106 protein-coding genes, 1 tRNA gene, 1 other RNA gene and 1 pseudogene (2 of these 109 only partly in view) are annotated in these 114,794 nt (G+C 54.1%); 56 read left to right on the forward strand and 53 right to left on the reverse strand.

The window, feature by feature from the left end; all coding sequences use genetic code 11:
• The 5 genes from C1N58_RS00610 to C1N58_RS00630 all read left to right on the forward strand — a co-directional run.
• Window positions 1–1,024: the 3' portion of a lysophospholipid acyltransferase family protein gene (locus tag C1N58_RS00610; RefSeq protein WP_033739756.1), read on the forward strand. The gene continues 683 nt to the left of window position 1, outside the view; only the last 1,024 of its 1,707 coding nucleotides appear in the window; its start codon lies beyond the left edge, outside the window; it ends in the stop codon at window positions 1,022–1,024.
• Window positions 1,025–1,098: 74 nt separating this feature from the next.
• Window positions 1,099–2,166: an ABC transporter ATP-binding protein gene (locus tag C1N58_RS00615; protein ID WP_394564496.1), complete on the forward strand. Its 1,068-nt coding sequence runs from the start codon at window positions 1,099–1,101 to the stop codon at window positions 2,164–2,166.
• Between the two features lie 15 nt (window positions 2,167–2,181).
• Window positions 2,182–3,183, forward strand: coding sequence for an ABC transporter substrate-binding protein (locus C1N58_RS00620; RefSeq protein WP_394550338.1), 1,002 nt, complete (start codon window positions 2,182–2,184; stop codon window positions 3,181–3,183).
• 2 nt (window positions 3,184–3,185) lie between these two features.
• A complete protein-coding gene (locus tag C1N58_RS00625) occupies window positions 3,186–4,928 on the forward strand; it encodes an ABC transporter permease (RefSeq protein WP_394564497.1) in 1,743 nt (580 codons plus the stop codon).
• A complete protein-coding gene (locus C1N58_RS00630; protein ID WP_394564498.1) occupies window positions 4,916–6,004 on the forward strand; it encodes an MBL fold metallo-hydrolase in 1,089 nt (362 codons plus the stop codon). Before C1N58_RS00625 ends, C1N58_RS00630 begins: the two co-directional genes overlap by 13 nt.
• Before the next feature lie 17 nt (window positions 6,005–6,021).
• On the opposite strand, the gene C1N58_RS00635 is transcribed toward C1N58_RS00630, so the two are convergent.
• On the reverse strand, window positions 6,022–7,086 hold the full coding sequence (locus C1N58_RS00635) for a LacI family DNA-binding transcriptional regulator (protein WP_039342364.1): 1,065 nt from the start codon (window positions 7,084–7,086) through the stop codon (window positions 6,022–6,024).
• 217 nt (window positions 7,087–7,303) lie between these two features.
• Here C1N58_RS00635 and C1N58_RS00640 point away from each other — a divergent pair, with 217 nt between their 5' ends.
• Window positions 7,304–8,611 (forward strand): MFS transporter, encoded by a 1,308-nt coding sequence (locus C1N58_RS00640; protein WP_033739750.1) that lies wholly within the window; start codon window positions 7,304–7,306, stop codon window positions 8,609–8,611.
• A gap of 10 nt (window positions 8,612–8,621) precedes the next feature.
• Entirely contained in the window at window positions 8,622–10,985 is a 2,364-nt protein-coding gene (locus C1N58_RS00645) for a glycoside hydrolase family 31 protein (RefSeq protein WP_394564499.1), read from the forward strand.
• A 70-nt stretch (window positions 10,986–11,055) separates the two neighbouring features.
• Here C1N58_RS00645 and ftnA read toward each other — a convergent pair whose 3' ends face one another.
• Window positions 11,056–11,562 (reverse strand): non-heme ferritin, encoded by a 507-nt coding sequence (ftnA, locus tag C1N58_RS00650; protein ID WP_054687048.1) that lies wholly within the window; start codon window positions 11,560–11,562, stop codon window positions 11,056–11,058.
• A 423-nt stretch (window positions 11,563–11,985) separates the two neighbouring features.
• Between ftnA and C1N58_RS00655 the strand changes: the two genes are divergently transcribed.
• The 11 genes from C1N58_RS00655 to mrdA all read left to right on the forward strand — a co-directional run bounded on the left by C1N58_RS00655 (window position 11,986) and on the right by mrdA (window position 24,260).
• Window positions 11,986–12,585, forward strand: coding sequence for a pentapeptide repeat-containing protein (locus C1N58_RS00655; protein ID WP_006117596.1), 600 nt, complete (start codon window positions 11,986–11,988; stop codon window positions 12,583–12,585).
• A gap of 347 nt (window positions 12,586–12,932) precedes the next feature.
• The gene (gene prfC / locus C1N58_RS00660) at window positions 12,933–14,519 is read left to right on the forward strand and encodes a peptide chain release factor 3 (RefSeq protein ID WP_039342235.1); all 1,587 of its coding nucleotides are present in this window, start codon (window positions 12,933–12,935) and stop codon (window positions 14,517–14,519) included.
• Between the two features lie 255 nt (window positions 14,520–14,774).
• Window positions 14,775–15,389, forward strand: a complete 615-nt coding sequence (osmY, locus tag C1N58_RS00665) for a molecular chaperone OsmY (RefSeq protein ID WP_006117598.1) — start codon at window positions 14,775–14,777, stop codon at window positions 15,387–15,389.
• A 99-nt stretch (window positions 15,390–15,488) separates the two neighbouring features.
• Window positions 15,489–15,650 (forward strand): DUF1328 domain-containing protein, encoded by a 162-nt coding sequence (locus C1N58_RS00670; protein WP_003848537.1) that lies wholly within the window; start codon window positions 15,489–15,491, stop codon window positions 15,648–15,650.
• A gap of 239 nt (window positions 15,651–15,889) precedes the next feature.
• The gene (locus C1N58_RS00675) at window positions 15,890–16,939 is read left to right on the forward strand and encodes a patatin-like phospholipase family protein (RefSeq protein ID WP_006118237.1); all 1,050 of its coding nucleotides are present in this window, start codon (window positions 15,890–15,892) and stop codon (window positions 16,937–16,939) included.
• Window positions 16,936–17,709 carry a TatD family hydrolase gene (locus C1N58_RS00680; RefSeq protein WP_394550343.1) on the forward strand — a complete coding sequence of 258 codons (774 nt, stop codon included), beginning with the start codon at window positions 16,936–16,938 and terminating at the stop codon, window positions 17,707–17,709. The genes C1N58_RS00675 and C1N58_RS00680 overlap by 4 nt, the downstream gene beginning before the upstream one ends.
• 230 nt (window positions 17,710–17,939) lie before the next feature.
• A complete protein-coding gene (gene deoC, locus C1N58_RS00685) occupies window positions 17,940–18,719 on the forward strand; it encodes a deoxyribose-phosphate aldolase (protein ID WP_262959448.1) in 780 nt (259 codons plus the stop codon).
• Between the two features lie 59 nt (window positions 18,720–18,778).
• On the forward strand, window positions 18,779–20,107 hold the full coding sequence (deoA, locus tag C1N58_RS00690; RefSeq protein WP_058708818.1) for a thymidine phosphorylase: 1,329 nt from the start codon (window positions 18,779–18,781) through the stop codon (window positions 20,105–20,107).
• Window positions 20,108–20,201: 94 nt separating this feature from the next.
• Window positions 20,202–21,425: a phosphopentomutase gene (deoB, locus tag C1N58_RS00695; protein WP_033739739.1), complete on the forward strand. Its 1,224-nt coding sequence runs from the start codon at window positions 20,202–20,204 to the stop codon at window positions 21,423–21,425.
• 32 nt (window positions 21,426–21,457) lie between these two features.
• The gene (gene deoD, locus C1N58_RS00700; protein ID WP_054633162.1) at window positions 21,458–22,171 is read left to right on the forward strand and encodes a purine-nucleoside phosphorylase; all 714 of its coding nucleotides are present in this window, start codon (window positions 21,458–21,460) and stop codon (window positions 22,169–22,171) included.
• A gap of 205 nt (window positions 22,172–22,376) precedes the next feature.
• Window positions 22,377–24,260, forward strand: a complete 1,884-nt coding sequence (gene mrdA, locus C1N58_RS00705) for a penicillin-binding protein 2 (RefSeq protein ID WP_039342248.1) — start codon at window positions 22,377–22,379, stop codon at window positions 24,258–24,260.
• Here mrdA and C1N58_RS00710 read toward each other — a convergent pair.
• Genes C1N58_RS00710 through C1N58_RS00725 form a run of 4 tightly spaced genes read right to left on the reverse strand, consistent with a single transcriptional unit; the run spans window position 24,257 to window position 27,173 of the window.
• Window positions 24,257–24,967, reverse strand: a complete 711-nt coding sequence (locus C1N58_RS00710) for a GGDEF domain-containing protein (protein ID WP_033739733.1) — start codon at window positions 24,965–24,967, stop codon at window positions 24,257–24,259. The two genes, mrdA and C1N58_RS00710, sit on opposite strands and share 4 nt — an antisense overlap.
• The gene (locus C1N58_RS00715; protein ID WP_033739731.1) at window positions 24,964–25,368 is read right to left on the reverse strand and encodes a DUF1987 domain-containing protein; all 405 of its coding nucleotides are present in this window, start codon (window positions 25,366–25,368) and stop codon (window positions 24,964–24,966) included. Before C1N58_RS00715 ends, C1N58_RS00710 begins: the two co-directional genes overlap by 4 nt.
• Window positions 25,361–25,927, reverse strand: a complete 567-nt coding sequence (locus tag C1N58_RS00720) for a SiaB family protein kinase (RefSeq protein ID WP_006118245.1) — start codon at window positions 25,925–25,927, stop codon at window positions 25,361–25,363. Before C1N58_RS00720 ends, C1N58_RS00715 begins: the two co-directional genes overlap by 8 nt.
• Before the next feature lie 16 nt (window positions 25,928–25,943).
• Window positions 25,944–27,173, reverse strand: a complete 1,230-nt coding sequence (locus C1N58_RS00725; RefSeq protein ID WP_033739730.1) for a SpoIIE family protein phosphatase — start codon at window positions 27,171–27,173, stop codon at window positions 25,944–25,946.
• A 295-nt stretch (window positions 27,174–27,468) separates the two neighbouring features.
• On the opposite strand from C1N58_RS00725, the gene C1N58_RS00730 reads away from it, so the two are divergent.
• Window positions 27,469–27,544: transfer RNA gene (locus C1N58_RS00730), tRNA-Phe, on the forward strand.
• Between the two features lie 425 nt (window positions 27,545–27,969).
• Here C1N58_RS00730 and C1N58_RS00735 read toward each other — a convergent pair.
• The 3 genes from C1N58_RS00735 to C1N58_RS00745 form a co-directional block, all read right to left on the reverse strand.
• Window positions 27,970–29,280: a glycosyl hydrolase family 28-related protein gene (locus C1N58_RS00735; RefSeq protein WP_054633164.1), complete on the reverse strand. Its 1,311-nt coding sequence runs from the start codon at window positions 29,278–29,280 to the stop codon at window positions 27,970–27,972.
• A 963-nt stretch (window positions 29,281–30,243) separates the two neighbouring features.
• On the reverse strand, window positions 30,244–31,518 hold the full coding sequence (locus C1N58_RS00740; RefSeq protein ID WP_054633165.1) for an MFS transporter: 1,275 nt from the start codon (window positions 31,516–31,518) through the stop codon (window positions 30,244–30,246).
• A complete protein-coding gene (locus tag C1N58_RS00745) occupies window positions 31,515–32,936 on the reverse strand; it encodes a M20 family metallopeptidase (RefSeq protein WP_054633166.1) in 1,422 nt (473 codons plus the stop codon). Before C1N58_RS00745 ends, C1N58_RS00740 begins: the two co-directional genes overlap by 4 nt.
• Before the next feature lie 145 nt (window positions 32,937–33,081).
• On the opposite strand from C1N58_RS00745, the gene C1N58_RS00750 reads away from it, so the two are divergent.
• Window positions 33,082–33,996, forward strand: coding sequence for a LysR family transcriptional regulator (locus tag C1N58_RS00750; RefSeq protein ID WP_394564500.1), 915 nt, complete (start codon window positions 33,082–33,084; stop codon window positions 33,994–33,996).
• On the opposite strand, the gene C1N58_RS00755 is transcribed toward C1N58_RS00750, so the two are convergent.
• Window positions 33,943–34,833 carry an EamA family transporter gene (locus tag C1N58_RS00755; protein WP_394550346.1) on the reverse strand — a complete coding sequence of 297 codons (891 nt, stop codon included), beginning with the start codon at window positions 34,831–34,833 and terminating at the stop codon, window positions 33,943–33,945. The genes C1N58_RS00750 and C1N58_RS00755 overlap by 54 nt on opposite strands.
• Window positions 34,830–35,963 carry an MFS transporter gene (locus C1N58_RS00760; RefSeq protein ID WP_173476988.1) on the reverse strand — a complete coding sequence of 378 codons (1,134 nt, stop codon included), beginning with the start codon at window positions 35,961–35,963 and terminating at the stop codon, window positions 34,830–34,832. Before C1N58_RS00760 ends, C1N58_RS00755 begins: the two co-directional genes overlap by 4 nt.
• 209 nt (window positions 35,964–36,172) lie before the next feature.
• On the opposite strand from C1N58_RS00760, the gene C1N58_RS00765 reads away from it, so the two are divergent.
• On the forward strand, window positions 36,173–36,637 hold the full coding sequence (locus tag C1N58_RS00765) for a winged helix-turn-helix transcriptional regulator (RefSeq protein ID WP_054633169.1): 465 nt from the start codon (window positions 36,173–36,175) through the stop codon (window positions 36,635–36,637).
• Between the two features lie 295 nt (window positions 36,638–36,932).
• Window positions 36,933–37,295, forward strand: coding sequence for a hypothetical protein (locus C1N58_RS00770; protein ID WP_006118252.1), 363 nt, complete (start codon window positions 36,933–36,935; stop codon window positions 37,293–37,295).
• A 131-nt stretch (window positions 37,296–37,426) separates the two neighbouring features.
• On the opposite strand, the gene C1N58_RS00775 is transcribed toward C1N58_RS00770, so the two are convergent.
• From C1N58_RS00775 to C1N58_RS00815, 9 genes are all read right to left on the reverse strand, one after another.
• Entirely contained in the window at window positions 37,427–38,635 is a 1,209-nt protein-coding gene (locus C1N58_RS00775) for an aldose 1-epimerase family protein (RefSeq protein WP_054633170.1), read from the reverse strand.
• 294 nt (window positions 38,636–38,929) lie between these two features.
• Entirely contained in the window at window positions 38,930–39,682 is a 753-nt protein-coding gene (locus C1N58_RS00780; protein WP_235318793.1) for a DUF1868 domain-containing protein, read from the reverse strand.
• Between the two features lie 467 nt (window positions 39,683–40,149).
• Window positions 40,150–41,436 carry a methyl-accepting chemotaxis protein gene (locus tag C1N58_RS00785; protein WP_006118256.1) on the reverse strand — a complete coding sequence of 429 codons (1,287 nt, stop codon included), beginning with the start codon at window positions 41,434–41,436 and terminating at the stop codon, window positions 40,150–40,152.
• A 484-nt stretch (window positions 41,437–41,920) separates the two neighbouring features.
• Window positions 41,921–42,166, reverse strand: coding sequence for a hypothetical protein (locus C1N58_RS00790; protein WP_394550347.1), 246 nt, complete (start codon window positions 42,164–42,166; stop codon window positions 41,921–41,923).
• 26 nt (window positions 42,167–42,192) lie between these two features.
• Complete coding sequence (locus tag C1N58_RS00795; protein WP_054687061.1) at window positions 42,193–43,479, reverse strand: methyl-accepting chemotaxis protein; 1,287 nt, start codon at window positions 43,477–43,479, stop codon at window positions 42,193–42,195.
• A gap of 286 nt (window positions 43,480–43,765) precedes the next feature.
• Window positions 43,766–44,161 (reverse strand): acyl-CoA thioesterase, encoded by a 396-nt coding sequence (locus tag C1N58_RS00800; protein WP_394564501.1) that lies wholly within the window; start codon window positions 44,159–44,161, stop codon window positions 43,766–43,768.
• Window positions 44,162–44,348: 187 nt separating this feature from the next.
• Window positions 44,349–45,926: a methyl-accepting chemotaxis protein gene (locus C1N58_RS00805; protein ID WP_054633174.1), complete on the reverse strand. Its 1,578-nt coding sequence runs from the start codon at window positions 45,924–45,926 to the stop codon at window positions 44,349–44,351.
• Between the two features lie 440 nt (window positions 45,927–46,366).
• Complete coding sequence (locus tag C1N58_RS00810) at window positions 46,367–47,032, reverse strand: YfdX family protein (RefSeq protein WP_033739721.1); 666 nt, start codon at window positions 47,030–47,032, stop codon at window positions 46,367–46,369.
• Window positions 47,033–47,143: 111 nt separating this feature from the next.
• On the reverse strand, window positions 47,144–47,386 hold the full coding sequence (locus C1N58_RS00815; RefSeq protein ID WP_054687064.1) for a hypothetical protein: 243 nt from the start codon (window positions 47,384–47,386) through the stop codon (window positions 47,144–47,146).
• Window positions 47,387–47,829: 443 nt separating this feature from the next.
• Here C1N58_RS00815 and C1N58_RS00820 point away from each other — a divergent pair, with 443 nt between their 5' ends.
• The 5 genes and pseudogenes from C1N58_RS00820 to C1N58_RS00840 all read left to right on the forward strand — a co-directional run.
• Window positions 47,830–48,768 (forward strand): sensor domain-containing diguanylate cyclase, encoded by a 939-nt coding sequence (locus tag C1N58_RS00820; RefSeq protein ID WP_394564502.1) that lies wholly within the window; start codon window positions 47,830–47,832, stop codon window positions 48,766–48,768.
• A gap of 140 nt (window positions 48,769–48,908) precedes the next feature.
• On the forward strand, window positions 48,909–49,739 hold the full coding sequence (locus C1N58_RS00825) for an alpha/beta fold hydrolase (RefSeq protein ID WP_394564503.1): 831 nt from the start codon (window positions 48,909–48,911) through the stop codon (window positions 49,737–49,739).
• Between the two features lie 596 nt (window positions 49,740–50,335).
• A complete protein-coding gene (locus C1N58_RS00830) occupies window positions 50,336–50,500 on the forward strand; it encodes a con-10 family general stress protein (protein WP_006118264.1) in 165 nt (54 codons plus the stop codon).
• 504 nt (window positions 50,501–51,004) lie between these two features.
• Window positions 51,005–51,502, forward strand: a complete 498-nt coding sequence (locus tag C1N58_RS00835) for a YciE/YciF ferroxidase family protein (protein WP_006118265.1) — start codon at window positions 51,005–51,007, stop codon at window positions 51,500–51,502.
• A pseudogene (locus tag C1N58_RS00840) lies at window positions 51,499–51,978 on the forward strand (ferritin-like domain-containing protein); the annotation flags it as partial. The gene C1N58_RS00835 and the pseudogene C1N58_RS00840, both read left to right, overlap by 4 nt.
• Window positions 51,979–52,065: 87 nt before the next feature.
• Here C1N58_RS00840 and C1N58_RS00845 read toward each other — a convergent pair.
• Complete coding sequence (locus C1N58_RS00845) at window positions 52,066–53,724, reverse strand: alpha,alpha-trehalase (RefSeq protein ID WP_050504863.1); 1,659 nt, start codon at window positions 53,722–53,724, stop codon at window positions 52,066–52,068.
• Window positions 53,725–54,035: 311 nt separating this feature from the next.
• Here C1N58_RS00845 and C1N58_RS00850 point away from each other — a divergent pair, with 311 nt between their 5' ends.
• Complete coding sequence (locus C1N58_RS00850) at window positions 54,036–54,548, forward strand: GNAT family N-acetyltransferase (protein WP_394564504.1); 513 nt, start codon at window positions 54,036–54,038, stop codon at window positions 54,546–54,548.
• A 49-nt stretch (window positions 54,549–54,597) separates the two neighbouring features.
• On the opposite strand, the gene C1N58_RS00855 is transcribed toward C1N58_RS00850, so the two are convergent.
• From C1N58_RS00855 to C1N58_RS00870, 4 genes are all read right to left on the reverse strand, one after another.
• On the reverse strand, window positions 54,598–55,308 hold the full coding sequence (locus C1N58_RS00855) for an ArsR/SmtB family transcription factor (protein ID WP_044241491.1): 711 nt from the start codon (window positions 55,306–55,308) through the stop codon (window positions 54,598–54,600).
• A gap of 5 nt (window positions 55,309–55,313) precedes the next feature.
• A complete protein-coding gene (locus tag C1N58_RS00860; RefSeq protein ID WP_033739711.1) occupies window positions 55,314–55,697 on the reverse strand; it encodes an amino acid-binding protein in 384 nt (127 codons plus the stop codon).
• Window positions 55,690–56,013, reverse strand: a complete 324-nt coding sequence (locus tag C1N58_RS00865; protein ID WP_006118272.1) for an antibiotic biosynthesis monooxygenase family protein — start codon at window positions 56,011–56,013, stop codon at window positions 55,690–55,692. The genes C1N58_RS00860 and C1N58_RS00865 overlap by 8 nt, the downstream gene beginning before the upstream one ends.
• 171 nt (window positions 56,014–56,184) lie before the next feature.
• A complete protein-coding gene (locus C1N58_RS00870; protein ID WP_172913399.1) occupies window positions 56,185–57,042 on the reverse strand; it encodes an SDR family oxidoreductase in 858 nt (285 codons plus the stop codon).
• Between the two features lie 103 nt (window positions 57,043–57,145).
• Here C1N58_RS00870 and C1N58_RS00875 point away from each other — a divergent pair, with 103 nt between their 5' ends.
• The 8 genes from C1N58_RS00875 (at window position 57,146) to C1N58_RS00910 (ending at window position 63,946) form a co-directional block, all read left to right on the forward strand.
• Window positions 57,146–57,529, forward strand: a complete 384-nt coding sequence (locus C1N58_RS00875) for a winged helix-turn-helix transcriptional regulator (RefSeq protein ID WP_033739707.1) — start codon at window positions 57,146–57,148, stop codon at window positions 57,527–57,529.
• Between the two features lie 769 nt (window positions 57,530–58,298).
• The gene (locus C1N58_RS00880) at window positions 58,299–59,711 is read left to right on the forward strand and encodes a cytochrome ubiquinol oxidase subunit I (protein ID WP_033739705.1); all 1,413 of its coding nucleotides are present in this window, start codon (window positions 58,299–58,301) and stop codon (window positions 59,709–59,711) included.
• A gap of 1 nt (window position 59,712) precedes the next feature.
• Window positions 59,713–60,717: a cytochrome d ubiquinol oxidase subunit II gene (gene cydB, locus C1N58_RS00885; protein WP_033739704.1), complete on the forward strand. Its 1,005-nt coding sequence runs from the start codon at window positions 59,713–59,715 to the stop codon at window positions 60,715–60,717.
• A gap of 1 nt (window position 60,718) precedes the next feature.
• Window positions 60,719–60,886, forward strand: a complete 168-nt coding sequence (locus C1N58_RS00890; protein WP_006118277.1) for a DUF2474 domain-containing protein — start codon at window positions 60,719–60,721, stop codon at window positions 60,884–60,886.
• A gap of 224 nt (window positions 60,887–61,110) precedes the next feature.
• The gene (locus C1N58_RS00895; RefSeq protein ID WP_054633196.1) at window positions 61,111–61,977 is read left to right on the forward strand and encodes a helix-turn-helix domain-containing protein; all 867 of its coding nucleotides are present in this window, start codon (window positions 61,111–61,113) and stop codon (window positions 61,975–61,977) included.
• Window positions 61,978–62,143: 166 nt separating this feature from the next.
• Entirely contained in the window at window positions 62,144–62,338 is a 195-nt protein-coding gene (locus tag C1N58_RS00900; RefSeq protein ID WP_006118279.1) for a hypothetical protein, read from the forward strand.
• A 212-nt stretch (window positions 62,339–62,550) separates the two neighbouring features.
• Window positions 62,551–63,333, forward strand: coding sequence for a siderophore-interacting protein (locus C1N58_RS00905; RefSeq protein ID WP_054687072.1), 783 nt, complete (start codon window positions 62,551–62,553; stop codon window positions 63,331–63,333).
• Window positions 63,334–63,412: 79 nt separating this feature from the next.
• Complete coding sequence (locus tag C1N58_RS00910; RefSeq protein ID WP_054633183.1) at window positions 63,413–63,946, forward strand: PadR family transcriptional regulator; 534 nt, start codon at window positions 63,413–63,415, stop codon at window positions 63,944–63,946.
• 16 nt (window positions 63,947–63,962) lie between these two features.
• Here C1N58_RS00910 and C1N58_RS00915 read toward each other — a convergent pair whose 3' ends face one another.
• Entirely contained in the window at window positions 63,963–64,256 is a 294-nt protein-coding gene (locus C1N58_RS00915) for a SelT/SelW/SelH family protein (protein ID WP_006118282.1), read from the reverse strand.
• 257 nt (window positions 64,257–64,513) lie between these two features.
• Here C1N58_RS00915 and C1N58_RS00920 point away from each other — a divergent pair, with 257 nt between their 5' ends.
• The gene (locus C1N58_RS00920) at window positions 64,514–65,029 is read left to right on the forward strand and encodes a CinA family protein (protein ID WP_054633197.1); all 516 of its coding nucleotides are present in this window, start codon (window positions 64,514–64,516) and stop codon (window positions 65,027–65,029) included.
• Here the strand turns inward: C1N58_RS00920 and C1N58_RS00925 are convergent.
• Window positions 65,026–66,009, reverse strand: a complete 984-nt coding sequence (locus C1N58_RS00925) for an acrylyl-CoA reductase (NADPH) (protein WP_054633184.1) — start codon at window positions 66,007–66,009, stop codon at window positions 65,026–65,028. The genes C1N58_RS00920 and C1N58_RS00925 overlap by 4 nt on opposite strands.
• A 581-nt stretch (window positions 66,010–66,590) precedes the next feature.
• Here C1N58_RS00925 and C1N58_RS00930 point away from each other — a divergent pair.
• Window positions 66,591–68,741 carry an ornithine decarboxylase gene (locus tag C1N58_RS00930; protein WP_054633185.1) on the forward strand — a complete coding sequence of 717 codons (2,151 nt, stop codon included), beginning with the start codon at window positions 66,591–66,593 and terminating at the stop codon, window positions 68,739–68,741.
• Between the two features lie 1,256 nt (window positions 68,742–69,997).
• Here the strand turns inward: C1N58_RS00930 and mltC are convergent.
• The 5 genes from mltC to C1N58_RS00955 all read right to left on the reverse strand — a co-directional run bounded on the left by mltC (window position 69,998) and on the right by C1N58_RS00955 (window position 75,588).
• A complete protein-coding gene (mltC, locus tag C1N58_RS00935; RefSeq protein ID WP_033739669.1) occupies window positions 69,998–71,077 on the reverse strand; it encodes a membrane-bound lytic murein transglycosylase MltC in 1,080 nt (359 codons plus the stop codon).
• Window positions 71,078–71,129: 52 nt separating this feature from the next.
• Window positions 71,130–71,402: an oxidative damage protection protein gene (locus C1N58_RS00940; RefSeq protein ID WP_006120869.1), complete on the reverse strand. Its 273-nt coding sequence runs from the start codon at window positions 71,400–71,402 to the stop codon at window positions 71,130–71,132.
• On the reverse strand, window positions 71,402–72,487 hold the full coding sequence (gene mutY, locus C1N58_RS00945; protein WP_054633249.1) for an A/G-specific adenine glycosylase: 1,086 nt from the start codon (window positions 72,485–72,487) through the stop codon (window positions 71,402–71,404). Before mutY ends, C1N58_RS00940 begins: the two co-directional genes overlap by 1 nt.
• Window positions 72,488–72,735: 248 nt before the next feature.
• Window positions 72,736–74,148 carry a melibiose:sodium transporter MelB gene (melB, locus tag C1N58_RS00950; RefSeq protein WP_054633198.1) on the reverse strand — a complete coding sequence of 471 codons (1,413 nt, stop codon included), beginning with the start codon at window positions 74,146–74,148 and terminating at the stop codon, window positions 72,736–72,738.
• 84 nt (window positions 74,149–74,232) lie between these two features.
• Window positions 74,233–75,588, reverse strand: a complete 1,356-nt coding sequence (locus C1N58_RS00955) for an alpha-glucosidase/alpha-galactosidase (protein WP_155489634.1) — start codon at window positions 75,586–75,588, stop codon at window positions 74,233–74,235.
• A gap of 252 nt (window positions 75,589–75,840) precedes the next feature.
• Between C1N58_RS00955 and melR the strand changes: the two genes are divergently transcribed.
• The 4 genes from melR to C1N58_RS00975 all read left to right on the forward strand — a co-directional run bounded on the left by melR (window position 75,841) and on the right by C1N58_RS00975 (window position 78,756).
• Complete coding sequence (gene melR, locus C1N58_RS00960; RefSeq protein ID WP_006120865.1) at window positions 75,841–76,776, forward strand: transcriptional regulator MelR; 936 nt, start codon at window positions 75,841–75,843, stop codon at window positions 76,774–76,776.
• A gap of 175 nt (window positions 76,777–76,951) precedes the next feature.
• Complete coding sequence (gene trmB / locus C1N58_RS00965) at window positions 76,952–77,671, forward strand: tRNA (guanosine(46)-N7)-methyltransferase TrmB (protein ID WP_033739664.1); 720 nt, start codon at window positions 76,952–76,954, stop codon at window positions 77,669–77,671.
• Window positions 77,671–77,997: a YggL family protein gene (locus C1N58_RS00970; protein ID WP_058702224.1), complete on the forward strand. Its 327-nt coding sequence runs from the start codon at window positions 77,671–77,673 to the stop codon at window positions 77,995–77,997. The genes trmB and C1N58_RS00970 overlap by 1 nt, the downstream gene beginning before the upstream one ends.
• Before the next feature lie 42 nt (window positions 77,998–78,039).
• Window positions 78,040–78,756, forward strand: a complete 717-nt coding sequence (locus C1N58_RS00975; RefSeq protein ID WP_006120862.1) for a YggN family protein — start codon at window positions 78,040–78,042, stop codon at window positions 78,754–78,756.
• Between the two features lie 57 nt (window positions 78,757–78,813).
• On the opposite strand, the gene C1N58_RS00980 is transcribed toward C1N58_RS00975, so the two are convergent.
• From C1N58_RS00980 to C1N58_RS00990, 3 genes are read right to left on the reverse strand one after another with little or no spacing between them, the layout of a single operon-like run.
• Window positions 78,814–80,190: a PTS ascorbate transporter subunit IIC gene (locus C1N58_RS00980; protein WP_033739662.1), complete on the reverse strand. Its 1,377-nt coding sequence runs from the start codon at window positions 80,188–80,190 to the stop codon at window positions 78,814–78,816.
• Window positions 80,191–80,234: 44 nt separating this feature from the next.
• Window positions 80,235–80,504, reverse strand: coding sequence for a PTS sugar transporter subunit IIB (locus C1N58_RS00985; RefSeq protein ID WP_006120860.1), 270 nt, complete (start codon window positions 80,502–80,504; stop codon window positions 80,235–80,237).
• Between the two features lie 25 nt (window positions 80,505–80,529).
• Entirely contained in the window at window positions 80,530–80,991 is a 462-nt protein-coding gene (locus C1N58_RS00990) for a PTS sugar transporter subunit IIA (protein WP_054633250.1), read from the reverse strand.
• Window positions 80,992–81,447: 456 nt separating this feature from the next.
• Between C1N58_RS00990 and C1N58_RS00995 the strand changes: the two genes are divergently transcribed.
• On the forward strand, window positions 81,448–82,182 hold the full coding sequence (locus tag C1N58_RS00995) for a GntR family transcriptional regulator (RefSeq protein ID WP_039339294.1): 735 nt from the start codon (window positions 81,448–81,450) through the stop codon (window positions 82,180–82,182).
• A gap of 52 nt (window positions 82,183–82,234) precedes the next feature.
• Here C1N58_RS00995 and hemW read toward each other — a convergent pair whose 3' ends face one another.
• The 4 genes from hemW to C1N58_RS01015 are packed head-to-tail and all read right to left on the reverse strand — an operon-like array spanning window position 82,235 to window position 85,256.
• Window positions 82,235–83,374: a radical SAM family heme chaperone HemW gene (gene hemW, locus C1N58_RS01000; RefSeq protein ID WP_033739660.1), complete on the reverse strand. Its 1,140-nt coding sequence runs from the start codon at window positions 83,372–83,374 to the stop codon at window positions 82,235–82,237.
• Window positions 83,367–83,960 carry an XTP/dITP diphosphatase gene (locus C1N58_RS01005; RefSeq protein WP_006120856.1) on the reverse strand — a complete coding sequence of 198 codons (594 nt, stop codon included), beginning with the start codon at window positions 83,958–83,960 and terminating at the stop codon, window positions 83,367–83,369. The genes hemW and C1N58_RS01005 overlap by 8 nt, the downstream gene beginning before the upstream one ends.
• Window positions 83,961–83,981: 21 nt before the next feature.
• Window positions 83,982–84,536, reverse strand: coding sequence for a YggT family protein (locus C1N58_RS01010; RefSeq protein WP_006120855.1), 555 nt, complete (start codon window positions 84,534–84,536; stop codon window positions 83,982–83,984).
• Window positions 84,537–84,548: 12 nt separating this feature from the next.
• The gene (locus C1N58_RS01015; RefSeq protein ID WP_039339277.1) at window positions 84,549–85,256 is read right to left on the reverse strand and encodes a YggS family pyridoxal phosphate-dependent enzyme; all 708 of its coding nucleotides are present in this window, start codon (window positions 85,254–85,256) and stop codon (window positions 84,549–84,551) included.
• 15 nt (window positions 85,257–85,271) lie between these two features.
• On the opposite strand from C1N58_RS01015, the gene C1N58_RS01020 reads away from it, so the two are divergent.
• Window positions 85,272–86,267, forward strand: coding sequence for a type IV pilus twitching motility protein PilT (locus C1N58_RS01020; RefSeq protein ID WP_054633201.1), 996 nt, complete (start codon window positions 85,272–85,274; stop codon window positions 86,265–86,267).
• Here the strand turns inward: C1N58_RS01020 and ruvX are convergent.
• The 9 genes from ruvX to metK form a co-directional block, all read right to left on the reverse strand.
• Entirely contained in the window at window positions 86,264–86,680 is a 417-nt protein-coding gene (ruvX, locus tag C1N58_RS01025; RefSeq protein ID WP_006120852.1) for a Holliday junction resolvase RuvX, read from the reverse strand. The two genes, C1N58_RS01020 and ruvX, sit on opposite strands and share 4 nt — an antisense overlap.
• Window positions 86,680–87,243 carry a YqgE/AlgH family protein gene (locus C1N58_RS01030; RefSeq protein WP_033739653.1) on the reverse strand — a complete coding sequence of 188 codons (564 nt, stop codon included), beginning with the start codon at window positions 87,241–87,243 and terminating at the stop codon, window positions 86,680–86,682. The genes ruvX and C1N58_RS01030 overlap by 1 nt, the downstream gene beginning before the upstream one ends.
• A gap of 79 nt (window positions 87,244–87,322) precedes the next feature.
• Window positions 87,323–88,273 carry a glutathione synthase gene (gene gshB / locus C1N58_RS01035; RefSeq protein WP_033739652.1) on the reverse strand — a complete coding sequence of 317 codons (951 nt, stop codon included), beginning with the start codon at window positions 88,271–88,273 and terminating at the stop codon, window positions 87,323–87,325.
• A 112-nt stretch (window positions 88,274–88,385) separates the two neighbouring features.
• Window positions 88,386–89,117: a 16S rRNA (uracil(1498)-N(3))-methyltransferase gene (rsmE, locus tag C1N58_RS01040; RefSeq protein ID WP_006120849.1), complete on the reverse strand. Its 732-nt coding sequence runs from the start codon at window positions 89,115–89,117 to the stop codon at window positions 88,386–88,388.
• 74 nt (window positions 89,118–89,191) lie between these two features.
• Window positions 89,192–89,899 (reverse strand): deoxyribonuclease I, encoded by a 708-nt coding sequence (endA, locus tag C1N58_RS01045; protein ID WP_039339282.1) that lies wholly within the window; start codon window positions 89,897–89,899, stop codon window positions 89,192–89,194.
• Between the two features lie 75 nt (window positions 89,900–89,974).
• The gene (locus C1N58_RS01050) at window positions 89,975–90,487 is read right to left on the reverse strand and encodes a SprT family zinc-dependent metalloprotease (protein ID WP_155489635.1); all 513 of its coding nucleotides are present in this window, start codon (window positions 90,485–90,487) and stop codon (window positions 89,975–89,977) included.
• Between the two features lie 95 nt (window positions 90,488–90,582).
• Window positions 90,583–92,517 (reverse strand): methyl-accepting chemotaxis protein, encoded by a 1,935-nt coding sequence (locus tag C1N58_RS01055; protein ID WP_394564505.1) that lies wholly within the window; start codon window positions 92,515–92,517, stop codon window positions 90,583–90,585.
• 234 nt (window positions 92,518–92,751) lie between these two features.
• Window positions 92,752–94,143, reverse strand: a complete 1,392-nt coding sequence (locus C1N58_RS01060) for a sugar porter family MFS transporter (RefSeq protein WP_006120845.1) — start codon at window positions 94,141–94,143, stop codon at window positions 92,752–92,754.
• 444 nt (window positions 94,144–94,587) lie between these two features.
• The gene (gene metK / locus C1N58_RS01065; RefSeq protein WP_006120844.1) at window positions 94,588–95,739 is read right to left on the reverse strand and encodes a methionine adenosyltransferase; all 1,152 of its coding nucleotides are present in this window, start codon (window positions 95,737–95,739) and stop codon (window positions 94,588–94,590) included.
• 801 nt (window positions 95,740–96,540) lie between these two features.
• On the opposite strand from metK, the gene speA reads away from it, so the two are divergent.
• Complete coding sequence (speA, locus tag C1N58_RS01070; RefSeq protein ID WP_033739647.1) at window positions 96,541–98,520, forward strand: biosynthetic arginine decarboxylase; 1,980 nt, start codon at window positions 96,541–96,543, stop codon at window positions 98,518–98,520.
• A 159-nt stretch (window positions 98,521–98,679) separates the two neighbouring features.
• Window positions 98,680–99,600: an agmatinase gene (gene speB / locus C1N58_RS01075; RefSeq protein ID WP_033739645.1), complete on the forward strand. Its 921-nt coding sequence runs from the start codon at window positions 98,680–98,682 to the stop codon at window positions 99,598–99,600.
• Between the two features lie 42 nt (window positions 99,601–99,642).
• Here speB and C1N58_RS01080 read toward each other — a convergent pair whose 3' ends face one another.
• The gene (locus C1N58_RS01080; RefSeq protein WP_006120841.1) at window positions 99,643–100,398 is read right to left on the reverse strand and encodes a metalloprotease LoiP; all 756 of its coding nucleotides are present in this window, start codon (window positions 100,396–100,398) and stop codon (window positions 99,643–99,645) included.
• A 269-nt stretch (window positions 100,399–100,667) separates the two neighbouring features.
• On the opposite strand from C1N58_RS01080, the gene tkt reads away from it, so the two are divergent.
• The 7 genes from tkt (at window position 100,668) to C1N58_RS01115 (ending at window position 109,249) form a co-directional block, all read left to right on the forward strand.
• Window positions 100,668–102,662: a transketolase gene (tkt, locus tag C1N58_RS01085; RefSeq protein ID WP_006120840.1), complete on the forward strand. Its 1,995-nt coding sequence runs from the start codon at window positions 100,668–100,670 to the stop codon at window positions 102,660–102,662.
• A gap of 307 nt (window positions 102,663–102,969) precedes the next feature.
• A complete protein-coding gene (gene epd / locus C1N58_RS01090) occupies window positions 102,970–103,989 on the forward strand; it encodes an erythrose-4-phosphate dehydrogenase (RefSeq protein WP_033739643.1) in 1,020 nt (339 codons plus the stop codon).
• Between the two features lie 51 nt (window positions 103,990–104,040).
• Entirely contained in the window at window positions 104,041–105,204 is a 1,164-nt protein-coding gene (gene pgk / locus C1N58_RS01095; RefSeq protein WP_033739641.1) for a phosphoglycerate kinase, read from the forward strand.
• A 109-nt stretch (window positions 105,205–105,313) separates the two neighbouring features.
• Window positions 105,314–106,393 (forward strand): class II fructose-bisphosphate aldolase, encoded by a 1,080-nt coding sequence (gene fbaA / locus C1N58_RS01100; RefSeq protein WP_039339288.1) that lies wholly within the window; start codon window positions 105,314–105,316, stop codon window positions 106,391–106,393.
• 361 nt (window positions 106,394–106,754) lie between these two features.
• Window positions 106,755–107,630: a small-conductance mechanosensitive channel MscS gene (mscS, locus tag C1N58_RS01105; protein ID WP_006120836.1), complete on the forward strand. Its 876-nt coding sequence runs from the start codon at window positions 106,755–106,757 to the stop codon at window positions 107,628–107,630.
• Window positions 107,631–107,752: 122 nt separating this feature from the next.
• Window positions 107,753–108,376, forward strand: coding sequence for an arginine exporter ArgO (gene argO, locus C1N58_RS01110; RefSeq protein WP_006120835.1), 624 nt, complete (start codon window positions 107,753–107,755; stop codon window positions 108,374–108,376).
• 141 nt (window positions 108,377–108,517) lie between these two features.
• Window positions 108,518–109,249 (forward strand): oxidative stress defense protein, encoded by a 732-nt coding sequence (locus C1N58_RS01115; protein ID WP_006120834.1) that lies wholly within the window; start codon window positions 108,518–108,520, stop codon window positions 109,247–109,249.
• A 456-nt stretch (window positions 109,250–109,705) separates the two neighbouring features.
• On the opposite strand, the gene C1N58_RS01120 is transcribed toward C1N58_RS01115, so the two are convergent.
• Window positions 109,706–110,608 carry a LysR family transcriptional regulator ArgP gene (locus C1N58_RS01120; protein WP_006120833.1) on the reverse strand — a complete coding sequence of 301 codons (903 nt, stop codon included), beginning with the start codon at window positions 110,606–110,608 and terminating at the stop codon, window positions 109,706–109,708.
• Window positions 110,609–110,789: 181 nt separating this feature from the next.
• On the opposite strand from C1N58_RS01120, the gene rpiA reads away from it, so the two are divergent.
• A complete protein-coding gene (gene rpiA, locus C1N58_RS01125; protein ID WP_033739634.1) occupies window positions 110,790–111,449 on the forward strand; it encodes a ribose-5-phosphate isomerase RpiA in 660 nt (219 codons plus the stop codon).
• A 280-nt stretch (window positions 111,450–111,729) separates the two neighbouring features.
• Window positions 111,730–112,968, forward strand: a complete 1,239-nt coding sequence (gene serA, locus C1N58_RS01130) for a phosphoglycerate dehydrogenase (protein ID WP_006120831.1) — start codon at window positions 111,730–111,732, stop codon at window positions 112,966–112,968.
• 42 nt (window positions 112,969–113,010) lie between these two features.
• On the opposite strand, the gene C1N58_RS01135 is transcribed toward serA, so the two are convergent.
• From C1N58_RS01135 to zapA, 3 genes are all read right to left on the reverse strand, one after another.
• Window positions 113,011–113,607: a 5-formyltetrahydrofolate cyclo-ligase gene (locus C1N58_RS01135; RefSeq protein WP_394564506.1), complete on the reverse strand. Its 597-nt coding sequence runs from the start codon at window positions 113,605–113,607 to the stop codon at window positions 113,011–113,013.
• Between the two features lie 77 nt (window positions 113,608–113,684).
• Window positions 113,685–113,868: non-coding RNA, 6S RNA (ssrS, locus tag C1N58_RS01140), on the reverse strand.
• 39 nt (window positions 113,869–113,907) lie between these two features.
• The gene (gene zapA / locus C1N58_RS01145; protein ID WP_006120829.1) at window positions 113,908–114,237 is read right to left on the reverse strand and encodes a cell division protein ZapA; all 330 of its coding nucleotides are present in this window, start codon (window positions 114,235–114,237) and stop codon (window positions 113,908–113,910) included.
• A 170-nt stretch (window positions 114,238–114,407) separates the two neighbouring features.
• Between zapA and C1N58_RS01150 the strand changes: the two genes are divergently transcribed.
• Window positions 114,408–114,794: the 5' portion of a YecA/YgfB family protein gene (locus C1N58_RS01150; RefSeq protein WP_006120828.1), read on the forward strand. The gene runs 192 nt beyond the window's last position; only the first 387 of its 579 coding nucleotides appear in the window; it begins with the start codon at window positions 114,408–114,410; the stop codon falls past the right edge of the window.

Raw genomic sequence — 114,794 nt, forward strand, 5'->3', positions numbered from 1 at the left:
GCGCATTGGAGCACAGATTCCGTTCGCGCACTGGCACGATGGTCACACGCCAGGCAAAGAGCTGGCAAAACGTGTGCGTAAACATGTCTATCGCCTGGGGCAGGGGAAAAAGGGGCTGTTCCAGACCGAATCCGCTATCGCCCTGGCGGAAGACCGCGCTGAACTGAAGAAAGCGCTACTGCAAAGCGAGCTGCTGGGAACGACCACCGACGGTAAGCAGATCTATCTGTGGCGACGCAACGGCGCAACCTGGGTGCCAATCCTGCGCGAGCTGGGCCGGTTGCGTGAAATTGCGTTTCGCGCCGTGGGCGAGGGCAGCGGACGTCGTCGTGACCTGGACAGCTACGATGATGACTATTATCACCTGATTCTGTGGGATGACGCCGAACTGGAAATCGTCGGGGCCTACCGGTTTATTCCGGGTGGCGAACAGCTGGAACGGCGCGGAATGGAAGGCCTCTACAGCCACAGCCTGTTCCATTACGATGAACGAATGATCCCGATCCTGCGCCAGGGCATCGAGCTGGGCCGCAGCTTTATTCAGCCAGCCTATTGGGGCAAACGTGGACTGGATTACCTCTGGCTCGGCATTGGTGCCTATGTCGCCAAATATCCCGAAGTACGCTATCTGTTCGGGCCGGTCTCGATTTCAGGCACCATGCCGCTGGCGGCGCGTGATTTGCTGGTGGCGTTCTACCGCATCTACTTCCCCACAGATTTTCCGCTGGCTACCTCACGCTGCCCGTATCCGGCCTCGCTGCCTGACGTGCTGGCACAGTTCAGCGGTAATGATTACAAAGAGGATCTGCAGCGGCTGAAACAACTGCTCAGTAACCTTGGCGCCGCGATTCCGACCCTGTACAAACAGTACTGCGAAGTGTACGAGCCTGGCGGCGTGCAGTTTATTGATTTCGGTAGCGATCCCGATTTTAACAACTGTATCGATGGGCTGGTGCTGGCGGATCTCACCAAAATCAAGCCGTCGCGCTATGAACGTTACGTGGCAGTGCATCTGCCGAAGTAGCGGGATGTCACGGTGCTGTCATCAACGTGTCGTAACGTTTAACGCAGGACGTTTATGGCAAAGGCACAGTAGATATGGCCGCACTCTCTCTCACCGGGCTGCATAAGGCCTTCGCGGCGCAGCCGGTTATCCATGACGTAACGCTGAAGATCCAGCAGGGCGAATTTGTCGCCGTGCTGGGTCCGTCCGGCTGCGGCAAGACAACCTTGCTACGCCTGATCGCCGGATTCGAAACCCTGGATCGCGGCGAGATTCGGGTGGACGACACCGTGTTTGCTGCTCCGGATTTTCACCTGCCTCCGGAACGTCGCGATCTTGGCGTGGTGTTTCAAAACTACGCGCTGTGGCCGCACATGACGGTGGCCGAAAACGTGGGCTACAGCCTGAAAGTCACTGGCGTAAACCGAACTGAACGGGCGGATCGCATCCGGCAGGCCTTGACGCTGGTCGATCTGCTGGCGTTTGCCGATCGGCACCCGGCCGATCTCTCCGGAGGCCAGCGTCAGCGCGTGGCGCTGGCGCGTTGTCTGGTGGCCAGGCCACGGCTGGTGCTGCTTGATGAACCCCTGGCTAACCTTGACGTACATCTGCGTGCGGCGATGGAAGACGAATTTCGCCGTTTTCATCGTCACAGCGGCGCGACGCTGATTTACATCACCCACGATCAGCGTGAGGCCATGGCACTGGCCGATCGTATTGTGGTGATGGAGGGTGGTCAGGTGATGCAGTTTGCCTCGCCACAAACCTTGTGGCGCGAACCGGCCAACGAGATGGTTGCCACCTTTATCGATGAAGGACGTGTGCTACCGGTACAGGATATTGAACCCCTGGGGCAGGGCGTGTCATCGGTCATGCTCTGCGGTACGCGACTACGGCTGCGTTGTGCCGCGCAGCAGACAGCCTTACCTTATGGCAAAGCCAGTTTCCATCGCGCCAGTTTCCGCCTGGCCCAAGGCGAAACCGGGCATTTTGCCGCGCAGATCACACGTCTGGTCTACCGTGGCGGTCATTACGACGTCCATCTGTCCCCCTCGGCAGCGCCTGATGTGTCTTTCACCCTGGCCCTCGACGACGTTTCTGCGCTTACGGTTGACGATACCGTCGGCATTATCGTGACTGACGGCTGGATTCTCCCCGCATAAAGGACTTCAGACAGTATGAAAAAGGCTATTTTCACTTCGGTGACCTCGCTGCTGTTTACCGTATTGCTGGCAGGCTCAGCGCTGGTGCAGGCGGCAGACCAGCCCACCGGTAAACTGGTGGTGTACACCTCACAGGCACCGGAAATTGCACAGCAAACGATGGATGCGTTCAAAGCGGCCTATCCCGATATTCAGGTAGAGTGGACGCGCAACGGCACCACGCAGTTAATGAACGTGCTGCATACGGAAATGATGAGCGGCAGAGTCAAGCCTGATGTGCTGCTGGTCGCGGATGCCATTAATCTCGGCGCGCTGAAGAAAGAGCAGCAGCTCTATGCCTATCAGGACGCACCCGTTGGACACCTGAAGCCGTCCTTCTACGATCGTGACAAGACCTTTTTTGGCACCAAGATCATTGCCACGGTCATTGCCTACAACACGCAACGGGCCAAACCGGTCAACAGCTGGAACGCATTGCTCAACGCCGATAACAAAGGGCAAATCGCGATGCCGAGTCCGCTCTATTCCGGGGCGGCCTTGTACAAACTGCATACCGACATCGCCACGCCTGACATCGGCTGGAACTTCTATAAACAGCTGGCGGCGCTGGGCATCGCGCCGCAGGGAGGCAACGGGCCAGCACTGAAAGCCGTGGCGAGCGGGATGGATAAATATGGCGTGATCACCGATGCCGATATTATCCGGGCGAAAAAGCAAGGATCGCCGATCGATCTGGTGTATCCCAAAGAGGGCGTGTCTTACGTCACCGAACCGGTTGCCATTATGAAATCCGTCCACAACCTGCCCGCTGCGAAAGCCTTTGTGAATTTTTTACTGTCAGAGCAGGGCCAGAAACTGGTGGCCGATCAGGGCAACCGGCCGGTTGACGATCGCGTAGCCGCGCCGGAAGGCTTTGTTCCGGTTGCGCAGATTAAACTGCTGACGCCGGACGTGGAAAAGGCGGTTGCGGATGATGCGCAGGTGCGGGCGCAGTTTACCGCACTGTTCGGAGGCTGAGCATGAGCGTGCTGAGTCACGACAGTCAGCCTCGCTGCGGGCATCTTACACGCGGGCGTTTTCGCGCCGAGCCGTGGGTGCTGGGCGTGCTGGTGTTGATGATTGGGCTGCTGTCGGTGGCGCCTTTTGCCCGGCTTATCTGGACGGCGGTAGCGCCGCAGGGCGTCCCCGATCTGACGCGGCTTGCGCAGTTGCTGGTCAGTCGGCGGGTCCTCAGTGCAACGCTCAATACCTTGAGTATCGGGCTTTGTGCCACACTGTTGTCGCTGCTGATGGGCACGCTCGCTGCCTGGCTGGTCGCGCTCAGCGATATGCGCGCCAAAGCAGCCTGGGTTTTTGCGTTTATTCTGCCCTTGATGATTCCGCCCCAGGTGACCGCGCTGGCCTGGCTGCAGGCGCTGGCACCGGGTAGCCTGCTGGCCTCACTGTTTCAGTTACTGGGTTTACCCTGGTTCGCGCCAGGCGATCAGCCGCTCTTTTCATGGGGCGGCATCGTACTGCTGCTGGGCCTGCACAGCGCGCCGCTGGTGTTTCTGACGGTACGGGCCGGTCTGCGGCGTTTACCCGCCGAACTGGAGGAAGCGGCGCGTATCAGTGGCGCGTCACATGGGCAGATTCTTCGCACCATCATTTTGCCGCTGGCGCGTCCGGCCCTGTTTGCCGGCGCCGCGCTGGCCTTTGTCGCGGCCGTCGGCAATTTTGGTATTCAGGCCATGCTGGGCATTCCGGCGCGCCTGCCGACGCTTATCACCCTGGTCTATCAGCAGCTTAACGCGACAGGTCCGGGTGCGTTGCCGGACACGGCTGTCTATTCGTTGCTGATGGCGCTGATTAGCCTGTCGGGCATGTTGCTGAGCGGCTGGCTGGGCGGACGGCGCGATGTCCGCGTCAGTGGATCCCCGCAGGCGTGGCGACAACCGCTACAGGGCGCACGTTTGCCGACAGAAATTCTGGCCTGGCTGTGGATGGTCGCAACGCTTATCCTGCCCGTCAGTGCGTTGCTGACCAGCGCGTTGACGCGGGGTTTTGGACAGGCTCTGACGTGGCAAACCCTGACGCTGGAAAACTTTTTTCAGGCGCTGTGGGGCTATCCCGCCATCCGCCATGCTTTTGCAACCAGCCTGCGGCTGACCGGGCTGGCGACGCTGATCCTGACCGCCATGGCGCTGTTTCTGGCTTTTTTTCTGAGCTGGCAGCGTACCCGACTGGTTCGCTGCCTGTGGTTCGCCAGCGAGCTGACCTATGCGCTGCCCGGTATTGTCACCGGCGTGGCGGCAATCCTGTTTTTTCTGCCGCCGCTTCCGCTGCTGGACGTGTCGATTTATGGCACGGTCTGGATCATTCTGGCCGCCTATCTGTCCAACTTTCTGGCGCTGGTGTTGCGGCCTGTGCTGGCTGGCTTCGCGCAAATCGAACCTGCGCTTGATGAAGCCGCCCGTCTGTGTGGCGCAGGACTGATGCGCCGTATGCGCGATATCTTACTGCCGCTGGCCGCACCTTCCGCACTGGCAGGCGGTCTGTTGGTGTTTCTTACCGCGTTAAACGAAATTCAGGTATCGGTTCTGCTGGTGACATCGGAAACGCAAACCCTCGGTCCCACGATTATCTTTCTTGATGAAGGCGGATCTGCCCCGCTGGCGGCGGCGGTGGGTTGCCTGATGATACTGGTGGTTCTGACCTTAATGCTGCTGGCGACGCGTTTAACGCGTCGTCTGCCACAGGGTACATTGCCATGGCAAGCCTGACCGTTGTAAGCGGGGTGGGCGGCAAATTGCCCGCGGCGTTCCTGCTGGAGATTCAGGGCTATCGTCTGCTGTGGGACTTGGGTGCCGGGCCGGAGCCGGGCGTCAGACCCGATCTGGCCGCCATCGGTCAGGTTGATGCGATCTGCCTGACCCATTCTCATCGCGATCATACCGGGGCGCTGGACAGCTGGCAGCAACTGGGCTCGCCACCGGTTTACGCGACGGACATCACCTGGCAGCAGTTGGGCGACGGTCCGGTGCCTGCGCGCTGCCGACATGCGCTGCCTTTACAGGGCCAGTGCGCCGTAGGGCCACTGAATCTGTTTACCGGCCGGAGCGGACATTCACCGGGATCCGTGTGGCTTCATCTGCCTGTCGCTGGCGGCATCACCTATATGGGTGACTGGAGCCGCGAGTCATTATTGTTACCGTTTGACCGCCCACCACGGGCGCGCTGGCTGATTACCGATGCGTCCTACGGCGACCGTCATCAGCGTCTGCATCAACAGGTCGACGCGCTGGTGCAGGCGGCCCGACACGGGGCGGTGGTCACGGCACCGTTACATGGCAGAGGGCCAGAGATGGCCCTGCGACTGCGCAGCCAGGGATTACCGGTCAGGCTGTGTCCGCAGGTGCGCGAGGAAGTCTCCCAGTTGCTGGCGCAAAAAACGTTACCGGCCGCCACGGCGCTGGCGTTACTGCCGCTGCTGCGTGAGCCGACACCGGCACGCTGGCAACCTGACAGCGTAATCGTGGCTGCCGATGCGGTCGCCGACAGCGGTCTGGCGGCCACGCTGAGCCACTGCCCTGAGTTTACCCTGATTTTTAGTAGCCACGTCGCCCGCGGGACACGAGCCTTTGAGATGCTGCAAAACGGGCTGGCGCAGTGGCTGCCCTGGAACGTTCATCCGCCGCTGGACGATCAACTGGCCCTGATAAAACACTGCGGAGCCGAGCAGGTGATCCCCGCCTTCGTCGCACCCGAACAGTGTCAGCAGTTGATGGCCCTTGCGGGTAGTGCGCTGTGCTGGCAGCGTCACTTCACGCTGTCATCCCGCTGGGAGAGTTTTGTCTGACGCTTTAGCAAACGGCTTCAACTGTAAAGCCCGTACTGCTGGACCGGCGCATGGCCCGGATTATCCCGGATACGGCGTACCGAATCGCGCACCACCAGTTTGCCGTTCAGCAGCAGGTTACCCGGAGGAAGATCCGGATCTAACCGGAGCGACTGAAGAATTCTCACCGCGGCTTCGCCCAGCTCATCGCGTGGCACCTGTACCGAGGTTAAGGGGATCTCCTGAACGGTCGCCAGGTTAAAACCATCCATGCTCATCACCGACACATCCTCCGGCACCCGCAGGCCCGCCTGCTGTAACGCCTGAACCGCCCCGGCGGCAATATAATCGCCGCTGGCCAGAATGGCCGTGGGCCGCTGCGCCTGAGGGCAATGGCGCAGGTAGTCGCTCAGCCGGTCGCGGGCGTCATTGCTGCTAAAGCTGTTCAGCGTTAGCAGATGCTGACGACTGTCGAAGCGCAGATTCATGGCATGCCAGGCATCACGGACGCCCTGTAGCCGCTGCTCCATCGTGTAGCGCCGCAGGCAGTGCAGCGACAGGATTTGCCGGTGGCCCTGTTCAAACAGATAGCGTGCTGAGAACTCGCCAATCAGATGATGATCGGGGGAGACCGACGGCAGGCGCATCCGGCGGTCGCGGGCATTAATCAGCACGCAGGGCTTGTGCATTTCAGCGGCCAGCTGATGGATATGTTCATCATCAATACCAATCACCAGCGCAGCTTCGGTCTGCTGCATCTTATCGATAAACAGTGCCGCATCGCTGTCGACTTCTTCCAGCGGGCAGTAGCGCACCCGGACATCGTGTGGTTTCACGGCTTCGCTGATCCCCTGGATCACCTTGTAATAGAAAATATCCGTACGGATATCGAAGGCACGCGGCGGCGCAAACACGATCAGGTCATTAAGCAGCAGCCGGCCATGGTGCAGGTTGTCCAGCACACCTTGCTGTTGGGCAATACGCAGTACCTTGTCGCGCGTGGCAGGGCGAATGTTGGCTTTGCCGGCCAGAACGCGTGAAACCGTGCTCACCGACACACCGCTCAGGGCGGCAATTTCGCTCACTTTTAAGCTTTGTTTCATTCTGTGATCGCCCTCAAGTCTGCAAATAAAAAATTTTTCATAAAGTGCTGAATCGTGTCCTTTCTGGTGTGAACGGACATTTTTGTTGTGCTGCAAGCTTGCCATGAAAAGAGTTGCAAAAAATTGGCTGTACCCACGTTTTGCGCTTTTTTAAGGTCGGGGCAGAGAGAAGTTTGTTCACGGCAACGTGATAATCACTGGCTACAGGAGCGTCATCATGAGTCTCGACTCAACCTCTGCCCGCAGCGCATCGCGCCCGCTGCGGATCATAAAAAATCTGCGCTGGTGGATGCTGGGCATGTTTCTGCTTGGCGTGACGGTGAACTACATCACCCGAAACTCCCTGGGCATTCTGGCCCCTGAACTGAAAAACACCCTGAATATGAGCACCGAGCAATATTCCTGGGTCGTTGCCGCCTTCCAACTGGCCTACACGTTGTTTCAGCCCGTGTGCGGTTGGTTAATCGATGTCATCGGTCTGAAGATGGGCTTTCTGATTTGCGCCGTCATCTGGTCGATCACCTGCCTGCTGCACGCCGGGGCGGGAAGCTGGCTACATCTGGCGCTGCTGCGCTTTGTGATGGGTGCCTCCGAAGCGGCGGCGACGCCGGCCAACGCCAAGGCCATCGGCGAATGGTTTCCGAAAAAGGAACGTCCGGTTGCGGCAGGCTGGGCGGGCGTGGGGTTCTCTATTGGCGCGATGCTGGCACCGCCCATCATCTATGTCGCCCATATCTCCTTTGGCTGGCAGGGCGCGTTCCTGCTGACCGGCGGCCTTGGCCTTATCTGGGTCGCGCTCTGGTGGTGGGGTTATCACTCACCGGAACGCCATCCTCGTTTGTCGGATGAAGAGCGGGATTTTATTACGCAGGACAAGGAAGTCATCGGTGAAAAGTTACCGTTCTTTACCGCGCTGAAAGTCATCGGCAAAGAAAAGAAATTCTATGGCATTGCCATTCCGGCCTTTTTAGCCGAACCCGCCTGGGCCGTGCTGAGCTTTTGGGTGCCGCTCTACCTCGCCAATGAACGCGGCATGGATCTGAAACAGATCGTGATGTTTGCCTGGCTGCCCTTCCTGGCGGCAGATATTGGCAGCGTAGCCAGTGGTTATCTGACCAAAATCTATGTGCGCTGGTTTGGCTGCACCCGGGTGAACTCGATCGTCGCCAGTTCGATCACCGGTGCGGTGCTGATGATCTCGCTGGCGTTAATGACGCTGGTTAAAGATCCCTACCTGGCCATCGCGCTGATCTCCATTGGTGGCTTCGGTCATCAGGTGATCTCCTGCATGTTGAGTGCGCTGGTGGTAGAGCGTTTTGATCGCCGCCAGATGGCGACAGTCAACGGCATGCGCGGATCCTGCGCCTGGATCGCCAGCTTTATCTTCTCGCTGATTATCGGCGTCACCGCCGACACGATTGGCTTCAATCCCCTGTTTATTGCCATGGGTTTCTTTGACCTGATTGGCGCGGTTTTCCTGGTGATGTTTATCGCCGAACGCCGCCAGAATATTGCTAAAAATTGAGGATAACCTGATGAAAACGCTTAAGACATGGACGCTCCATCAGCAGGCAGCGCATTTCGTCGAACTGAAAACCGAGCAGCGTCACTTTTTACGTGTTTACGTATTGGAAAGCGGGCTGATGCGCGTGTTATTAAAACGCGACGGGGAGCTGGCATTAAACCGGACCTGGAGCATTGCGCCTCAGGATGACGTGCCCTGGCAGGGGCGCGATCGGGAATCGCTGGAAGGCTTTTCGTTGCCCGCATTCACCTTTGAACAGGGGGCGCAGTTTGTTCGCCTGGCCACCGACCGGCTGCGCGTGACGGTGCATTCGCCGTTGTACCTTAGCTGGGAGCATTTCGATGGTACCGAGTGGCAGCCGCTGGCGGCCGATCGTCATACCGGGGCTTATCTGCTGAACATGCATGGCGATGGCGTTGAACATTACCAGCGCCGTCAGCCGCAGGATCGGGTGTATGGCCTGGGCGAAAAGAGCGGGGATCTTAACCGGGTTAATCGCCGCTATGAGATGCGTAATCTGGATGCGATGGGCTATAACGCGGCCAGTACCGATCCGCTCTATAAACATATTCCCTTCACGCTGACCCAGCGCGACGGCGTCAGTTTTGGGCTGTTTTACGATAATCTTTCCAGTAGCTGGCTCGATCTGGGCAATGAGCTGGATAATTACCATCTGCCTTATCGCCGCTATCGTGCAGAGGCGGGCGATTTGGATTACTACATGATGCTGGGGCCGACGCTGCTGGATGTGACCAAGGCGTTTGTGCGCCTGACGGGCCGAACGCTCTTTCAGCCGAAATGGAGCCTGGGCTACAGCGGATCCACCATGCACTACACCGATGCGCCGGATGCGCAACATCAGCTGCTCTCCTTCATCCAGCTGTGCCGTGAGCATGAGATCCCCTGTGATTCGTTCCAGCTGTCATCCGGTTATACCTCGATTAATAACAAGCGCTATGTCTTTAACTGGAACTACGACAAAGTGCCCAATCCCGAGGCGATGACCGCCGCGTTCCATGATGCCGGGATGAAGCTGGCAGCCAATATCAAACCCTGTCTGTTACAGGATCATCCGCGCTATGACGAGGTGGCGGCTCAGGGGCTGTTTATCCGCGATTCTGAGCAGGATCAGCCAGAACGCTCCGTGTTCTGGGACGACGAAGGTTCGCATCTGGATTTCACCCATCCCAAAACGGTGGCGTGGTGGCAGGAAAACGTCACGGAGCAGTTGCTGAAAAAAGGCATCGACGCGACCTGGAACGACAACAATGAATATGAAGTCTGGGACGGCGAAGCGCGCTGTCATGGCTTCGGCCAGCCGATTGCCATTAAGCATATTCGTCCGGTCATGCCGTTGCTGATGATGCGCGCCTCGCTGGAAGCCCAACAGCGTTTTGCCCCGGAAAAACGCCCGTACCTGATTTCCCGTTCGGGTTGTGCCGGTATGCAACGCTATGTGCAGACCTGGAGCGGGGATAACCGGACCAACTGGCAGACCCTGCGCTACAACATCCGCATGGGACTGGGGATGAGCCTGTCAGGATTGTTTAACGTGGGGCACGATGTCGGCGGCTTTGCCGGAGATAAACCGGATCCGGAGCTGTTTGTGCGCTGGGTTCAGAATGGTGTTATGCATCCGCGTTTTACCATTCACTCATGGAATGACGATCACACCGTGAATGAGCCGTGGATGTATCCGGAAGCCACGCCAATGATCCGTGAGGCGATTCGCCTGCGTTACCGGCTGATGCCGTATCTGTATACGCTGGCATGGCAGGCCAGCGCGCACGATGAACCGATGCTGCGTCCGACTTTCCTGGACCATGAGAACGATGCACGGACCTATGATGAGTGCGATGACTTTATGCTGGGACGCGACCTGCTGGTCGCCAGCGTTGTGGAGCAGGACGCGCGTACCCGATCCGTATATCTGCCCGAGAATCCACACGGCTGGTATGACTGGCATAACGGCAACTGGCTGGCGGGCGGACAAACAGTTACGCTGGATGCACCGCTGGATCGCCTGCCGCTGCTGGTGCGCGCAGGTGCCGCGCTTCCGCTTGGCCAGTGTGAAACCACCACCAGTGCGCAACGTGACAACGTGCGTGAACTGCAGGTATGGCCTGCGCCGGGCAACGCCACAACCCACGGTGAGCTGTTTGACGATGACGGCGAATCGCACGGCTGGCGCCAGGGCAATGCACTCTGGCTGAGCTGGACGTTAACCAGTAGCGCGTCGCGGCTGGATCTGACGGTCGGGAAGCGCGGGGATTATCTGCCAGCATGGCGGGAAATGACGGTTATCTTACCGCCGGGTGAGAAACGTACGTTGTGGATCAACGGTGAAATGACGTCATGCTATCGGCTGGCATAAGCCGTAACGTGTCAGACCGGTAGGGTTCGTTACGATAACCACCGGCCCACCTGCGTGGGCCGGTTTGTATTCAGGCTGAGTGCGTTTCAGTGCTCATGCGTCCCAGGTCTTTATCTACCAGGAACAGGCCATTGCCGCCTTCGCCGACCATCGCCAGTTTGTCCAGTACGGTTTTAAACAGCTTCTCTTCTTCATGCTGTTCCGCAACGTACCATTGCAGGAAGTTGAAGGTCGAATAGTCCTGGGTGGTCATTGCCACATGGGCCAGCTCGTTAATCTTACTGGTGATCAGCTTTTCATGATCCAGCGCCTGAATCAGCACTTCGTTCAGTGAATTGTAGGCAACAGGCGGGGCTGCGATGGTACCCAGCACCGGCATCGCACCGGTATCGCTCAGGTAGTTAAACAGGCGCTGCATGTGTTCCATTTCTTCACGTGAGTGCATTTTCAGGAAGGACGCTGCGCCCTCATAGCCTTTATCGCTGCACCACGCACTCATCTGTAAATAGAGATTCGCGGAGAAAAATTCCAGGTTCAGCTGGTCGTTTAAACGCCCAGTCATTTCAGCAGTCAGCATGGCCGCGTCCTTATTTCATTGTAAATAGACAGGTGATAAGTGATGAATTATGCATCAGGCTTATAAGAAATGTGAAGCGTTTTGTTAAAAAAATACCATTTTATCTGATTGATTTAAAAAGAATTATTTCAACTCTTGAATGCGAGCGATTATCATTGTGGTCTGCTTTTCTGCCTGTATCTGAGCCAGGTTGTGCCGGACGCGCGGGCGTGAAGGCGGTTTATCCAGTCGGCCCGGATCCGTCAGTGGACCGCGTTCTGCGGCGTTCTGCTACTGTCCGGCAACCGCTTTTTCCCGTCCCGGTGATAAGGTAAGGCCATAATCGCGTCAGGAAGCATGAACAGCATTACACTGGTGTGCCTGGCCGGGGTTTACTATGCGGAGCGGGGCCTGTGTCTTCGCACGAAAGAGGATGGCGTAAAAATGCAATCTTTGGAAAGCAACACTGAATACTATGATGCGTGTTTTACCACCTGCGATCTCAGCGAACGGGTGCTCACGCAGGCGCATTTTGAAGACTGTGAATTTACGCACGTTAACTTTACCTCGGCGCGCTTTTCAGCCTGTAAATTCATTAACTGCGTCTTTACGCACTGTAACCTCAGTCTGGTCGATCCGTCCGGCACCCGCTTCTTTGGCGTTCACTTTAACGACTGCAAGCTGACCGGCATGGACTGGACGAAAGCCTGGTGGCCTGATTTTTACCTGGACCATGAATTGCACTTTTCAACGTGTATCCTGACCAGCGGATCGTTTTTTGGTCTGCGGCTACACGGCGTGAAAATGGAAGGATGCAAACTGATCGAGGTGGATTTCAGAGAGTGCGATTTAACGGGTGCCACGCTGACCGAATGTGACATGACGGGCAGCCTGTTTCATCACACCGTGCTGCGCGGGGCCGATCTGACGGAATCCTGGCATTACGCCATCAACATCTTTAACAACACAGTCGAAAAAGCCCGCTTTTCGCGGCTGGAGGCGGTTTGCCTGCTGGAAAGTCTGGGCATTGAGCTGGTGGATTAACCCGCTGGCGAGGCGGCGGGATGAATACCGTAAAGACGGGAGAAAACCCGGCGTCATTTCCCCCGCGTTGGCTTCACCAGCAGCCATCTGCTGCACGGTGACCCGCTGTTTGCCGGTGGCGCGACTTTCTCTTCCGTCCGCTGTAGGCCAATAGCGCAAAATATTGTATGCTATGCCGCCTTAAAGTTGACCAGGTAACCGGAATCACGCCAATGTAACTTTGCGCTCATCACGCGACGACAGAAAGTCGCATCTGGCACCGTTTACTCGCCGGTAAAATTCTGCCGGCCACCGTGATTTATCTGCCGCGCCTGAGAGTGCGTGGCTACGTTGAGAAGAATTCACTCATGTCTAATCCCTTTTTAGAAGAGGTGGCACGCCGCCGCACCTTCGCGATTATCTCGCACCCGGATGCCGGTAAAACCACCATCACCGAAAAAGTTCTGCTGTTCGGACAGGCTATCCAGACCGCCGGTACGGTAAAAGGCCGTGGCTCTAACCAGCACGCAAAATCCGACTGGATGGAGATGGAAAAGCAGCGTGGTATTTCGATTACTACCTCCGTTATGCAGTTTCCCTATCGTGACAGCCTGGTAAACCTGCTGGATACACCGGGGCACGAAGACTTCTCCGAGGATACCTATCGTACGCTGACGGCGGTCGACTGCTGCCTGATGGTGATCGATGCGGCGAAAGGCGTCGAGGATCGTACCCGTAAGCTGATGGAAGTAACCCGTCTGCGCGATACGCCGATCCTGACCTTTATGAACAAACTTGACCGTGATATCCGCGATCCGATGGAGTTGCTGGATGAAGTGGAAAGTGAGCTAAAAATTGCCTGCGCGCCCATCACCTGGCCGATTGGCTGCGGCAAGCTGTTTAAAGGCGTTTACCATCTCTACAAGGACGAAACCTACCTGTATCAGACCGGTAAAGGTCACACGATTCAGGAAGTCCGCATCGTTAAGGGCCTGAACAACCCTGACCTCGATGCGGCCGTCGGGGAAGAGCTGGCCTCGCAGCTGCGTGACGAGCTGGAGCTGGTGCAGGGCGCATCACACGAGTTTGAACTGGACGCGTTTCTCAGCGGTCAGCTGTCGCCGGTGTTCTTCGGAACCGCACTGGGTAACTTCGGCGTAGATCATATGCTGGATGGCCTGGTGGCGTGGGCGCCGCGCCCTATGCCGCGCCAGACCGATACCCGCACCGTTGAAGCCAAAGAAGAGAAATTCACGGGCTTCGTGTTTAAAATTCAGGCCAACATGGACCCGAAACACCGTGACCGCGTGGCCTTTATGCGCGTCGTGTCGGGGCGTTATGAAAAAGGCATGAAGCTGCGTCAGGTCCGTACCGGCAAAGATGTAGTGATTTCGGATGCGTTGACCTTTATGGCGGGCGACCGTTCGCATGTGGAAGAAGCCTATCCGGGCGACATTATCGGCCTGCATAACCACGGCACCATTCAGATCGGCGACACCTTTACGCAGGGTGAAAACATGAAGTTTACCGGGATTCCGAACTTCGCCCCCGAACTGTTCCGCCGTATCCGCCTGCGCGATCCGCTTAAGCAGAAACAGCTGCTGAAAGGATTAGTCCAGCTGTCGGAAGAGGGGGCAGTGCAGGTGTTCCGCCCGGTGCATAACAACGACCTGATTGTCGGTGCGGTCGGTGTGCTGCAGTTTGACGTGGTGGTGGCGCGCCTGAAGAGCGAATACAACGTCGAAGCCATCTATGAGGCGATTAACGTGTCGACGGCGCGCTGGGTTGAATGCAAAGACGCCAAAAAATTTGAAGATTTCCAGCGTAAAAACGAGGTCAACCTCGCGCTGGATGGCGGTGATAATCTGACCTATATCGCCCCAACAATGGTGAACCTGAACATCACTCAGGAGCGGTATCCTGACGTCATTTTCCGCAAAACCCGCGAGCACTAATCGCGTTTTCCGGGCCATTCTCCCTGGGAATGGCCCGGTTTCCCACGATACAGAACCCTCCTAAAACACGCTTTTTCCTCGCTTTTGACGCACGATCAACCAGTTACCCGAGCAAAGTGCCAAATCCCGACTATCCTTATTTCATCGGACGGTTAAAGAGACTTATTTCTCCATGCGTCCTGTGCCGCAGTAGCGTTGTTTGCTGCTCTTGCGCCCACAGTCTGGGGCGAATTAACAGATAGAAGGATGATATCGATGCACACAACTAAGCTTACTAAAACATTAATGGCTGCAATGGTAGGTACCGCACTGTTAAGCGGAAACGTCTTTGCAGAAGAGTCCGCGTCTCAGAAAGCGTCACAGACCGCTGACAGCGCGGGCGCGAAAATCGACAGCTCAATGAAGAAAGTCGGTGGCTTTATGGACGACAGCGCGGTGACCGCGAAAGCGAAAGCGGCGCTGGTGGATGACGACTCGATTAAGAGCACCGATATTTCGGTCAAAACCCACAACGGCGTGGTGACGCTGAGCGGTTTCGTGACTTCACAAGATCAGGCGGAAAAAGCCGTGGCCGTGGTGAAGAAAGTCGAAGGCGTGAAATCCGTTAGTGACAAGCTGCACGTAAAAGACGTGAAAAAGCAGTCCATGAAAGGTTATGCCGGTGACGCTGCCACAACCAGCGAAATTAAAGCTAAGCTATTAGCAGATGACAAGGTTCCTTCACGTAACGTGAAAGTTGAAACCACCGACGGTGTGGTACAGCTCTCAGGTGAAGTGGCGAACCAGGCGCAGTCCGATCGTGCCGAGAGCATCGCGAAAGCTATCGAAGGCGTAAAAAGTGTTAAAAACGACCTGAAGGTCAAGTCTTAACATGACTCCGTGCGGCCTCTGTCCGGGCCGCACTAATAAGAATACCCATCCTGGGATGAAACAAGCAGTTCAATATTAAAAATGGTTAAGGAGAGGCTTATGTTTCGTTGGGGCATTATTTTTCTGGTGATTGCACTGATCGCCGCTGCATTAGGTTTTGGTGGCCTGGCCGGTACCGCAGCATGGGCAGCGAAAGTCGTGTTCGTGGTGGGTATTATTCTGTTCCTCATCAGCTTGTTTACTGGCCGTAAAAAGCTATAGCGATGACCCAGACAGGTTAACGCTGGCATAGTCAGCGTTAAACGGAGACCAGTTATTTGTCGCGAAAGGTAGTGTGAAGCAAAGGATGCTTCATATTCGCAACGAAGTGTTAAAAAGCGCAACGCTAATAGCACAATTAATGGACACTCTGGCTGGTTCTCCGTGCTAGTATCGACCCACAATTAACTCCCTGCATTCTCTTAATTCGTATTTCGGGATCCCACTCTGAGGTCGGTACATTGGGTATACGTATTCCCGTGACGCTCGGGGCCATTGAACCCCTTGCGCTCACACCGTTTAAAGCCAACAAGATTGCCTTAGTGTGCGAGGGCGGCGGCCAGCGCGGCATTTTCACAGCAGGCGTTCTGGATGAGTTCCAGCGGGCAAAATTCAATCCCTTTCAGTTGCTGTTAGGCTCTTCTGCTGGTGCGCAGAACCTTTCCGCTTATGTCTGCGGCCAGCCGGGCTATGCACGTCGGGTAATTACCCGCTATACCACCAGTAAGCTGTTCTTTGACCCCGTGCGTTTCCTGCGCGGCGGTAATCTTATCGATCTCGACTGGTTAATTGATATCACCCGCAGCGAATTTCCGCTGGCCATGACCAGCGCCGAAACCTTGTTTGCTTCGGGGCGGCAATTTTACATGTGCGCCTGTCGCAGTGATGATTATGCCCCCAGTTACTTTGCCCCCACAGCCAGTAACTGGCTGGATATTATTAAGGCTTCCAGCGCCATTCCGGGCTTTTACCGTCTGGGCGTGGATTTGGAAGGCATAAGCTATCTGGATGGCGGCGTCAGCGATGCGATTCCCGTACGCGAAGCGGCAAAACGCGGGGCCGATACCATTGTGGTCATCCGTACCGTGCCGTCGCAGATGTTCGATGTGCCCCGTTGGGTGACCCGTATGGAACGCTGGTTCAGCGGCGGGGCGCTGCAGCCGATGATCAAGATTCTGCACCATCACGAGCAGACCTATCGCGAAACCCAGCAGTTTATTGAAAAGCCGCCGGGTGATTTACGTATCATCGAAATCTTCCCGCCGCGCGTGTTAGCCAGTAACGCACTGGGCAGTCGTATTGCCGCGTTGAATCAGGATTACCATCTGGGGCGCCGCTGTGGTCGCTACTTTATTGCCACGCTGGGGCAATGGCTGAGCGATGCCGAGCCCCACACAGGGCTGGATATTGTGGTCCCTTCTGCGCCGGTGGCAAATGAGCCGGGGGATATCGCTCCGGTCATCCCGCTGACCGGCAACGATGGCACTTATGGCGAGGGTCCGCTGACATGAGGTTCGTTGATACCCACTGTCACTTTGATTTTCCGCCGTTTGTGGACGCGGCCGACGTCAGTCTGCGCCAGGCTGCGGACGCGGGCGTAGAAAAAATTATTGTGCCATCGGTCGAGGCAGGGCGCTTTGACCTTGTTTGCCAGTTAGCCCGGCAGCACCGCGCGTTATATGCCGCACTCGGCCTGCATCCGATTGTGACGGAGCAGCACGATGAGCAGCACCTCGCTCAGCTTGAAAGCCTGTTACAACAGCGGCCCCCAAAGCTGGTGGCCCTCGGTGAGATCGGCCTGGATCTGTATCGGGACGATCCGCAGTTTGATAAGCAAACCTGTTTCCTGGATGCGCAACTGAAGCTGGCGAAACGTTACGATCTGCCGGTGATCCTGCATTCGCGCCGCACGCACGATCAGCTGGCACTGCATCTGCGTCGTCAGGCTGTGCCACGGCGCGGCGTCGTACACGGTTTTGCCGGTAGCCTGCAGCAGGCGCAGGCGTTTATTAAGCTCGGCTATGCGATTGGCGTAGGCGGCACGATTACGTATCCCCGCGCCAGTAAAACCCGGCAGACGATTGCCCGTTTACCGCTCTCGTCGCTGCTGCTGGAAACCGATGCGCCTGATATGCCGCTGAACGGCTACCAGGGCCAGCCAAACCGGCCCGAGCGCGCCGTTTTAGTCTGGCAGGTGTTGTGTGAACTGCGTGACGAGCCGCCCGCCGAAATCGCCGACGCGTTATGGCACAACAGTCATGCGCTGTTTTCGCTCACATAATTCCCGCCGTCACATCATGTCCTGGTGAAATGTTATAATAGTAACATCCCTGTCGCTGTCTTATACTGGCTGCCTTGCGCCATACTTTGCAGATAATCTAAATTTCGCTGAGTATTTGCAGCCGTTTCATACTTTTATGTGATTTGGTGCACAAAAAATGGCCGTTATCATTGTTAATATTATCACATTCAAGGGTGGGCGAACGTTTACCCGATGTTCTGGAGATCACCATGACCGATATTAAACAGCAGGCCCTGCGCGCCCTGAAACTGATGGATTTAACCACGCTGAACGAGGATGACACCGACGAGAAAGTGATCGCGCTCTGTCATCAGGCGAAATCTCCGGTGGGTAACACCGCTGCCATCTGTATTTATCCGCGTTTCATTCCCGTGGCGCGTAAAACGCTGCGTGAGCAGGGCACGCCTGACGTGCGCATTGCCACCGTAACCAACTTCCCGCATGGCAATGACGATATTGAGATTGCGCTGGCCGAAACCCGTGCCGCCATCGCTTACGGCGCTGATGAAGTGGATGTGGTTTTCCCTTATCGCGCGCTGATGGCAGGCAATGCGCAGGTCGGCTTTGATCTGGTCAAGGCCTGCAAAGCCGCCTGTGCGGAAGCCGGCGTTTTACTGAAGGTTATTATCGAAACCGGCGAACTGAAGCAGGAAGCGCTGATTCGTCAGGCCTCTGAAATTGCGATTGATGCCGGGGCTGACTTTATCAAAACCTCAACCGGTAAAGTGCCGGTCAACGCCACGCCGGAAGTGGCGCAGATCATGATGAGCGTCATTCGCGACAAAGGTGTGAAAGCGCAGGTTGGCTTCAAACCGGCAGGCGGCGTTCGCACCGCTGAAGATGCCGCTGTCTATCTGCAACTGGCGGATGACACGCTGGGTGCCGACTGGGCCGATGCCCGCCATTTCCGTTTTGGTGCCTCCAGCCTGCTGGCAAATCTGCTCAACACGCTTGGGCACAGCAGCGACACCAGCAAGTCGGGTTACTGATTCATCCGGGCGGCTCACGGCCGCCTCTTCTCCTCTTTCCCTGACGTAAGGGGGCGACATTGTACCTCGCACAAGAAATCATTCGAAAAAAACGTGACGGCCAGGCGCTGACTGAAGACGAAATTCGTTTCTTCATCAACGGGGTGCGCGATAACAGCGTGTCCGAAGGGCAAATTGCCGCACTGGCAATGACCATCTATTTCCACGATATGTCACTGCCGGAGCGCGTTGCGCTGACCATGGCGATGCGGGATTCCGGCACCGTCCTGAACTGGGCTTCACTGAATCTGAACGGGCCGGTGGTCGACAAGCACTCCACGGGCGGCGTGGGCGATGTGACCTCGCTGATGCTCGGACCCATGGTGGCGGCCTGTGGCGGCTATATCCCGATGATCTCCGGACGCGGACTGGGCCATACCGGCGGTACGCTGGATAAGCTGGAGGCGATTCCCGGTTTTGACATTTTCCCCAGCGATGACCATTTCCGCCAGACCATCAAACAGGTTGGTGTGGCCATCATCGGGCAAACTAACTCGCTGGCACCGGCGGATAAACGTTTTTACGCGACCCGCGATATCACCGCCACCGTGGATTCCATTCCGCTGATTACCGCTTCGATCCTGGCGAAAAAACTGGCCGAAGGCCTGGATGCGCTGGTGATGGATGTCAAAGTCGGCTCCGGCGCCTTTATGCCGACCTGGGAAGCCTCTGAGAGTCTGGCGCAGGCCATTGTGGGCGTGGCGAATGGCGCGGGCTGCCGTACCACGGCGCTGCTAACAGATATGAATCAGGTCCTGGCTTCCTCGGCGGGCAATGCCCTGGAAGTGCGCGAAGCCGTGCGCTTCCTGACGGGTGAGCAGCGCAATCCGCGCCTGCTGGACGTGACGCTGGCCCTGTGCAGCGAAATGCTGATTTCCGGCAAACTGGCGGCTAACGAAATCGACGCCCGTGAACAACTTCTCGCCGTGCTGGATAACGGCAAAGCCGCAGAGGTATTTGCCCGCATGGTGGCAGCACAACGTGGCCCAACCGATTTCGTTGAGCGCTACGACAGCTACCTCACAGCCCCTGTGATGAGCAAAGCGGTTTATGCCGATGGCGCAGGTTACGTCACGCAGATGGATACCCGCGCGTTAGGCATGGCGGTGGTTGCGATGGGCGGTGGACGTCAGCGCGCCAGCGACGCCATTGATTACAGCGTGGGCTTAAGCGACATGATCACGCTGGGCGAGCGGGTGGACGCTTCACGCCCGCTGGCGGTTATTCATGCCAGCAGCGAAGCGCACTGGCAGCAGGCCGCCGCCGCTGTCAAAGCGGCCATCACTCTGGGGGACAGCGCCCCGGCGACCACACCGGTGGTTTATCGCCGTGTGACTGAAGCGGGATAACGCGGATAACAGACTGTATACCGGAGACGATTCGGGTATACTGATCTGATCGCTTTTTTTTGACTTGTCGCGCGCGTTAGCGCAGGAGACTGGCATGAAACGTGCTTTTATTATGGTGCTGGATTCCTTTGGAATCGGCGCCAGCAAAGATGCCGACAAATTCGGCGATGCAGGTTCCGATACGTTAGGTCATATCGCAGAAGCCTGTTTTAACGGTAAAGCGGATCAGGGCCGTAAAGGACCGCTGCACTTACCGAATATGACCGCGTTAGGTCTGGGCAAAGCGGCCGAGCTTTCTACCGGGCGTTTCCCGCCGGGACTGGACCCTGACGCTGAGATAAAAGGCGCTTACGCTTACGCCAGCGAACGCTCATCCGGTAAAGATACGCCGTCAGGCCACTGGGAAATCGCCGGTGTGCCTGTTCTGTTCGACTGGGGCTACTTCAGCGATAAAGAGAACAGCTTTCCGCAGGAGCTGCTGGATAAACTGGTTGAGCGGGCCGAGTTGCCGGGTTATCTCGGTAACTGTCACTCATCCGGTACGGTTATTCTCGACCAGTTGGGTGAAGAACACATGGCTTCGGGCAAGCCGATTTTTTACACCTCGGCGGATTCCGTGTTTCAGATTGCCTGCCATGAAGAAACCTTCGGCTTAGATCGCCTGTATGCGCTGTGTGAAATTGCGCGCGAGGAGCTGACGGAAGGCGGTTATAACATTGGCCGCGTGATTGCCCGCCCGTTCGTGGGTGACAAAGCCGGCAGCTTTGAGCGCACCGGTAACCGTCACGATCTGGCCGTGGAGCCACCATCGCCTACCATGCTGAAGAAGCTGGTGGATGAGAAGGGCGGTCATGTGATTTCGGTAGGTAAAATTGCCGACATCTACGCGGAGCAGGGCATCACCAAAAAAGTCAAAGCCACCGGACTGGATGCGCTGTTTGATGCCACCATCCAGGAAATGAAAACCGCGCCGGATCAGGCGATTGTGTTTACCAACTTCGTAGACTTCGACTCTACCTGGGGCCATCGTCGCGATGTGGCAGGCTATGCAGGCGGGCTGGAGCTGTTCGATCGCCGCTTGCCAGAGTTGATGGAGCTGGTCAAAGAGGATGATATTTTGATCCTCACCGCCGACCACGGTTGCGATCCGACCTGGCAAGGCACGGAACATACGCGCGAGCATATTCCGATCTTAATTTACGGCCCGAAGGTCGAGCCGGGATCGCTGGGTTACCGCGATACCTTCGCGGATATCGGCCAGACGATTGCACACTATTTTGACCTGTCCCCCATGGACTACGGCAAGAACATGCTGTAAAAACAGCGAAATTTTAAAAAGGATAGAGAATCATGGCAACTCCTCACATTAACGCAGAAATGGGTGATTTCGCTGACGTCGTACTGATGCCTGGCGATCCGCTGCGTGCGAAACACATCGCAGAAACCTTTCTGGACGATGCCGTTGAGGTCAACAACGTGCGCGGCATGCTGGGTTACACCGGCACCTATAAAGGCCGCAAAATCTCTGTTATGGGCCACGGCATGGGCATTCCGTCCTGCTCCATCTATGCGAAAGAACTGATCACCGAGTTCGGTGTGAAGAAAATCATCCGCGTGGGCTCCTGCGGTGCGGTGCGTCCCGATGTGAAACTGCGTGACATCGTGATCGGCATGGGGGCATCCACCGATTCCAAAGTGAACCGTATGCGCTTCAAAGACCATGACTTTGCCGCTATCGCGGACTTCGACATGGTGCGCAACGCGGTGGATGCGGCCAAAAACCTGGGCGTCGAGGCGCGCGTCGGTAACATCTTCTCGGCCGATCTGTTCTATACGCCCGATCCGCAGATGTTCGACGTGATGGAGAAGTACGGCATTCTGGGTGTGGAAATGGAAGCCGCAGGCATCTACGGCGTAGCCGCTGAATTTGGCGCGAAAGCGCTGACCATCTGTACCGTGTCTGACCATATCCGTACCCACGAGCAGACCACGGCCGCAGAACGCCAGACCACCTTTAATGACATGATTAAAATCGCGCTGGAGTCGGTGCTGCTGGGTGATTAATCCCCACGGTGGCTGATCGGCCCCTTTATCCGGCTGCGCATCTGCGGCCGGATGATCCTCTCCCGTTTTCCATTTCGCAACATTCTCACTAAATGACACACTTTTCATCAGGCTTGTGCATCTTCGCGCTGGCACGACGGGCTGATGTCACTATCATGAAGCCGAACAATTAATAACAACACGCCATACAGAAAATACCTGCCTGATGAATTTCCGTGATTTCGACGCTGAAGAGAAGTTGTTTGTCCGCCGTGCCGCTATGGCGTTTGTACTGGTTTGCCTGTGCTTTAGCATCCTGGGTTTTAACCTGTATCGCCTGCAGGTCCGCGACCACAGCTATTATCAGACGCGCTCGAACGAGAATGACATCAAAATGATCCCCATTGCGCCCACGCGCGGACTGATCTTTGACCGCAACGGGATCCCGCTGGTGCGCAACGTGACCTGGTATGACATCACGGTTACCCCGTACAAAGTGGAGGACATGAAGGCGCTGTTGCAAGAACTGACGCCACTGGTTGATCTGACCCCGGAAGATATCGAGCGCTTTCAGCACGATCTGCATCAGACCAGCCGCTATAAGCCCGTCATTCTCAAAGAGGAACTCACAGACGAAGAGGTGGCGCGTTTTTCGGTTAACCAGTTCCGTTTTACCGGCGTCAGCATCGATACCTATCAGGACCGGGAATATCCCTATGGGGCCGATCTCGCGCATGTGATCGGCTATGTTTCCAAAATCAACGATAACGACTACAAGCGGCTGAACGCAGAGGGCATCGCTGAAAACTATGCTGCCGACCATAACATCGGTAAGCAGGGGATTGAGGGCTATTACGAATCCCTGCTGCACGGCAAACCCGGCTATCAGGAAGTGGAAGTGGATAACCACGGGCGCATTGTCCGGGTGCTGAAAGAAGTGCCGCCGGTGGCGGGAAAAAACATTACGCTGACGCTGGATCTGCACCTGCAGCAGTACGCGGAAAGCCTGCTGGTCGGGCAGCGCGCCGCGTTGCTGGTCGAAGATCCCCATGACGGCTCAGTGCTGGCGATGGTTTCCAGCCCCAGCTACGATCCCAATCCGTTCGTAAAGGGCATCAGCTATCAGGCGTACAAAAAGCTGCTGCAGGATAAAAATTTACCGCTGATCAACCGTGTCACGCAGGGCCTGTATCCGCCGGCCTCAACGGTAAAACCCTATATGGCGATGTCGGCGCTGCTCACGCACGTCATTACGCCACAGACCACCTTTTTTGGCGGGCCCACCTGGACATTACCCGGTACTGACCGCCGCTATCGCGACTGGAAAAAAAGCGGTCACGGTACGCTGGATGTCACTAAAGCGATCGAAGAGTCGGCGGATACCTTCTTCTATCAGGTGGCGTTTATGATGGGCATCGATCGTATTCACACCATGCTCAGTAAATTTGGCTACGGTCAGTCCACCGGCATCGATCTGAATGAAGAGTACAACGGACTGCTGCCCAGCCGTGACTGGAAGATGAAAGTGCATAAGAAACCCTGGTATCAGGGCGATACGGTGTCAGTCGGCATTGGTCAGGGCTACTGGATTGCCACGCCGATTCAGATGGTAAAGGCGCTGGTGGCGCTGATTAACAATGGCAGAGTCATTGCCCCGCACCTGCTGGAGAAATCGCAGCTTGGCAACCACGTGCAGCTTTACCAGCCGAAACTGCCGCAGGCGCAGATTGGCGATCCGCATTCCCCTTACTGGTCGCTGGTGCGTCACGCGATGTTTGGCATGGCTAACGCGCCGAACGGCACAGGCTACAAGTATTTCCATACCGCGCCTTATGGCATTGCGGCCAAGAGTGGAACGTCGCAGGTATTCAGCCTGAAACAAAATCAGACCTACAATGCCAAAATGATCCCGGTGCGGCTGCGCGATCATACGTTTTATACCGCCTTCGCCCCCTTTAACGATCCTAAGGTGGCTGTGGCGTTGATCCTGGAAAATGGGGGCAGCGAAGGCGTGCTGGCCGCGCCGGTAATGCGGCAGCTTCTCGATCATATTTTCCTGCCGCCCACCACGCCACCGCCCGTTGAGGTTGCCCAGCGTCCGGCCCGCTAGCGGAAAAATACCCGGTTACGTCCGTGCTTTTTAGCATCATAGAGTGCGGCGTCGGCATGCGTATAAAGCGCTTCGAAGTGGGAGCCCGCCGCGCCCCAACTCACGCCCAGGCTGGCGGTGACCAGCCGCTCGGGCAACGCATCCAGGGGAGATGCGTTCAGTGAGGCGAGAATCGCCCCGGCGACAATCACCGCTTCCCCAAGGAACGTATCCGGCAGCATAATCGTGAACTCTTCCCCCCCAATGCGCCCGATGCTGGCAATGTCCGGTGTGTTGCGCTGGATACGTTGCACCAGCTCGCAGATCACTTTGTCCCCGGTGGGATGGCCATATTCGTCGTTAATCCGTTTAAAAAAATCGATATCAAGAATGATCAGAGCGGCGGGGGTTCGCGTCAGTGTGTCGCTGATGCGCTGAATAATGGCGCTGCGGTTCCAGACATTCGTCAGCGGATCGTGAGTGGCTTTGTACTCCAGCTCTCTCGTCAGCTCAATAAGCTGCTCATTCACCCGGTTTAACTCACGCTCGGCCCGATCGCTGCGCGAGATCAGCCGGTAAGTTTCGCGCATCAGCCGCTGATAGTGGTTATTAAGATCGGACAGCGCCTGGCGGTACTCTTCGGCGTGCAGACAGCTCTGCGCCGCCACATGGCTGGCATGGTTCAGCGCCTGGGTTTCTTCCAGAAACAGCTCATTAAGGTGCGTCATTGGCGCTGTTCCGCATGTAATGTGACGGTCAGGGCGGTGAAATCCAGCGACAGCTCCTCGCCAAACTCTTCTGACACGTCATCTTCAGCGTCATAGAACCAGTTCAGCACAATCTCACAGCCGTTCTGCGCCAGCCTGTTGAACTGATCGAACAGCCCGAACAGCATTTTGGTGCTGGAGCTGTTGAAATAGCTCAGGTCGATATTGACTTCAGTCAGCTGGCTGGCCTGCGGTTGCCAGGATTCCAGTGCACTTTGCAGCGGGCGATAAAAGGCGGCCGCATTTTCCGGCCAGGATTCGCCCCGCAGGGAAAATCGCTGGGCCGCAAAATCAAATTCCACGGCGGGCGTGCATTCGGTGGCGGTGAGATGAATGGTTTGCATAGAGGATTCTTTAGTCATGGCAGATTGTCGCCTTTAGCCAAAAGGCAGAGAGCTCGCTGGCTTCCAGTGGCTGGAAGCAGTATTCCAGCGGTTCACTGACGTCGCGGGCAAGGGTAAGTAAGCCGATATTGGCGCCTTTGCTCCAGACAGGACTCTCTGCGCGTAACCGACTGCGGTAGGCTTGTTTAATTTCGTCTGCGTTCATGACCCGTAACGAGTCCAGATCGCCACGCAGTTGAACGCTGGCATCGCTGCCTACCAGATTGGCACTTTCCAGATAGTAGCGCCCACCATCATAGCGCAGGCTCAGCGATCCAAAACGATAGAGCTGATCGTTGTGGCTCAGCGCCCGGCTGTCCTGCGAGTAGCGCAGGATGTTTTGCGCGATCTCGACAAAGCTGGAGAACAGCCGTCGTCGCACTTTCTGTGACTGCTCGTGGTTCTCCAGAAACAGTTTGACCACCTCACCCATTGCCGTGATGTTTTGCGGCGAAAAAAAGCCGGTGTACTGGAGCGCGATAAGACCAGATTGCGATTCGGTGTTGAACGGCAGACCACGGAGTGATTCGTTTTTCATTTTCTTCCCGGTGCAATCAATAGCGAAAGCCAAACCAGGTGACGTCGTCGCGTCGCGCCTGATTACCTTGCCAGCTTAAATAGTCTTGCTGAAACGCCAGCGATAACTCCGCCATAGGCAAATGCTGATAGCGCATCAGCAGTGACTGAATGCGCTTATTGCCAAACATAATATTGCGCTCGCCACCCGGCTGATCGGTGACGCCATCCGTCAGCACAAACAGCATATCGCCGCGATTAAATGCCAGGCTCTGTTCCGGCCAGTCATAATCCTCCGGCGTATCGGTATACCCCACGCCGACGCGATCCTGGCTGAGCGCGATGATTTCGTTACTGATGTTGCTGAGCATAAATGCCTGGGTTCGGGCGCTGGCCCAACGCAGCTGATGCAGTTCGGTATCGACAGACAGCACGATGGCATCGCAGCCATCGTTAGAGAGTGACGTTTGCTGAGACGCATTTAACTGTCCCAGGGTTTGTTTAATATGGTGGTTAAGCGCATGCAGAATGCGGGCAGGCGCCTGCAGATCGGCCTCGCGTAGCGCATTTTCCAGCGCAGACTGCAAAATTACCGTCATAAAGGCACCAGGAATGCCGTGGCCCGTACAGTCGGCAATGACCGCCAGCCAGCCGTTATCATGACGGTGAAAGGCGTAATAATCGCCACCCACGCCGTCCCTGGGCTGCCAGTATAGACACCAGTCGTCGAGCAGGGTCGCGATTAGCTGGTTGGATCGGTCCAGCATTGCATCCTGAATCACCCGCGCGTAATCGATGCTTTGTAAAATCTGCTGATGCTGGCGCGCCTGTAAGTCGGAGACGCGGCGGATCAGATCGATCCCTAAACCAATGCCAATATAGTGCCCGTTCTCCGTCAGGATAAAGCCATCAGCGACGGACTTATCGCCATTGGCCACCACCTGCTGCGCCACGCTTTCCAGCGTGTTTTCTACGTCGATCACCAGCGGGAACTTATCCATAAAGGCAATGCAGCTCTTACGGTCATACAGTTCGGGAAAGAAGGGCCGCGCCATCTGCGACAAAAAGATGTGGCGGTTAATCATGCCAAACGGTTTGCCGTTTTCTACCACGGGCAAACCGATGAGATCTTTATGCTCGGCAAACAGCGCCATCACCGCACGGTTATCCGTCTCCGGACTGACAAAAGGGACCTCAATGCATAACACCCGCGCGTCGTAACGACTTGAGGCGGAAACCACAGTATTCACAGAGGCGGGTAACTGCATGATGCGGCTCTTGATTGTCCAGGAATAATCTTAAGAGTAATGAGCGCAGATGACGGATTTATGGCAAAAAAACAGTTAGTAAAAAGAGCGCCGATAAATCGTGGATAAAGCAACATAGCAGCGAAAAACCGCCAGCCAGGCGGCGTTAGACAGCGTGAAAATCCGGCACCCGAGTTATGCGCCACCGGGACCGGCGGTCAATGTTGCTGCGGTTGATGGAAAAGGCGGCAGTTGATTTCATTTTTGTGAAAAGCGTTTGACGCTGGGGCCTGCATAGGGTTTAATGCGCCCCGTTGCCCGAATAGCTCAGTCGGTAGAGCAGGGGATTGAAAATCCCCGTGTCCCTGGTTCGATTCCGGGTTCGGGCACCAAAATTTGAAACCCTCGCTTCGGCGGGGGTTTTTGCGTTTGGGGGCAAGGCTGTAGTTATCGGGACGGCTAAACGTGCAAAACAGCCTCTTCGTGGCGAGGGACAAGGCGTATGTCGTTTGCCAGCCTGTTACGGCATCTGCCCATAAAAAGGCTGACTGAGCGGTGATAGCACCTCGATCTTCCCTATGTCATGCGCTTCGCCGAAAAGTATGCAGTCCGGTAGCAGAGCAGAAAGACCTCTTTTTACCGGAAGCCTGTTATCATCAGCTTAACGGGATCACGTCGCTGACGCCTGCCAGACGCAAGGAATGACATCCAGTTTACTGCTACGGCCTGCTGCCCCATTCGAATTGCGTAAATCAGGCTGTCCAGCCTGGCCCAGGCTAATAATAAACCCCGGCCGGTACCGGGGCGAAGCGAGAGGCTACACGGCTGGCATGATCGGCTGAAGATTCAGATAGGGCAACGCATAGTCAGGTAACAGGTCGATGATCGCTGGCAGGGGGATTTCTGCGATGACGCCTGCTACCACCACCCGTTTTCCACTGTCGGCAAAGCGGTTTTCCGCGCAAAGAAAAGCGTCAGGGAACAGGGTGACGCCAGGGCCAGGCGAGCCAATGAGTTGAGAATCTTCGCTGCGATTAATAAACAGATTAGAGAACACCAGATACTTTGAAACGGTGATGTGTTTCTCTGGCGTATCATAAATGTTACTCCAGTAGCTAATCATTCCATCGTTCAAATAATTATTGAATATAAAGGTATCCTGCATGATGCGCCATTGAACGGCTAAATCGTCGTAGGGACGTGCATCAAATGAGATACTTTTTAGATAGTTACCGGCAAATACGAGGCCTCGGGCATTACGGAATTTCAACTGACCGGACGCATCAGCAGGCCAGCCTGAAAAATAGTTCTCAACAACTTCAACCTGGTCGTAGGCTTTAATATAAACAGCATGATCCCGGACAATATCATTTTCACCGCTGGCCGGATTATACAAGCGGGGAGTCGTGCTACCTGAAAAGAAATTTTTACGGAAAACCCCTTTTTTCAAATTGCTGGTCGAGTACCACCCGGCAACAAAGTGCCCCTGCTCATCATCAAATGTCATTATCCCCCGTGTGCGTAATGCGATAAGCGTCAGCAGCATCGCTTTTGTGGTTGCATCAATCCACGCTTCCGCAACAGAAATGTCCGTTATTGAACCCAGAAAATTTTGCTCGATTATCAGGCCGGGCGAATTGCCATAGGTATTTATCGCCACGCCGGGATAACCCCGGCCACGCATAAAAACATTGCCCTTAATCAGGTAAGCCTTTGTTGAGCAGGTTAACTGGGCCACGTTAGTATCGCTCACCGTATTAATAAAAACATTATAGTTAACATTAATGCCGGTTTTTCTTCCGTAAAAATACAGCGTCGCATTCTCAAAGATAATATTCTCTATTGTCAGGTTAGCGACGGTATTGCCATATTGACCGTCACCAAACATGACGGCGCGTTTGTTGTTGATACCGCGAAATAGCGTGCCGGTAACATCACCTTTCAGTGAGTTAAACGATTTGAGCTGGATATCCTGCGAGAAAAGGTAGACGCCTGCGGGGAAATAAATGCCTTTTTTCTGTTGCGTGCTGATATTTAATAGCGCAATGAGTTTTTCAGAGAGATCTTCGGATGTATCAGGGTAAATACCCATGTCGGGCGCAAAAATATAGTCATATAACGTATCCATATTCACCTCATTTTTAACGTAAAACCTACTTGATCTGCATGGTGTGTCTGTCCGTATTTAATGTAAATTACGCAGTGTTTCTACTGCATCTTCAGCAAGGGAGGGCCGAATAATGGCAGGTTTGCATGATTGCACGTAATAAAAAACGGGTTTCTGCCTGGGTAGGCAACATTAAGCGTAAGAACATTGAGCGAGATCAAAATGGTTAACAGAGCCGGGATGAGTTAAACAGAATACGGGATAGATTTTACAGTTAAAGCCGATCTGAAATGATTCACAGATCCCTGCCAAATCGCGCAACAGGAAAAAGGCGAACGGGTCGCTGACAAACAGCATATTCAGGCGGAGGAAAGATGGCTCACTGGCCAGGCGAAAAGTCATGGTCTGATAGTTTTAATGCTGCTAAAAAATACTTCCGATATGGGCTGTTCTTAATAACGCTGTAATAACCTTTGCTCGTATTGGTGAACGCATCCTTATTGTTCTGCCGTTCCATCACTGGAATAAAAACGGTGCGTGTTAATTGTTAGTGGGTTCTCCGTAAGTCTTGCTGCTGGAACGCAGCAGAATATGATGGTTCACAGAGCTTCTTTATCGTGACTGGGTCATTATTTTTCATTATCGTCAGCTTGCCAGACGGCATAAAGACGATGCCTCATGTGAGTAAGTTAATCTTGTTTACAGTATTAATGCGTCTTTTCTACCGTTCCGTTTTCGGGGTGGCAGACCACACATTGAGCCATTACCGGGTTTTATGAAGACTGTTACATTCTAAAGTGGGTGGGGATGAATATTGTTGACAGCAATCGGGGGGGTTCTTAGCAAGGTATAAAGAAAGGAAAAATCAGTCAGCTTTCTCAGCCCGACTGATGCTGGGGTTATTGAAGCAAATGAAGCGTTAACAGCCAAACTTCTGCCACCTTGTAAAATCCGTCAGGTGCACAACCCTGTGCACCTGTTCTCCTACTTCACGCGCTTCTGGCTGCGCAGCAGTGCCAGGCCGCTCAGCACCGACATGGCCATCAGGTAATAGCCGGGTGCCAGGCTGGTGCCGGTGGCCGTGATTAACAGCGAACAGATCAGCGGTGCAAATCCGCCAAATACGGTCACTGCGATGTTATAGCTGATCGCCATGCCGCTGGCGCGGGTGCCCATCGGAAACAGATCGGCCATGACCGACGGCACGGTTGAGAAGTAGATCGATTTCAGCAACGCCATCCAGCAGACCAGCGCGACAAGCGTGATGGGCGTGGTGTGACTGACGACCAGCTTAAAGGCGGGATAGATGGTGACGATCAGTAAAATCAGCGAGCCCCACATCAACGGAACCCGGCCGATGCGTTCTGCCCACAGACCCATAACCGGCGTCACCACAGTCAGGATCACACCCGCCATTAACGTCGCGGTAAAGGCCACAGAGCCGGGCAGGTGCAGATTGCGCGTGGCATAGGTCGGTACATAGTTGAGCATGTAGTTAACCGCCGTGGAGATGACCATCAGGCCAATCGCCAGCAACATCAGCTCTTTCTGGCGGCCAAACAGGCGTTTAAGTGGGGCAACATCAGGTTGATGTGTGGCAAAGCTGGCAGGTTCATGCACATGGCGGCGGATATAAATCCCCAACGGGCCAATCAGCAGACCAAAGGCAAAGGGAATGCGCCAGCCCCACTCCTGAATCTCGCTTTCCGTCAGGATTTTCGTTAATCCCAGACCAAACGCGGATGCCATCAGCGTACTGGCCCCCTGAGTGGCAAACTGCCAGCTGGCGATAAAGGCTTTGCGCTCGGGAAAATGCTCCACCAGGAACGCCGTCGAGCTGCCAAATTCGCCGCCGGCAGAAAAACCCTGAACCAGCCGCGCCAGCAGGATAAGTACAGGGGCCATCAACCCAATACTGTCGTAACCCGGCATAAACGTAATCACGGCACCGCCCAGCATCATCAGATTGATGGAGAGCAGTAGCGCCTTTTTGCGGCCATGGCGGTCAGCATAGTTGCCCAGCACAATCGCGCCCAGCGGCCGGATCAGGAAAGACACACCGAAACTGCCGAACGTAAGCAATATCGACACGGACGGATCGCGGGTCGGGAAAAACGCATGGGCGATATAGCTGGCAAAGAAGCCGTAAACCGCAATATCAAACCACTCCAGCGCATTACCGATGCAGGTGGCAAACAGGGTTTTGTGCAGGCTGGGTTTATTCGCGTGCAGAGATGCGGTGGTATTAAGTGTGCTCATGCGGCACCTCCGGCATGGTGACGATGCTTCGCGACCAGTTCGCGGCCTTGTTCGCCCAAATCCCACAGCAGTCGGGTCATGATCTGCAGGCCTTCGCGCGCAATTGACTTCAGCATATGCTCGTTCACGCCGTGCTGACCGCAGGCGGGATAAGAGTGCGGCACCCACAACGTGGGCAGGCCGAGAATGTCGGAGAACACCTCATTAGGCAGTGAACCGCCCAGGTTCGGCAGCAGTGCCGGCGTTTTGCCGCTGGTTTCGGCCATGCTGGCCAGCACCCAGTCGACTAACGGATCGGTGGGATCCAGCCGCGTGGCAGGCGATCCGCGCATAAACTCGACGTTCACGTTGTCAAAGCCGTGCTGTGAAAGGTGTTTCCTGACGTGCTGCGCCAGATTTTCCCAGTCGGTGCCGACCACAAACCGCAGCTGACATACCGCGGTCGCCTCGCCCGGTATGGCGTTCATGGGGCGGGCAGGATTGCCGGTGAGAAAAGACAGCACCTCCAGCGTGTTCCAGCCATACAGGCGTTCTGTGGGGGTAAGTGCCGGTTCGCCCCAGTCCCTGTCAATCTCGGGATCGCCAGGCATGCCGCCGACGTGAATCTGACGGAGAATATCGCGCACCTGCTGAGTGAGTGAACTGGGTTTCAGCGCCGCAACCTGAAGCACGCCCTGAGCATTTACGAGCGAGGCAATGGCATTGGCCAGTTGCGTGCCGGGGTTACTCAACAGGCCACCCCAGTTGCCGGAGTGATAGGCGTTGTCGCGAGCCGTGATGGTAAGACGAAAATTGACGGCGCCGCGCGAGCCCAGGAACAGGGTCGGCTGCACCGCGTTCAGACGTGGACCGTCTGAGGCGATAAACAGATCGGCTTTCAGCAAATCACCGTGCTGCTGGCACAGCTGTGCGAGGCCCGGCGAGCTGATCTCTTCGCCCATCTCGAACAGCAGCTTGCAGTTGAAACCCAGCCTGCCGCCGCGCGCCTGAAACACCTGTTCCAGCGCGGCCAGGTTGACGCAGTGCTGACCTTTGTTATCCGCACTGCCGCGGGCGTACCAGCGGTCACCCTCTTCAACAAGCTCCCAGGGCGTTAACCCTGCGCGCCAGTTTTCGTCATCGCCAAACACCACATCGCCATGACCGTAGCTCAGCAGGGTGGGTAGGGCGGGATCTTCAATGCGTACCGCCACCAGAAAGGGACGATGGGCTGCTTCGGTGTTCTCAATAAAGTGCAGAGTAAAGCCCAGCGCGCGCAGCTGCGGCCCAATCTCATCGTGTAAATAGTGATGCAACTCGCCGTCGCGATCCTGGCGCTGGCTCTCGGTGCGCTGCGCCACGCGACGCGCCAGAATGCGTTGAAATTCCCCACTGTCGAACCAGGCGGTGGCCTGTTGTATGGCGTTTTGCGCTGTCATGTTTGCGTATCTTTTATGCGTATTATGTTGTCCCATCATTTCCGAAACGCTGCTTTGCCACAATTATCAATTTATCGAGTAAGATTTGCTTTTAAAGCAAAGCTAACCTGCCCGTTTTCGAGGCATGCACCAGCATGAGGCGCGCATGATCAGTAATGAAATCCGCTATTTCCTCGCCGTGGCGAATACGGGCTCGTTAAGTGCGGCGAGCGAACAGTTGTTTATTGCGGTGTCGGCTATCAGCCGTCAGATTCAGCGGCTGGAGACCCAAGTGGGCGTTCCGCTGTTTGAACGTCATGCACGCGGGATGGTGCTGAATGAAGCCGGGGAAATTTTTGCCCATCATGTGCGCAAGAACATGCTGGATATGGACTATGCGCTGGCCGAGATCAAAGGGCTGAAAGCCGTGCGGCGCACGCTGATTCGGCTGGCCTGTACCGACGGGCTGGCCTTTACGTTGCTGCCGCGCATGATTGCCGACTTTCGCGAGACGAATCCCGGCATCCTCTTTGACATTAATGTCGCCAGCCCGCAGGGCGTGTCCGAACGAATACGCAGCGGCGAGTGCGACCTGGCGCTGCAGTTCAGTCTTCATGCCGAAACGGGCGTGGAAATTATCGGCTCCTGGCCTGCGCCGGTGTTGTTAGTGATGCATCAGAGCCACCCACTCGCCAGCGCGCCGCAGGTGACATTGCGTGATATCAGTCCCTATCCGCTGGCACTGCCCCAGCAGAATACCACCGTGCGTCAGCTGTTTGAGCTGGCGAGCCATATGAGTGGCAACCTGATTGAGCCGGTGGTGACCTGCGATAATTTCTCTACCTTATTCCAGTTTCTGCTGCGTACGCCGTTGGCGATGACCATCTGTAGTGCCTTCAGCGTGCTACAGGAAGCCGAAGCGCATGGACTGGTGATGCGATCTGTCAACATCGATCAACTGAGCCAGCGCAATCTGCAACTGCAGGTGCCTTCTGGTCGGCCCCGCAGCGCTGCGCTGGAGATGTTTTTAGCGTTTGCGCGGCAGCAACTGAACACGCTGGACGAGTCGTTGGCCATATAACCCCACCGTCAGCCCGATAATAATCAACAGCAGAGCAAGCATTTTTTGCGGTGAGATGTGCTCGCCGAATATCATCATGGAACCTAAAATCCCGAAGACCGGCACCAGTAGTGAAAGCGGTGCTACTGTGGAAACAGGATACTGCTTGAGTAACGAATTCCATATCCAGTAGCCGAAAAGGGTATTGGGATAGACCTGGAATAAAACAGACAGCAACGCGCGGTTGTCCATGTGGCTAAACATCTCTGTAAAGCCGTTGCTGCCGTTAACCAGCCAGTCCAGCCCAAAAAGCGGTAGTGGCGAAAACGCGCTCGACCATACCAGAAAGGCGAATACCTGTTTTGTGCCTGCCTTTTTAATAATGATGTTAGCGATGCTCCAGGCAAGCGCACCGGCCATGACCAGCAACATGCCGCTCAGTGTAACCGAGCCATCCGTTACAAACACAATGCTTAGTAAACCCGCACAGGCGATAACAAAACCGGTGATTTGATAGCGACTGAGGCGCTCCCGAAATATCAGGCTGCCCAGCAATAAGGTAAAAAAAGCGCTGAACTGCAGTACAAGCGATGCTATCCCGGCAGACAAGCCTGTTTTGATTCCCAGATTGACCAGCCCCCACAGACCGATGCCAAAAATCAGGCCATAACCGATGAGGTAACGCCACGGCACATCGGGCTTTTTGATGAAAAACAGCGCAGGCAGGGCACTCAGCGTGAAGCGAATGGCTGCCAGTGTGAAGGGATCGATAGTGTGCAGGCCAAGTTTAATGACGGAAAAGTTTACGCCCCAGATTGCGGTAACCAGGATGGCGAGCAGAAGATGCGGGTATTTCATGATTGACGGGATCCTGACCAGATAAGAAAAGCACACACGCTGACCGAGGCACCGGCAAGGCAGACGGCCTGCCATCCCCAGTAGGCGTACAGTTGCGTTGCAATGAGGGCTCCTGCTGCGCTGCCCACCGAATAAAAACACATGTAAGCACCGACCAGACGGCTTGCTGCTGCGGGTCTGGCGGCAATGATGAGGCTCTGATTGGTGACATGAACGGCCTGCACCGCAAAGTCCAGCGCGATGATGCCTGCCACCAGCCAGCACAAAGAGGTTTCGACATACGCGACGGGCAGCCATGAGAACGTCAATAGCGCCAGCGCTAGCCCTGTTGTGCGTTGGGCAAATCCTCTGTCAGCCCACTTGCCCGCGCGTGATGCCGCGAGCACGCCAGCAATTCCGGCTAAGCCAAACATCCCTGTCTGGGTATGTGGCAGGGAAAGTGCCGTAAGTGGCATTACCATGGTTGTCCATAGCATGCTGAAAGCCGCGAAGATCAGCAGCGCAATCATTCCACGTTTTCGCAGTTGAGGTTCCGTAATAAACAACTGAAAAACCGACTTCAGCAGGGAAAGGTAACTGGGCTTACAGGGCAGTGGCGGGGGCGATGGCATCACTTTCCAGACGAAACAGGCAATCAGCAACATCAGGCAGGCAGAGGTAAGATAAACGGCCCGCCAGCCGGCGATATCGGCAATGGCGCCTGAGATAAAACGGGATAACAGGATGCCTGTAACAATTCCGCTGGTCAGGGTGCCAATCGCCTGGCCTCGTTTCTGTGGCGTCGCCAGTCTCGCTGCCCACGCCACGATAAGCTGCACCACCACGGCCATCAGGCCAATCATCAGCACGGCGCAGAGCAGAATCGTGACACTGCGTGATAACCCCGCCACGACTAACGCCACGACGGACAATAGCAACTGCGTCATCACTATGCGTTTAGGGTTCATCCAGTCCCCGAGCGGCACCAGAAACAGCAGGCCGATGGCATAGCCCGCCTGTGTGGCAGTGACAACGCTGCCGATCATAGCGGGTGAGACTTTCAGGCTTGTCGCCATCGAATGTAGTAACGGTTGCGCAGAATACACATTGGCTACCGCCAGTGCACAGGTCAATGAAAATAGCATCGTCATTCCTGAACTCAGCGCAGTGACACTGGGCGATGCAGTTTTAGTCTCGTCATCGCGGCACGTACTTGCCTTATCTGCCATAAGATGCCTTTATTCTGGTTTTTTTTTAAAACTAGATTGCTTATAGAAGTAACAAGAGTGGTTTTTTTTTGCAACTATTAAATGTGGGAATTAAGCTTGCATCAGTAGACAGACTGAGAGGGAGAACACCGATGGCAAAACAGGAATCGCTCAGAACCAGCGAATGTCCCGTTGCGCGGACGCTAGAATCGATTGGTGAGCGCTGGTGCATGATGATTATCCGCGAGGCATTTGATGATGTGCGGAGATTCAGCGAGTTTCAAAAAAACCTGGGGCTTGCCAAAAACATACTGGCCTCACGTCTGAAACATCTGGTCGATATCGGCGTGTTCGACATAGTGCCAGCATCGGATGGCAGCGCCTACAGGGAATACGTCCTGACGGAAAAGGGGCGTTCCGTTTTCCCCATTGTTGTAGCGATGCGGCAATGGGGAGAGCGTTATATGTTTGACCAAGGAGAAACCTATTCTGTCCTGCTTGATAACGAACAGGGTAAGCCGGTTCAGCTTTTGGATGTGCGTTCCTCCCAGGGAAACAAACTGCAACCGGGTGACTGCCACCGCAGGCGCGTCGTTTCTGATAAAACCGCCAGGTGAATTGCTGAAATACCCGCAGGAAAATGATGTGAAGCGCCTGAAGGTTATGGCGCAGCCTTCGATGGCTGACCGCCCGCTCATCAGTGGACTACGCCGCTCCGTGGTCACCATGACATCACTCGTTAGGTAGTGTAAAGGACGTAAAAGGCTGTAAAAACGCGCGTTTTTAGCCTGTGACGCGCTTATCATTCCTGCCATACGTCACTGTCACTCAGTCGGAAGTTTGCCGATAAAACAGAAAACAGAAAACAGTGCACATACTGACCTGAACATTCATCTGCAAAGGAGAACCACCATGGATTCTTTCTTTCCTGAGGATGTCATTGATACCCTCAGTAAAACGTTCTGGCAGCGCGTCAGTGCGATGAAAGGGCTTATCGAACGTCACCAGAGTTTTCGTCTGCTGTGGTTCGGCGAGGCGCTGAAACGTAACCACAACTGGACCGATATCAGCGCGGAACAGGCCGTCAACCGCGTGATTAGCGAAAGTCAGGGATTGCCGTTGGCGGAGGTCAGAAAAATGACCATCGCCCAAAAGTGGGTTGCACTGTCAACGGTGAGAAAGACGCTCTATTCACAACCGGATGGTAAAACGTTTCAGTGGCTGGTGGAGAAGAAGCTGGACGAGCTGGATAATCCCGGCCAGTTTTCAGCGTAACGCCATATTGCGTTCAGCGGCGTAATAAAAAACCTGTCCACGCTGTTCGCGTTAATATCAACTGGCCGGGGTTGCCCCCGGCTCTGTGATGAACAGCGAAACCTTACCGCTTTTGTGGCAGTAAACCGCGCTTATTCATTCGCGATCGGCGTCGAATTTTCCTCGATTTTGGTGTCGCCCTGAATCGCCTTAATCCGCTTCTCTACCGCATTTACCTGATCGCTGTTGTGCAACAGCGTGTAGGTCAGATCAAAGGTTGCACTCGCGCCCGGTGCCAGCTGTTTCACGCGCTTCTGCTCCCGTTCAATCGTGACCGGATAGGCATAGTTGGTGCCGGGCTCAATCCCGGTGACATAGCCTTGTTTAAGCGTGTCGGTATTTTTCCACAAGGTCAGCAGCGGTAACTGCTGAGTATCAAACTGAATGGACGCGCCTTTGTTGCCCGCTCTATTAACCACGGCGGCGACCGTCTGATGATTCTTGTCGGACAGCGGTTTGATGTTAAACACCATTTCATCGAAGTCTTTGGTTGGGCCTTGATAGGTCTGCCAGTTTTTCAGCCCCGCTTTGGCATAGTCATTGAACGGGCTGATGCCCGACATCGGGGCCATAAAGCGGGCACCTTCCTCCAGAATGGGCGTACTGAAGTTGCTGTGATAGATGATCTCGTAATCGTGCGGGTAATCGGAATGGTTGGTCAGCACGTCGTGCAGGCTGAACTGGTTGCTGCCCGGCACATAACGCAATTCCGTCCACGTCTGCAAATCGGCTTTCTTAAACGTGCTCTCTTTGATCAAACCGCGAATACGGATTTCATGCGGGGCCGCATCCGCCACCTCGACTTCAAGCTGCGAGACCGGCGTGTTTCCGGCTTTGCCATGCAGCGTGTAGATACGGCCTTTGTCGTTCACCGGATGGCCGGTCCATTCGTAGCCACAACGCACCATCATTTCGTTGAATCCTTCCAGCCAGCCCAGGCCATTGCGGCTTTCAAGATTGATGAACGCCGGGTTTACCACCTCTTTAACGGGCGAATCCCAGCCCAGGCGGGTGCCGAATCCCTCTACGCGGAGCAGGTTCATACCGCGTGTCGGAATAAGCGTAATAGTCAGGCCATCCTGACTGCGGATGACCAGAAGCTTACTGCCTTCCTGCTTGCCGCCATGCAACACTTTCTGCTCAATGCTGAACAGTTTGCCCTGAATGTTCAGCTCGCTGCTGTTTATCTGCCAGTTTCCTTTGTCGGTGCCTTGTTCAGCACTCGTCAGCACCCAGGTTTTTGCAGATACCGAACCCGAAATCATTACGGCCAGCACCGTCAGTGCGAGTTTCGTCTTCATCGTTTACCTCTCTGGCTGAATCGTTTTTTCATTAGTGAGAGGAATTTACTGATTTGGGCTACGCGGAAACGTGATTTCTCTCACCTGCTGGAAAATCAGGCAGGATTAAGCGTGTTAGTGGGATGTTGCTCACATTTAAAATGCTTATTAATGCTGTTATGTCATCTTTTTATCGGCATAAACGCGAAAGCTGTAAACGTTTCAGCCACCACCGGTAAACCGTGGCTGGCGCGTAAAGTCAGGAATCAAAACAAAGGCGCGAAGCAGGGGCGTCGCGCTGCACAGTGAGGCGGATCAGGTCAGATAAAACTGTCGCTTGAAGGCAAACATATCATTCAGCAGGCAGTACTCGGGATTACCGAGCGTAATAACTGGCGCGCGCTGCGCGATCATCGTTTTCCAGTTCGCCAGTGAACGTCGCCAGGCGGCGTCTTCGTCGTCGGTCAACGGCGCAACCTGATATCCCAGCGTGATATGAAACTGGTAGCGATCGTGGTCTGGTTCGCGAATGCCGGTGACCTCGGACAGCCGATCGCGTAAACGGCGCAACCGCGTCTCTGTCTCCGCATCCGCCGTTAGCAGGCGCAGCGTTAACGGGGTTTCACGCGCAGACGGCGCCTCCGGATTGACGCGCATGCGGTAAGGCGAGGCATCCTCACCCAGTTTATATGTCCGCAGGCGTTCAGCCAGAATCCGGTCACACTCGTCCATGGGCATGTCCAGCGGCAGCCCGGCAGGCCATAAGGGATAGCGTCTTGCCTTGTCGTTGGCTCCGCCGAAAACAGTCATGTGATAACTGGAGGGCGGCAGTGCGGTAACCTTCCTTGACCAGCTTTCGCCGGGTAATTCACGATAGACATCAAGCAAGGCATCGAAAGGTTCTGAGCCGTCACCTTGCTGCGGCAGATGGCAGATAATCGTGTTTCCTTTAAAGGGAAGAACGCGGCCATCTGCGTCAAACTTACGACCCACGTCGTTGGGGCGGTGTTCCGCACCGATGGCGAGGGAAGCGGCCAGACCGCCCAAGGTGGCAATCGTACTTTTCAACAGCCTTCTCCGTGTTGTCATCGAATAACCTCTGCATTTAGCCGGTTCCGACAAGGTCGGTAACGGGACCGTTTCCCCGCGCAACGCCACCCGTATCTGCGCGTGCTGTATTCATGAGAAGCTGTTCTCATGCCTGACCGGGCTTAACAGGCAGGGGGGCTGTGATAAGGGGACAATAACGCGCATGCGCAGAAACAAAGAACCCGACGTCATCCTGCACGGTGATCCGCTCAGGGCGCTTCTCAACCGGGGAGCTTAGTGAAGATCTGTGACTAAAAAATGACTGAAGATGTACAACGAGCGAAAGAGGAATATCTGTTATGACTAAGCGGGCCGCAATGGCGCTTGCAGCACGCTTCATAACGCCCGATGCAGCGTCGTCGTGGCTTGTTCATCTGCGCGCTTTTTTCTGCTCGTCTGAGAAAGAAAAAGCCAGCGTATGCGCCGCTGGCATGACGTTTTCATGCTTACACGTTGAGCCGGTGGATGACCGTCACGAATTCGTTCACCCCGCGATTGATCTCCTGGAAACTGCGCGAGAGGTTGCTGATCTTATCGTTTTCAGTCGTAAGAAAGCGTCTGATTTCATCAAGCTGCCGGGACATGTTTTCAATGAGCGCGGTATTTTCTTCCACAACTTTCGTGATTTTAAGCGTCGCCTGCGACGTCGAAGCCGCCAGTCGCCGGACCTCCTCGGCCACCACGGCAAACCCACGTCCCGCTTCGCCTGCCCGCGCGGCCTCAATCGCCGCGTTTAACGCCAGAATATTGGTTTGTCCGGCGATGGTGTTGATCGTCGAAACAATTTCTTTTATGTCCATGGAAGAATGATTGAGTCTGTCGCCAATGTCTGCTGCCGCACCCACCTGTAACGACATGGATTCCGCATTGCGGATGGTCTCACCCAGGACATCATTGGCATTAAAGGTGATTTGCGACGTCTCTTCCGACGTTGTGACGGCAATGTCAGCGATCCGTTTGGCATTCTCTACACGGTCGGTGATATCAGACGCCAGTTTAATAACCTTATAAACATGCCCGGAGGCATCTTTGACAGGGTTATAGCTGGCCTCCAGCCAGACGCGTTTTCCAGACGCTGTCACACGTTCAAAACGCCCTGTGAAAGCACGCCCCTGCTGAATCTTTTGCCAAAAATCAGGCTGCTCCTTATAAAATTCATCAAAGCAAAATATGCGATGATGTTTACCTTGAATGGCCTCAAGCTGATAGCCCATTAATTTCAGAAAATTGTTATTGGCGTCAATGACCTCACCCTGCGGTGTAAACTCAATCATGGCCATGGAGTTATTCAACGCGGTAATGATGGCTTCTTTATGCTTTAACGCTTCATGTTTATGCGTAATGTCGTTGGCAATTTTTATGATTTTTTTCACCGCACCGTGACGATCTTTCACAGGGAAATAGGTGGCGCTCAAATACAGCCGGCTGTGATTTTTGCGAAACCGCTCAAAGATACCGCTGAACGAGTGACCTGAGCCGAGTGTTTGCCAAAAGTGGGTATAGTCGCTGGAGTGCACAAATTCATCATCGCAGAACAGGCGATGATGCTGACCGGCGATCTCATTTAGCGTGTAGCCTGTCAGTTCGAGGAAAGGCGTGTTTGCCGTAATGATGCGACCGTCGGGCGTAAATTCAATCCAGCCGATGTTGGCTTTGATCGCCTGTGTATTGGTCTGGTCGTCCGCTAACCCCAGTGAAGCTTTACCAGGCATAAAACGTGTCAGGGCTAACATACTTCTCTCCATCTGATTCAGTGAAAGGGGCGTAAAGCGTCGGGCCTCGTGGCGGAGAGTTTGCTGTCTGATGGAAAGTAAAGCGTCCGGCCCGGGTCATTTAACTTATCGGCACAGGACGGTTCATATTTAGAAATGTATTAAAAAAATTGATGCTTATCACAGTGACTGTTAGTGCACACAGATAACGAGCTACGTCTTCTGACAGACTGCCTGTAACAGTGAAAAGATGGCGAAAGCAGAAAAACAGCAGCCATGTGGCGGATTGCTTCCCGCTGCCAGACAGGACGGCAGATAAAAAAGCAGGATGAGCGGGGGCTTTTCCGGGCAGATGTCAGCGGCAACCGCTACAGCCCGGATAAGATTGTCAACCAGAGTTTGTCAAACGAGGTAAAAGAAGACATCAGGAGGGGTTATACAGTCAACATAAAGTGTTTAGGGCTTGTTGCAGTGTAGGGACGTTTTTATGACAGGAAAGCGCGAATCAGTGAGAGCGAAGCCGATGGCAATGGCGTCGCCAGGCGTTTTCATGCACACCCGAGAACGCGCCTGCGATGGCGATGAGCCGGATTTTCTGTCGGGCAGGCATGTCGCCGCTGTGATACCCAGGCGCTGCATCACCACACGGCGGCGTCGACAGGCTGTCGGCAGGAGAAAAGGCTGGCGCGTCAAACAATGACGCGCCCGTGTGTGGGGCATAACCTGACAATAAAACCCTATGCAGTGCCATGAATCGCATCAATGCTGCCTGTGTCCTCAAACCTTCAGTCGATGAATCACTGTTACGAATTCGTTCACGCCGCTGAAAATTTCCTGAATGTTGTCAGACAGATGCGTGATTTTGTCGTTTTCTGTGGTAAGAAAGCTGTTAATGCCGTCGAGTTGCTGGTGCATATCGCCAATCAGGCTGGCATTTTCTTCGACCACCTTGCTGATTTTCTGCGTCGCCTGTGAGGTAGAAGCAGCAAGACGTCTGACTTCTTCTGCCACCACGGCAAAACCGCGTCCTGCTTCGCCTGCCCGTGCGGCTTCAATCGCGGCATTGAGCGCCAGAATATTGGTTTGTCCGGCAATGTTATTGATGGTTGAGACAATCTCTTTGATGTCTTTGGCTGAGTAATTCAGTTTGTCGCTGATTCCGGCTGCCGCAGCGACCTGCGAGGCCATCGATTCGGCGTTACGCACCGTCTGACTGAGAACATCATTGGCATTCACGGTGATGTGTGACGTTTTTTCAGACGTGGTCATGGCGATATCCGCCACGTCCTGCGCCGTGACGACACGTTCGGTAATATCCGACGCCAGCTTAATCACTTTATAAACGTGTCCTGAGGCATCTTTCACCGGGTTGTAGTTGGCCTCAAGCCAGACGCGTTTTCCTGATGCTGTTACCCGTTCGAAGCGCCCGGTAAACGCGCGCCCCTGTTGAATTCTGTGCCAGAAGTCCGGGTTTTCTTTATAGAACGCGTCAAAACAGAACAGACGGTGATGTTTGCCCTGAATAGCGGCCAGATCGTACTCCATCAGCGTAAGGAAGTTTTTATTGGCATTAATGACCTCGCCCTGTGGGGTAAATTCAATCATGGCCATGGTGTTGTTCAGCGCCGTAATAATCGCTTCTTTATGCGTGAGTTCTTCATGCCGATCGGTAATGTCGTTAGCGATTTTGATAATTTTTTTGACCGTGCCGTGTTTATCTTTCACGGGGAAATAGTTAGCGCTTAAGTAGAGCAGGCTGTTGTCTTTGCGGTAGCGTTCGAAAATGCCGCTGAAGGACTGGCCAGAAGCCAGGGTTTCCCAGAACCGGGCGTATTCACGGGAGCGGACGAAATCAGGCTTGCAGAACAGTCGATGGTGCTGACCGGTGATCTCACTGAGCTGGTAGCCTGTTACGGCAAGGAAGGCTGGGTTGGCTGTAAGGATGATGCCCTCGGGCGTAAATTCAATCCAGCCGCTACAGGCCTGAATAGCTTGAATATTATTTTGATCGTCTGAGGCGCGAAATGAGTTTTTTCCGCGAAGTAAACGCATAAGGGAAAACATAGATCTCTCCAGAAAGAGCCGCAAAAAGGTCAAAAGTGTTGACCGCGTAGTGGAGAGACAGCAACCCGTTTAAGGGAGGTCGATCAGCTCGGGTCCAGTACTGTTATCGGCATCGCACATGTCATATTTAGGTCATATTGCAGTCGGCAAGTGATGTGCATCACACTATGCAGGTCAGGCGGGCAGGGACATCATCACAGGCGAGGTGTTTGCGATAACGTCCCGAATTCAACACGATAACAATGTTGTCATCGCGCGTCGTGCCGTCAGGTGGAAAGCAGCAGCGTTAGTCCTGAGCGTCAGGTATCGCACTATGCAAGAATGCCGGAATAGCGGGACGTCCTTTTTCCAGACAGGTGCCGGTGAAAACCGCTTCAGCATAGACGACATCGTTAACCAAAATTTGCTGAACGAAATTAACACGGTTGCGCTTTTCGTTTGCCGCGAGTGCGCAGGTCACCTGCATCTCATCGCCTTTTTTCAGGCTCTTTTTAAAGCGAAGCGTATATTCAAGCAGCATATGGATACGGCCTTCGGCAAACTCCGCTTCCAGATCTACGCCAAGATGCTCTTTCATAAACGCGTGGCGTGTCCATTCCATATAGAAGGGATAGTAAAGTCCGTCTACAACGCCCTGAAAATCGATATGCTTTTCGTCAACCTGATACGTTTTGCTAAACATAGTATGGCCACTGGTAAGTGAGGGAAGGCCCACTTTAGTCGGCATGGCTGTTTTTTTAAACGGCTTTTTTCAGGCGACAGAGGAAGGTGAGTGATTCGCGCTAACAGTAAAATCGGCACGCGCCAGAATCATCCAGACACGTGCCGGGTGGGCTTTACGTCATGCCGCAGCTAAACACCGAGGCTGCTTAGCGCAGCACAGCGGCTGGCGGGTGTCGGTCAATACGGAAAATGGACACGGCATTACGTAGCAGGGTCGTTTGTTCCACCATGCCCTGGGCCGCAGAGGAGACCTGCTGCACCAGCGCGGCATTCTGCTGGGTGACCTGGTCCATTTGGCTGACGGCAATGCTGACCTGCCCGATACCGTTGCTTTGCTCATCCGACGCAATGGTGATTTCGCCCATAATGGTCGTCACGCCCTGTACGGATTTCACGATCTCCTCCATCGTGTTACCTGCCTGTTTCGCCAGGCCCGAACCTTTCGCCACGTGTTCAACCGACTGGGTGATCAAATCTTTGATTTCTTTAGCTGCGGTAGAGCTGCGTAAGGCGAGCGAACGGACTTCCCCGGCGACCACCGCAAATCCGCGTCCGCCTTCGCCAGCCCGTGCGGCTTCAACGGCGGCGTTCAGGGCCAGAATATTCGTCTGGAATGCAATCCCTTCAATGACAGAGATAATCTCGGCCACTTTGCCTGAGCTTTCTGAAATAGAGCGCATCGTTTCAACAACCTGTTTCACCACATCTCCTCCCTGTAGGGCAACGTGCGAAGTGGTATCCGCCTGAGAATTTGCCTGACGGGCGTTATCGGTATTTTGACGGACGGTAGCGGTCAGCTCCTCCATACTGGCGGCCGTTTGTTCCAGCGCGGCAGCCTGCTCTTCAGTGCGCTGAGCCAGGTCAATATTGCCTTGGGCGATTTCGCTCGCTGAGTTATTGATCAGTTCTGCAGAGGACTGAATGCCACTCACAATGGTGACCAACTGTTGGCGCATGGCTTCCAGCGAGGCCATCAGGCTGCCCTGGCCTTTAAGCGGCACAGCAATATCTACCGTCAGGTTACCCTGGGCAATCATGCCAGCAATATCGGCAGCCGCTTTGGGTTCGCCGCCCAGTGCGCGAACGATACTGCGTGTAATGATGGTGCCCAGCACCAACGAGAGCAGGATGGTGGTTAACCCGGCCAGACTGAGCGTCATTTTCGTGGCAAAGGCCAGGCTGTTGACTTCGTCAGAACGCGTAGCCAGCAGCGACGATTCTGCGTTGTTGAAACCGGCGGCGACGGTGCGGTAGCGATCCATAAAGGCTTTATCACGCCCTTCCTGAAAAAAATGCGTCAGGGCATCGAGCGGTTGCTGTCCTCCATTAACCTGACGACGCAATGCGATTAGCTGATCGTCAATGGCCTGGACGCTGTTGTGCAGGTCAAGTAATGACGTCAGTCTTTGCTGTTGACTGGCATTATCTGCCGTCATGGTGCGGAGCTGATTATATTTCTGGTCGAACGCCGTTTTGCCTGCGTTGAACGGTGCCAGGAAGGCTTCATTACCGGAGATGACAAATCCCCGCACGCCCGTTTCCATATTAACCATGTCAGTTAACATGCTGTCGCTCAGACTCATCACCTTATAACTGTGAATATTCCAGCTATTGGCCTGCCGTAGCTTGAGAAAGTTAATAATCGACAAGCTGCTGCCTATTAATGACACAAGAACGATGATGCCGAACGCGAACGCGATTTTGCGGCCTGTTGTGATTTTCATGTTTATTCCCCGTTTAGTAATTTTTTTATTTTTGTAATAACAACTCTTGCTTTTCGAGTATCGGCAACAAAGGAAGGCAGTTTATGAAAGCGAAGCCGTTTTTTAAAAAAAAGTTTAAAAACTATCCTTAAGTTTAGTAAAAAGTTAATTTCCTGAGTTATCTATAGTATTCGATAGAAAGGACGAGATTAGCGTAAGGGGTATAAATAAACTGAAAATAGAAGTGATAATGAAAAGGAGGTACTGGAGATTTGTGTTAAGTGAGCGTAGTTGCTGGGATGGGGAGAAAAAATGGATGATCATCAGGCCGTATCATTGTGCGCTTGATATCTGAACGGATTAAATAAGGTTGCCGCTTTCATCTCACCTTATCGATGAAATGAAGGCGGCCTTGTTGTTTAACATCGTCATCGTGTATTTAATGTCACGCTTATTGATAATTACGATCCTTTATTACTCTGTGATGCACTGGCACCGGTCTGTGAATGATGCAGGGTCGGGCTCACAGGCAGTTCAGAATAAGTTTGCGTATCGTAAATCACGCCTTCTTCTGCGGATTTCAGCAGCATGCCTGCCTGGTAGTATTTATCCTGTTTCATTAAAGCAAGGGCATTTGAAACATCATTTTCTGTTTGTTGTAGCGGCATCAGTTCCTGCGTTTCAGTGACGGCTACGCCAGCCAGCTTCAGCGCATCAAGCGCACCTTGCTTATCACCTGCTTTAATATGCTGATTGGCTTTATCGATCGCGTCATTTTTCTGTTTTGATAGCTGGTAATCTTCCGACACGGATACATCGGAGCCGATGCGAATATAATTATCTCCCGTCATCGGGGCTTTTTTGTCATAGCGAATATACTTTGTCCAGTCCACACTATTATCTTTCAAATAAGTGTCAGCCTGAGTCGCCAGCGCTTTTGCTTGTTGAGTTTGGCCATTAAATAACGCGTTGCGTGAAAGCTGAATATCATTCATGGCCTGCGCGGCCTGGGCCGAAATGACTTCATTATTTAATGTATGGCTGTCTTTAAAGGACTCAGCGGCCGCAGCGCCACCAGTAAACACTAATACGGCTACAATCATTGAGCTAATAATCATCTTTTTCATGATATTTATCCTCTGTATTTATGCATCCGAAAGGTGCTAACGTCATTGATTACATCTGTAGTGTTCATTTACCAGGACTGTCTTTTTCGAAAAAGCAATAACACTGCGTTGTCAGACAAATGCAACGTCGCTGTTTTTGCTGTTTGGGAAACAGTTATCCAGAATGGCATTCTTCACGCAAAAATAATGAGGTGAAACGGCGTTGAAAACATAATCCGCCTGCGAAATGTCCGGGCTGTTTATTGAGAAAAACATATCGCCAACAAACAGGGCGTCGGTCAGATGTGAATCCTGGCGTGAATAATCACTTTTACACAGGTTACCGTGGTAAGAAAGCAGAAGGGGCAGAGCCATGATGTTATCTCCTTGATGTCGTCTTGACGTCTTTACTTAACACCCGGAGGATATTTAATTGTAATTATGAGTTTGCAGAAAAATGTCACTGTTACAATTGCATGGTTTTTTTATCATTTTAATTCAATGGCTTGCGAGTCAGTGTTTGTTACATCTTACCGCTTCTTTAAAAAACCTGAGTTTTCTATAGAAGAAAGCGTACAGGCTGACAGTCGGGTCATAAAAGAAGCCACATCAGCCGCGCCGTCGTTGATCACTCTCTGTGCAAGATAATCATTCAGCGCGCTGTCACTGAGCGTCTGCCGTATGCTGGTTCTGATGCGGCTAAGCGTGGTTAATTCTGAACGGGTTGACTTTATCCCTGTCTCATCGTGTTTTGAACATGTTGCTTTACAGTGCGCATGGCAATGGCAAAATAGCCTTTTCCCTTTCCCGCTATCGATATGTCTGAAGATGCCCTGCGGCAGCAAATTGCGAATTTAAAAAAACACAATGCGCGATTAAGGCGTATTGCGCATGATGCCCGCGATAAATTGGGTGCTGCGCTGGACGGCACGGGCCTGTGCTTGTGGCAACTGGATATTCCCACGGGCAAGTTGGTTATTTTTAACCGCCGCTGGGGATCCATGCTGGGTTTTCAGCCTAAAGAAACGGATGCCCATTTTGATGTCTGGAAATCCTGCCTGCATCCTGAGGATGCCGCAGATGTTCTGAAGGCGTTCTATGATCATATCGAGGGCAAAGCACCCTTCTATGAAGCCTTACATCGGATGATTGGTAAAACAGGAAAAATTACGTGGGTGCTGGACCGGGGCCGCGTCAGTGAATGGGACGAGCAGGGCAGACCGATCAAAGTGACGGGCACGCACATTGATATGACCAAAGAGAAACAGTACGAAGCGCAACTGGCTTCACTGGCCATGCACGATCCCCTGACGCAATTAACCAACCGGCATGCGTTGATCAATCATTTTCGCGATATGAAGAAAAAGGCATTATGTATTGTCTTTATTGATTTAGATAATTTTAAGCATGTCAACGACACGTTAGGGCATCGCAGTGGCGACGAAGTCCTGATTCAACTTAGTCTGCGCTTTATCGCAGCCTGCCCACCAGGTGTCATTATTGGGCGACTGGGCGGCGATGAGTTTGTTTTACTGATTCCGCTCGCGTTAACCCATCCACTCACGAAGAGGCTCACGCACGCCTGTCTTAATGCTGCCTTGCAACCTTTTGAGCTGGCCAACGGTACTGCCGTCATTGGCGCATCCATTGGGGTTGTTCAGGTTGAGGAGCCAGAAAACTTTGACAGTGCGCTTGCCCGTGCTGATGAGGCGATGTACCGCATCAAAAAAAACGGTAAACGCGGTGTAGCGTTGTAAAAACGCGTTTTTTCTGCTTCTGGTTTGACCATCGGTTTCCCTCTGCCATGCTTGACAGGTAGTGCCGCGCGCCGGAACGTCGCTGAGCTTCTCAGACGATGGCCGGAAGCGTCATCACCTTCATCCATAGCGAGGCGTTTATGAGTCTGTTTAAAAGCAAAGATGGATTTAACCTCTACTACAAAGACTGGGGCAAAGGGCAGCCGGTACTGTTTAGCCATGGCTGGCCGCTGGACGCGGATATGTGGGATAGCCAGCTCAACTTCCTTGCCGAACGCGGCTATCGGGTTATTGCTTTTGACCGGCGCGGTTTTGGACGTTCCGACCAGCCATGGGAAGGATACGACTACGATACGTTTGCTGACGACATTCATAGCCTGATCACACATTTACAGATCAAGGATGTCACGCTGGTCGGGTTCTCAATGGGCGGCGGCGACGTATCGCGTTATATTGGAAAATATGGCACGGGCAACGTTAAAGGGCTGGTTCTGTTAGGCGCAGTCACGCCCGTGTTTGGTAAGAAAGACGATCATCCCGAAGGCGTAGAGAAATCGGTTTTCGACGATATCAAACAGGGACTGCTTAACGACAGAGCGCAGTTTATTAAGGATTTTGCCGCCCCCTTTTATGGCACCAATTCTGGCCAGTCAGTATCCGAGGGCGTATTGACGCAGACGTTAAACATGGCCCTGCTGGCATCGCTCAAGGGAACGCTGGACTGTGTTACCGCTTTTTCTGAAACCGACTTCCGCGCGGATCTCGCTCGCGTTGATGTGCCCACCTTAATCATTCATGGCAGCCATGATCAGATCGTCCCGTTCGAGGCGACCGGAAAGCTGGCCCATGAACTGATTACGGGTTCAGAGCTCAAGATCTACGATCAGGGGCCTCATGGATTCGCTGTCACGCATCAGGCTCAGCTCAACAACGATTTACTCGCCTTCCTGCAAAACAGCAGGGCAGAATAGTCCGAAAAAAACGCCCGTCAGGGCGTTTTTATTTTTATTGCCGCTTCGCTTACCTGAAATGTGATGAGCGGTATTTCTTCCGCTTGTGAGAAGTGCCATTTTACTAATTGTCGCCTGCCTGGTCATTTTATGATCTTTTCTTTCTCTTCATTCTAATAAACGAGACGTTTACCGCTTCGCTTATTTTTGCATGTTGCAAACCCTGCCGTAATGAATTCGATTTTATCGCGCTTAGTTAAATAGATCATTTATTGATCATATTGACGATGGGCAATGCCACCTGGCCGTCCATGTGCTGCGATTGAAAATAAAATCAGTGTGGACTTTTTAATAAATAGATCGATTAATAGAGCCTTAGAGGAGCGTTTTCATTAAAGTTTTCGCCAGAAGCGTTAAACTAGAGTTTCCTCGAAAAATAGTTTCATCACTAAAGAATTAACTGGATGTACAAATAAGGTATATGTATCTTCCTTTGTGAGTGTCGTGGCCGTCATGCTTGATTAGGTGATTTTTACAGCTACATTTGTTTGTGCACCCTTTAGTTGATGCAACTTCCACTTTGCTATTTCAATAATTAAACTTGCGGAGAACACAGAATGACTCAATATCGTGGTGGGGCCGGTAATTTCGCTGCAGACAAAGAGAGAGCAGCAGAAGCAGGCCGTAAAGGCGGACAAAACAGCGGTGGGAATTTCAAAAACGATCCCCAGCGAGCTATTGAGGCGGGGCGTAAGGGAGGTAAGGTTAGTCGAAGGAGTTAATTCAATATTAACAAGGGGTTAGCTATTTAAACTGAAACCTTCAGTGAAGCTGACTTCTACTCAATATATAAACTTCGCTGTTTAATCCATGAAATAAACCACCTCTGGTTTAGGATTTGGTCAATCTTGCCGGAAAGGATATTCCTTTCCGGTTTTTTTATTGCTGCTTTTCCGGTCAACGCACGGCTGTCTGAACGAAAAAATGAAATCCGGGTTCACCAGGTGAAACGCCTCTATTTTAACTGAAGGTTAACTTGTACGGTTTTTGCTAATTCTGTACAGGTTTGTCTTAATTGAGGTGAGGCGGAGCATTTATCAAAATAACTCATTTTGAGTAAAGTACTGGTAATTAATGGAAAAAGGCATTTTCAATGCTACTTTAAAATCTGAATTAAACGGAGCCGAATTCATTCTTCGTTAAATAGTCTAAGGTTAGTGAGTACATTGTCACTGGCGCTGCATTAAAAAATAGTGGCGTAGCCGTTCAATTAATGAGGCTCTTTTATGACTGTCAAAACGTTAAACGATCTCTTTATCCATGACTTGTCCGATGTTTACAGTGCGGAAAAACAAATCGCGAGAGCACTGCCCAAAATGGCGCGTGCGGCAAGTGATGAAAATCTTATCGCTGCGTTTAATCAGCATCTCGAAGAGACACGCGGGCAAATCGAACGTCTGGACGAATTAGTCGACGTTACGCCTGAAGTGAAAATCAAGCGAATGAAATGCCATGCCCTGGAAGGCCTGGTAGAAGAAGCCCAGGAAATTATTGAGTCTGTTGAAAAGGGTGAAGTACGCGATCAGGGATTGATCGGGGCGGCGCAGAAGGTCGAGCATTATGAAATTGCGACCTACGGTACGCTGCACGCGCTGGCCTCAAAGCTGGGCTATACCAAAGCCGCGAAGCTGCTGGCCCAAACCCTTGCGGAGGAAAAGCAGACGGATGAAAAACTGACCAGCGTTGCACAGACCATCAGTTCGGCTGAAGGAGTTGCGAAATGACGGCCATTGAAAACTATCATGACTGGTTGCGTGACGCGCATGCCATGGAGAAGCAGGCCGAGAGCATGTTGAGCAAAATGGCGGGTCGTCTGGAGCATTATCCCGCTCTGGAGCAGCGCCTTGCCCAGCATCTGGATGAAACTAAGCATCAGCTTACTCTGCTTGAACAACTGTTGGATCGCCACGGCATTGACCATTCCATTATGAAAGACGTGATGGGCAAAATGGCCGCCACAGGACAGGCGATTGGCGGCATGTTTACTTCTGACGAAGTCGTCAAAGGCGCGATGAGCGGCTATGTGTTCGAAAACGCGGAAATCGCCAGCTACACCAGCCTGATCGCGGCTGCCGAGCAGGTCGGCGACAGTGATGGCGTCAGAGTCCTGACCGAAATTCGCGATCAGGAAATTGCGATGGCCGAATGGCTGTTCACGCATCTGCCGGAAGTCACTCAGCAGTTCCTGCAGCGCCAGGCGTTGAAGCGAAAAAGTAAGTTCTCTACAGAGAAATCGCCAGAAAAAAGCCGGGAACGTTTCCCGGCTTTTTTGTGCCTGCGACACAAATTAATCCATCATCATATGGCCATACATCGCCATCAGCCGACGGGTTACGCCGTTTGTCCAGCCAAAGCCGTCCTGCAGAGGATATTCACCGCCGCCACCGGGACGCGCGCGGTCACCGCTGATATCGTACTTCTCGACCAGTTTATGGTGTAACTGGTAGAAGTTATTCACGGTTGTCAGCCAGTTCACGGCGATTTCGCTCGCCAGGGTTTCTTCGCCGTAGTTATTCAGGCCCACCACCGCCATCCACTGCATAGGCGCCCAGCCGTTAGGTTTATCCCACTGTTCGCCGCTTTCCACCATAGAGGTCAGCAGCCCGCCATTGCTGAGCAGCAGATGGCGCAGCGCGATAGCCTGTAAATGCGCCTGATAAGGCGTTGCCAGTCCGACGAAGAGCGGCACTACCGCAGCGGCGGTGAACGCGCCAAAGCGGGCGCGGCGCCAGTCATAATCACGGAAAACGCCTGCGGTACTGTCCCACAGGTAACGGGTAATTGCACGTTTGCGGGCGTCCGCCTTATTCTGCCAGGCCAGCGCAGTCAGCTCTTCGCCTTTAACGTGAGACAACGTCGCAATCATCAGCTCAAGCTTGTACAAAAACGCATTGAGATCGATCGGGATAAACTGCGTTGTACGGATGCTCGACAGACGTTTTGGATTACGCAGCCAGCGTGATGAATAGTCCCAGCCTGACGCGGCACCCGCGCGCAGATCGCGGTAAACTTCGCTTGCCGGACGCTTAGAATGACGCGCTGTTTCGATGTCCTCGATCCAGGATTCATCACGTGGTGTGTCGCGGTCGTCCCAGTAACGATTCAGAAGCGAGCCGTTCGGCATCCGGACCACATGGCGATAAGCCTGGTTGGGCATCAGTGAGCCGGCGCCATCCATCCAGAACTGATACTCTTTCATCAGCTGATCCAGATAGCGCTGTGAGCCTTGCACGCCGTCCTCTTCGAACAGTTCCACCATCAGCGCAAACACAGGTGGCTGTGAGCGGCTCAGATAATAAGTGCGGTTCCCGTTCGGAATGTGCCCGTAGTTATCAATCAGCCAGGCAAAGTTGTCGGCCATATGACGTAACAAATCGTCACGCCCTGATTCCGCCAGGCCGAGCATCGTAAAGTACGAGTCCCAGTAATAAGTTTCGCCAAAACGACCACCGGGCACGACATAAGGTTTAGGCAACGGCAGCAACGACGAATGCGGCATATGCTGCTGCGGCATCTTGGTAAGAACCGGCCACAGATCGTCGATGTGCTCGTTAAGCGTTTTGTCAGGGTTCGAAACGTAGAAGCTTTCGTTGATGCCTGGCATGTAGAAATGGTCGGCAACGAAACGCGCCAGATCGAAGTCCTTGCTGCGCTTCTGACGGCGGTAACGCATCAGCACATCAAGCGGATCGTATTTGGGCGAGCAGTCGGGGAACGTTTTGCTGTCCTCGAAGATGCCCGACATCTGAACGGCCTCGAAAAGCTCAAGATAGCGATCGGCAGGCGTCAACGCATCCGGCGCAGGCAGACCTTCGATCAGCTCTGGCTCGGGTTCAGAATCCTGCATGCGCTCCAGCTTCAGTTCATGGGGATCGTATTGATACTCAACTTCCGCCCCGGCACGATTCTCTTCGAATGCATTGAGTTGCTGGCGATAAGTATTAATAACGGCCTCCTGAGCGAACGGGGTTGCACAAAAAGGAAATTATAGACCTCTCGCAGGCAGGAACAACAATGCAGATTGTCTATGAACGTAATAAAAATTGTCTATTAATCGTATAGATTGAATAAAACACAGACAATTCAACCGAATATCTCGACTTATGACGTAAATGCATTTCAGATGAATCTCTTACGGCAGGCTTAATAAAATTTTGCCTGGGCCAAAAGGGGCTGTTTTTTCCCTGTGCGGCAGGAAAATGAAGCAAAAGTGGCATGATGTAAGAAAATACCCTCTGAGGTGCCCTGTTAAGGAGAATGATCGTGCGTTCCTTTACTCTGCGACGACTCACCGGCAGCGACAGTGTAGGCTATAGCGCCATTCGGCTGGACGGATTACAACGCCATCCTGAGGCGTTTGGCGCGGATTATGCGCGTGAGCGCTCAGAACCTGACGCGTTTTTTGCGGCTCTGCTGCAAAACAATACTGTGCTGGCCGGATTCGATCCCCAGGGCGAGATCGTGGGCGTGACGGGTTTACGCTTCCATCCCGGCCAGAAACAGCGGCACGTCGCCACGATTTGGGGAATGTATGTGCTGCCTGAGTGGCGGGGAAGCGGCCTGGCGAAGACGCTGCTCATGACCGCAATCGCGCAAGCCCGTGAATGCATCAGCATCCGGCTTGCCGTGAGCGCCACCAATGCAGCAGCAACGGCCCTGTACCGGTCTGCGGGATTTACGACCTACGGAACAGACGTCGCGGCGCTGTATGTCGACGGTGTGTTCCACGATACCGTGCTGATGCGGCTGGACTTAACGGCTATCGGCTGAGGCGCACTGCCAGCATGCCCGCGCGTGGTATAAGGCGAAAAGAAGGCTGTCAGACGAGGCGGAGGTTAAATATGCGCGACAGCCCAGTTTGGCCGCGTGCGGTGACGCCAAGCTCCCGATAGCCGGGCGTCTGCTGTAGCCAGGCTTTTTGTATCATGAAGCGCAGCAAGGCTGCACCGGCCTCGCCACCAAGATGAAAGCGCCTCTCACTCCAGTCCAGGCAGGGGCAACAGGGCTTTCGTCGCGACGGCGAAGTCAGCTCGATGCCTGTTGCGGCAAAATGCGCCTTGCCCTCCATTGTGAGCGCCGTGCCATCCGGCATCAGCCAGCCCGCTGACTGCATAGCATCATAGATACCGACGGCAATCTCACCGGCCAGATGGTCATAACAGGTGCGGGCTCGCCGGAGCCGGTCTGGCGTGGTTGTTTTCAGGACTGAACCGGGCCGGGTCGAAATGCCCATCAGGTTTTCCAGCAGGCCCGCCACCTCATGGCTGGCCAGACGGTAATAACGATGCCGTCCCTGTACCACGCAGGTTAGCAACCCTGTCTCCGTCAGCTTATTCAGATGGCCGCTGGTAGTGGAGGGCGCAACGTCAGCGACCACGCTCAGCTCGGTCGCCGTCCAGGCCCGGCCATCCATCAGGGCACAGAGGATGTGCATGCGCGAGGTATCCGCCAGCGCAGTGGCCACCGTCGCCATGCTGAAGGTCAGAGAAGAGTGTGTGCTGTCATCACACCGGGCCGCCATGCGTGTCATTCTGCTCATCCTTTCCACTGGCGGGTCAGTGCTTCGGCCCGCCTGTCATCATCGGTAATCAGCACCAGCCAGTTGCTGTGATCGCTGTACTGCGCGCGAATATTAATGCCATTTTGCGCCAGGCACTGCGCAATTTCACCCAGTTCACCTGGCCGCTGCTGAGGGAGTTTTCGGCGCAGTGGCCTTCGGACGTCCCTGACATCGAAACCGGCATCTACTAACACCTGCCGGGCGCGCGGGCCATCCTCCACCAGAAAATGAGCGTGACTTTCCTTGCCCGTTGAAAAGACGCCGCCGCCTTCCAGGCCGATGCCATGCTGCCCAAGCAGTGTTCCAAACGCGGCCAGCGACCCCGGTTCGTTCCTGAAGACCACATAAAGATTAAACATGCCGGGTGTTCTCCTCTGGACCAGCATAATCACGCATAACCTTCGCAACGCGCAGGCGGTAATGGCTGAAAATTGTGTTCTGGCCTTCCCGCTGTGCCGACTGATGCAGGCTGTTTTCCCGCCAGTGACGCACCGCCCGTTCATCTTCCCACCACGACAGGGACAATATCTTGCCAGGCTCGCTCAAACTCTGAAAGCGCTCAATCGCGATAAATCCCGGTATCCTGTCCAGTTCGGGCCGAAGTTCGGCCGCCAGTTCAATGTAACGCTGTTGCGCTGCCGGTAAGGCCTCTGCTTCAAAAAGTACGGCAATCATTTCTCTCTCCCTTAAGTCAGCCTGCAGACAGCGTACCCGATGCAAAAGCGGTTACTTCGGTGTGCACCGAATCGTGGCTGATGGAGCAACAGAAAGGGGAGAAAGGGAGTGAGAGAGGATAATCGCTGCGGTTAACCGGCAGGGCTTAACCGCAGCGTAAGCGTGAGTGCGTTATCCCTTTGTCAGCGCCGCGCGGATCACCTCGGCATAAGGCGTGGTGGGGCGACCAAGCAGTTGGCTCAGTGTGCGGGACGCATCGAACAGACCGCCCTGAGCGGCACCCGCATCGGAATCTGCCAGAAGCTCTGCCAGCGGGGCCGGCAAGCCTGCGCTTTTCAGTGCGGCGGCAAAATCTGTCTGTGGCAGATTGACGTATTCCACCTTTTCGCCGCTCTGCGCGGCGATTTCAGCCGCAAACTCCGCCAGCGTATAGCTGTCATCGCCGGCCAGCTCGTACACCTTGCCCGCCTGGTCGTCACGCACCATAACTTCCGCTGCCGCGTCGGCATAATCCCGACGCGCCGCAGAAGCGATACGGCCCTGTTCTGCCGCGCCGAGAAACGCATGGTGCGCCAGGGCAGGGGCGATGCTCGCCGCGTAGTTTTCGGTGTACCAGCCGTTGCGAAGCAGGGCATAAGGGACGCCAGACGCTGCCAGCAGGGCTTCTGTAGCCCGATGTTCAGCGCCCAGCGACAGCGGAGACTTATCGGCATGGAGGAGGCTGGTATAGGCGATAAATTTCACGCCTGCGGCTTTAGCGGCATCAATGACTGCACGGTGCTGCGCTTCACGCTGGCCCACTTCACTGCCGGAAATCAGCAGGAGTTTGTCGACCCCTTGCAGGGCGGCCGTTAAGGTTTCTGGGCGGTTGTAATCCGCCTCACGTACGTGAACACCACGGGCGGCGATGTCACTCGCTTTCGCCGGCGTGCGTACGGCGGCAACCAGCGTATCTGCGGCTACTTTTTTCAGTAATGCGTCGATAACTAAACGGCCCAGTTGGCCTGTTGCTCCAGTCACTGCGATCATCACATAGCTCCTTTAAGAGGACAGTTGGTCAACAGCAGCCTATGCGATATGCTAACTTTTAGTAAGTACTTACAGAATTGTTAGGATGAAGGGTTTTGTTTAAATGACTGATAAATTAAGCGAAAAATTTATGCGCGGCGAATTGCTGAATGTTAACTGCCCGTCGCGCGATGTGTTAAAGCGCATTACCAGTCGCTGGAGCGTATTAATTTTACTGGCGCTGAAAAATGACACGCTGCGTTTTAGCGAACTCCGGCGTGCAGTCGGCGGCGTCAGCGAACGTATGCTGTCGCAGAGCCTGCGCTATATGGAGGAAGACGGCTTTGTTGAGCGCATCGCCTACGATGTTGTGCCGCCGCATGTTGAATACCGACTGACACCGCTGGGTCTGGAAGTAGGGGAGCAGGTGGTAGGACTGGCCGACTGGCTGGAGATGAATGTAGAACGCATCCTCGCCCACCGGGAGAAACAGTCCGCCGACGCGTAAGACCGTTCATAAGACGGGACCGAAGCACGCAGAGAAACACTCCCCTCGGCCACCGTAAAAAAATGCCTGTCCGACATAACAGATTCATTCTGCGTCGGGCGGTCTTAATTACTCACAGCATTTCTTTAACATCCTTTTTACCAGGCGACTTTTTCCTGAGGTTTCTGGCTGCGTTAATTATTGCGCGCGATAAAGATGTGATGAGTTATTTACATATTGCATATGATTTTTAACATGCCTGACCGGTTGAGCTTCGTTTTCCTGCCCGGAAATAGCGAAGCCAGAGTGCGAAAAACCGGACGTATTCTAAAAAAAAGCATCATAAAGCGCAGATAAGATAAATATCCTGCTAACAATATAATAAAACACGTGATTCCCCTGTCAGAACGGTACTTTTCTCTGTTTAACGAAGCGCGGAAATGGCGAATGACGCTTAAAAACAGCGAGTTGCGTTATTTTTTAGCGGTAATCTCGTTTGGCCGTTACGGCTCCGTGCAGGGTCTGTTTTAATAACAATAATGTCACATTGCCCCTTTGAAATTAACGTTTTGCTTATCCCTCCTAAATAAGAAAACTTTCAACAAAAAAATGATCTTAATCAAAAAATACTGTTATAGTTTTTACTTATCTGATTGTCTCTGTTTTACCAGGACGAAGCATCTTACATTCGTCATGGCATTTTTCCATGCAATGGAATGACATGCTTTGTGTATAAGTCGTTAATTATAAGTAACTATATGTGGTGCTCTATGTGGCAAAGAGGTAAGCAATGTTTGGATTAGATGCCTTTCATCTCGCCAGGATCCAGTTCGGTTTTACTGTTTCCTTCCATATTATCTTTCCAGCCATCACCATCGGTCTGGCCAGCTTTCTTGCTGTGCTGGAGGGAATGTGGCTCAAAACACGTAATCAAACCTACCGCGATCTCTATCATTTCTGGTCGAAAATTTTTGCGGTGAATTTCGGCATGGGCGTGGTTTCCGGGCTGGTCATGGCGTATCAGTTTGGGACCAACTGGAGTGGTTTCTCCCAGTTTGCCGGCAGTATCACGGGTCCCTTGTTGACCTATGAAGTGTTAACGGCTTTCTTCCTTGAAGCGGGCTTTTTAGGTGTGATGTTATTTGGCTGGAACCGCGTCGGCCCCGGGCTGCACTACTTTGCGACCTGCATGGTGGCACTGGGAACGTTGATTTCCACCTTCTGGATCCTGTCTTCTAACAGCTGGATGCAAACACCGCAGGGCTATCTCATTCAGAATGGCATCGTGGTGCCAGAAAACTGGTTTAAAATTGTCTTTAACCCGTCCTTTCCTTATCGCCTGTTACATATGTCCGTGGCGGCATTTTTGGCCAGTGCGTTCTTTGTCGGCTCGTCGGCGGCCTGGCATCTGCTTAAAGGAAATGACAATCCTGCCATCCGTAAAATGTTCTCAATGGCGTTGTGGATGGCGCTGATTGTCGCCCCTGTGCAGGCCATGATTGGTGACGCGCATGGACTGAACACGCTGGAGCATCAACCTGCAAAAATTGCGGCCATCGAAGGCCACTGGGAAAACCCACCCGGTGAAGCCACGCCATTAATACTGTTTGGTTTACCGGATATGGAAGAGGAACGTACTAAATATGCGCTCGAAATCCCGTATCTGGGCAGCCTTATCCTGACGCACAGTCTGGATAAACAGGTCCCGGCGCTGAAATCTTTCCCGAAAGAGGACCGTCCTAACTCCACCATCATTTTCTGGTCATTCCGAGTCATGGTGGCAATGGGACTGTTAATGATCACCCTTGGCGTAGTCAGCCTGTGGCTGCGTTACAAAGGACGCCTGTACCAGTCGCGTCCGTTCCTGTGGTTTGCTTTGCTCATGGGACCCTCCGGCCTGATCGCGATTTTAGCAGGCTGGTTTACTACCGAAATCGGTCGTCAGCCCTGGGTAGTTTATGGCGTTCAGCGAACGATTGATGCGGTATCTCCCCATGGCGAAATGCACATGAGTATCAGCCTGCTCGCCTTTATTCTGGTTTACTCCTCCGTCTTCGGTGTGGGTTATCACTATATGATGCGCTTGATTAAAAAAGGGCCGGTCACCGGCGAAGGCGATACCGTGGAAACAGGTGGCCCCGGACAAATCAAAACGCCAGCGCGCCCGCTCTCTGCGGCCACTCACCATCATGAGGAGCGTTGAGATGATTGATTTTTCTGTTATCTGGTTCGCGATTATCGTTTTTGCTGTCCTTATGTATATCGTCATGGACGGTTTCGACCTGGGCATCGGCCTGCTGTTTCCTTTTAACAAAGACGCAGGCGAGCGCGACATGATGGTCAACACCGTTGCGCCTGTCTGGGACGGCAACGAAACCTGGTTAGTGCTGGGCGGCGCAGGACTGTATGGCGCTTTCCCGCTGGCCTATGCGGTAATAGCCGATGCGCTTTCCGTGCCGTTAACCGCCATGCTGATTGGGCTGATTTTCCGTGGCGTCGCCTTTGAGTTCCGCTTCAAGGCTGTCGAGCACCATCGGGCCTTCTGGGACAAGTCGTTTATTGCCGGTTCACTCCTCGCAACCTTTAGCCAGGGCGTTGCCGTCGGCGCGATGCTGGATGGCATTCCTGTCGAAGGCCGCAGCTTTGCAGGCTCGACGATGGACTGGCTGGCCCCGTTCCCGCTGTTCTGCGGCGTCGGGCTGGTGGTGGCATATGCACTGCTGGGCTGCACCTGGCTTATCATGAAAACCGAACATGAACTGCACCGTAAAATGTCAGCCCTGGCGACACCGCTGTTGATTGCGCTGTTGTTAATTATTGGCATCATCAGTATCTGGACACCGTTCACGCATCAGAACATTGCACATCGCTGGTTCACCACGCCAAATCTGTTCTTATTCCTGCCGGTGCCCGTACTGGTGCTGCTGTGTGCATGGGGACTGCGCCGCGCAATCAAGCGCGAGGCGCATTATTCGCCTTTCCTGCTGACGCTGGCCCTGATTTTCCTGGGCTTCTCGGGTCTGGGTATCAGTATCTGGCCGAATATTATTCCGCCCTCGGTATCCATCTGGGACGCCGCGTCCCCGCCGCAGAGCCAGGCCTTTATGCTGGTAGGTAGCTTACTGATCATTCCAATGATTCTGGGATATACCTTCTGGAGCTACTACGTGTTCCGTGGAAAAATTAAAGCAGACGAAGGATACCATTGATATGCAGACTCAGGTCAGCAGCAAAGAACGTCAGAATGAAACCCGGTCACCGTGGTGGAAACGCGTGCTGTGGCTGGTGGTCATCTACAGTGCCAGCGTGCTGGCACTCGGTGTGGTCGCGACGCTGTTCAGAATGATGATGACCGCCGCAGGCATGCGTAGCCACTGAGTCCTCCGAACGAGGCAGTGCATTCCCGACTGCCTCCGTTGTTCCCCTCGTCCTTCCATAAGCCAGCCTGTGTGCTGGCTTTTTAAAGTAGTAACCCAGGCAATTAATGCGCTTTTTGCCGCTATCCGGCCCTGGCTGGCCCATGAGTCATGACATCCTGCAACGCTTTTTGTTACTATTTTATTACAAATCTTTCCCTCTTTTTTCTTTTCACGTTTTTTAAAATGCTAAGTCAAACCATAAAAAAACAGCATATAAATGATTTAGTCGACTGGATTGAAGCCAACCTGACCAACGACATTTCCATCGATCTGATTACGCTCAAATCGGGCTATTCCAAATGGCATATGCAACGTTTGTTCAAGGAGATGACCGGACAAACGCTGGCGGCCTATACGCGCAAGCGCCGCTTAACCCTTGCCGCTATGGCGTTACGACTGACGCGCATGCCGTTAATTGATATCGCCGTCCGTTTCGGGTTTGAAAATCAGCAAAACTTTAACCGCGTGTTTAAAAATCACTTCTCTGTTACGCCGGGCGGTTTTCGCCGTCTTAACGTGCTGCCTGTCCGGTATTTTCACGGCCGTATTGCCCAGCGTGAGCCGGTCATGCCGGTATCGCTTTACCGGCGCGAAGAGGAGTTGCTCCTGCAGGGCGATACGCTGGAATGGGAATGCCCGTATGGCGACTATATTCGCGACCGGCATCAGCATATGGCCGGCCTGGTACGCCATTTTGTCCGTACGCAGCAGGGTGACGCGCAAGGATGGCTGGGATTTCAGTATGGCCCCGGCAACGCGTCCGTCGATCAACAGCACATCAGCCTGTTTCGTGGCGTCGCGCTGGCAAACACGGATGCCGGGCCAGGCGATCTTCAATGCCGCACGGTGCCTGCGGGGCTTTACGCCCGCCTGGCATGGCGTGGCTCACCGGAAGAACTGACGCGTTTCATCGCGGATATTTACTACCTTTATCTGCCGCAGCTGAATGTGGCCTGCCGGCCGGGAATGGATTTGCTCTGTCTGGATTTAACCCGATGCACAGCCGACAACATTGAAGGCGTGTTCTCTATTCCTGTCACGCAGGGATAATGCACATTATGTGCGTCATTGTGTGATAAAGCGCACGATTTTATAAGCAGGCTGGCAGGCAAGGCGTAAAATCCTTACCGAAGCGCTGAGCACAGCTACGCATACTGTATTTCCTTCTCAGTGCTGGATATTCACCTGCTTTTTACGCCTGAACAGGCAAAATACCATGACCAAAATAACGCAAATAGCCGCCTTTTTTCTGACTGTCGCGCTGTGTGCCGCTCCCGGCCTGGCGACTGCACAACTCACCGATCCCGGCAATGTTCGCACAGGATTACATCCCGGCAGTCAGGCCGGCCACAGCGAGATACTCGGTGACAGCTCGCTGCCGCAAAACAGCGGACAAAATCAGGCGCAGTAACCGCCCGATGACCGACAGTCCTCCTTTAAAAGGCGCGTAAGCGCCTTTTTGCTTTTCAGCGATAAAAGGCCGACAGATGTGCCTGCACGTACTGCCGGACCGCATTTTTAGTCATTGTTCTTAAAATATATCATAGCTATTCTCTCCGACTGACATGAGAATGATTGTTGTTTACTAAGGTTGCGTGCAACCCTGTTTTTCGGAGAGCCACTGTGCCTGTATCTTCTTCCCGCCGTTTACCTGAACGTATCCGTAACGCGCTCCGCTTTCGCTGTATTCACGTTGCCACCAAAACCAAAGTGGCTGACCGGTTTTGGCGCATCGTGTTTAAGGGCGACGACCTGAAAGGATTTAATTCGCCCGGTTTTGATGATCACATCAAAGTCTTTTTCCCGCCCACCGCTGACACGACGCTGCAACTGCCGACGATGGACGATGACGGCATTCACTGGAAAGACGGCTTGCGGCCGGCTGCGCGTGACTACACGCCGTTTGACTTTGATGGTGAATCTTCGCTGACAATCGATTTTTACCTGCATGAAAGCGGTGTCGCCAGCGACTGGGCCGCGCAGGCACAGACCGGCGACAGCCTGATTATCGGTGGACCTCGCGGTTCTCTGCTGGTCCCAACGGATTATGCTTTCCAGCTTTATGTCTGTGATGAAACCGGTCTGCCTGCGTTTCAGCGCCGCAGCCGCAGCATTGAAGCCGAAACCCTGCACCTGTTTGCCTTCACCGATGAAAAAACGGGGCGTGACTACTTAGCGGACACCGGCAAGGCAAACGTGGCCTGGCTCGGTAGCCAGCAGATGACGCAGGCGGCTTTGCCAGCCCTGACGGCGGCGCTGGATAAGATAGCGATTCCGTCGCATGACGCTTTTATCTGGCTAACGGGAGAAGGGCGCGTCGTTAAACAGCTCGCTGACTACTTCACAACGCAACGCGGCGTGGATGCTGATCTTGTGCGTGCGGTTGCTTACTGGCATCACAAGTGAGTGACCTGCCGTTGATTGAATTTTACCTGGTGGCCCTCTACCATCAGGCTCTTTCTCCTTAAACAGGCAGAGGCGACAGATGGATTCGGCCCATTCAGAACAGGATAACCGCAGCCAGTCTGCGCGGCCTTGCGCAGCGCGGCGGAAGCGCCGGGAAAAGATGCTTGATGCGGGTGAAATGCGCCTGTTGATGCTGCACTTTATCGCTCAGCGCGCCTCGCACGGTTATGAGCTGATTAAATGCGTTGAAGAACTGTCGAAAGGGGAATATTCCCCCAGCCCGGGTATCATTTATCCCAACCTGACCTTGCTTGAGGAAATGGAGGCCATTGAGATTGTCGATCCTCAGGCGGCGAGAAAGGCTTATGTAGTGACCGCAACGGGTCAGGCGATGTTAGAGGCCGAAGCCCAGCCATTGTCGCGTTTGATTACGCGCCTTTCCTCGCTGGCTGTATTAGTCAACAACCGCAGTATTCCCGAGATAGAACAGGCCATCTTTCAGTTTAAAAACGCTTTAAATGGCCGTCTGGCACAGCAGGACATCACGGACGAAACACGGCATAAGATTGTGGCTGCGCTGAACGCAGCCGCTGAGCAAATCAGCCGCAGTTAACGCCGGATCGTGCCCGTCAGCTTCCGTCAGTTTTGTTTTTGTCGATGTGTCCCAGTGAACGTTCCGGAAAGCAGATGTCTCTGACACGCTGCTTGAGCACCTGAGCATCGGGAAAGCCGCCGTCACGTTTACGTTCCCACACCAGATGGTCATCTACCGTTACTTCAAATATGCCGCCGCTGCCGGGGCGAAGCGTGACGCTGGCCAGGTCCTGAGCAAAAGTGTGCAGCAATTCCTGTGCCATCCAGGCTGAGCGCAGCAGCCAGTTACACTGAGTACAGTAGTGGATCACAACGACAGGTTTTTGCATATTCTTTTCTCCTTTTCCTGAATAAGGGCTGTCAGCGATGTTACGCAATGGCAGACAGGCTACATGAAACATCTACAGGCAGACCGGGACAAACCGGTTCGCGTTGCCAGCCGAAACGGCAGAGAACGATGGGCGACGTGTTAGCCGAAACGGCACAGGCCATTTTCCCGTTTACGCTGATAAAACATCAGATTAGCCGCATCAGATTACTGAGTTTCAGCCATACTTTACCTGTGACAGAAAACAAAGGAAAACTCATGACCATGAAACTCAGTCAGGCTGCTGAACAACTGGGTCAGCAGCTTTTATCCTCTGGTTTGCGTCTGGCAACCGCAGAGTCCTGCACGGCGGGATTGATCAGTATTACGCTGGCGGCGGTCGAAAACAGCGGTGATTTTTTTACCAGCGGCTTCGTCACCTACAGCGAAAGCGCCAAAGTGCGTCTGCTTGGCGTTAACCCGCAAACGCTGGAAAACCACACTGCAGTCAGCAGAGAAACCGTGTGTGAAATGGCGCTGGGGGCGCGTGAACGGTCCGGCGAACCGGTGAGTCTGGCGATAAGCGGCTATGCCGGACCGGACGGCGGCGAAGATGGTACGCCTGCAGGCACTATCTGGGTAGGATGGACATTGCCTGATGGCAAAGTCGTGGCCCGTTGTCAGCACTTTTCTGGCGACCCCAAAGCCGTCATGGAGCAGGGCGCGAGCTGGGCACTGCAGGGGCTAAGCGCGTTACTAATGCAGCAGAATGCGCCGCCCCATAAAGACCGTTAGCGGCAGTCCACCACCAGGCGGCCGCGAACCTTGCCTTCAAGCAGATCCCGCGCGCCCTGACTGGCTTCGCTCAGTGGGATGACCGTGATCATCTGAGACAGTTGCGCATCATTCATCAACTGTCCGAGCCGTTGCCAGGCCTGCTGGCGAAGCGGTTTAGGGCACATCACGCTGTCCACGCCCGCCAACGTCACGCCGCGTAAAATAAAAGGCGCGACGCTGGTGGGCAGATCCAGCCCCTGAGCCATGCCACAGGCGGCGACAACGCCATCGCGCTGCGTACCCGCCAGAACGTTACTCAGCGTATGGCTGCCCACGCTGTCGACAGCCGCGGCCCAGCGCTCTTTGCCCAAAGGTTTGCCCGGCTGAGACAGTTCAGCGCGATCCATGATCCTTTTCGCGCCCAGCGTGTTGATCAGCCAGTTTTCATCGCTGGCGCGGCCGCTGGAGGCGATCACCTCGTAGCCGAGTTTTGCCAGCAGGCTGACGCTAAAGCTGCCCACGCCACCGCTGGCACCGGTGACCAGCACGGGGCCGCGATCGGGCGTAACGCCCTGTTTTTCTAAAGCCAGCACGCACAGCATGGCGGTAAAACCGGCGGTGCCAATGGCCATCGTATTCAGTGGCGATAAGCCGTCTGGCACGGGCACTAACCAGTCGCCTGCGACACAGGCTTTTTGCGCCAGGCCGCCCCAGTGTTTTTCTCCCACGCCCCAGCCGGTCAAAATAGCGGTGTCGTCCTGCTTCCAGTCGGGATGCTGGCTGGCGACTACGCGACCGACGAAATCAATCCCCGGCACCATGGGAAATTCACGGACAATCGGGCCTTTATTACAGATGGCCAGCGCATCTTTGTAGTTCAGGGTGGAATAGTGCACGTCGAGCGTGACATCCTGGTGAGGCAATTGTGTTTCGGAGAGTTCTTTTAACTCGGTACGGTAACCTTGTTCGTCATTTTCAATGACCAGTGCCTTAAACATACAGCCTCCGTCAGGCGTAAGAATCATCAGGCAAGTTTACGCCCGACAGCCTGAGAGGGCCAGGTACTGGCCCGACAAGTACCCCGCTCTGAGGCATTATTAAACATCCCGGTGGCGGGGCGGCAATGTCCGGACATGGCATAATTTTGCATTGATTACAGAGGTTTAGTCGCTTAAAGATATTGCAACTGAATGATATGTATTGTTTTTTATTTTAAAGTTATTGACCTGATATTTAACGTTGTCGGGTTGTCCCTGTCAGTAAAAAATGACATTATTGCCGCCACATTTTTCCCCGCCGCCATCCCAGACAGAGGACGCTACCATGTCCGGATCAATGCGTTTTTGCACTTGTTCCCACTCGCCAGACCTGGCGCGTGACCTGTTTTCCGCCGTCATACCGGTTACACAAATTTCCGTCACTATGCGGTGACGCCAGCCTGGTCGTTGCTGTTGGACATGAGTAAGGACTACTCTTTACTGATGTCTATCGGTTTGACCCGTCAGATATCATTCGCCGGGGAAATTTCCCTATTGCCGTGCCTCAGGCACCCACTCCCTGACTGTTAGGGATTTGTGTTATGACACCACTTAAAATTGCTGCCAGCGCTGCCGTTGCGCCAAGTCTGTCCCTGAATACTGCGCGCGACGTGGTCACGCTGGATAATACTGATTTTACCGATGTGGCGGCTGTGGTCGTCTCGCTTGCGGATACACGCAGTGGCGTGCTGGCCTTATTGCGGCATACCGGTTTTAACTTACCGGTGTTTGTTGCCAATGCCTTCGAAGAAGAGGTCATGCATCTGCCCGGCGTGACGGGTGAGTTGAACGGTGAACCGCAGGACTGGGCGGCACTGGAAACGGCGGCGCAGGCGTATGAAGCTGAGTTGCTGCCCCCGTTCTTTGAAACGCTGACCCGCTATGTCGATATGCAAAACAGTACATTTGCCTGCCCCGGTCATCAGGGCGGTGCCTTTTTTAAAAAGCATCCGGCAGGTAAGCAATTTTATGATTTTTATGGCGAAAACGTTTTTCGCTCAGACATGTGTAACGCTGACGTCAAGCTGGGCGATCTGCTGATCCATGAGGGATCGGCCAAGCATGCACAGAAGTTTGCTGCCAAAGTTTTTAATGCCGATAAAACCTACTTTGTGTTGAACGGCACCTCAAGCGCCAACAAAGTGGTCACGAATGCCTTGCTGACGCGCGGCGATTTAGTGCTGTTTGACCGCAACAACCACAAGTCCAACCACCATGGGGCGCTGATTCAGGCTGGCGCAACGCCCGTTTATCTCGAAGCGGCCCGTAATCCGTTTGGCTTCATTGGCGGCATTGACGCGCACTGTTTTGATGAGGATTATCTGCGTGCTCAGATCGCCAACGTGGCCCCTGAGCGTGCACAGGAAGCACGTCCTTTCCGCCTGGCGATTATCCAGTTAGGCACCTATGACGGCACGGTGTACAACGCGCGTCAGGTGGTGGATCGCATAGGTCATCTGTGTGACTACATCCTGTTTGACTCCGCCTGGCTGGGCTACGAACAGTTTATTCCGCTGATGGAAGGCTGCTCACCGCTGACGCTGTCGTTAAACGAAAACGATCCCGGCATTTTCGTGACGCAGTCGGTACACAAGCAGCTTGCGGGCTTTTCACAGACCTCGCAGATTCATAAAAAAGACAACCATATCCGCGGTCAGAAGCGTTTCTGCCCGCATAAGCGATTGAATAACGCCTTTATGCTGCACGCCTCTACCAGCCCGTTTTATCCGCTGTTTGCCGCACTGGATATTAACGCCAAAATGCACCAGGGCGAGGCGGGACGTCGCATGTGGGACGAGTGCGTCATGCTGGGCATTGAGGCGCGCAAGGCAATCTTTGAGCGCTGCGATATGATCCTGCCTTTTGTTCCTGAAACGGTGAACGGCAAACGCTGGCAGGATGCGCCCACAGAGGAGATCGCGCGGAATCTGCACTATTTCAGCTTCGAACCCAACGCCAAATGGCACGGTTTTGCAGGATACGATCGCGATCAGTACCGCGTCGATCCCTGCAAACTGCTGCTGACCACGCCGGGCATTGACGCGGCAAGCGGCGAATATGCTGACTTTGGGATTCCGGCGACGATCCTCGCCAACTACCTGCGTGAAAACGGCATCGTGCCGGAAAAATGTGACCTTAACTCCATCCTGTTTCTGCTTACGCCAGCGGAAAGCCCGGAGAAAATGGCCAACCTGGTCGCCATGCTGGCGCAGTTTGAGCAGCATGTAAAAGACGACACGTTGCTGGCTGAAGTCCTGCCCACGCTTTACCGTAAGAACGCCAAACGCTACGCCGGTTACACGTTGCGCCGCCTGTGCCAGGAGATGCATGACCTGTACGTGAGCTTCAATGTGAAAGATCTGCAACGTCTCATGTTCCGTGAGCAGGGCTTACCTCAGGTCAAAGTGAATCCACAGGACGCACATCAGGCTTATATTCGCGGTGATGTGGAGCTGGTGCCGATTGCGTCAGCAGAAGGGCGCATCGCCGCGGAAGGCGCGCTGCCTTACCCGCCTGGCGTACTCTGTGTCGTTCCCGGTGAAGCCTGGGGTGGGGCGGTACAGCGTTATTTTCTTGCGCTGGAAGCAGGCATCAACCAGCTTCCGGGTTTTTCACCCGAGCTACAGGGCGTTTACACCGAGGAAGATGCCGAGGGACGTAAGTACCTGGTGGCGAACATGATGCAGGGGTAAGTGCTGGGTGGCTGTTTGCACAGCCTGGCTGGAATCAGGGGCCATGGCTGGCCCTGAGAAGGTTTGAGTCGCTGGCAGCTTATGAAACGCTGAGAGGGTTTCGCCCGCCAGGCGGCCTGGAGTTTCAGTCTGCCCGGTGCGGGCGACCGACAAGGGGCCGCCAGCCGCCGCGGCCCCTTGACCCCGTGCTCCCGTCCTGCCCGCCCGCCGCTTCGCGGTGCCTTCGCTGCTTCAGGATTTCTGCGGACCGCCAGGACGCGCCATCCGTGGCGCGGCCCGGCTCTCGCCGACGTCCTGTCGGCTCTCGCCGACGTCCTGTCGGCTCTCGCCGACGTCCTGTCGGCTCATCCGGAAATCCCTCATCCGCTCAGCGGGTGGGAAGGCCGCCCCAGGCTACCGCTTTAACATTTGCGCCTGTTCAGGCATTTTTATTGCTTTGGATACGGATAATGAGTTGCAGTGATGCTTGCGCGACTAGGCTTTGAGAAGGTTTGAGTCGCTGACAGCTTATGAAACGCTGAGAGGGTTTCGCTCGCCAGGCGGCCTGGAGTTTCAGTCTGCCCGGTGCGGGCGACCGACAAGGGGCCGCCAGCCGCCGCGGCCCCTTGACCCCGGGCTCCCGTCCTGCCCACCCGCCGCTGCGCGGTGCCTTCGCTGCTTCAGGATTTCTGCGGACCGCCAGGACGCGCCATCCGTGGCGCGGCCCGGCTCTCGCCGACGTCCTGTCGGCTCATCCGGAAATCCCTCATCCGCTCAGCGGGTAGGAAGGCCGCCCCAAACCCCCGCTTCACTATCTCTGTTAAAGCCACTTCCGGTGCCGCTGTAAGTAATCGCAAAACCTGCTCTTGTGGGTTCTGAAGCACTCCCCGTTTATCAAGTCTGCTCTTTTTAAGCCTCACTGAACACATTCAAACAGACAACACCTGCTTTTAAAAGAAACCAGGACTGGCAGGCGGGGGGGGTTCTGCCGGCATCCGGCGCGCTGAGGAGAGAACGGAGGCCAGGGCGGCGCGGCAGGGATGCCGCGACGAGGACGGCTGCGCCAGGGAGGGCGCATCCGGACGGCCCGTGAGGCCGGAGTGAGAGACGAAGGAACAGCGACGGCTGACGGCCGCCGGGATTGTTAAGGGGCTGGCGCGAGCCCCTTAACACGTCCGCCTGCACGGGCAGGCTGAAACTCCCGGTCGCCTGGCGGGCGGAATCCGCTCAGAGCAACCCGCAGCGCCTGTCACCACGTAGGCAGCAGCCCCGCCAAATCAATACCTGTGATAACTCCGCTGCGCCGAACTCACCTTATACAAATACCGCCGCGATTCCGCCGACGGATGCTGCTTCGACAGCGTCTGATAAACCTGACCCGGCGACATACTGTTAATAATGGTAAAGGCACGATCTTTATCGCTGGAGAACACGCGCAGTACACTACCGGCGCCGCCGTTATAGGCGGTGATAACCGCATAGCGGCGTGAAACCGGATCCTGAATACCGGCCAGATAGTTGCTCTGCAGCAACGACAGATAGGCAGTACCGGCATCGATGTTGTTCTCGGGATCCAGCAGATAGCTGCGGCTCGGTTTGCCCCATTTGCCCTTCATGCGGAATACATCCACACCGGCGGTATGCTGCACTACCTGCATCAGGCCGAGCGCATCAGAATGGCTGACTGCGTAGGGGTTAAAGCTGGATTCGGTCTGCATAATAGCCAGAATCAGAGACGCATCTACACCGTACTCTTCGGCGGCTTTACGCACCATAGGCAGATATTTATGCGCACGCTTATCCAGATGGTTTGGCACCATCGGAATCGTGACCGAGTAGATTACATGCAGGCCGGACGTACGGCGTTGCAGTTTATTGGCAATCAAGTAGTCAGCAAAGGCCTGAGCACGTCCCTGCCAGCGAATCGCCTGACCGGTGTTATCCAGCACCTGTCCGTACAACAACGGCTCTTTACTGATCTGAATGTCGTTAGCATCAGAGTAGAGATCGACATTTCCCGGATCGTCGCCGATCAGTAACGTAGTCACGATCGCCTGACGCAGACTGGCGGCAGGATCGGTACCGGAAATGGTCTCAATGGTGATGTTCCCGCTTTCAAAGTTGATGTGGCTGCGGGTGTAATAATTGTCGGTGTATTTAACGTAGTCTTTCGGTCCGGCGATCAGGACCTCATTGATACCCCAGATGTTCTCAATGTTATGGGCGAATTGCCCCATCAGAATGTCAAATCCGTTGGTATCTTTGACCCATTCCTCTGAATATTCCGGATGTTTTTTACCGGAGCAGGACACCAAAAGGGGGGCAATCACCAGCAGGGCTATCAGCTTTTTATTCATCTAAAATACGTGCCTGACCTGGAAAACGGCCTCAACACGGAGGCCAATAAAGTTATGCTTCGGGTGGCGTGTAGCCTTCAATATGAACGTCTTTACCTTCGAACAGGAAATTGATCATTTCCTTTTCCAGCACTTTGCGATCGTCGGGATTCATCATATTGAGTTTTTTCTCGTTGATCAGCATCGTCTGCTTAGCCATCCATTGCTGCCAGGCTTCTTTCGAGATTTCATTGTAAATGCGTTTTCCCAGATCGCCAGGGTAGAGCTGAAAATCTTGCCCTTCAGCGTCGCGTTGTAAAAAAGTACAAAAAATGGTGCGGCTCATTACTCTTCCTCATTAATCTCACCGTCGCCCACAGGCAACGGCTGGGGATGGCGCAGTTCGTGTAAAAGACGCTCTACAGGTGCGGCTAATCCCACAGATGGCGGCAGCGTTAAGTTATACCAGAGACCGCCAGCTTCATCCATTAATGCCCCGGCAGAAGGCCATGACAGCCACATGGGAACGATATCCAGATGAAAATGGCTGAAGGTGTGACGAAATGCCGTAAGCTGCTGCGGTTTGGCATGGATGCCGCGCGTCGACAGCCAGGCGTTCAGATCGTCTTCGCTGGTGAACTGCGGGAAGCAGAATAAACCGCCCCATAAACCCACCGGCGGACGCTGTTCAAGCCAGACATTGTCGCCGTTTTGCATCATCAAAAACCAGCCGCTGCGTTCAGGCAACGTCTGCTTAGGTTTTTTGCCCGGATAGTTTGCCCAACTGTTCGTCGCGCGGGCTTCGCAACCATCGCTGAGCGGGCAGATTTCACATTTCGGGCGCGAGCGGGTGCAAACCATGGCGCCCAGATCCATCATAGCCTGGTTAAACTGACTGACGCCCTCGGCTGGCGTCACGTCTTCACTAATTTGCCACAGCCGTTTTTCAACATCTTTCCTGCCCGGCCAGCCAGCCACTGCGTAACAGCGAGCCAAAACCCGTTTCACGTTACCGTCCAGAATCGGGAAGTGCAGGCCCAGCGATAGCGATAAGATCGCACCCGCTGTCGAGCGGCCTACGCCGGGCAGCGCGGCGATGTCATCGTAGTTGCGCGGGAATTCGCCGCCGTGCACCTCAACCACCTGTTTGGCGGCTTTGTGCAGGTTACGCGCACGCGCGTAGTAACCCAGACCGGTCCAGAGATGCAGCACTTCGTCCAGCGGCGCGGCGGCCAGATCGCTGACGGTCGGAAACCGCGCCATAAAGCGCTCAAAATAGGGGATAACGGTGGCGACCTGGGTTTGCTGTAACATCACTTCAGACAGCCACACCTTATAAGGTGTTTTCTCTAACTGCCACGGCAGGGTTTTGCGGCCAAAGCGTTGATACCAGTCCAGCACCTGTTGCGCGAACTGCGGGGCTTGCATCATAAAGGGGATATTTCCGTGATTACGCGACATTCAGGCGGGAATTCCAGCATAAGCGCCACTGAGAGTAAACCTGAAGATTGCAAAGGCCTGTTTCTTTCTGGTGGCCACTAACGCCCGGTTGTCAGATAAGGCCGGTTACACACAAGAAGGCGATGGAAATGTTGCTGATAAAACACGGGTTGTTTCTCGTTTTCGGGCATAGCCGGAAGTCAGACTTAAAACAGAAGCCCCAGGTCGGGGCTTCGCGTTTAAATTTTTATCTCTTTGGTTGCTGCGATCGGCACCGCTTCCTTTTCCGGTGGCTTACGGTATTTATCCAGCAGGCGGATGTGAATTTTCCGTAGCATGTCGCCGTTCAGTGTATAGAAACGGAAATAGAGCAGCAGCGTCAGGGCAAAAAAGACAGCGGGCAGCACGATCATAATAAACTGCATGCCAGCAAGGGTTTCCTGCGACTGGTTGACGTTGGGCAGATAGCCAATCATGCCCAGCACGACAGCGATAAAGAAAGCCGCCAGCGCAGAGCCGCCTTTAACGACCATGGTTTGCACCGAATAGGCAATGCTTTCACAGCGCACATGCAGTTTGTATTCGCCGTAATCTACGGTATCCGCCACCATAATTACCTGAAGCACCCAGAAAAGCGCCGTTCCGGTATTTAATAAAATCCCGGCAATAACGATTAAGGATGTCGCGTGACTGCCTGCTAATGCCATAGCGAACAGCACACCGCCGCTCAGAATCGGCAGGGCAGACGCCGCCGCCCATAGTATCCGGCGTGACAGCAGATTCACTAATTTGGGGAACAGAACCAGTGTTGCCAGGTTCGCCGCGCCAGCATAGGAGAGGTAGTAAGGGAAGAGACTGGCATCGCCGATCACATAGGTAAAATAGTAAATCGCAAAACCGGTAATGATATTCGCCGCAATGTTATAGGCCAGCGCCATACCGAGCAGGCAGGCAAGCTGATCGTTGCGGTAGATAAGGCCGACGATCGCGCTCAGTCCCATCCGGCCGCCGTCCTGGGTCTGCGCGCCGTCTGATGAATAAACCTCATGAACATTACGCAGCGTGATGAGGGTTGCCGCGATGAAAAACACGATCAGGAGCAGGGTAAACATCTGAAAGCCAAAGCCGCGATCGTCGCCCCCGATATAACTGACAAACGGTAGCGCAATGCCGGCCGTGACAAAGGAGGCGAGGCTGGCAAAAAAGCGTGGCCAGGGCACCAGCTCTTCGCGCTCACGTTTGTCCAGCGTAATAGTCGGTACCAGTGACCAGAACGGAATATCCATTATGGTATAGGTCATTCCCCACAGAATGTAGGTGACCCAGACAAAAACCAGCTGTGTCGTCCCTTCAAACAGGTGAGCGCTGAATAACGCGAACAGCACCAGCGAGTTTGTCAGCGTGCCAGTTAAAATCCAGGGTTTAAATTTCCCCCAGCGAGAACGTGTAATGGTAACGATCCATCCCATAATGGGATCGTTAATCGCATCCCAGATCCGGGCGACTAAAAACAACGTGCCGACCATGCCAACCGATAAGCCCACCACGTCGGTGTAGTAATACATCAGGTAGAGGTAAACAATGCCAATCGCGAAGTCTTTTCCAAACGCACCACATCCGTAACTGAGTTTTGTCGTTATCGAAATGCTCATCGGTTGCCGGGTCGCTGTTGCCAGCGCCCGCTCACTGTTATGACGTAGAATCGCGACCGGACCATAGCATCCGGCGACAAAGAATTAACGATGAAGCCAGGCGGGCAACCAACTGCCGTGCTCAGTGATGAGTTCGTCCACCAGTGCATAGATCTCATCAAGGCTTAATACCGCTGCCGTATGCGGATCCAGCATGGCGGCGTGATAAACCCGATCGCGGTTTTCAGTCAGAATGGCTTCGGTCAGCAGCGTCTGCACATTGATATTGGTTTGCATCATGGCGGCCAGATGTGACGGAATCGTGCCGACTTTGGTGGGCTGAATCCCATTGGCATCGACCAGACAAGCGACTTCCACGCAGCATCCCTGCGGCAGATTATCAATCAGACTATCATTACGCACATTGCCATAAATGACCGCCGGTTCGCCGGTCCAGATAGCGTTCATAATCGTGCTGGCGTATTCACGCGAGGGTTTGCTTTCAATACGTTCGGCGCGACGGTAACGTGCCAGTTCTGCCCGCCATTCCGCCAGTTGTTCTTCACAACGTTTGGGATATTCATCCAGCGGAATCTGATACCGTTCAATAAGATCTCCGCGGCCTGGTTTGATAAACCACGGCGTATATTCTGCGAAGTGCTCTGAGGATTCGGTGACGAAATGGCCCAGCTTTTTGAACATTTCATAGCGCACAATGTTGGGACAGCGCGTATTGCCGTGCAGGTTGGGCTTCGGCACCTGGCCAGCGTTCCAGGCCGCCAGCAGGTCGGGATAGAGATCAACGTAACTGCCGTCAGCGGTTTTACGCTCCAGCGTCAGATAAAACGCCATATGATTAATCCCGGCGCAGCGGTAACGCAGATCGGCAGGATTTAAATTCAGATCGTTGGCCAGTTCCTCCGCCGTTCCCTGTACCGAGTGGCACAGCCCAACCTGTTTGATATGGGGATAGCGCGCATACATTGCCCAGGTGTTCATCGCCATGGGGTTGACGTAATTAAGCAGGGTGGCATGCGGGCAGACTTCCGTCATGTCTTCGCAAATCTGCCACAGGTGCGGGATGGTGCGCAGGGCGCGCATAATGCCGCCGGGGCCCAGCGTATCGGCTATGGTCTGCTCCAGACCATAGCGTTTACAGACCTCAAAATCGGTGACGGTACAGGGCTGATAGCCGCCTATCTGAAAGGCGACCACGACAAAATCCGCATCCGCTAAGGCCGCTTTCTGCTCGCTGTGGCAGGTAATCTGGCCAGCCGCGCCTGCGGAATCCATAAGTTTACTGACGACGGTATAGGATTCTTCAAGCCGGGTTGCATCAATATCCATCAGGGCAATATGGGCCGATTTTAGCGCATCGCGATGGAAAACATCGCCAAGGATATTCTTGACGAAGATAGTGGAACCCGCGCCAATAAAGGTAATTTTGGGTGCAGACATCAGAACGCTCCATGACAGGGTGGGATAATCTCATGGTGGCACGCTGTGCGGGCGAAAACTTCCGTCTTATCGGATGAGCATTCCCAAAAACTCAGATCAGATGCTGGCAACGAACAGATCTGAGTTTTTGGGATAAATTAACGTAAAAAGAAGAGTATCTGGTCTGAAAGAGCGCTTAGTATAGGGAATCCACTGCTGTTTTTGGCCGTCTCCGCGGGCACGCTGGGCGGGGTTCTGATAATTCAGGAGAGAATCATGACGACATTACAGCCCGTTGCCACGCTGCCGCCCGATCCGCATATGTGCAGCAGTGACGAAAAGCAAACCCGCAGCCCGCTGTCGCTCTATTCCGAATATCAACGTATGGATATCGAACTGCGTCGGCCGCTGGCGATGAGCAGCTGTCACTGGCATGGGCAGGTTGAGGTCAATGTGCCGTTCGACGGGGACGTGGAATATTTAATCAATAATGAAGTCGTACAGATTAAGCAGGGCTATATCACGCTGTTTTGGGCCTGTACACCGCACCAGCTTACCCGGCCCGGTAACTGCCAGAACATGGCTATCCTTAATCTGCCGATGCATCTGTTTCTGTCATGGCCGCTCGACCGGGAACTCATCAATCATGTCACACATGGCATGGTGATTAAGTCTGTGGCAAAACAGCAGCTCAGCGCCTTTGAAGTGCAGCGCTGGCAGCAGGAACTGAACAGCCCGGATGAACAGATTCGCCAGCTTGCTGTGGATGAAATTGGCCTGATGCTTAAACGCTTTAGTCTGTCAGGGTGGCAGCCTGTGCTGGTGAACAAAACGTCGCGGACACACAAAAACAGCGTGTCGCGCCATGCGCAGTTTTATGTCAGCCAGATGCTGAGCTATATTGCCGACAATTATGACCAGGCTCTGACAATCAATGACGTCGCAGAGCACGTCAAGCTTAATGCAAACTATGCCATGGGCATCTTTCAACGCGTCATGCAGCTTACGCTAAAACAGTACATTACCGCGATGCGCATTAACCATGTCCGGGCGCTGCTGAGCGATACCGATATTACCGTGCTGGATGTGGCGCTGACGGCCGGCTTCCGTTCCAGTAGTCGCTTTTACAGCACCTTTGCCAGGTATGTCGGCATGTCGCCACAACAGTACCGCAAGCTCAGTCAGCAACGGCGGCAGACCATGACGTTATAATTCTGTTTCCGGCCAGCAGCCTCCCAGGCAATTTTCTTGCATTACTCTCCACTCAGGCAGGAAAACGCATGTCAAAACACGCCGGGTGCGCGCGGAAAGTGGCAAAGGCTTGCTTCTGCTTTTGAACTTTGCATAATGCCCGTTTCCCTGAACAGGCTAACCAGCAGGCTTCAACATGATTAATGACGTCATCACCCCAGAATATGATGAAAATGGACGCCCGTTGCGTCGGATTCGTAGTTTTGTGCGCCGCCAGGGCCGCTTAACCAAAGGCCAGCAGCAGGCGCTGGACAACTACTGGCCGGAAATGGGTGTTGAATATCAGCCAGAGCCCATTGATTTGCCCGCGCTGTTTGGGCGCGATGCGCCTGTCACGCTGGAGATCGGCTTTGGTATGGGCGCGTCGCTGGTCACCATGGCGCAAAATAATCCGCATCAAAACTTCCTTGGCATCGAAGTGCATGCGCCCGGCGTGGGAGCCTGCCTGGCGTCGGCGAAAGAGGCCAATGTCAGCAATCTGCGGGTGATGTGTCATGATGCGGTGGAAGTGCTGGAGAAAATGATCCCGGATAATTCACTGCGCATGGTTCAGCTGTTCTTTCCCGATCCGTGGCATAAAGCCCGTCACAACAAACGCCGTATCGTGCAGGTGCCGTTTGCCGAGCTTGTGATGCGTAAACTGAAACTGGGCGGTGTGTTCCATATGGCGACCGACTGGGAAGCCTATGCCGGGCATATGCTTGAGGTGATGAGCAGCATCGCGGGTTATCGAAACCTGTCTGAAGACAATACGTATGTGCCGCGTCCTGAGACGCGTCCACTGACCAAATTTGAGCAGCGCGGGCAGCGTTTGGGCCATGGCGTTTGGGATTTAATGTTTGAGAGGGTGAAATAATGGCCACACAACGCAGCCGTCGTTTACGTAAAAAATTGCATATTGATGAGTTTCAGGAGCTGGGCTTTTCCGTAGCCTGGCGCTTCCCGGACGGCACCTCTGAAGAGGTTATCGACGATACGCTGAATCAGTTTATTAACGAAGCGATCGATCCCAATGGCCTGGCTTATGACGGTAGCGGCTATCTGGCCTGGGAAGGGCTAATCTGCCTGCAGCAAACCGGTAAATGTACCGAGGAACATCGCGAGCTGGTACGTAAATGGCTGGAAGATCGCCAGTTACTGGATGTAAAGGTGACCGAACTCTTTGACGTCTGGTGGGACTAAGTTACCAGCGATGTCGCTTTCACACCCAGACAGGGAGAACGTATGATTCGTAACGTGCTGGTCGCTGGCCTCTTGCTGGCGGCAACGCAGGCCCAGGCGGCCTGGGAATGCAGCGTTAAACCACAGGATGATGTGGTCATTAGCCCACAAAACGTGCAGGTTGTTGGCGCAAACGGCAATCTTGTTATTTCGCCGCAGGGCGATGTGCAGTTCAACGGGCAAAAAATCACGATGAACGCCGCCAGTCGTCAGCAGGCCATTAATTACCAAAATGCGTTACGTCGCGATCTGCCGTGGATCGATAACGGTGCCACCTCCCGTCTGGAGAAAGGTCGGCTGGCGCTGGATAAGATCATCACTGAGCAGGTAGGGGAATCAAGCCGCTTGCACAGCCGACTGGCCACGCTGAATGCCCAGTTAAAAACCCAGATGAACCGCATTATTGAACATCGCAGTGACGGACTGACCTTCCATCACCAGGCGATCGATCAGGTTCGTGCCGATGGGCAGCAACTGGTGAATCAGGCGATGGGCGGTATCCTGCAGGACAGCATTAATGAGATGGGGACGAAAGCCATGACCAACGGTGGCGGCAGCGGGCTGCAGGGGTTGATGGGTAACCTTGGTGGTCTGCAGAACGCCATTCAGAGCGAATGGAATAATCAGGAAACGGACTTCCAGCAGTTTGGTAAAGACGTCTGTAACCGGGTTATCTCGCTGGAAAAAGACCGTAAAACGCTGGTTAAATCATTTAACTAACCCGTTTTATGTCCTGCCCTGTCAAGAAGGGGCTGAATCATCAGCCCCGTTTAGGTCTCAGTCGCTGTTAGCTTCTTTGGTCACGGTCTTGTTACCGGCGACATAGTTATAGATCACCAGCAGCGCAAAGATGCCCGTAATAATCATGGTAATGGTGCCTTTATCGAGGAACCTCGCCATATTACCCAGCAGAATCCCTGTCACGCCAAAGTCCGTATCTGAGAATGTGGTATTCGTCAGACCAATCGCACCCAGCACAGGCAGTAACGCAACCGGCAGGAAGGTAATCAGAATACCGTGTGCAAAGGCGCCAATCATTGCACCCCGCTTGCCGCCCGTCGCATTGCCAAAGACGCCCGCCGTCGCCCCGCAGAAAAAGTGCGGCACCACGCCGGGCAAAATCAGCACCCAGTGCAACTGCCCAAGGATAAACAACCCGACGAGTCCACCGATAAAGCTGGAAATAAAGCCGACCAGAACGGCATTGGGCGCATAGGGAAACACGATAGGGCAGTCCAGAGCAGGACGCGCGCTGGGCACCAGCTTCTCTGAAAACCCCGTAAAGGCCGGTACAATCTCCGCCAGAATTAAGCGCACGCCCTGCAGGATAATAAAGACCCCGGCAGCAAAGGTAATGGCCTGCACAAACGAATACACCAGATAGTTTTGACCATGACTGAACTGACTTTCAACATACTCTCTGCCCGCCGAGACGGACAAAATAAAATAGATGATCATCATGGTCAGAGAGATGGAGATGGTACTGTCGCGCAAAAAGCTCAGGTTTTTGGGCATGTTCATCTCTTCGGTGGACTTTGAACCTTTGCCCACTATAGAGCCTATCCAGCCTGACAGGACATAACCCACCGTGCCGGTATGAGCCAGCGCAACCTGATCGTGACCGATAATTTTACGCATATAGGGCTGAGCCAGGGCCGGGAAAAAGGCCATCAGCATGCCCAGCGTCAGCGAACCGGTATAAATCAGTTGCACACCTTCAAAACCGGCAACGGACAGAATAATGGCAATCATACAGGCCATATAGAAGGTGACGTGGCCAGAGAGATAGATATATTTCAGGCGGGTAAAGCGGGCGACGGTAATGTTTGCCACCATGCCGAACGCCATAATCAGCGTGGTAGGCGCGCCGTATTTCGCCAGCGCGATGGATACCATCGCTTCGTTATTAGGAATAATGCCCTGAACGTTGAATGCGTGCTTAAAAATATCGCCGAGCGGCGTCAGCGAGCCCACCAGAACGGTGGCACCGCCTGCCAGCACTAAAAAGCCCAGAATCGTTTTTACCGTTCCCTTTATCACATCCGGCAACGGCTTGCGCTGCGCGATCAGGCCGAACATCGCGACTAACCCGACCAGAATCGAAGGGACTTTCAGCACATCGACAACTACCAGTAAAAGGTTTTGTATAAACATAATAACCTCAGCGGTAAGTGTTCTTATCAAAGGGGATAACGGTGTTATTTATTGAAGTAGTCGCGAATTTTCTGCTCAACTTCTTTCAGGTCGATGATGTTGTTGATGATAATGACTTTTTCCGGGGGCAGATTAGCGCTGTAGGCAATGTCTTTTGCCATCACGAATACATCTGCGACGTCCGGCGTCACCGAGCCGAGGTCGGCATGTTCGACCTCCGCCGTCATATCAATCGCTTTAAGCACTTTTTTGATGTTCATTTCCATCATGAAGCTGCTTCCCAGGCCTGAACCACACACTGCCATAATTTTCATAACTACCTCTTCTTATTTGAAATTGTTAACTGATAAGGTCGTCTGCCAGCAGAACCGTGCACAGTTCCTGCTGGCTTTGTGCGTGATAAACGCGTTGCATGATGTCCTCGTCTGTCAGCACTTCAGCCAGCTGCGAAATCATCTCGATATGGCTGTTGCTGTCAGGGGCCGAGAACATAAAAAGGATGTCGACAGGATCGTTTTCATCAGCATCAAAGTTGACAGGGGTTGCCAGTTTCACGACGGACAAGCCCAGTTTCTTCGCGCCCTGTTCAGGACGCGCATGTGGCATCGCGATTCGGGGGGCGATCACGAAGTAGGGGCCGGTCTCTTCTTTGAGCCGGACGATGGTGTCAATGTAATCCTGCGAAATAGCGCCTTCACGGCAGAGAGGATTACCGGTGACCTGAATCGCCTCTTTCCAGTCGGAAACGCGCTCAATGTATTGAATTTTTTCAGCATTCAGCCATTGGGTAAGATTTGCCATACGGTGTCCTGGATAAAAAAGTTGGGCCAGCAGGCAGGCTGCTTGTCATTGCAAGATGTACAGTCAGCTTTTTGCCTTTTTCAGGCGGTCAACCTGTTTGTTTTTCCTGATTCTCTTCCACACACGTCAGGGTAGATAAAAAGTCAAAACCAGTTATTTGATTAGTAATGACTTTTATTGCTAAAGCAGGCGTCAGTTCTGACAATTGCCTGTTGCACAAATTTATTTATACGTATAGACATGTTTAACGTGTCTAGTCATCTTGATGATGCACCTAGACCTGTACAGATACAATATGCAAGAATCAATTCCGGCTGGACAGGCGACACTGGAGTGCAAAATCGTTAGCTGGATCACACTGGTTCCTGTCTCACTCATACGCAGTGACGGAAATCAGGCATACAGGCGATGCGGCGGCGCACCGCAGGCACGGGCTTACTATTCGGGAACAGCGTGATGTTCGATGGCATAACAGAGAAACAAAAAGAGGTTGTCGACTATATTCTGACCAAGATCATGCAGGACGGACTGCTGCCGGGCGACAAGCTGGATACCGAAATTGCGATAGCAAAGAACATCGGTATCACCCGGGCGACGGTACGGGAAGCAACCCGTATTCTGATTGAGCAGCAGCGTATTTATCGCGTGAAGGGGTCGGGACTGTTTGTCGGTTCTATCGGCAAGAGCAATCACGCCGGCCGGTTCCATGCGCTTTCGCCCTTTGATTATCAGGCTCATAAAAAAGGCCATAAAGCGGTCAGGAAGGTGCTCACTGCCAGCATCATCAAGGTGCCCGGACCGGAGATGGCGCAGGCGTTACGTATCAGAAACAGCGATCAGATATACAAAATTCTTCGACTGATGTGCTTTGACGATATTCCCGTGGCGCTGGAATATATCCACCTGCCTGTCAGCCTGTTCAGCAGCATGGAGTTTGGCCGGCTGGAAATCTCGAAATACTCTTACATTGAACAAATCACCGGCAAAAAGATTCAGCGCCGCGACCAGCAGCTTAATGCGATTAACGTGACCGACAGTGAGCAGCTCAGACTGCTGAATTTTAGTGCGAATGAGGCGGCGTTGGAGATTAATGAGACGGTTTATCTGGATGATGGCATGCCCTGCGAGGTGAACATTGCCATCATCAATACCCGGTTGTTGCAACTGAGACAGAATACTGAGCGCGGATAAGGATTCGGCCTCCTTCATACAGCCGCAGTTTGCACGCCGAACCCGAAGCGCGTTACTCGTCGGCCAGGAACAGTTCCAGTAGCGAGTTCAGAAACAGTTTGCCCTTCTCGGTAATTTGCCAGATGTCCGCTGTTTCAGTGATGTAACCTGCGGCAATAGCCTGATCGAGCTGTGGACGAATCAGCGCTTCATTCAGCCCGGTATAGCGGCTGAAGTCCGCGCGTGGCGCAGGCTCCAGCAACCGGAAACGGTTCATAAAGAACTCGAACGGCTTGTCACTGTCTGCTACCTCGTACTGTTTATCGAGATAGTTGCCCTTCATAAAACCCCGCGGATGGCGCACTTTGACCGTGCGAACAATACGGCCATCGGGTTGGGTCAGCTTGCCATGGGCACCACAGCCAATCCCAAGATAATCGCCAAAACGCCAGTAATTCAGGTTGTGCTCACAGCGGTATCCCGGTTTGGCATAGGCCGATGTTTCATATTGCTCATAACCGGCAGCGGTCAGCAGCTGATGTCCCTGCTCAAAGATGTCCCACAACGCATCGTCGTCGGGCAATTTAGGCGGACGTGAGCCAAACAACGTATTCGGTTCGATGGTCAGCTGATACCAGGACAAATGCGGAGGATTAAGCGCGATCGCCTGACGCAAATCGTCCAGCGCTTCCGTCAGTGACTGGTCGGGCAAACCGTGCATCAGATCGAGGTTAAAGCTGCGCAGGTTCAGGCCCTGCGCCAGCGCCGCGGCGCGCTTCGCTTCCTCGGGACCATGGATGCGACCGAGACGTTCCAGCTTCTGCGGGCTAAAGCTTTGTACCCCAATGGAGATGCGGTTAATCCCGGCGCGCTGATAGGCGCTGAAACGGTCGGCTTCGACCGTGCCTGGATTCGCCTCCATCGTAATCTCCGCCCCTTCTGCCAGCGTCAGGCGCGCGCGTACGCCATCCATCAGCATCTGCATCGCGCTACTGCTTAACAGGCTTGGCGTTCCGCCACCGATAAATATCGTGCGCACGTCACGTCCGTGAATCAGCGGCAGATCGTTTTCAAGATCGCGCAGCAGGTGCTGCACATACTCAATGTGCGGCACCTCATCTTTTAACGCGTGAGAATTAAAATCGCAGTAAGGGCATTTCTGGACGCACCAGGGAATATGGATATATAAACTCAGCGGGGGTAAATCAGGCATTACGCATCGCTTCCAGTAACAGCGTCAATGCTTTACCTCGATGAGAGACTTTTCCTTTCTCTGCTTTTGTCAGCTCGGCGGCGGTTTTACCCAATGCCGGAATGTAGAACACCGGGTCGTAGCCGAAGCCGCCTTCACCGGCTGGGGTGCGGGTGATTTCGCCGTCCCAGGCGCCGTGAAACACCAGCGGCGTGGGATCGGCAGCGTGACGTAAATACACCAGCACGCAGTGGAACTGGGCCTGACGCTGTCCGTCCGGGGTGCTTTCCAGCGCCTGAAGCAGCTTTTCCAGGTTCTGTTGGTCACTGGCGTCGTCACCGGCATAGCGGGCCGAATAAATGCCCGGTGCGCCGCCCAGCGCGTTGACGGCCAGCCCGGAGTCATCTGCGATAGCGGGCAGCCCGGTCACCTGCGCGGCATGGCGCGCTTTCAGGATGGCGTTTTCAATAAAGGTCAGGCCGGTCTCCTCGGCGGATTCAACGCCGAGGTCGGTTTGCGCCACGATATCCAGACCAAAGGCGGAGAGCAGATCCGCCAGTTCACGGACTTTGCCGGGATTACCGGTGGCAAGAACAACTTTTTGCATAACAGTTCCAGTTTGGTTCATTTACAGCAAATACCAGAGACCCGGGAACAGGTCCATGCCGAGGAAATTCAGGGCATACAGCACCAGAATGACGATCATGGCGGAGAAGTCGATGCCGCCCATCGCGGGCAGAATGCGGCGAATCGGCGCCATTAACGGCTCGGTCAGCTGAATCAGCACATAGTCCATCGGACCGCGGCCCTGGCTGATCCAGCTCATCAGGGAACGGATAATAATGACCCAGAACACCAGATAACCGGCGGATTTCAGTAGCGACAGCAGGCCGACCAGCAAGTTAGCGGGATCGACAGAGAACACGCCGACCTGAATCAGCAGCAGAAGCGGATATTTCAGCGTAGTGAGCACAAACGCCAGCAGCAGAGAAGCCGTATCAATCGGACCCAACGCAGGCAGAATGCGACGCAACGGTTTCACAATCGGCTGAGTGATCTTCACGACAAACTGGGCAAGCGGATTATAAAAATCGCAACGTGACCACTGCATCCAGATGCGCAGCAACAGCACCATGACGTAGAGATCGATTAGCGTTTTTACCAAAAACGTCATTGTTAACATGAAGTTCCTCAATTATTGTTGTGAAGGCTGTGTGTAATCACGTGCGCCAAATATTGCGGTGCCAATGCGCACCAGGGTGCTGCCTGCGGCAATCGCCGCCTCCATATCATCACTCATTCCCATCGACAGCGTATCAACATCACTATAGTGCTGTTTTAACTGGTGAAATGCATCAGCCATTTGCTGGCATACCGCCAGCTGTTTCTGATAATCCTGTTCGGGTGCCGGAATCGCCATCAGCCCGCGCAAACGCAAACGCGGCATCGCGGCAATAGCCTGCGCCAGTTCGTCGACGGCCTCCAGCATGATGCCAGATTTGCTGTTTTCGTCACTGATATTTACCTGAATCAGCACATTGAGCGGTGCCAGATGTTCAGGCCGCTGATCGTTAAGCCGCTGTGCAATCTTCAGACGATCAAGGGTGTGGCACCAGGCAAAGTGTTCTGCCACCAGTCGGCTTTTATTGGACTGCAGCGGGCCAATGAAGTGCCATATCAGATTGGGATGTGAGGTCAGCGCCTGAACCTTTTCAACCCCTTCCTGAACGTAATTTTCCCCGAACGCGAGCTGACCCGCCGCCGCCGCTTCTTCGACTGCGCTCGCAGGTTTCGTTTTGCTCACTGCAAGTAGCGTAATTTCTTCGGGAGCCCGGCCGCAACGCGTTGCAGCAGCGGCGATTCGCTGGCGGACTTGCTGTAGGTTGTGCTGGATTGAAGTCATAGTCGGGAGAACACAATGAATCTGGATGAAATCGTGGCGCTTAGTGTAAAGCATAACGCTGCCGATCTGCACCTTTGTAGCGGACATTTGCCGTACTGGCGGCGTCAGGGCAGGCTGGAGCCGCTGCCCGATCGGTCTGCGCTGTCACCTGACTGGATGGCGCAGTTTACGTCGGTGTGGCTGGACAGCGAACAGCAGCAGCAACTTAAGCGGGAAGGGCAACTGGATTTCGCGTTGACCCTGGCGGCGGGACAGCGCCTGCGCGCCAACCTGTTTATGCAGCGTAACGGGCTGTCTCTGGCGCTACGCACCATCGCCAGCGAATGCCCGACGCTGACCGATCTGCGCGTACCGGAAGGGGTGCAGGCGTTACTAAAGAAACGGGACGGACTGATATTAATCACCGGGGCGACGGGCAGCGGTAAGTCGACCACCCTCGCGGCAATGGTGGATGCGATTAACCGGCAGCAGGCCCGCCATATCCTGACCCTGGAGGACCCGATTGAGTTTATCCATCGCAGTCAGCAATCCCTGATTCAACAGCGTGAAGTCGGTGTGCATTGCCGGAGTTTCAGCCAGGGCCTGAAAGCCGCACTCAGGGAAGATCCTGACGTTATTATGCTGGGGGAACTGCGCGACAGCGATACCATTCGTCAGGCGCTCACGGCCGCAGAAACCGGCCATCTGGTGCTGGCCACGCTGCACACGCGCGGTGCGGTGCAGGCGGTAGACAGGCTGGTGGATGTGTTTCCTGCGGAAGAAAAAAATCTGGTGCGCACTCAACTGGCAAGCAGCCTCAACGCAGTGATCGCGCAGCAACTGGTGCCAGCCTGTGATGAGAAGAGGACCGGGCTGTTTGAAGTATTGATGGCGACCAGTGCCGTGGTCAATCTGATTCGGGAAGGCAAAATGCATCAGATTCCGGCGCTTCTGCAAACCGGCGCTCGGGCCGGGATGCAGACGTTCGAACAGAGCCGCGCAGCCCGTCAGGCTGAAGGGGTCATTCGCTAGTGAGTGTCGAACCAGTCCTGCAGGATAATGGCCGCTGACTGTGAATCGACCGACCCTTTGTTCAGCGCACGGTAACCGCCACGCTCAAACAGGCCCGCACGAGCTTCAACGGTACTGAGGCGTTCGTCCTGCAGCTCCACGCGAATGCCGAAACGCCCGTGTAAGCGGTTGGCAAACTTGCGCGCACGCGCGGTCAGTGGCTGTTCGCTGCCGTCCATATTAAGCGGCAATCCCACCACCACAAAATCAGGCTGCCACTCTTTCAGCAACTTTTCGATTTGCAGCCAGTCAGGCGTACCGTCCTGTGCTTTGAGGGCACTTAACGGACGGGCGCTGCCCGTCAGCTGCTGCCCGACGGCAACGCCAATGCTTTTGGTGCCGAAGTCGAAGCCTAACAAGGTTTGATGTGTCATCAGGCGTGACCTGCATCGCTGGCCATATTGTGAATATCCACCCCGATGCTTCGTGCCGCTTCGCGCCAGCGCTCAGCGATGGGCGTCTGAAACAGAATATTGCTGTTTGCGGGGGTGGTCAGCCAGGCGTTTTCCATCAGCTCATTTTCAAGCTGATCTTTTTCCCAGGCACAATAGCCCAGCGCCACCAGAACATGATCGGGCTGATCGGCGGTACCTATGGCTTCCAGGACATCGCGTGATGTCGTGATCACCGTGTTGTCTGAGACACGGATGCTGGAGGTAAACGTGCGCTGGGCAGAGTGCAGGATAAATCCGCGATCTTCTGCCAGCGGGCCGCCGCTGAATACCGGCTTATCCAGGTTGATTGCCGGATCGCGGTTTTCCTCGGCAATCTTGAGCTTTTTCAAAATGCCTTCAACCGTCAGGTTTTCCATAGGCTTGTTAATAATCAGCCCCATTGCCCCTTCTTCGTTGTGCTCGCAAATGTAGACCACAGAACGTTTGAAAAAGGGATCCTGCAACGCTGGCATGGCAATCAAAAAGTGATGCTGTAAATTCATTCTCACATGCTTTACCAAAGATAACCGGTGCGTAAAGTCAGCACCGGTGTTGGGTTGATCACGGAGCATGGTCCCAGCGTTATGCTGAGCCCAGACGCTTCTCAATGGCATCCATCAGCATACCGGTGATGGACACAGGGAAAGCGGCCTCGATTTCACGAATGCATGTTGGGCTGGTCACGTTAACTTCTGTCAGTCTATCACCAATAATATCGAGTCCGACAAAAATCAAGCCTTTGGCTTTAAGCGTGGGTCCGACTTTGCGGGCGATCGCCCAGTCACTTTCGCTCAGCGGGCGCGCTTCACCGCGTCCACCGGCGGCCAGGTTACCACGGGTTTCACCGCCTTGAGGGATACGCGCCAGGCAATAGGGAACGGGTTCGCCATCGACGACCAGTACGCGTTTGTCGCCCTCTTTGATCGCTGGCAGATAATTTTGCGCCATGCAGTAGCGGCTTTCATGCTCTGTCAGCGTTTCGGCGATTACGCCAAAGTTTGGGTCATCCTGCTTCACGCGAAAGATGGATGCGCCACCCATGCCGTCCAGCGGCTTCATAATCACATCGCCATGCTCCTGCCAGAATGCACGGAGTTGCTGCTTCGAACGGGTCACCAGCGTATCCGGCGTAAATTCGGCAAACCAGGCGGTATAGAGTTTTTCATTGCAGTCGCGCAGGCTTTGCGGCTTGTTAACGATCAGCGTGCCCTGTTCTTCGGCACGTTCCAGAATGTAGGTGCAGTAGATGAATTCGGTATCGAACGGTGGGTCTTTGCGCATCAGGACGACATCAAGATCGGCCAGTTTGATCTGCTGTTCGCTGCCAAACTGGTACCAGCTCGCGGCATTCTGTTCCACGCTGAGCAGGCGCGTGCGGGCAAAGGCCACGCCGCCGCGCAGGGAGAGATCGTTCATCTCCATATAGTGAATTTCGTAGCCCCGGCGCTGGGCTTCCAGCAGCATTGCAAAGCTGGAGTCTTTCTTAATGTTGATGGATGCGATCGGGTCCATCACGATGCCAAGCTTAATCATTATTCTCTCCTGAAGGAGGCGGCACTAACCGTCTCGTTCCGTTCGGGCAAAAGGGGCTGATCTTTCAGGCTGGCGGTGAGGCTGCATGACCTGAACGTGCTAAAAGTATCGCTTAACCCAGGTCGCCAAACCTCACCTGAAGTGCCGTAATGGCCGTCAGCGCGGTGGTTTCGGTGCGTAAAACGCGTGGGCCAAGCAAAATATCCGTAAATCCATGCTGTGCCGTCATGGCAATTTCTTCAGCGGACAGCCCACCTTCCGGGCCAATCAGCAACCTGACGCGCTCGACCGGTTGGGGCAAGGTGTTAATACTGTGGCTGGCACGCGGATGCAGATTCAGTTTTAACCCACTTTCCGCTTCACTGCACCAGGCTTCCAGCGTCATCGCCGGACGGATTTCCGGTACCCGGTTACGGCCACACTGTTCACAGGCGGCAATCGCAATCTTTTGCCATTGCTGAATTTTTTTCGCCAGACGTTCGGCGTCCAGTTTGACACCACAGCGCTCAGAAAACAGCGGCGTGATGACATTAACGCCCAGTTCGATTGATTTCTGGATGGTAAATTCCATTTTTTCGCCACGCGACATCACCTGGCCGAGATGGAGATAAAGGGGCGATTCACGATCGTCAGTCTGACTCGTTGTGATGGATACTTTTACACGTTTTTTATCAACTTGCGTGATTTCTGCCGCGAAAGTCAGATTACTGCCATCAAACAGTTCCAGATGCTGTCCGCTGGTCATGCGTAATACGCGACCAACATGGTTAGAGGCATCGTCATCCAGTGTAATCTCACTGCCAACATGCAGCGGCTGTGAGTGAAAAATGCGAGGTATGCGCATAAAGTACCTGAGAGCAAAACGCCGCGCGATCCACGCGGCGAGGCCGTAAAGACAGTTAGTTTAGGGCAGGGATTTTAACGCTTGCAAGCTTCGAGCACATAAGGATTGTGATTCCCCTGTACCCGTGCGATACGTTGGTCTCGCTCGCATTCCCACTGGCTGACCGGATAAAGCTTGTTCCAGGCCGTAAATAGCTGGGTTTGCTGGCGCGACAAGCGCAGATGATATTGATCGCGCATATAGAAGTAGGTGCGCGCGATGGCACCGCGGGCCCGTTCTGGTGGCTCTGCCTGTTTGTTTTTAAAATCAATGTGCATGCTGCACTGACCATATTGCTTCTCTGTCCCGTTCCACTGGCTGTAAGCAAAGTTACCCCGGTCGCCGTTTACTTCCCCTATTGCCGGTTGCAGATTGTGCAGATCGGTCTCCATATGGCGATAGTCGGCATCTTTACTGCAGTTTTTGCGTCCACCATTCTGCCAGCACTGACGTTGATGACCGAACTCCCAGGCAGGCATCACGTGCTCCCACTCGATGCGCGCAGCACGGTTGGCATTTTTACGCGGTTGATAACCGCAGCTGCTCAGATCAGGTTCGCCCTTTTTACCGTGCCAGGTCATTTTGCAGCCGCAATAAAAGCTGCCCGGTGCATCGGCATTAATCTCGGCCGCATAAGCTTTTGCCTGCTGAAAATTATTCTGATGGTAATTATTCAGGTTAAGCGCGGTGGCATGAAAGGAGGCCAGCAGCAGCGCGGCGGTCATGATTATTTTGCGAGACATATTCCAGTTATCACCTTGATCCTAAAAAGGGCGGCAGGGTACCAGAATGCGGGGGCAGGCGGAATGAGAATCCGGTCAGGATGGAAGGAAAAGGCCGGCTTTTAATACGTTGCCGCAATGGACACAGCGGTATTCGCTTTCGCCGCGAATCACGCGATTATGACGCCGTACGGTAAGGTGGTGCTGCTGGCACAGACAGCGGTAGGCAAAGGTGCGACTACGGACGGACGCGACTTCAAAACGGTGGGTACGCTGGGCCGGAACACCGAGGACGGTTTCCATCATCCACTTCCACTCTTTCCCGTGCGGTGCCACGCGACCAAAGGTCTTCCACACCAGCAAATGGGCCAGTTCGTGAGGGACGACTTCGTCAATAAACGCCTGTTGGTTCTCCAGCAGCAGCACAGGATTGAGGCGAATCTCCCATTTTTCCAGCCAGGCGGTACCGGCGGCGGTGCCCCGTTGCTGATAAACCAGCGTGGGCTCAGGGTAGGTGCGTTCAAGCGTGCGATTAGCGCGCTCAAGAGCATCACGCAGGGCGCGCATAACGGCTTGTTGCAGGGCAATCGGAAGACGAGGTGTTTTCATGGCGCTCAGCATAAGCGCCGCAGAGGCGGAACTCAATATGAATGCGCGGGGCAAAGATGGCGATGCCCGTCTGTCATGACGGACATCGCCACGGCTTAATGGAACTGCGCGACGGTTTTTGCCAGTTGGCGGGCCTGATCCTCAAGTGAACTGGAGGCCGCCGACATCTGCTGAACCAGTGCCGCATTTTGCTGAGTCGTGCCGTCCATTTCATTAACGGCAAGGGTGACCTGAGCGATACCGCGCGCCTGTTCATCGGATGCGGCAACAATTTCACCGATGATGCGCTGCACGGATGAAACGGCATTTGTCATTTCATGCATGGTTTTGCCCGCATCATTGACCAGCACAACGCCATTCTCGACGCGCAGCGCTGACTCTTCAATCAGGGCGGCGATGTCCTTTACGGCACTGGTGGTGCGCTGCGCCAGGTTACGCACTTCTGAGGCCACCACGGCAAATCCGCGTCCCTGTTCCCCTGCACGTGCCGCTTCAACGGCGGCGTTAAGCGCCAGAATATTGGTCTGGAAAGCAATACTGTTAATCAGCGTGGTGATATCACCAATTTTCTGCGAGCTTTCATCGATCTTCGCCATGGTTGTCACGACCTGATCCACCAGCGTTTCGCCACGGTTAGCGATACGGGTGGCATTTTCCGTCAGGCCTGTCGCCTGTTGTGCGTTGTCAGCGTTCATACGAATGGCCGCGCTAATCTGTTCCATGCTGGCCGCAGTTTCCTCCAGGGCGGCAGCCTGCTCCTCAGTTCGGGAGGACAGGTTCAGGTTGGCGCTGGCGATTTCGCCCGCGCCCTGCTGGACAGAGAGGCTGGCATCTTTGATTTGGCCGACCATCGTCCGAAGCTGTGACTGCATGGTACTCAACGCGTAGAACAGACTACGGCTATCGTCGGGCGCAACGCCAATGCTGTTGTTTAACCGCCCCTCAGCCACAGCCAGCGCGATACGCGCAGCCTCTGCCGGTTCACCACCCAGCGGGCGCATCACTTTGCGACTGAACAGCAGCCCCAGTACGGCACCCACCGACAGGATGCTGATGATCATCAGCCCGATTGCCCAGTACAGCTGGCGGTCAGCGGCCGCCATCACCTGACTGACGGGCGCCACGATCCCGACATACCAGGGTTTATCACTCTTCCCAACGCGCACGGGATACCACGTATACATGGCCTGTTCTTTGAGCATCGGATCGTATTGCTCCGTCACGTTGGTACTGGTGCTGTTTACGTTCCCCGGCCATTTCTTGCCCGCTTCACTTGTATCGGGGGAGGAAATCACGTTACCGCTGTTCGAAATCAGCAGCGCGTAACCGGTGCCTTGCCAGGGTTTGATCTGGTTGATTTTTTTCTGGATAGACGACAGCAGAATATCCGAGCTGATGACCAGTTTTAGCTTATCGTTCACCATGACAGGCGTGGCGACTGAGGTTAACCACTCGGGTTTTGCACCATCATAGGCGAAGCTGTAGGGTTCAATCAGCGTGTCTTTAAGCGTTTCTTTCGGCAGCAGATAGTAATTGCCCGCACCGGGTTGTAAAAAATCCAGCGCCGGATTCATTTTAAAATGCCCGTCTTTATCCCGATCAATATACCAGGCATAGCGCCCCTCGGGTGGCATTCCCTGCTGGCCGGCGAAAGCACTGTCACGACCGTCGAAGGCGTTGGGTTCGAACACCACGGTCATCGATACAAAGTCAGGATTTTTCTGCAGGGCATATTCCATGAGCTTATGGGCAACGTTGCGATCGGTCACGCCGGCCGCAGGCAGCGCGGCAAGGCTTTGCCCCAGGTTTTGTGCCGCGTCCAGGGCATGCGTCAGTTCCTGTTGAATTTGTCCGGCATGGCTGGCAGCAATTTGTTGCAGGTAGTCAGCGGCCAGAGATTTTTGCGCTTTTGAAGACTGCCAGCTGAGCAATCCGATGGTCGCTGCAAAGCCCACGACAATCGTCATTCCCCCTGCCAGCAGCATCTGAGCCCGGGTGCTCATTGTCTTTTTTACGCTGGGGTTGTTCATTGGATTTCCTGATGAAAATAAAGTCTGAAAACGGGTTTTTATAAGGGAAACGTCAGGTCATTTATCGGCGTATATTTTTTCGACTTTAACGAAAGAAAAGCGAAGCGGGGCGGCGCAAGCCAGGCGTGGCAGGGTTTGAGCGTGAATACGCTGAGCTGTTGGCGTGGGTAAAGGGTTAAAAAAAGCCAGTCAGTTTACACTGACTGGCTTTCACGGACGCGGGCGCGAAGGAATTTACTGGCCGATATCGCGCAGTTTTTTACCCGCCATCAGGTTACGTTCAATATGTTCCAGCGACACGTTTTTGGTCTCCGGAATGAGCATAACGGTGAGCACAATAAAGAACACGTTCAGCAGCGCGTAAACCCAGAAGGTCGGTGCATTACCCAGCGTGTTCAGCATGGTCAGGAAGGTTGCGCCAACGATCATATTGGCAATCCAGTTGGTGGTGGTTGAAACCGTGATACCAAAATCACGCCCTTTAAGCGGCTGAATTTCGGAACACAGTACCCAAATCAACGGACCGGCTGACATGGCGAAGCCCACGATAAACATCAGCAGCATACCAATGGCGAAGTACTGCGCGCCTGGTGTATGGATGCCCATGTGCAGCATAGTGCCCAGGATGCCCATACCGGCAGCCATGACCAGGAAGCCCAGAATCAGTGTAGGCTTACGGCCCCAGCGATCCACCAGGCCAATGGCGATGAAGGTGGCCAGTACGTTAACCAGACCGACAATAACCGTTCCCCACATCTGCTGAGTCGTATTCGCAAAACCGGCGATCTCAAAGATTTTCGGCGCGTAATACATGATGACGTTCATCCCGGTGAACTGCTGCATCACCTGAAGCAGAATGCCGAGGAAGACCGCGCGGCGGAAGTTGGCGTTATTGGTAAACAGACCCCAGCCAGACTGCTTCACTTTCAGGCTTTCGCGGATCTCATCCAGTTCGCGTTTTGCCTGTTCACTGGTGTCACGCAGACGATCCAGAACACGCTGTGCGTCGCGGAAGTTGCCTTTCGCCGCCAGCCAGCGCGGGCTGTTCGGCAGGAAGAACACACCAATCAGCAGCAGAATGGCAGGGATCGTGATCACGCCCAGCATCCAGCGCCAGTTTCCGGTAAAGCTAAATGCGGTATCGGAGAGATACGCACCCAGAATACCGATGGTAATCATCAGCTGGTACAGCGAGATCATGCTGCCGCGGATTTTCTCTGGGGCGATTTCAGAAAGGTAAAGTGGCGCGGTATACGAGGCGACACCCACTGCGAGACCTAACAGGACGCGCGCGCAGATCAACATTTCCGGATTAGGTGCCATCGCTGACCAGAGTGATCCAATGACAAACAGAATCGCACCGGCCATCAGGCTTTTTTTACGGCCCAGACGTGATGACATCCAGCCGCTGCCGATAGCACCAATGGCTGCACCAAACATCATGGAGCTGACAATCCACTCCTGTTGGTGGGCAGTAACATTAAAGTCCTTAGCGATAAAGGGCAGGGCACCTGCGATAACGCCGATATCCAGCCCAAAGAGCAGGCCTGCGAGCGCTGCCAGAAAGCAGACAAATAAGGTCATTGCCTTATTTGAGGTTCTGCTTTTATGTGAGTTGCCAGGCATGGTTGCCTCCAAATTATCCATCATTGTTGTTATCGATGTTAAAAAACCTTATCTGGGTTAAAAGTGAGCCCGATCACATTGATGTAATCGCTTACACATGCTGAAACCCTGAAATCCAGCATTTACAACCCAGAAAGGTCAAGTAACCAGTGAGGTATAGTACCCTCGAAGTTTCTGACAATGTCCTGATTAACGCCTATCAGATGACGCTGAAAATAACGCATTTTTAAAAGAATAACTACGGCGATAAATTCCTAAATAGCCGATATTTAAAGCGTTTCAAATTGTAATCGTTAACACAAGGGCAGGGTACAAACTGAAAGAAAGTGTAGTTGAGTTAAAAAAATGTGCCGCAGGAAAAAAGCGGAGGACGAATGCGGGATAAAGCTCATAAAAAAGCCCCGCCATCGGGCAGGGCTTTCAGGTGCACTTACTCACCGATGCTTACAGACCAGCGGCCTCGCGCAGCTGTGCCGCTTTGTCGGTTTTTTCCCATGGGAAATGTTCGCGACCAAAGTGACCGTAAGCAGCCGTTTCTTTATAGATTGGGTGCAGCAGATCCAGCATCTGAATCAGACCGTATGGACGCAGGTCAAAGAATTCACGGACCAGCAGCGTCAGCTGTTCAGTAGAGACTTTCTCGGTACCAAAGGTTTCCACCATGATAGATGTCGGCTCTGCCACGCCGATGGCGTAGGAAACCTGAATCTCACACCGATCGGCCAGGCCAGCCGCCACGATATTTTTGGCAACATAGCGCGCAGCGTACGCCGCGGAGCGGTCAACTTTTGAGGGATCTTTACCTGAGAATGCGCCGCCACCGTGACGCGCCATCCCGCCGTAGGTATCGACAATGATTTTACGACCGGTCAGGCCACAGTCACCCATTGGACCGCCGATAACAAAACGGCCGGTTGGGTTGATGTGGTATTTGGTGGACGCGTTCAGCCACTCAGAAGGCAGTACCGGCTTGATGATTTCTTCCATCACCGCTTCCTGCAGATCGTTCTGGCTGATGGCTTCGCTGTGCTGAGTCGAGAGCACGACCGCGTCGATGCCTACAATCTTGCCATTGTCATACTGGAAAGTGACCTGGCTTTTCGCATCCGGGCGCAGCCATGGCAGCGTGCCATTTTTGCGGACTTCAGCCTGACGCTGGACCAGACGATGCGCATAGGTTACCGGGGCGGGCATCAGCACGTCGGTTTCGTTGGTCGCGTAGCCGAACATCAGGCCCTGATCGCCTGCACCCTGTTCCAGCGGATCGCTGCGGTCAACGCCCTGGTTGATGTCCTGAGATTGTTTACCGATGGCGCTTAACACAGCGCAGGAATTGGCATCAAAGCCCATATCGGAATGAACATAGCCGATTTCACGTACGGTATTACGGGTGATTTCTTCGATATCAACCCAGGCGCTGGTCGTGATTTCGCCGCCGACCAGAACCATACCGGTCTTCACGTACGTTTCGCAGGCCACGCGCGCTTTAGGATCCTGCTCCAGGATCGCATCAAGCACCGCATCGGAAATCTGGTCAGCGATTTTATCAGGATGTCCTTCTGATACGGACTCGGATGTAAAAAGATGTTTAGCCATTATGTTCTTTACCTTACCAATGGTTTGAGTTCGACTGCGTAGCGCAAGTGAGTGTTAGCTGACTTAACGCCCCTTAAGGCAAAGCCGAGAGCAGTCAGGTAGTGTCAGCACGCCAGGCCAACACCGCCTGGATATTAACCTGTTTAGATGGAAAACCATCTGGACGTCTATTTTAGGTTACGAGATGAGCGAATTACCAGCCCTTTTTTCTGATGCACTGCCGGCCTGGTGCTGAGTAGTGAATAATGCTGCGGGCAGGGCCAGCATTAAGCGAATAATCTCTTTGCATTTTTCAGGCGCAAATTGTATAAAACGCCGCTGCGTTTGCAGCAGAAAAAGGATGACGCGCTATCGCGTCGCGCCCGTCAGACCACTGTCTGGCTTTCACCCTGATGGTTTGCCACATGACGGCGTCATGTGCGGAGGTGATACACGTCATGAGCCTTATCTTCTCCTTCACGGCTTCTTTGCGTGCTGGCTTTGCGTCAGCGTTATCCTGTTTCCCGTCTTTATTTCTTTCCTGCCACCCTTTTATTCGCTTCGGTAATTATCCCGACACAAGCGCTGGCTAACCTCTGACACGTCAAAGTGGGCAAGTGGCCCGACCGACGTGGTGTGAATTATTCGCGGCCCTTTTTTCCCCTGTCGTGGCGGAGTGTTTTACACTTAGGTCATGCAAGGGGATTATCTGGGCGCATGACGCTGACAGAGCATGACGTAATATGTGGCAATGAATTTCCCTACATCCGGCTGTTGAGTCGGATTACAGTATTATCTTTCAACGGAAAATTGAGGTTCGTGATGTCTGACGGCATGAAGAATATCAAGGGTTCGTCAGCTGGCGAACAAGGTGCTCTCCGCTCTATGCAGGAGGTGGCGATGAACGATCAGGACGCCAGCCTGATGCTGCGGACCTATAACATTGCCTGGTGGGGCAATAACTATTATGACGTGAATGAACTGGGTCATATTAGTGTCTGTCCCGACCCGGATCGCCCGGACGTGCGCGTTGATCTGGCAAAACTGGTGAAAGAACGTGAGGCGCAAGGCCAGCGTCTGCCGGCGTTGTTCTGTTTTCCGCAGATCCTTCAGCACCGCCTGCGCTCAATCAACGCCGCGTTCAAACGCGCGCGTGAATCCTATGGCTATACCGGTGACTACTTCCTGGTTTATCCCATCAAGGTTAACCAGCACAAACGCGTGATTGAATCGCTGGTGAACTCCGGTGAGCCGTTGGGCCTTGAAGCCGGATCAAAAGCGGAACTGATGGCGGTGCTGGCGCATGCCGGCCACACCCGCTCAGTGATTGTCTGTAACGGTTATAAAGATCGTGAATACATTCGTCTGGCGCTGATCGGCGAAAAAATGGGGCACAAGGTTTATCTGGTTCTGGAGAAGATGACCGAAGTGCGCCTGGTGCTGGAAGAAGCGGAACGCCTGAATGTGGTGCCGCGCCTCGGCATTCGTGCGCGTCTGGCGTCGCAAGGTTCCGGTAAATGGCAGTCGAGCGGTGGCGAGAAATCCAAATTTGGCCTGTCTGCCACGCAGGTGCTGAAGCTGGTTGAAATCATGCGCGAAGCCGGACGCATTGACAGCCTGCAACTGCTGCACTTCCACCTTGGCTCTCAGATGGCGAATATTCGCGATATCGCCACCGGCGTGCGCGAGTCGGCACGTTTTTACGTGGAGCTGGCGAAGCTGGGCGTCAACATTAAGTGCTTCGACGTCGGCGGCGGCCTGGGCGTGGATTATGAAGGGACGCGTTCACAGTCTGACTGCTCGGTAAACTACGGGCTGAATGAATACGCTAATAATGTTATCTGGGCCATCGGTGCCGCCTGCGACGAACACGGACTTGAACATCCTACCGTCATCACCGAGTCCGGTCGCGCCGTAACGGCGCACCATACGGTGCTGGTCTCTAACATCATTGGTGTTGAACGGAACGAATTCAGCAAACCTGAAGCGCCCGATATCGATGACGCGCCACGTCCTATCCTGAGCATGTGGGAAACCTGGCAGGAGATGCACGAGCCGAATACGCGCCGCTCTCTGCGTGAATGGCTGCACGACAGCCAGATGGACCTGTTTGATATTCACACCGGCTATTCGTCAGGCATTTACAGCCTTAAGCAGCGCGCCTGGGCTGAACAGCTGTACCTGAGCATTTGCCATTATATTCAGCAGCATCTGGATCCCAGCAACCGCGCACATCGCCCGATTATTGATGAGCTGCAGGAGCGCATGGCGGATAAGATCTATGTGAACTTCTCGCTGTTCCAGTCGATGCCGGACGCGTGGGGCATCGATCAGCTGTTCCCGGTGCTGCCACTGGAAGGCCTGAATAAAAAGCCCGAACGTCGGGCCGTGCTGCTGGATATAACCTGTGACTCCGATGGCACCATCGATCATTACGTGGACGGCGACGGCATCGCGACGACCATGCCGATGCCGGAATATGATGTGGAGAACCCACCGATGCTGGGCTTCTTTATGGTCGGCGCGTACCAGGAAATTCTGGGCAACATGCACAACCTGTTTGGTGATACCGAAGCGGTGGATGTCTTCGCATTCCAGGATGGCGAAGTGGAAGTACAGCTTTCCGATGAAGGCGATACCGTGGCCGACATGTTGCAGTATGTGCAGCTGGACCCCAATGAGCTGATGACGCTGTTCCGTAAACAGATTCAGACTTCTGAACTGGACGAAGACCTGCGTGAGCAGTTCCTGCAGGAGTTTGAAAGCGGTCTGTATGGCTACACGTATTTAGAAGACGAATAACGCCCTGCGAAGCGCTTGCAGCCGGGCGGGACATTGTTGATAATCGGCGGCAACACATCCCTTCCTCGTCGGGCCTAACGACGCGGAGGGGATTTTTTTTATCTCAACCTGAAAGGTGTGCGGGCCCGGCCCGGTTCAGACATTAACAGAGGACGACTTATGTACAATACCCTCGGTAATCAGTACGACAATTCACTGGTTTCTAACGCCTTTGGTTTTATGCGTTTTCCAGTCAATTTTCAGCCTTACGACAGCGACGCAGAGTGGGTGATCACCGGCGTTCCGTTTGATGCAGCAACCTCTGGCCGTCCAGGCAGCCGTCTTGGCCCTGGTGCCATCCGTCAGATTTCAACGAATCTGGCCTGGGAAGGCTGTCGCTGGCCGTGGGATTTTGACCTGCGTCAGCGCCTGAATGTCGTCGACTGTGGCGATCTTGTTTATGCCTTTGGCGACTCTCAGGACCTGTCTGACAAGTTGCAGGCTCACGCAGAGAAGCTGCTGGCTAACGGTAAACGTATGATGACGTTTGGCGGCGATCACTACGTCACGCTGCCGCTACTGCGTGCCCACGCGAAGCACTTCGGTAAAATGGCGCTGGTGCACTTCGACGCGCATACCGATACCTATTCTAACGGCCCCACGTTTGACCATGGCACCATGTTCTTTACGGCGCCAAAAGAGGGCCTGATCGATCCGCAGCACTCCGTCCAGATCGGTATCCGTACCGAGTTCGATAAGAGCCTGGGCTTTAACGTGCTGGATGCGGCGCAGGTTAACGACCGCAGCGTGGACGATATCCTGGCGGAAATTAAGCGCACCGTTGGCGATCTGCCGGTTTACCTTACCTTTGACATTGACTGCCTGGACCCTGCGCATGCGCCGGGTACCGGTACGCCAGTGATCGGTGGCTTAACGACCGATAAAGCGACCAAGTTGATTCGGGGTTTGCAGGGCATGAATATTGTCGGGATGGATCTGGTGGAAGTGGCCCCGGGCTATGATCACGCCGATCTGACCGCGCTGGCTGCCGCAACGCTGGCACTGGATATGTTACACGTTCAGGCCGCCAACAAAGGCTAATGCCACAGCGGGATAACGCAGCGTTATCCCGCTGATTCAGGCTTACTTGCTGTCTGCCGCGATACGATCGCGAATGTGTTGTGCGCGGGCTTCAGAATCAGGGTGCGAATCGAACATAGAGCTCTGGCGACCCTGTTCCAGTTTCGCCAGTTTTTCAAAGCTGGTCGCTAATCCGACAGGGTCAATTCCCCGTTTTTTAAGCAGATCGTAAGAGTAGTCATCCGCCTGCGTTTCCTGAGTCTGGGAGAACTGCGCATTCACCAGTTTTTCGCCCATATCGCCCAGTTGTGACTGCGACAGCGAGCCAATGATGCCTCCTACGGACGCGGCAGCGGTGCGCGCGGCGGTCGTGGTAAAGGCAACCTGCATCGCTTTACGTGTATGGCCCAGCGCGACGTGACCCATTTCGTGCCCCAGCACCGCCTCCACTTCATTGTCGTTCATCATGTCCATCAGGCCGCTGTAAACGCGAATACAGCCGTTGGCCATCGCCCAGGCATTCACATCTTTGGTCTGGTAGACCTTATAGTTAGCCGGCGTACCGTTAATGTTGTCGCCCAGTGCGGCCGCGATTTTATTCAGACGTTGCTGGTATTCGCTGTTCGCCGGCGCGACCTGATTGTCTTTGTCCATCTGGGCACAGGATTGATCGCTCAACTGCTTCACCTGGGCATCGCTTAATGTGTACGCCTGGAAAGCCTGTGCACCTGACTGCAGCAGGCCGTTGTTATTCATCCCTTCGCAGCCGCTTAACAGCGCGATCATCCCCAAAGCCAGTACCGTTTTCTGAATTTTCATTCCATCTTCCCAATAGTAACAAGATAAAAAACAATCACCTGACGCGGTGGCTGGTGATCGAACTTACTGGTTATAGTCGGCGGTAAACCGTTTTGCTAGCAGACATTACCGGAAAAGCCAAACGCGCCGGGCATATTTCGCGTTTTACGACATTACTTTTAGGCCGTTTTTCATGTACATTGTTGTGAAAGTTTCCCCTCGCTTTGCCCGATAACTGATTAATTACAAAAGGTTAAGGCGCAAATCGTTAATCCGAAATGGAGTAGAAGATGCCCTCTCGTAAAGATCTTGCCAATGCCATTCGCGCGTTAAGTATGGATGCAGTGCAAAAAGCTAAATCGGGACATCCGGGTGCCCCTATGGGCATGGCGGATATCGCCGAAGTGTTATGGCGTGGCTACCTGAATCATAATCCAACTAACCCATTGTGGGCTGACCGCGACCGTTTTGTGCTGTCGAATGGTCACGGTTCGATGCTGATCTACAGCCTGCTGCATCTGACCGGTTACGATTTGCCCATCAGCGAACTGGAAAACTTCCGTCAGCTGCACTCTAAAACCCCGGGTCACCCTGAGTACGGCTACACCGTTGGTGTGGAAACCACCACCGGTCCGCTGGGCCAGGGCATTGCCAATGCCGTGGGTTTTGCCATCGCTGAGCGCACATTAGCGGCGCAGTTCAACCGTCCGGGTCATGACATCGTAGACCATAACACCTGGGTGTTTATGGGCGATGGTTGCATGATGGAAGGCATCTCACACGAAGTCTGCTCACTGGCCGGTACGCTGAAGCTCGGTAAGCTGGTGGCCTTCTATGACGATAACGGTATTTCAATCGATGGCCATATCGACGGCTGGTTTACCGATGACACCGCTAAGCGTTTTGAAGCCTATGGCTGGCATGTGGTGCGCGGTGTGGATGGGCATAACGCGGATGCGATCGCGAAAGCCATCGAAGAAGCGAAAGCCGTAACCGATAAGCCTTCACTGCTGATGTGCAAAACCGTGATTGGTTTCGGTTCACCAAACAAAGCGGGCACCCATGATTCACATGGCGCGCCACTGGGTGACGACGAAGTGGCCTTGACCCGTAAGCAACTGGGTTGGGAGTATCCGCCATTTGTTATCCCGTCTGAGATTTATGCCGAGTGGGATGCTAAAGAAGCGGGCCAGGCGAAAGAAGCCGCGTGGAATGAAAAATTTGCCGCTTACGCCAAAGCCTTCCCGGAACTGGCTGCTGAATTCAAACGTCGCATGAGCAACGAACTGCCAGCTAACTGGCAGCAAGAGTCGCAAAAATTCATTGAGCAGTTGCAGGCGAACCCGGCGAAAATTGCCAGCCGTAAGGCCTCGCAGAATGCGATTGAAGCGTTTGGTAAGATCCTGCCGGAATATCTGGGCGGTTCAGCGGATTTGGCACCCAGTAACCTGACTATCTGGTCGGGCTCTAAGCCAATCAATGAAGATGCTGCGGGTAACTACATCCATTATGGTGTGCGTGAGTTTGGTATGACCGCGATTGCTAACGGTCTGGCCCTGCACGGCGGTTTCCTGCCTTATACCGCAACCTTCCTGATGTTCGTGGAATATGCGCGTAACGCGGCACGTATGGCTGCGCTGATGAAGATCCGTCAGATCATGGTGTATACCCATGATTCAATCGGTCTGGGTGAAGATGGCCCGACGCACCAGCCTGTTGAGCAGATGGCAAGCCTGCGCACGACGCCGAACATGAGCCTGTGGCGTCCGTGTGACCAGGTTGAATCTGCCGTGGCGTGGAAATATGCCATTGAGCGTAAAGACGGCCCAAGCGCCCTGATCTTCTCGCGTCAGAACCTGGCACAGCAGGAGCGTACACCCGAACAACTGGCCAACGTGGCCCGCGGTGGTTATGTCCTCAAAGACAGCGCAGGCACGCCAGAACTGATTCTGATTGCCACCGGTTCCGAAGTGGAACTGGCCGTCGCGGCTTACCAGAAGCTTACCGAAGAAGGTCGCAAGGTGCGCGTGGTGTCTATGCCATCGACCGATGCTTTCGATAAACAGTCCGAAGAATACCGTGAATCTGTTCTGCCAAAAGCCGTTGCGGCGCGCGTCGCTATTGAGGCTGGTATCGCCGATTACTGGTTTAAATACACCGGGCTGAACGGGGCTATTGTTGGGATGACCACCTTTGGTGAGTCGGCTCCTGCTGAGAAGCTGTTCGAAGTGTTCGGTTTCACGCTCGACAACGTTGTCGCAAAAGCAAAAGCGTTGCTGGCGTAATGCCACAATCCTGACGCGTGCCTGCGCGTCAGGATAGCAATAAAAAGGGGGCGCTTTCTGCCCCCTGACTGACGCAATTATTCCTGGAGTAATCGCTCATTTTTGCTCAATTATGTGATGCAGATCCAAAAATTCGCAGCTCGCTTGATCGCAGTCATTCCTGTTATTCCTCACTTCTATTATTCTCGCTGAACCGTTTCAGTTATGGCGCGTTCACCCTGCATCGGGTAAGAATCTCCTGTACAAAACGTGGTGAAACGCTCAGGCTATCTGCACCTTTTTTTCAGTCTGGTTTGGCAGGAGAAAGATGACCATTCGGGTTGCAATAAACGGCTTTGGTCGCATTGGACGCAACGTGTTGCGTGCACTGTATGAAACGGGACGCCGTGCTGAAATCACCGTGGTGGCGATTAATGAGCTGGCGGAAGCCGCAGGCATGGCGCACTTATTAAAATACGACACCAGTCATGGCCGTTTTGCACTGGATGTTCGCCAGGAGCGGGACCTGCTGTGGGTGGGAGAAGATACCATTCGTATTCTGCACCACGCCGGACTGGACGCGCTGCCCTGGCGCGAACTCAATGTCGATGTGGTACTGGACTGTACCGGCGTTTATGGTTCCCGCCAGGATGGTGAAGCCCATCTGCGCGCTGGCGCTAAAAAAGTCCTGTTTTCCCATCCGGGTGGTCACGATCTTGATGCCACCGTCGTGTACGGTGTTAACGAGCAGGAACTGAAACAAACGGACTGTATTGTCTCGAATGCCTCCTGCACCACCAACTGCATTATTCCCGTGATTAAGCTGCTGGATGATGCGTTTGGGATTGAGTCGGGCACGGTGACGACGATCCATTCGGCGATGCACGATCAACAGGTGATCGATGCCTATCACAGCGATCTGCGCCGCACGCGTGCAGCCAGTCAGTCTATTATTCCGGTGGACACGCGCCTGGCGGCAGGCATTACGCGTATTTTTCCGAAATTTAACGATCGCTTTGAAGCCATTGCAGTGCGTGTGCCGACGATCAACGTGACCGCCATTGATCTCAGCGTTTCTGTGCGTCAGCCGGTTAAGGCCTGTGAGGTTAACGCCTTGTTGCTGAGCGCGGCAGAAGGGGCGTTTCGTGGTATAGTTGACTATACGGAGTTGCCGTTAGTCTCAATAGATTTCAACCATGATCCGCACAGTGCCATTGTGGACGGTACACAAACGCGGGTCAGCGGTCAGCATCTGATCAAAACCCTGGTCTGGTGCGACAACGAATGGGGCTTTGCTAACCGAATGATCGACACGACGTTAGCGATGGCCGCAAGCGGTTTCAGGTAAGACGCGGTTTGCGTCTGGCAAAACTTATGAGAATCAACGAGAGGGTTCACCATGTCCGTAATTAAGATGACCGATCTGGATCTTGCTGGCAAACGCGTTCTAATCCGCGCCGATCTCAACGTGCCGGTAAAAGAAGGGAAAGTGACGTCAGATGCACGTATCCGTGCGTCTCTGCCTACCATCGAAGCTGCCCTGAAGCAGGGCGCTAAAGTGATGGTTACCTCTCACCTGGGTCGTCCGACCGAAGGTGAATACAACGACGAATTCTCACTGCTGCCTGTAGTGAACTACCTGAAAGAAAAACTGAACGGCACCCCGGTAACGCTGGCGAAAGACTACCTTGACGGCGTCGATATCGGCGCGGGCGAGCTGGTTGTGCTGGAAAACGTTCGCTTTAACAAAGGCGAAAAGAAAGACGACGAAGCGCTGGCAAAAAAATACGCAGCACTGTGTGACGTGTTCGTGATGGATGCTTTTGGCACCGCCCACCGCGCCCAGGCCTCTACACACGGCGTGGGTAAATTTGCGCCTGTCGCCTGTGCGGGCCCGCTGCTGTCGGCTGAGCTGGACGCGCTGGGTAAAGTGATGAAAAACCCTGAGCGTCCGCTGGTGGCCGTTGTCGGTGGTTCAAAAGTCTCAACCAAATTTGATGTGCTGCAGTCGCTGGTCAAGATTGCGGACACCGTGATTGTCGGCGGTGGCATTGCGAACACCTTCGTCGCTATCGATAACAAAGTGGGTAAATCGCTGTATGAGCCAGACTTTGTTGAAGCGGCAAAAGGCCTGCGCGATCAGTACGGTATTCCTGTCCCAACCGACTCACGCGTTGGCACGGAATTCTCTGAAACTGCCCCGGCAACCGTGAAAAAGGTTTCGGAAGTGGCAGATAACGAAGAGATTATGGACTTCGGCGACGAAACCGCTCAGGCCATGGCAACCATCCTCAAGAATGCGAAAACCATTCTGTGGAATGGCCCGGTTGGTGTGTTTGAGTTCCCGAACTTCCGTAAAGGCACCGAGATTGTCGCTAACGCGATTGCAGACAGTGACGCGTTCTCTGTTGCAGGTGGCGGTGATACGCTGGCTGCTATCGATCTGTTTGGCATTGAAGACAAAATCTCCTATATCTCGACGGGCGGCGGCGCGTTCCTTGAGTTCGTTGAAGGCAAAAAACTGCCTGCCGTTGCCATGCTGGAAGAGCGTGCGAAGCAGTAATCCTTTGGGGGCGGTGCCTGGCGGCACTGCCTGAAAACTCGCCCGATACCGGGCGTTTAAATCGCTGTCCCCATGTTGGGGATAACCGGTCACGAAACAGGACACAATCATGTCTAAAATTTTTGATTTCGTAAAACCCGGCGTTGTCACTGGTGACGACGTTCAGAAGATCTTCAAAGTAGCGAAAGAGAATAAATTCGCTCTGCCAGCGGTTAACTGCGTCGGTACTGACTCAATTAACGCTGTGCTGGAAGCCGCCGCGAAAGTTAAAGCCCCGGTTATCGTACAGTTCTCTAACGGCGGTGCTGCGTTCATCGCCGGTAAAGGTTTTAAAACCGACAAGCCACAGGGCGCCGCCATTTTCGGTGCGATCTCTGGCGCACAGCACGTGCATCTGATGGCTGAACAGTATGGCGTGCCGGTTATCCTGCACACCGACCACTGTGCCAAAAAACTGCTGCCGTGGATCGACGGTCTGCTTGACGCAGGCGAAGAGCACTTCAAAAAAACCGGCAAGCCGCTGTTCTCTTCTCATATGATCGACCTGTCTGAAGAGTCACTGGAAGAAAACATCGAAATCAGCAGCAAATACCTGGCGCGCATGGCGAAAATCGACATGACCCTGGAAATCGAACTGGGCTGCACCGGCGGTGAAGAAGATGGCGTGGACAACAGCCACATGGACGCTTCTGCCCTGTACACCCAGCCAGAAGACGTGAACTACGCGTACGAAAAACTGAATGCGATCAGCCCGCGTTTCACCATTGCGGCATCCTTCGGTAACGTCCACGGCGTTTACAAACCCGGTAACGTGAAACTGACCCCAACCATCCTGCGTGACTCCCAGAAATTTGTCTGTGAAAAACATGGCCTGCCGCACAATGCGCTGGATTTCGTGTTCCACGGTGGTTCAGGTTCTTCTGCTGCAGAAATCGAAGAGTCTATCAGCTACGGCGTGATCAAGATGAACATCGATACCGATACTCAATGGGCGACCTGGGACGGTATTCTGCAGTACTACAAAAAGAACGAAGGCTATCTGCAGGCGCAGCTGGGTAACCCAGAAGGCGCTGATAAGCCGAACAAGAAATACTACGATCCACGCGTCTGGCTGCGCGCTGCGCAGGCATCCATGGTGGTGCGTCTGGAGCAGGCGTTCAAAGAACTCAACGCCGTTGACGTTCTGTAAGTAGCGTTGCTCAGCGCTGAGGTCGTCAGGACGTCAGCGTGACTGACTCTGTCCCGATCAGCCGATCGGGACTTTTTTTATCCCGCCTTTGCACACCTTTCTCTTTGCGCTTTTGATGAGTCGACGTCCGGTTACAGCGGCATCGCTTACCACCTTTTATGCTCAAAAACTTCTCAACAGGGAAGGGCGAAGCGAGGGGAGTCAAACGCATTGTGGCGACGATTCAGGCTGCCCGTCCTCATTATGGTGCCATGTAATTTGGCACCAGGCTAAATAATTGATTACCCTTAATCCCTGGGTGTCGGATTACATCTGGCAGTTTTTGTTTTTCCCCTCGGGGATTCATCAACAGGGCTTACAAATGGAAGACTTGAATGTTGTGGATGGTATCAACAGTGCCGGTGGCTGGTTAGTACACAACCAGGCGCTGATTCTGAGTTATGCCGTGAATATCGTTGCGGCTGTTGCCATCATTATTGTCGGGATGGTCATCGCCAGAGTGATTTCAAACGCCGTTAATCGTCTGCTCATCGCGCGTCATATTGACGCCACCGTGGCAGACTTTCTTTCCGCGCTGGTTCGTTATGGCGTCATTGCGTTTACGGTGATTGCTGCGCTGGGACGCGTTGGCGTGCAAACCGCGTCGGTCATTGCCGTGCTGGGTGCGGCAGGTCTGGCCGTCGGCCTTGCGCTACAGGGCTCATTGTCCAATCTGGCAGCCGGTGTACTGCTGGTCACGTTCCGTCCTTTCCGTACCGGTGAGTTTGTTGATCTGGGCGGCGTGATGGGCACCGTACTGAATGTGCAGATTTTCTCGACCACACTGCGGTCGGCGGATGGCAAGATTGTGGTGGTGCCCAATGGCAAAATCATCAGCGGGAATATCATCAACTTCTCGCGTGAACCCGTGCGCCGTAATGAATTCATTGTCGGCGTGGCCTATGAAGCCGATGTGGATGAGGTGATTGCCCTGCTGCGTGAAGTGGTGGAAGCCGATCAGCGTGTCTTAAAAGATCGTGGCATCCAGATTGGCCTGAATGAATTGGGCGCTTCATCGCTGAATTTCGTTGTGCGTTGCTGGAGCAACAGTAGCGATCTGCAGGACGTTTACTGGGATCTGCTCAAGAACTTCAAACGTGCGCTGGATAACAAAGGCATTGGTATTCCTTACCCACAGATGGATGTCCATCTGCATCAGGTGAACAAACCTGACGCGGAAACTGCGGTCACCCGTTAAGCCGATGGGCGGCAGCCGCCGCCCATTAAAATGGCTAATGACGTATTAATTTTTTCCATTTCCGCTAATCATATCGGCTTCTCTATAATGCCTGACATCTGACTGATGTAAGGATATTTCCCGTGTTATCGATTTATTTTCAAGGGCTTGCTCTTGGGGCCGCGCTCATTCTGCCGCTGGGGCCGCAAAATGCTTTCGTGCTTAATCAGGGCGTGAAACGGCACTATCATCTGATGACCGCCACGCTCTGCTCGCTGAGCGATGTTGTGCTGATCTGCGCGGGGATTTTTGGGGGAAGTGCGCTCCTGCAGCAGTCGCCACTGCTGCTGACCGTGATTACCTGGGCAGGTGTGGCCTTTTTGCTCTGGTATGGCTGGGGCGCATTACGGACCGCTTTTCGCCGCGAGCTGGCGCTGGCGTCAGGCCTGGATATCCGGCAGAGCCGAGGCCGGATCATTGCTACCCTGCTGGCAGTCACCTGGCTCAATCCCCACGTTTATCTCGATACCTTTGTTGTGCTTGGCAGCCTGGGAAGCCAGTTTCCTGATACCCACGCGCGTCAGTGGTTCGCCCTGGGGACCGTCAGTGCCTCTGTGTTGTGGTTTTTTGGCTTAGCCCTGTTGGCGGCCTGGCTTGCGCCGTTACTGCAGACAACGCGCGCGCAACGCCTCATCAACCTGCTGGTCGGCGCGGTCATGTGGTTTATCGCGTTTCAACTCGCACAGCAGGCTATCACAGGATTTTGAGCAAAAGGTAAACGAAAACGGGTTATCCAGACCCGTTTTCCGAACTTTTGTCATTACCTTCACTCCAAGCAAGGCGTAATATGATGCGCGTGCCGGCTTCGGACCCGAAGCCACCGAACTGACCTTTCAAGGAGGACTTTCATGAAACTGAAAGCATTGGCGCTTGTCGCGATGATGAGCGCAGGGGCATTGCCTTTAAGCGCACAGGCTGATGAACTGCCAAACGGACCGCATGTTGTGACGTCAGGCAAAGCGACGGTTGATGCCCGCCCGGATATCGCGACGCTGTCAATTGTGGTGAATGTCTCATCGAAAGATGCCGCAGAGGCAAAGAAACAGGTCGACAGTCGTGTTGCGCAGTATTTTGATTTCCTGCAGAAAAACGGCATCGAGAAAAAGGATATTGAAGCGGCCAACCTGACCACGCAGCCAGAATACGATTATACCAAAGACGGTAAATCGCAGCTGAAAGGTTACCGTGCGGTACGTCAGGTTCAGGTGACCGTCCGCCAGCTGGACAAGCTGAATGAGCTGCTTGACGGCGCGCTGAAATCGGGCCTGAACGAAGTTCGCAGCGTCGAGTTAGGCGTCGCCAATCCTGAGCGCTACAAGCAGCAGGCGCTGAAAGCCGCCATCAAAAATGCGACTCAGCAAGCCACAGAACTGGCAGAAGGCTTTAACGCCAAACTGGGGCCAATCTACAGCATTCGCTATCAGGTCGCTAACTACCAGCCTATGCCGATGAATCGCATGTTTAAAGCCTCCGCGGCAGCGGCCGATACTTCCGCGCAGGAAACCTACGACCAGCAAAGCATTAACTTCGATGACCAGGTTGATGTGGTTTTTGAGATGAAACCCAATACGGCACAGTAAGCTTATCGATGCTGTCGTGAAGCCATCAGCGGCCATGTTTACCAGGTGCGCTTTGCACCGCTGATGCGGTGCCTTTCCATCGCTCAGCAACCTGACGGACTGTCGCAGTCGGCCTGTTCCTTTGCCGGCGGCGCTTTTCCCCCGCATTCCTGCGGGGGCAATCCCTGGTTGATTCCCGCTTTTCAGCGCCCGGTATCACCTGCTGAAATCACGCCCCTGATGGCCATGGAGCCGTGCTGCTTTTAGCAGGGTACACTCTCACTGCAACGCCTGACGCTTGCTGCGGCACAGGGGATTATTCTCTTTAGTTCAGCAGAAGCCCGGACAGGCTGTCCGGTTCCGGGCGGTTTGTCAGGAGAATAAGCAGACCAGGAATGCTGCCCGGTAGCGGCAGAGAGTCGCGTTTGACACCCACCGTCCCCCAGTTTATCCGGCCTTCACTTTCGCCTTTAGCCGCTATTCCATCGTGTCCTGACGCAGAACCCGATGACCATGCGCAATCAGCGCATCGGTGACCCGACGCATCAGTCGGCTTTCCGGTGCAAAACGGTGCCAGTACAACATCCGGCGCTGATACAGCCCCGGTGTCAGATCGATCAGCTCACCGCTCGCCAGTTCGCGCTCAATCTGCAGATGCGGGATCATACAGCAGGTTGAGCCCTGACGGGCCATCTGCACAAAGGCTTCAGAAGAGTTAACGATATGGCAGGGCACGCTGCCCGGCGAAAGATCGAAGTTCTGCTGTAAAAAGGCCTGATGCATATCATCCAGATGGTCAAATGCGACGGCAGGCGCTTTCAGCAACGCGGAACGGGTGACGCCGTTGGGAAAAAAGCGCTCGGCAAAGTCACGGGAAGCCACAAACAGGTAATCCAGGGCGCCCAGTTGATCAACCAGACAACTGGGTAAAGGCTGGGGCTGGATACTGACTGCGCCGACCACTTCGCCACGTCTCAGACGTTCCTGCGTACGGGTTTCATCTTCAACCTGGAGGTTAAGGCGCACCGGCGAATCGGCCAGCACGTCTTTTAATGCAGGCAACAGCCAGGTGGCCAGACTGTCGGCGTTCACCGCCAGGGAGAGCAGTAACGGCGTCGTACCGCTGATTTCATCTCCCAGCCACTCTTCCTCCAGCAGTTCAACCTGGTGCAACAGCGCAAGCAGCTTTTGCCCCTGCTCAGTGGGACGAGGGGGCACGGTGCGAACCAACAGCGGCTGACCAAACAGGTTTTCCAGCTGTTTGATGCGTTGCGATACGGCCGACTGGGTGATGCACAGTTTTTGCGCAGCACGTTCAAAGCCACGTTCACGTATCACTGCGTCCAGCGCCTGAAGCGTTCTGTAGTCCGGGCGTTTCATTATTCTTTTCTCTCCTTCAGGGTGGACGTTACGATGCCACAAATGTGCCTGAGCAAAAGTCTGGGGTATTTTTGTGGGCTGGCTTCCAAAGCATTAAATCCGCCCAATGCATCCGAGCATTTTCAGCAAACCTTGCTTTATACTACGCGCATTTTCTTATCGCACAGGTTCTAAACATACCATGACGCAGGATGAACTGAAAAAAGCTGTTGGTTGGGCTGCACTTGATTATGTCCAGCCAGGTACGATCGTCGGCGTGGGAACAGGCTCTACCGCTGCCCATTTTATTGATGCGCTCGGCAGCATCAAACACCAGATTGAAGGTGCCGTGTCCAGCTCTGAAGCCTCCACGCAAAAGCTCAAAAGCCTCGGTATTCAGGTGTTTGATTTGAATGAAATCGATGACCTGGCCATCTATGTTGATGGTGCCGACGAAATTAATCCCCAGATGCAGATGATCAAAGGCGGCGGTGCCGCGCTGACCCGCGAAAAAATCGTCGCGGCCGTGGCTAAAAAGTTTATCTGTATTGCCGATGCATCGAAAGAAGTCGACGTGCTGGGGCGTTTTCCGTTGCCCGTTGAAGTGATTCCCATGGCACGCAGCTACGTCGCGCGTGAACTGGTCAGGCTGGGCGGTTTGCCTGAGTATCGCCAGAATGTCGTCACTGACAACGGTAATATCATCCTGGACGTGCATAATTTGCGTATTCTGGATCCCATTGAGCTGGAAAAAACCATTAACGCGTTACCGGGCGTCGTCACCGTCGGGCTTTTCGCTACCCGGGGTGCCGATGTGGCGTTGATTGGCGGACCGGATGGGGTCAAAACGCTGAAAAAATAACGCGACGGGCGCATAATTTGCGCCCGCGTTTTTTTAATTAAAAAAAAACTTTTCTCGCCAGGCTGAAATTTGGTGACTTATGTCACATAAGCGTCATCAACAGCGGGTTCATTCTCCCCGATGCGGCCAACCCACGATTTTGTCCGGCAAAGTTTGGCTTCTGAATCCAGCCAGCCAGCCGGTCAGGCAATCGTTTGTATTGCTGCTGGCGTTTTTTTTGATATTTTGACTGCTGGCTGACTGCGTTCAGTCCTCGTTGAATTCTGAATAGGGTTGGGAAATGGCAAAGGTTTCACTGGAAAAAGACAAGATTAAGTTCCTGCTGGTGGAAGGTGTCCACCAGAGCGCGCTGGACAATCTTCGTGCTGCAGGTTACACCAATATTGAATTCCACAAAGGCGCACTGGATAGCGAGTCATTAAAGGCTTCCATCCGTGACGCGCACTTTATCGGTATCCGTTCCCGTTCCCAACTGACTGAAGAGATTTTTGCCGCAGCAGAAAAACTGGTCGCTGTGGGCTGTTTCTGTATCGGTACCAACCAGGTTGATTTAAATGCGGCGGCAAAGCGCGGTATTCCCGTTTTTAACGCCCCGTTCTCTAACACGCGCTCGGTCGCCGAACTGGTGATTGGCGAAATGCTGCTGATGCTGCGTGGCGTGCCAGAAGCGAACGCCAAAGCCCATCGCGGTGTCTGGAATAAGATTGCTAAAGGCTCATTCGAAGCGCGCGGTAAGAAGCTGGGCATTATCGGCTATGGTCACATTGGTATGCAGTTAGGCGTGCTGGCCGAGGGCCTGGGCATGCACGTGTATTTTTATGATATTGAAAATAAACTGCCGCTGGGTAATGCCTCGCAGGTGCGAAGCCTGACGCAGTTGCTGAATATGAGCGATGTCGTCAGTCTGCATGTGCCTGAAACCGCCTCGACACAAAATATGATCTCTGCTGACGAGCTGGCGCAGATGAAACCTGGCGCGCTGTTAATCAACGCCTCACGCGGCACCGTCGTGGATATTCCGGCACTGTGTGACGCGCTGGCCAGCAAGCAGGTCGGGGGCGCGGCCATTGACGTGTTCCCGGTTGAGCCAGCCACAAACAGCGATCCGTTTGTCTCGCCACTGAGTGAGTTCGATAATGTCATTCTGACGCCACACATCGGGGGTTCCACCGAAGAAGCGCAGGAAAACATTGGTATCGAAGTGGCAGGCAAACTGGCGAAATATTCCGATAACGGTTCAACGCTGTCTGCAGTGAACTTCCCTGAAGTGTCCTTGCCGATGCACGGCGTCAGCGCAAGCCGTCTGCTGCACATTCATGAAAACCGTCCGGGTGTGCTGACCGCAATTAACCAGATTTTTGCCGAACAGGGCATCAATATCGCCGCGCAGTACCTGCAAACCTCACCCATGATGGGGTATGTGGTGATTGATATCGATGCCGAGCACGAACTGGCAGAGAAAGCGCTGCAGCTGATGAAGGCTATCCCTGGAACTATCCGCGCCCGTCTCCTCTACTGATTTATCAAAATAATAAACCCAGGCGCACAACAGTGCCTGGGTTTATTCTTCCCACAACCACAACGTTGACGGCGTCAGCACGGCGGGCAAAGGAATATCCCAGGCCGCCACAGGCAGCGAATCGACCAACTGGCAGTCGTGCGCGATGCCAACCGGTAAAAAAGCGTGCTGTTTCCAGTTTTGTAACGTGCGGTCGTAAAAACCGCCCCCCATGCCCAGACGCTGACCACTGCGATCAAAGGCCACCAGCGGCACCATCATCACATCCAGTTCGTCCAGCGTAACCATATGCCGGATATCGAGTGGCGGTTCAGGAATACGTAGCTTGTTCGGGCTCAACGGCGTTTCTGGCTTATAGCGCAGAAAAAGCAGATGACCGGCAGAGAAGGGATGAAGCACAGGAAGATAAACGCGTTTGTTCTGCTGCCATAATTTTGCGATAAGCGGACGCGTATTAATTTCCCCATCGACGGATAAGAACAGCGCGACGTTTTGGGCGTCGGAGACAGGCGCAAAGTTAATCGCGTGTTCCGCAAGCTGTTCGGCGGCAGTATGTTGCTGTTCCGGGGTTAAGGCGCGACGTAAATGACGAACATGCTGACGAATGTCCTGTCGCTGAAGTAAAGAGGATTCTGACATGGTGTCCCCCAGAAGAAGTCGCCTGAGCGACGCACTATATCATGTCTGGTGGGGGATAATGCAGTACAACCAGAAAGGAGATCTCCGAGATGCCGCCGTAGGCTGTAACCCTTGAACCCTTGGTTCAAGGTGAACATGCCGTCGCAACCATCAGGCTTCTCGGACGGACCGAGCATGCTCACAGGTTGCGGAGCGTCACATTCTGTTGGTATGAAATATCGGCTCAGGGGACTGGCCCACTTGCAAACATCTCAGAGAAAATTGACTTCACCGTCAGTGTAGCACAGTGACCATGAAGTATTATTCGAACTTCGCATCCTGACGATCAGTTATGCGACCTTGCTCAACTAATGCCTGCTCTATCGTCTGCTGTAACATACGGATTCGTTGTTCCATATTAGCAGCATAGTCGCGCGTCTTGTTTTTTTCTTGTGCCAGTTCATGGCAAATGTTTAACGCGGCAATGAACACCAGTTGCTCTGTATTGGTGACTCTAGTGCGAACTTTTAAATCTTGCAACCGTTGATTGAGATCTTCCGCCGCCGCGTTCAGCGCATCTTGCTGTTCAGGCGGACAATTTACTCTCAAAGAACGACCAAAAATTTGTAAATCTACCGGTTGTGCAGACATGCCACCTTCCTGACTGATTACCTGGCTCGCCATTCCCTTAGCCTTCAATGGCCTGGGAGGCGGGCAACTATATAGACCTGAGAAATAAGATACAACCCCTTTTCTGGAAACCTTGAGGCAGCTAGTGGTAGCATACCACGAACTCTTACAGCCAACGACGATGAAAAATGATGTCTTCACAGAACGCAACCCCTGATTACAATGCGCTGGCGGCGGCGCTCTCACAGCACGGCGTCGGAATGACACCTGCCGAAATGCACGGATTACTCAGCGGTATTCTGTGTGGCGGTAATCAGGATACCAGCTGGAAAACGCTGGTCCACGATCTCGCGAATGAAGGCATGGCTTTTTCGCACACGCTGGCCCAGCCGCTGCAGGATTTGCATGCAAATATTACGACGGCGCTTGAAGAAGATGGCTTTCTCTTTCAACTGATGCTGCCCGACGATGATGACATCACCGTGTTTGATCGGGCGGACGCCCTGGCTGGCTGGGTAAACCATTTTTTACTCGGCCTGGGCGTAACTCAGCCTAAACTGGATAAGGTCACCGGCGAA

Source organism: Pantoea sp. SGAir0180, from assembly GCF_043546245.1.

Excerpts from the sequence above, each read along its gene's own strand:
- C1N58_RS01010 (WP_006120855.1), bottom strand. The coding sequence starts at position 84,536 with ATGTTAACAATGACGTTTTTGGTAAAAACGCTAATCGATCTCTACGTC.
- C1N58_RS00865 (WP_006118272.1), bottom strand. The coding sequence starts at position 56,013 with ATGATTGCCGTACTTTTTGAAGCAGAGGCCTTACCGGCAGCGCAACAG.
- metK (WP_006120844.1), bottom strand. The coding sequence starts at position 95,739 with ATGGCTAAACATCTTTTTACATCCGAGTCCGTATCAGAAGGACATCCT.
- mscS (WP_006120836.1), top strand. The coding sequence starts at position 106,755 with ATGGAAGACTTGAATGTTGTGGATGGTATCAACAGTGCCGGTGGCTGG.
- C1N58_RS00750 (WP_394564500.1), top strand. The coding sequence starts at position 33,082 with ATGATCAGTAATGAAATCCGCTATTTCCTCGCCGTGGCGAATACGGGC.
- C1N58_RS00770 (WP_006118252.1), top strand. The coding sequence starts at position 36,933 with ATGGATTCTTTCTTTCCTGAGGATGTCATTGATACCCTCAGTAAAACG.
- C1N58_RS00900 (WP_006118279.1), top strand. The coding sequence starts at position 62,144 with ATGACCAAAATAACGCAAATAGCCGCCTTTTTTCTGACTGTCGCGCTG.
- C1N58_RS00755 (WP_394550346.1), bottom strand. The coding sequence starts at position 34,833 with ATGAAATACCCGCATCTTCTGCTCGCCATCCTGGTTACCGCAATCTGG.
- osmY (WP_006117598.1), top strand. The coding sequence starts at position 14,775 with ATGCACACAACTAAGCTTACTAAAACATTAATGGCTGCAATGGTAGGT.
- deoB (WP_033739739.1), top strand. The coding sequence starts at position 20,202 with ATGAAACGTGCTTTTATTATGGTGCTGGATTCCTTTGGAATCGGCGCC.
- pgk (WP_033739641.1), top strand. The coding sequence starts at position 104,041 with ATGTCCGTAATTAAGATGACCGATCTGGATCTTGCTGGCAAACGCGTT.
- speB (WP_033739645.1), top strand. The coding sequence starts at position 98,680 with ATGTACAATACCCTCGGTAATCAGTACGACAATTCACTGGTTTCTAAC.
- C1N58_RS01120 (WP_006120833.1), bottom strand. The coding sequence starts at position 110,608 with ATGAAACGCCCGGACTACAGAACGCTTCAGGCGCTGGACGCAGTGATA.
- mutY (WP_054633249.1), bottom strand. The coding sequence starts at position 72,487 with ATGATGCAAGCCCCGCAGTTCGCGCAACAGGTGCTGGACTGGTATCAA.
- C1N58_RS01030 (WP_033739653.1), bottom strand. The coding sequence starts at position 87,243 with ATGAATTTACAGCATCACTTTTTGATTGCCATGCCAGCGTTGCAGGAT.
- C1N58_RS00745 (WP_054633166.1), bottom strand. The coding sequence starts at position 32,936 with ATGACAGCGCAAAACGCCATACAACAGGCCACCGCCTGGTTCGACAGT.
- C1N58_RS00985 (WP_006120860.1), bottom strand. The coding sequence starts at position 80,504 with ATGAAAATTATGGCAGTGTGTGGTTCAGGCCTGGGAAGCAGCTTCATG.
- mltC (WP_033739669.1), bottom strand. The coding sequence starts at position 71,077 with ATGAATAAAAAGCTGATAGCCCTGCTGGTGATTGCCCCCCTTTTGGTG.
- C1N58_RS00680 (WP_394550343.1), top strand. The coding sequence starts at position 16,936 with ATGAGGTTCGTTGATACCCACTGTCACTTTGATTTTCCGCCGTTTGTG.
- C1N58_RS01135 (WP_394564506.1), bottom strand. The coding sequence starts at position 113,607 with ATGTCAGAATCCTCTTTACTTCAGCGACAGGACATTCGTCAGCATGTT.
- hemW (WP_033739660.1), bottom strand. The coding sequence starts at position 83,374 with ATGCCTGATTTACCCCCGCTGAGTTTATATATCCATATTCCCTGGTGC.
- C1N58_RS00995 (WP_039339294.1), top strand. The coding sequence starts at position 81,448 with ATGTTCGATGGCATAACAGAGAAACAAAAAGAGGTTGTCGACTATATT.
- C1N58_RS00740 (WP_054633165.1), bottom strand. The coding sequence starts at position 31,518 with ATGAGCACACTTAATACCACCGCATCTCTGCACGCGAATAAACCCAGC.
- C1N58_RS00795 (WP_054687061.1), bottom strand. The coding sequence starts at position 43,479 with ATGTTTTCCCTTATGCGTTTACTTCGCGGAAAAAACTCATTTCGCGCC.
- C1N58_RS00825 (WP_394564503.1), top strand. The coding sequence starts at position 48,909 with ATGAGTCTGTTTAAAAGCAAAGATGGATTTAACCTCTACTACAAAGAC.
- C1N58_RS00715 (WP_033739731.1), bottom strand. The coding sequence starts at position 25,368 with ATGACTAAAGAATCCTCTATGCAAACCATTCATCTCACCGCCACCGAA.
- C1N58_RS00670 (WP_003848537.1), top strand. The coding sequence starts at position 15,489 with ATGTTTCGTTGGGGCATTATTTTTCTGGTGATTGCACTGATCGCCGCT.
- C1N58_RS00635 (WP_039342364.1), bottom strand. The coding sequence starts at position 7,086 with ATGAAACAAAGCTTAAAAGTGAGCGAAATTGCCGCCCTGAGCGGTGTG.
- deoD (WP_054633162.1), top strand. The coding sequence starts at position 21,458 with ATGGCAACTCCTCACATTAACGCAGAAATGGGTGATTTCGCTGACGTC.
- C1N58_RS00630 (WP_394564498.1), top strand. The coding sequence starts at position 4,916 with ATGGCAAGCCTGACCGTTGTAAGCGGGGTGGGCGGCAAATTGCCCGCG.
- C1N58_RS01050 (WP_155489635.1), bottom strand. The coding sequence starts at position 90,487 with ATGAAAACACCTCGTCTTCCGATTGCCCTGCAACAAGCCGTTATGCGC.
- C1N58_RS00860 (WP_033739711.1), bottom strand. The coding sequence starts at position 55,697 with ATGTTTAATCTTTATGTGGTCTTCAGGAACGAACCGGGGTCGCTGGCC.
- C1N58_RS00880 (WP_033739705.1), top strand. The coding sequence starts at position 58,299 with ATGTTTGGATTAGATGCCTTTCATCTCGCCAGGATCCAGTTCGGTTTT.
- melB (WP_054633198.1), bottom strand. The coding sequence starts at position 74,148 with ATGAGCATTTCGATAACGACAAAACTCAGTTACGGATGTGGTGCGTTT.
- zapA (WP_006120829.1), bottom strand. The coding sequence starts at position 114,237 with ATGTCTGCACAACCGGTAGATTTACAAATTTTTGGTCGTTCTTTGAGA.
- C1N58_RS00800 (WP_394564501.1), bottom strand. The coding sequence starts at position 44,161 with ATGTTTAGCAAAACGTATCAGGTTGACGAAAAGCATATCGATTTTCAG.
- C1N58_RS00835 (WP_006118265.1), top strand. The coding sequence starts at position 51,005 with ATGACTGTCAAAACGTTAAACGATCTCTTTATCCATGACTTGTCCGAT.
- C1N58_RS00970 (WP_058702224.1), top strand. The coding sequence starts at position 77,671 with ATGGCCACACAACGCAGCCGTCGTTTACGTAAAAAATTGCATATTGAT.
- C1N58_RS00815 (WP_054687064.1), bottom strand. The coding sequence starts at position 47,386 with ATGGCTCTGCCCCTTCTGCTTTCTTACCACGGTAACCTGTGTAAAAGT.
- mrdA (WP_039342248.1), top strand. The coding sequence starts at position 22,377 with ATGAATTTCCGTGATTTCGACGCTGAAGAGAAGTTGTTTGTCCGCCGT.
- C1N58_RS00895 (WP_054633196.1), top strand. The coding sequence starts at position 61,111 with ATGCTAAGTCAAACCATAAAAAAACAGCATATAAATGATTTAGTCGAC.
- C1N58_RS00930 (WP_054633185.1), top strand. The coding sequence starts at position 66,591 with ATGACACCACTTAAAATTGCTGCCAGCGCTGCCGTTGCGCCAAGTCTG.
- C1N58_RS01060 (WP_006120845.1), bottom strand. The coding sequence starts at position 94,143 with ATGCCTGGCAACTCACATAAAAGCAGAACCTCAAATAAGGCAATGACC.
- C1N58_RS00645 (WP_394564499.1), top strand. The coding sequence starts at position 8,622 with ATGAAAACGCTTAAGACATGGACGCTCCATCAGCAGGCAGCGCATTTC.
- C1N58_RS00655 (WP_006117596.1), top strand. The coding sequence starts at position 11,986 with ATGCAATCTTTGGAAAGCAACACTGAATACTATGATGCGTGTTTTACC.
- epd (WP_033739643.1), top strand. The coding sequence starts at position 102,970 with ATGACCATTCGGGTTGCAATAAACGGCTTTGGTCGCATTGGACGCAAC.
- C1N58_RS00850 (WP_394564504.1), top strand. The coding sequence starts at position 54,036 with ATGATCGTGCGTTCCTTTACTCTGCGACGACTCACCGGCAGCGACAGT.
- prfC (WP_039342235.1), top strand. The coding sequence starts at position 12,933 with ATGTCTAATCCCTTTTTAGAAGAGGTGGCACGCCGCCGCACCTTCGCG.
- C1N58_RS00760 (WP_173476988.1), bottom strand. The coding sequence starts at position 35,963 with ATGACGATGCTATTTTCATTGACCTGTGCACTGGCGGTAGCCAATGTG.
- C1N58_RS00775 (WP_054633170.1), bottom strand. The coding sequence starts at position 38,635 with ATGAAGACGAAACTCGCACTGACGGTGCTGGCCGTAATGATTTCGGGT.
- tkt (WP_006120840.1), top strand. The coding sequence starts at position 100,668 with ATGCCCTCTCGTAAAGATCTTGCCAATGCCATTCGCGCGTTAAGTATG.
- C1N58_RS01055 (WP_394564505.1), bottom strand. The coding sequence starts at position 92,517 with ATGAACAACCCCAGCGTAAAAAAGACAATGAGCACCCGGGCTCAGATG.
- C1N58_RS01020 (WP_054633201.1), top strand. The coding sequence starts at position 85,272 with ATGAATCTGGATGAAATCGTGGCGCTTAGTGTAAAGCATAACGCTGCC.
- serA (WP_006120831.1), top strand. The coding sequence starts at position 111,730 with ATGGCAAAGGTTTCACTGGAAAAAGACAAGATTAAGTTCCTGCTGGTG.
- C1N58_RS00725 (WP_033739730.1), bottom strand. The coding sequence starts at position 27,173 with ATGCAGTTACCCGCCTCTGTGAATACTGTGGTTTCCGCCTCAAGTCGT.
- C1N58_RS00710 (WP_033739733.1), bottom strand. The coding sequence starts at position 24,967 with ATGACGCACCTTAATGAGCTGTTTCTGGAAGAAACCCAGGCGCTGAAC.
- trmB (WP_033739664.1), top strand. The coding sequence starts at position 76,952 with ATGATTAATGACGTCATCACCCCAGAATATGATGAAAATGGACGCCCG.
- rpiA (WP_033739634.1), top strand. The coding sequence starts at position 110,790 with ATGACGCAGGATGAACTGAAAAAAGCTGTTGGTTGGGCTGCACTTGAT.
- C1N58_RS00830 (WP_006118264.1), top strand. The coding sequence starts at position 50,336 with ATGACTCAATATCGTGGTGGGGCCGGTAATTTCGCTGCAGACAAAGAG.
- C1N58_RS00875 (WP_033739707.1), top strand. The coding sequence starts at position 57,146 with ATGACTGATAAATTAAGCGAAAAATTTATGCGCGGCGAATTGCTGAAT.
- rsmE (WP_006120849.1), bottom strand. The coding sequence starts at position 89,117 with ATGCGCATACCTCGCATTTTTCACTCACAGCCGCTGCATGTTGGCAGT.
- C1N58_RS00975 (WP_006120862.1), top strand. The coding sequence starts at position 78,040 with ATGATTCGTAACGTGCTGGTCGCTGGCCTCTTGCTGGCGGCAACGCAG.
- fbaA (WP_039339288.1), top strand. The coding sequence starts at position 105,314 with ATGTCTAAAATTTTTGATTTCGTAAAACCCGGCGTTGTCACTGGTGAC.
- C1N58_RS00615 (WP_394564496.1), top strand. The coding sequence starts at position 1,099 with ATGGCCGCACTCTCTCTCACCGGGCTGCATAAGGCCTTCGCGGCGCAG.
- speA (WP_033739647.1), top strand. The coding sequence starts at position 96,541 with ATGTCTGACGGCATGAAGAATATCAAGGGTTCGTCAGCTGGCGAACAA.
- C1N58_RS00980 (WP_033739662.1), bottom strand. The coding sequence starts at position 80,190 with ATGTTTATACAAAACCTTTTACTGGTAGTTGTCGATGTGCTGAAAGTC.
- deoC (WP_262959448.1), top strand. The coding sequence starts at position 17,940 with ATGACCGATATTAAACAGCAGGCCCTGCGCGCCCTGAAACTGATGGAT.
- C1N58_RS00820 (WP_394564502.1), top strand. The coding sequence starts at position 47,830 with ATGTCTGAAGATGCCCTGCGGCAGCAAATTGCGAATTTAAAAAAACAC.
- C1N58_RS00720 (WP_006118245.1), bottom strand. The coding sequence starts at position 25,927 with ATGAAAAACGAATCACTCCGTGGTCTGCCGTTCAACACCGAATCGCAA.
- C1N58_RS00855 (WP_044241491.1), bottom strand. The coding sequence starts at position 55,308 with ATGACACGCATGGCGGCCCGGTGTGATGACAGCACACACTCTTCTCTG.
- C1N58_RS00920 (WP_054633197.1), top strand. The coding sequence starts at position 64,514 with ATGACCATGAAACTCAGTCAGGCTGCTGAACAACTGGGTCAGCAGCTT.
- C1N58_RS00785 (WP_006118256.1), bottom strand. The coding sequence starts at position 41,436 with ATGTTAGCCCTGACACGTTTTATGCCTGGTAAAGCTTCACTGGGGTTA.
- C1N58_RS00870 (WP_172913399.1), bottom strand. The coding sequence starts at position 57,042 with ATGATCGCAGTGACTGGAGCAACAGGCCAACTGGGCCGTTTAGTTATC.
- melR (WP_006120865.1), top strand. The coding sequence starts at position 75,841 with ATGACGACATTACAGCCCGTTGCCACGCTGCCGCCCGATCCGCATATG.
- C1N58_RS01115 (WP_006120834.1), top strand. The coding sequence starts at position 108,518 with ATGAAACTGAAAGCATTGGCGCTTGTCGCGATGATGAGCGCAGGGGCA.
- endA (WP_039339282.1), bottom strand. The coding sequence starts at position 89,899 with ATGTCTCGCAAAATAATCATGACCGCCGCGCTGCTGCTGGCCTCCTTT.
- C1N58_RS00640 (WP_033739750.1), top strand. The coding sequence starts at position 7,304 with ATGAGTCTCGACTCAACCTCTGCCCGCAGCGCATCGCGCCCGCTGCGG.
- C1N58_RS00810 (WP_033739721.1), bottom strand. The coding sequence starts at position 47,032 with ATGAAAAAGATGATTATTAGCTCAATGATTGTAGCCGTATTAGTGTTT.
- C1N58_RS00910 (WP_054633183.1), top strand. The coding sequence starts at position 63,413 with ATGGATTCGGCCCATTCAGAACAGGATAACCGCAGCCAGTCTGCGCGG.
- C1N58_RS00925 (WP_054633184.1), bottom strand. The coding sequence starts at position 66,009 with ATGTTTAAGGCACTGGTCATTGAAAATGACGAACAAGGTTACCGTACC.
- C1N58_RS00625 (WP_394564497.1), top strand. The coding sequence starts at position 3,186 with ATGAGCGTGCTGAGTCACGACAGTCAGCCTCGCTGCGGGCATCTTACA.
- C1N58_RS00990 (WP_054633250.1), bottom strand. The coding sequence starts at position 80,991 with ATGGCAAATCTTACCCAATGGCTGAATGCTGAAAAAATTCAATACATT.
- ftnA (WP_054687048.1), bottom strand. The coding sequence starts at position 11,562 with ATGCTGACTGCTGAAATGACTGGGCGTTTAAACGACCAGCTGAACCTG.
- C1N58_RS00890 (WP_006118277.1), top strand. The coding sequence starts at position 60,719 with ATGCAGACTCAGGTCAGCAGCAAAGAACGTCAGAATGAAACCCGGTCA.
- ruvX (WP_006120852.1), bottom strand. The coding sequence starts at position 86,680 with ATGACACATCAAACCTTGTTAGGCTTCGACTTCGGCACCAAAAGCATT.
- C1N58_RS00735 (WP_054633164.1), bottom strand. The coding sequence starts at position 29,280 with ATGGATACGTTATATGACTATATTTTTGCGCCCGACATGGGTATTTAC.
- C1N58_RS01080 (WP_006120841.1), bottom strand. The coding sequence starts at position 100,398 with ATGAAAATTCAGAAAACGGTACTGGCTTTGGGGATGATCGCGCTGTTA.
- C1N58_RS01005 (WP_006120856.1), bottom strand. The coding sequence starts at position 83,960 with ATGCAAAAAGTTGTTCTTGCCACCGGTAATCCCGGCAAAGTCCGTGAA.
- C1N58_RS00790 (WP_394550347.1), bottom strand. The coding sequence starts at position 42,166 with ATGGCACTGCATAGGGTTTTATTGTCAGGTTATGCCCCACACACGGGC.
- C1N58_RS00620 (WP_394550338.1), top strand. The coding sequence starts at position 2,182 with ATGAAAAAGGCTATTTTCACTTCGGTGACCTCGCTGCTGTTTACCGTA.
- C1N58_RS00765 (WP_054633169.1), top strand. The coding sequence starts at position 36,173 with ATGGCAAAACAGGAATCGCTCAGAACCAGCGAATGTCCCGTTGCGCGG.
- gshB (WP_033739652.1), bottom strand. The coding sequence starts at position 88,273 with ATGATTAAGCTTGGCATCGTGATGGACCCGATCGCATCCATCAACATT.
- C1N58_RS00805 (WP_054633174.1), bottom strand. The coding sequence starts at position 45,926 with ATGAAAATCACAACAGGCCGCAAAATCGCGTTCGCGTTCGGCATCATC.
- C1N58_RS00940 (WP_006120869.1), bottom strand. The coding sequence starts at position 71,402 with ATGAGCCGCACCATTTTTTGTACTTTTTTACAACGCGACGCTGAAGGG.
- C1N58_RS00915 (WP_006118282.1), bottom strand. The coding sequence starts at position 64,256 with ATGCAAAAACCTGTCGTTGTGATCCACTACTGTACTCAGTGTAACTGG.
- cydB (WP_033739704.1), top strand. The coding sequence starts at position 59,713 with ATGATTGATTTTTCTGTTATCTGGTTCGCGATTATCGTTTTTGCTGTC.
- C1N58_RS01015 (WP_039339277.1), bottom strand. The coding sequence starts at position 85,256 with ATGACTTCAATCCAGCACAACCTACAGCAAGTCCGCCAGCGAATCGCC.